At 38.7% G+C, this 95,729-nt stretch carries 88 protein-coding genes, 1 tRNA gene, 1 rRNA gene, 1 pseudogene and 1 riboswitch (1 of these 92 cut by a window edge); of the genes and pseudogenes, 44 read left to right on the top strand and 47 right to left on the bottom strand.

From position 1 onward, the window contains the following. The first annotated feature begins 4 nt into the window (after positions 1-4). Positions 5-119: ribosomal RNA gene (rrf, locus tag AC1PJ9_RS09055) — 5S ribosomal RNA — on the top strand. A 188-nt stretch (positions 120-307) separates the two neighbouring features. Here rrf and AC1PJ9_RS09050 read toward each other — a convergent pair. Continuing rightward, positions 308-1,681, bottom strand: coding sequence for a dihydrolipoyl dehydrogenase (locus AC1PJ9_RS09050; RefSeq protein WP_311086546.1), 1,374 nt, complete (start codon positions 1,679-1,681; stop codon positions 308-310). Between the two features lie 147 nt (positions 1,682-1,828). On the opposite strand from AC1PJ9_RS09050, the gene AC1PJ9_RS09045 reads away from it, so the two are divergent. Then, positions 1,829-3,310, top strand: a complete 1,482-nt coding sequence (locus tag AC1PJ9_RS09045; RefSeq protein ID WP_311069818.1) for an Ig-like domain-containing protein — start codon at positions 1,829-1,831, stop codon at positions 3,308-3,310. A 291-nt stretch (positions 3,311-3,601) separates the two neighbouring features. On the opposite strand, the gene AC1PJ9_RS09040 is transcribed toward AC1PJ9_RS09045, so the two are convergent. After that, complete coding sequence (locus tag AC1PJ9_RS09040; protein ID WP_049063451.1) at positions 3,602-3,937, bottom strand: protein tyrosine phosphatase family protein; 336 nt, start codon at positions 3,935-3,937, stop codon at positions 3,602-3,604. Between the two features lie 192 nt (positions 3,938-4,129). Here AC1PJ9_RS09040 and AC1PJ9_RS09035 point away from each other — a divergent pair, with 192 nt between their 5' ends. The 3 genes from AC1PJ9_RS09035 to AC1PJ9_RS09025 are packed head-to-tail and all read left to right on the top strand — an operon-like array spanning position 4,130 to position 5,882. Next, positions 4,130-5,026, top strand: a complete 897-nt coding sequence (locus AC1PJ9_RS09035) for an alpha/beta hydrolase (RefSeq protein ID WP_311069819.1) — start codon at positions 4,130-4,132, stop codon at positions 5,024-5,026. Continuing rightward, complete coding sequence (gene trxC, locus AC1PJ9_RS09030; RefSeq protein ID WP_002051446.1) at positions 5,027-5,464, top strand: thioredoxin TrxC; 438 nt, start codon at positions 5,027-5,029, stop codon at positions 5,462-5,464. 1 nt (position 5,465) lies between these two features. Then, positions 5,466-5,882 carry an acyl-CoA thioesterase gene (locus AC1PJ9_RS09025; RefSeq protein ID WP_002051216.1) on the top strand — a complete coding sequence of 139 codons (417 nt, stop codon included), beginning with the start codon at positions 5,466-5,468 and terminating at the stop codon, positions 5,880-5,882. A gap of 46 nt (positions 5,883-5,928) precedes the next feature. Here AC1PJ9_RS09025 and AC1PJ9_RS09020 read toward each other — a convergent pair whose 3' ends face one another. The 3 genes from AC1PJ9_RS09020 to AC1PJ9_RS09010 all read right to left on the bottom strand — a co-directional run bounded on the left by AC1PJ9_RS09020 (position 5,929) and on the right by AC1PJ9_RS09010 (position 7,530). Next, positions 5,929-6,435 carry a nuclear transport factor 2 family protein gene (locus AC1PJ9_RS09020; protein ID WP_311086547.1) on the bottom strand — a complete coding sequence of 169 codons (507 nt, stop codon included), beginning with the start codon at positions 6,433-6,435 and terminating at the stop codon, positions 5,929-5,931. Positions 6,436-6,511: 76 nt separating this feature from the next. Next, positions 6,512-7,006, bottom strand: a complete 495-nt coding sequence (locus AC1PJ9_RS09015; RefSeq protein WP_311069821.1) for a DUF4442 domain-containing protein — start codon at positions 7,004-7,006, stop codon at positions 6,512-6,514. 35 nt (positions 7,007-7,041) lie between these two features. Beyond that, positions 7,042-7,530 (bottom strand): YajQ family cyclic di-GMP-binding protein, encoded by a 489-nt coding sequence (locus AC1PJ9_RS09010; protein ID WP_002051423.1) that lies wholly within the window; start codon positions 7,528-7,530, stop codon positions 7,042-7,044. A gap of 91 nt (positions 7,531-7,621) precedes the next feature. On the opposite strand from AC1PJ9_RS09010, the gene AC1PJ9_RS09005 reads away from it, so the two are divergent. After that, entirely contained in the window at positions 7,622-7,936 is a 315-nt protein-coding gene (locus AC1PJ9_RS09005; RefSeq protein WP_002051246.1) for a rhodanese-like domain-containing protein, read from the top strand. A gap of 51 nt (positions 7,937-7,987) precedes the next feature. On the opposite strand, the gene mnmC is transcribed toward AC1PJ9_RS09005, so the two are convergent. The 4 genes from mnmC to AC1PJ9_RS08985 are packed head-to-tail and all read right to left on the bottom strand — an operon-like array spanning position 7,988 to position 11,315. Further along, complete coding sequence (mnmC, locus tag AC1PJ9_RS09000; protein WP_311086548.1) at positions 7,988-9,859, bottom strand: bifunctional tRNA (5-methylaminomethyl-2-thiouridine)(34)-methyltransferase MnmC2/FAD-dependent 5-carboxymethylaminomethyl-2-thiouridine(34) oxidoreductase MnmC1; 1,872 nt, start codon at positions 9,857-9,859, stop codon at positions 7,988-7,990. Between the two features lie 23 nt (positions 9,860-9,882). Then, on the bottom strand, positions 9,883-10,362 hold the full coding sequence (locus AC1PJ9_RS08995) for an SH3 domain-containing protein (protein ID WP_311069823.1): 480 nt from the start codon (positions 10,360-10,362) through the stop codon (positions 9,883-9,885). 4 nt (positions 10,363-10,366) lie between these two features. Next, entirely contained in the window at positions 10,367-10,669 is a 303-nt protein-coding gene (locus tag AC1PJ9_RS08990) for a YciI family protein (protein WP_002051453.1), read from the bottom strand. A 31-nt stretch (positions 10,670-10,700) separates the two neighbouring features. Beyond that, on the bottom strand, positions 10,701-11,315 hold the full coding sequence (locus AC1PJ9_RS08985) for a septation protein IspZ (protein ID WP_304401442.1): 615 nt from the start codon (positions 11,313-11,315) through the stop codon (positions 10,701-10,703). A 44-nt stretch (positions 11,316-11,359) separates the two neighbouring features. On the opposite strand from AC1PJ9_RS08985, the gene AC1PJ9_RS08980 reads away from it, so the two are divergent. Further along, positions 11,360-12,211: a PHP domain-containing protein gene (locus tag AC1PJ9_RS08980; protein ID WP_311069824.1), complete on the top strand. Its 852-nt coding sequence runs from the start codon at positions 11,360-11,362 to the stop codon at positions 12,209-12,211. A 7-nt stretch (positions 12,212-12,218) separates the two neighbouring features. Here AC1PJ9_RS08980 and AC1PJ9_RS08975 read toward each other — a convergent pair whose 3' ends face one another. Then, positions 12,219-13,130, bottom strand: coding sequence for a bestrophin family protein (locus tag AC1PJ9_RS08975; RefSeq protein WP_004711921.1), 912 nt, complete (start codon positions 13,128-13,130; stop codon positions 12,219-12,221). Between the two features lie 62 nt (positions 13,131-13,192). Beyond that, positions 13,193-13,912 carry a RadC family protein gene (gene radC, locus AC1PJ9_RS08970; RefSeq protein WP_311069825.1) on the bottom strand — a complete coding sequence of 240 codons (720 nt, stop codon included), beginning with the start codon at positions 13,910-13,912 and terminating at the stop codon, positions 13,193-13,195. A gap of 100 nt (positions 13,913-14,012) precedes the next feature. On the opposite strand from radC, the gene coaBC reads away from it, so the two are divergent. Continuing rightward, positions 14,013-15,266 carry a bifunctional phosphopantothenoylcysteine decarboxylase/phosphopantothenate--cysteine ligase CoaBC gene (gene coaBC / locus AC1PJ9_RS08965; RefSeq protein ID WP_049063470.1) on the top strand — a complete coding sequence of 418 codons (1,254 nt, stop codon included), beginning with the start codon at positions 14,013-14,015 and terminating at the stop codon, positions 15,264-15,266. Between the two features lie 63 nt (positions 15,267-15,329). Here coaBC and secF read toward each other — a convergent pair whose 3' ends face one another. The 8 genes from secF to queA all read right to left on the bottom strand — a co-directional run bounded on the left by secF (position 15,330) and on the right by queA (position 23,965). Beyond that, positions 15,330-16,295: a protein translocase subunit SecF gene (secF, locus tag AC1PJ9_RS08960; RefSeq protein WP_019457463.1), complete on the bottom strand. Its 966-nt coding sequence runs from the start codon at positions 16,293-16,295 to the stop codon at positions 15,330-15,332. 8 nt (positions 16,296-16,303) lie between these two features. Next, positions 16,304-18,205 carry a protein translocase subunit SecD gene (secD, locus tag AC1PJ9_RS08955; RefSeq protein WP_151760907.1) on the bottom strand — a complete coding sequence of 634 codons (1,902 nt, stop codon included), beginning with the start codon at positions 18,203-18,205 and terminating at the stop codon, positions 16,304-16,306. Between the two features lie 51 nt (positions 18,206-18,256). Beyond that, on the bottom strand, positions 18,257-18,586 hold the full coding sequence (gene yajC / locus AC1PJ9_RS08950; protein ID WP_000051669.1) for a preprotein translocase subunit YajC: 330 nt from the start codon (positions 18,584-18,586) through the stop codon (positions 18,257-18,259). 98 nt (positions 18,587-18,684) lie between these two features. Beyond that, positions 18,685-19,818, bottom strand: coding sequence for a tRNA guanosine(34) transglycosylase Tgt (tgt, locus tag AC1PJ9_RS08945; RefSeq protein WP_004705660.1), 1,134 nt, complete (start codon positions 19,816-19,818; stop codon positions 18,685-18,687). 243 nt (positions 19,819-20,061) lie between these two features. Further along, positions 20,062-20,631: a LemA family protein gene (locus AC1PJ9_RS08940; protein ID WP_086497531.1), complete on the bottom strand. Its 570-nt coding sequence runs from the start codon at positions 20,629-20,631 to the stop codon at positions 20,062-20,064. 85 nt (positions 20,632-20,716) lie between these two features. Further along, positions 20,717-21,745, bottom strand: a complete 1,029-nt coding sequence (locus tag AC1PJ9_RS08935; protein ID WP_311086549.1) for a hypothetical protein — start codon at positions 21,743-21,745, stop codon at positions 20,717-20,719. Positions 21,746-21,841: 96 nt separating this feature from the next. Beyond that, positions 21,842-22,843: a hypothetical protein gene (locus tag AC1PJ9_RS08930; RefSeq protein WP_311086550.1), complete on the bottom strand. Its 1,002-nt coding sequence runs from the start codon at positions 22,841-22,843 to the stop codon at positions 21,842-21,844. An 84-nt stretch (positions 22,844-22,927) separates the two neighbouring features. Then, entirely contained in the window at positions 22,928-23,965 is a 1,038-nt protein-coding gene (gene queA / locus AC1PJ9_RS08925) for a tRNA preQ1(34) S-adenosylmethionine ribosyltransferase-isomerase QueA (protein ID WP_311086551.1), read from the bottom strand. A gap of 182 nt (positions 23,966-24,147) precedes the next feature. On the opposite strand from queA, the gene AC1PJ9_RS08920 reads away from it, so the two are divergent. The 3 genes from AC1PJ9_RS08920 to AC1PJ9_RS08910 all read left to right on the top strand — a co-directional run bounded on the left by AC1PJ9_RS08920 (position 24,148) and on the right by AC1PJ9_RS08910 (position 27,518). After that, positions 24,148-24,234: transfer RNA gene (locus AC1PJ9_RS08920), tRNA-Leu, on the top strand. 645 nt (positions 24,235-24,879) lie between these two features. Further along, the gene (locus tag AC1PJ9_RS08915; RefSeq protein ID WP_311086553.1) at positions 24,880-25,893 is read left to right on the top strand and encodes a hypothetical protein; all 1,014 of its coding nucleotides are present in this window, start codon (positions 24,880-24,882) and stop codon (positions 25,891-25,893) included. A 107-nt stretch (positions 25,894-26,000) separates the two neighbouring features. Next, complete coding sequence (locus tag AC1PJ9_RS08910; protein ID WP_311086554.1) at positions 26,001-27,518, top strand: hypothetical protein; 1,518 nt, start codon at positions 26,001-26,003, stop codon at positions 27,516-27,518. Positions 27,519-27,819: 301 nt separating this feature from the next. On the opposite strand, the pseudogene AC1PJ9_RS08905 reads toward AC1PJ9_RS08910, so the two are convergent. Continuing rightward, positions 27,820-27,970: pseudogene (locus tag AC1PJ9_RS08905) on the bottom strand (TraR/DksA C4-type zinc finger protein). Positions 27,971-28,274: 304 nt separating this feature from the next. On the opposite strand from AC1PJ9_RS08905, the gene AC1PJ9_RS08900 reads away from it, so the two are divergent. The 4 genes from AC1PJ9_RS08900 (at position 28,275) to AC1PJ9_RS08885 (ending at position 34,265) form a co-directional block, all read left to right on the top strand. Next, positions 28,275-29,543, top strand: coding sequence for a sensor histidine kinase (locus AC1PJ9_RS08900; RefSeq protein ID WP_311086555.1), 1,269 nt, complete (start codon positions 28,275-28,277; stop codon positions 29,541-29,543). Positions 29,544-29,611: 68 nt separating this feature from the next. After that, complete coding sequence (glnE, locus tag AC1PJ9_RS08895; protein WP_311086556.1) at positions 29,612-32,362, top strand: bifunctional [glutamate--ammonia ligase]-adenylyl-L-tyrosine phosphorylase/[glutamate--ammonia-ligase] adenylyltransferase; 2,751 nt, start codon at positions 29,612-29,614, stop codon at positions 32,360-32,362. Positions 32,363-32,386: 24 nt separating this feature from the next. Further along, positions 32,387-33,313 carry a branched-chain amino acid transaminase gene (locus AC1PJ9_RS08890; RefSeq protein ID WP_077168766.1) on the top strand — a complete coding sequence of 309 codons (927 nt, stop codon included), beginning with the start codon at positions 32,387-32,389 and terminating at the stop codon, positions 33,311-33,313. A gap of 67 nt (positions 33,314-33,380) precedes the next feature. Next, complete coding sequence (locus AC1PJ9_RS08885; protein ID WP_311086557.1) at positions 33,381-34,265, top strand: mitochondrial fission ELM1 family protein; 885 nt, start codon at positions 33,381-33,383, stop codon at positions 34,263-34,265. On the opposite strand, the gene AC1PJ9_RS08880 is transcribed toward AC1PJ9_RS08885, so the two are convergent. Beyond that, positions 34,250-35,824, bottom strand: coding sequence for a phosphoethanolamine transferase (locus tag AC1PJ9_RS08880; protein WP_311086558.1), 1,575 nt, complete (start codon positions 35,822-35,824; stop codon positions 34,250-34,252). The genes AC1PJ9_RS08885 and AC1PJ9_RS08880 overlap by 16 nt on opposite strands. A 125-nt stretch (positions 35,825-35,949) precedes the next feature. On the opposite strand from AC1PJ9_RS08880, the gene AC1PJ9_RS08875 reads away from it, so the two are divergent. From AC1PJ9_RS08875 to AC1PJ9_RS08860, 4 genes are read left to right on the top strand one after another with little or no spacing between them, the layout of a single operon-like run. Then, positions 35,950-36,978: a glycosyltransferase family protein gene (locus AC1PJ9_RS08875; protein ID WP_311086559.1), complete on the top strand. Its 1,029-nt coding sequence runs from the start codon at positions 35,950-35,952 to the stop codon at positions 36,976-36,978. Next, complete coding sequence (locus AC1PJ9_RS08870) at positions 36,975-37,730, top strand: polysaccharide deacetylase family protein (protein WP_311086560.1); 756 nt, start codon at positions 36,975-36,977, stop codon at positions 37,728-37,730. Before AC1PJ9_RS08875 ends, AC1PJ9_RS08870 begins: the two co-directional genes overlap by 4 nt. Then, positions 37,727-38,491 carry a glycosyltransferase family 2 protein gene (locus AC1PJ9_RS08865; protein ID WP_311086561.1) on the top strand — a complete coding sequence of 255 codons (765 nt, stop codon included), beginning with the start codon at positions 37,727-37,729 and terminating at the stop codon, positions 38,489-38,491. Before AC1PJ9_RS08870 ends, AC1PJ9_RS08865 begins: the two co-directional genes overlap by 4 nt. An 11-nt stretch (positions 38,492-38,502) precedes the next feature. Continuing rightward, complete coding sequence (locus tag AC1PJ9_RS08860; RefSeq protein WP_311069842.1) at positions 38,503-39,537, top strand: glycosyltransferase; 1,035 nt, start codon at positions 38,503-38,505, stop codon at positions 39,535-39,537. Here the strand turns inward: AC1PJ9_RS08860 and ghy are convergent. After that, the gene (gene ghy, locus AC1PJ9_RS08855) at positions 39,534-40,424 is read right to left on the bottom strand and encodes a glycosyl hydrolase Ghy (RefSeq protein ID WP_311069843.1); all 891 of its coding nucleotides are present in this window, start codon (positions 40,422-40,424) and stop codon (positions 39,534-39,536) included. The genes AC1PJ9_RS08860 and ghy overlap by 4 nt on opposite strands. Before the next feature lie 68 nt (positions 40,425-40,492). Between ghy and AC1PJ9_RS08850 the strand changes: the two genes are divergently transcribed. Together AC1PJ9_RS08850 and AC1PJ9_RS08845 are read left to right on the top strand one after the other, a co-directional pair. Next, positions 40,493-41,248 (top strand): glycosyltransferase family 25 protein, encoded by a 756-nt coding sequence (locus AC1PJ9_RS08850; RefSeq protein WP_263614578.1) that lies wholly within the window; start codon positions 40,493-40,495, stop codon positions 41,246-41,248. Positions 41,249-41,277: 29 nt separating this feature from the next. Next, entirely contained in the window at positions 41,278-42,207 is a 930-nt protein-coding gene (locus AC1PJ9_RS08845) for a lipooligosaccharide outer core biosynthesis glycosyltransferase GtrOC6 (RefSeq protein WP_311069844.1), read from the top strand. Positions 42,208-42,243: 36 nt separating this feature from the next. Here AC1PJ9_RS08845 and AC1PJ9_RS08840 read toward each other — a convergent pair whose 3' ends face one another. After that, a complete protein-coding gene (locus AC1PJ9_RS08840) occupies positions 42,244-42,462 on the bottom strand; it encodes a hypothetical protein (protein ID WP_311069845.1) in 219 nt (72 codons plus the stop codon). Positions 42,463-42,664: 202 nt separating this feature from the next. Between AC1PJ9_RS08840 and AC1PJ9_RS08835 the strand changes: the two genes are divergently transcribed. Then, positions 42,665-43,693: a stealth conserved region 3 domain-containing protein gene (locus tag AC1PJ9_RS08835; protein ID WP_311069846.1), complete on the top strand. Its 1,029-nt coding sequence runs from the start codon at positions 42,665-42,667 to the stop codon at positions 43,691-43,693. 58 nt (positions 43,694-43,751) lie between these two features. Here AC1PJ9_RS08835 and aspS read toward each other — a convergent pair whose 3' ends face one another. After that, complete coding sequence (gene aspS, locus AC1PJ9_RS08830) at positions 43,752-45,536, bottom strand: aspartate--tRNA ligase (protein ID WP_263614574.1); 1,785 nt, start codon at positions 45,534-45,536, stop codon at positions 43,752-43,754. A 169-nt stretch (positions 45,537-45,705) separates the two neighbouring features. Then, positions 45,706-46,470, bottom strand: coding sequence for a DUF4184 family protein (locus tag AC1PJ9_RS08825; protein WP_311069847.1), 765 nt, complete (start codon positions 46,468-46,470; stop codon positions 45,706-45,708). Between the two features lie 124 nt (positions 46,471-46,594). Between AC1PJ9_RS08825 and znuD the strand changes: the two genes are divergently transcribed. Both znuD and AC1PJ9_RS08815 read left to right on the top strand, forming a co-directional pair. Further along, the gene (znuD, locus tag AC1PJ9_RS08820) at positions 46,595-48,604 is read left to right on the top strand and encodes a zinc piracy TonB-dependent receptor ZnuD (protein WP_311086562.1); all 2,010 of its coding nucleotides are present in this window, start codon (positions 46,595-46,597) and stop codon (positions 48,602-48,604) included. Positions 48,605-48,678: 74 nt separating this feature from the next. Continuing rightward, positions 48,679-50,142 (top strand): phospholipase D family protein, encoded by a 1,464-nt coding sequence (locus tag AC1PJ9_RS08815; RefSeq protein WP_311086563.1) that lies wholly within the window; start codon positions 48,679-48,681, stop codon positions 50,140-50,142. A 249-nt stretch (positions 50,143-50,391) separates the two neighbouring features. Here AC1PJ9_RS08815 and AC1PJ9_RS08810 read toward each other — a convergent pair whose 3' ends face one another. Further along, positions 50,392-50,838, bottom strand: a complete 447-nt coding sequence (locus tag AC1PJ9_RS08810) for a hypothetical protein (protein ID WP_004705683.1) — start codon at positions 50,836-50,838, stop codon at positions 50,392-50,394. A 163-nt stretch (positions 50,839-51,001) separates the two neighbouring features. Here AC1PJ9_RS08810 and AC1PJ9_RS08805 point away from each other — a divergent pair, with 163 nt between their 5' ends. After that, complete coding sequence (locus AC1PJ9_RS08805; RefSeq protein WP_311086564.1) at positions 51,002-51,376, top strand: RcnB family protein; 375 nt, start codon at positions 51,002-51,004, stop codon at positions 51,374-51,376. 47 nt (positions 51,377-51,423) lie between these two features. Here AC1PJ9_RS08805 and AC1PJ9_RS08800 read toward each other — a convergent pair whose 3' ends face one another. The 4 genes from AC1PJ9_RS08800 to AC1PJ9_RS08785 all read right to left on the bottom strand — a co-directional run bounded on the left by AC1PJ9_RS08800 (position 51,424) and on the right by AC1PJ9_RS08785 (position 56,447). Continuing rightward, a complete protein-coding gene (locus AC1PJ9_RS08800; protein ID WP_004705685.1) occupies positions 51,424-51,906 on the bottom strand; it encodes a phosphate-starvation-inducible protein PsiE in 483 nt (160 codons plus the stop codon). A 119-nt stretch (positions 51,907-52,025) separates the two neighbouring features. Continuing rightward, the gene (locus AC1PJ9_RS08795; RefSeq protein ID WP_311086565.1) at positions 52,026-53,807 is read right to left on the bottom strand and encodes an acyl-CoA dehydrogenase C-terminal domain-containing protein; all 1,782 of its coding nucleotides are present in this window, start codon (positions 53,805-53,807) and stop codon (positions 52,026-52,028) included. Positions 53,808-53,974: 167 nt separating this feature from the next. Further along, the gene (locus AC1PJ9_RS08790) at positions 53,975-55,777 is read right to left on the bottom strand and encodes an acyl-CoA dehydrogenase C-terminal domain-containing protein (RefSeq protein WP_019457492.1); all 1,803 of its coding nucleotides are present in this window, start codon (positions 55,775-55,777) and stop codon (positions 53,975-53,977) included. Between the two features lie 292 nt (positions 55,778-56,069). Beyond that, positions 56,070-56,447, bottom strand: coding sequence for a hypothetical protein (locus tag AC1PJ9_RS08785; RefSeq protein WP_263614566.1), 378 nt, complete (start codon positions 56,445-56,447; stop codon positions 56,070-56,072). 131 nt (positions 56,448-56,578) lie between these two features. Between AC1PJ9_RS08785 and baeS the strand changes: the two genes are divergently transcribed. Both baeS and AC1PJ9_RS08775 read left to right on the top strand, forming a co-directional pair. Then, positions 56,579-58,240 carry a sensor histidine kinase efflux regulator BaeS gene (baeS, locus tag AC1PJ9_RS08780; protein WP_311069852.1) on the top strand — a complete coding sequence of 554 codons (1,662 nt, stop codon included), beginning with the start codon at positions 56,579-56,581 and terminating at the stop codon, positions 58,238-58,240. 19 nt (positions 58,241-58,259) lie between these two features. Next, the gene (locus AC1PJ9_RS08775) at positions 58,260-58,946 is read left to right on the top strand and encodes a response regulator (RefSeq protein WP_263614564.1); all 687 of its coding nucleotides are present in this window, start codon (positions 58,260-58,262) and stop codon (positions 58,944-58,946) included. 69 nt (positions 58,947-59,015) lie between these two features. On the opposite strand, the gene AC1PJ9_RS08770 is transcribed toward AC1PJ9_RS08775, so the two are convergent. The 3 genes from AC1PJ9_RS08770 to AC1PJ9_RS08760 all read right to left on the bottom strand — a co-directional run bounded on the left by AC1PJ9_RS08770 (position 59,016) and on the right by AC1PJ9_RS08760 (position 62,395). Next, positions 59,016-59,597, bottom strand: coding sequence for a L,D-transpeptidase family protein (locus AC1PJ9_RS08770; protein ID WP_311086566.1), 582 nt, complete (start codon positions 59,595-59,597; stop codon positions 59,016-59,018). A gap of 69 nt (positions 59,598-59,666) precedes the next feature. Continuing rightward, a complete protein-coding gene (locus AC1PJ9_RS08765) occupies positions 59,667-61,109 on the bottom strand; it encodes a protein adenylyltransferase SelO (protein WP_311086567.1) in 1,443 nt (480 codons plus the stop codon). Positions 61,110-61,222: 113 nt separating this feature from the next. After that, positions 61,223-62,395: an acyl-CoA desaturase gene (locus AC1PJ9_RS08760; RefSeq protein ID WP_263614561.1), complete on the bottom strand. Its 1,173-nt coding sequence runs from the start codon at positions 62,393-62,395 to the stop codon at positions 61,223-61,225. A 208-nt stretch (positions 62,396-62,603) separates the two neighbouring features. Between AC1PJ9_RS08760 and AC1PJ9_RS08755 the strand changes: the two genes are divergently transcribed. Then, positions 62,604-63,134: an META domain-containing protein gene (locus AC1PJ9_RS08755; protein WP_263614560.1), complete on the top strand. Its 531-nt coding sequence runs from the start codon at positions 62,604-62,606 to the stop codon at positions 63,132-63,134. 28 nt (positions 63,135-63,162) lie between these two features. Here the strand turns inward: AC1PJ9_RS08755 and AC1PJ9_RS08750 are convergent, their stop codons facing one another. The 3 genes from AC1PJ9_RS08750 to AC1PJ9_RS08740 form a co-directional block, all read right to left on the bottom strand. Continuing rightward, on the bottom strand, positions 63,163-63,876 hold the full coding sequence (locus AC1PJ9_RS08750; protein WP_263614559.1) for a glycerophosphodiester phosphodiesterase: 714 nt from the start codon (positions 63,874-63,876) through the stop codon (positions 63,163-63,165). Between the two features lie 73 nt (positions 63,877-63,949). Next, on the bottom strand, positions 63,950-64,528 hold the full coding sequence (locus AC1PJ9_RS08745) for a cob(I)yrinic acid a,c-diamide adenosyltransferase (RefSeq protein ID WP_068564952.1): 579 nt from the start codon (positions 64,526-64,528) through the stop codon (positions 63,950-63,952). Positions 64,529-64,624: 96 nt separating this feature from the next. Then, positions 64,625-66,532 (bottom strand): TonB-dependent receptor plug domain-containing protein, encoded by a 1,908-nt coding sequence (locus tag AC1PJ9_RS08740; RefSeq protein ID WP_311086568.1) that lies wholly within the window; start codon positions 66,530-66,532, stop codon positions 64,625-64,627. Between the two features lie 24 nt (positions 66,533-66,556). Continuing rightward, positions 66,557-66,763: riboswitch (cobalamin riboswitch) on the bottom strand. A gap of 126 nt (positions 66,764-66,889) precedes the next feature. Here AC1PJ9_RS08740 and AC1PJ9_RS08735 point away from each other — a divergent pair. From AC1PJ9_RS08735 to AC1PJ9_RS08715, 5 genes are all read left to right on the top strand, one after another. Continuing rightward, positions 66,890-67,549 (top strand): phosphoribosylanthranilate isomerase, encoded by a 660-nt coding sequence (locus tag AC1PJ9_RS08735; RefSeq protein WP_311086569.1) that lies wholly within the window; start codon positions 66,890-66,892, stop codon positions 67,547-67,549. Continuing rightward, a complete protein-coding gene (gene trpB / locus AC1PJ9_RS08730) occupies positions 67,533-68,762 on the top strand; it encodes a tryptophan synthase subunit beta (protein WP_049065708.1) in 1,230 nt (409 codons plus the stop codon). The genes AC1PJ9_RS08735 and trpB overlap by 17 nt, the downstream gene beginning before the upstream one ends. A gap of 9 nt (positions 68,763-68,771) precedes the next feature. Further along, entirely contained in the window at positions 68,772-69,281 is a 510-nt protein-coding gene (locus AC1PJ9_RS08725) for a DUF1543 domain-containing protein (RefSeq protein ID WP_311086570.1), read from the top strand. A 152-nt stretch (positions 69,282-69,433) separates the two neighbouring features. Next, positions 69,434-69,646: a hypothetical protein gene (locus AC1PJ9_RS08720; RefSeq protein ID WP_002051387.1), complete on the top strand. Its 213-nt coding sequence runs from the start codon at positions 69,434-69,436 to the stop codon at positions 69,644-69,646. Positions 69,647-69,914: 268 nt separating this feature from the next. Beyond that, positions 69,915-70,910 carry a DUF2804 domain-containing protein gene (locus AC1PJ9_RS08715; RefSeq protein WP_311086571.1) on the top strand — a complete coding sequence of 332 codons (996 nt, stop codon included), beginning with the start codon at positions 69,915-69,917 and terminating at the stop codon, positions 70,908-70,910. 8 nt (positions 70,911-70,918) lie between these two features. Here the strand turns inward: AC1PJ9_RS08715 and AC1PJ9_RS08710 are convergent, their stop codons facing one another. Beyond that, entirely contained in the window at positions 70,919-71,794 is an 876-nt protein-coding gene (locus tag AC1PJ9_RS08710) for a metal-dependent hydrolase (protein ID WP_016804529.1), read from the bottom strand. A 121-nt stretch (positions 71,795-71,915) separates the two neighbouring features. Here AC1PJ9_RS08710 and AC1PJ9_RS08705 point away from each other — a divergent pair, with 121 nt between their 5' ends. The 5 genes from AC1PJ9_RS08705 to AC1PJ9_RS08685 all read left to right on the top strand — a co-directional run bounded on the left by AC1PJ9_RS08705 (position 71,916) and on the right by AC1PJ9_RS08685 (position 77,238). After that, positions 71,916-72,965, top strand: a complete 1,050-nt coding sequence (locus AC1PJ9_RS08705) for an AraC family transcriptional regulator (protein WP_311086572.1) — start codon at positions 71,916-71,918, stop codon at positions 72,963-72,965. A 244-nt stretch (positions 72,966-73,209) separates the two neighbouring features. After that, complete coding sequence (gene trpA / locus AC1PJ9_RS08700; protein WP_016804527.1) at positions 73,210-74,013, top strand: tryptophan synthase subunit alpha; 804 nt, start codon at positions 73,210-73,212, stop codon at positions 74,011-74,013. Continuing rightward, positions 74,010-74,906: an acetyl-CoA carboxylase, carboxyltransferase subunit beta gene (gene accD, locus AC1PJ9_RS08695; RefSeq protein ID WP_004705709.1), complete on the top strand. Its 897-nt coding sequence runs from the start codon at positions 74,010-74,012 to the stop codon at positions 74,904-74,906. The genes trpA and accD overlap by 4 nt, the downstream gene beginning before the upstream one ends. Continuing rightward, complete coding sequence (folC, locus tag AC1PJ9_RS08690; protein ID WP_311086573.1) at positions 74,903-76,189, top strand: bifunctional tetrahydrofolate synthase/dihydrofolate synthase; 1,287 nt, start codon at positions 74,903-74,905, stop codon at positions 76,187-76,189. Before accD ends, folC begins: the two co-directional genes overlap by 4 nt. Continuing rightward, complete coding sequence (locus AC1PJ9_RS08685) at positions 76,180-77,238, top strand: SPOR domain-containing protein (protein WP_311086574.1); 1,059 nt, start codon at positions 76,180-76,182, stop codon at positions 77,236-77,238. Before folC ends, AC1PJ9_RS08685 begins: the two co-directional genes overlap by 10 nt. Positions 77,239-77,266: 28 nt before the next feature. Here the strand turns inward: AC1PJ9_RS08685 and AC1PJ9_RS08680 are convergent, their stop codons facing one another. The 3 genes from AC1PJ9_RS08680 to AC1PJ9_RS08670 form a co-directional block, all read right to left on the bottom strand. Continuing rightward, complete coding sequence (locus AC1PJ9_RS08680) at positions 77,267-77,845, bottom strand: dual specificity protein phosphatase family protein (RefSeq protein ID WP_311086575.1); 579 nt, start codon at positions 77,843-77,845, stop codon at positions 77,267-77,269. After that, positions 77,842-78,654, bottom strand: coding sequence for an MBL fold metallo-hydrolase (locus AC1PJ9_RS08675; RefSeq protein WP_311086576.1), 813 nt, complete (start codon positions 78,652-78,654; stop codon positions 77,842-77,844). The genes AC1PJ9_RS08680 and AC1PJ9_RS08675 overlap by 4 nt, the downstream gene beginning before the upstream one ends. 396 nt (positions 78,655-79,050) lie before the next feature. Further along, positions 79,051-79,701 (bottom strand): peroxiredoxin, encoded by a 651-nt coding sequence (locus AC1PJ9_RS08670; protein ID WP_311086577.1) that lies wholly within the window; start codon positions 79,699-79,701, stop codon positions 79,051-79,053. Between the two features lie 407 nt (positions 79,702-80,108). On the opposite strand from AC1PJ9_RS08670, the gene secA reads away from it, so the two are divergent. Both secA and AC1PJ9_RS08660 read left to right on the top strand, forming a co-directional pair. Further along, on the top strand, positions 80,109-82,832 hold the full coding sequence (gene secA / locus AC1PJ9_RS08665; RefSeq protein WP_311086578.1) for a preprotein translocase subunit SecA: 2,724 nt from the start codon (positions 80,109-80,111) through the stop codon (positions 82,830-82,832). A 130-nt stretch (positions 82,833-82,962) separates the two neighbouring features. Next, on the top strand, positions 82,963-83,406 hold the full coding sequence (locus AC1PJ9_RS08660) for a hypothetical protein (RefSeq protein WP_039246416.1): 444 nt from the start codon (positions 82,963-82,965) through the stop codon (positions 83,404-83,406). A 68-nt stretch (positions 83,407-83,474) separates the two neighbouring features. Here AC1PJ9_RS08660 and AC1PJ9_RS08655 read toward each other — a convergent pair whose 3' ends face one another. Further along, positions 83,475-84,785 (bottom strand): MFS transporter, encoded by a 1,311-nt coding sequence (locus AC1PJ9_RS08655; protein WP_311069864.1) that lies wholly within the window; start codon positions 84,783-84,785, stop codon positions 83,475-83,477. Positions 84,786-84,919: 134 nt separating this feature from the next. Beyond that, positions 84,920-85,561 (bottom strand): PAQR family membrane homeostasis protein TrhA, encoded by a 642-nt coding sequence (gene trhA / locus AC1PJ9_RS08650; protein WP_263614548.1) that lies wholly within the window; start codon positions 85,559-85,561, stop codon positions 84,920-84,922. A 126-nt stretch (positions 85,562-85,687) separates the two neighbouring features. On the opposite strand from trhA, the gene AC1PJ9_RS08645 reads away from it, so the two are divergent. Together AC1PJ9_RS08645 and AC1PJ9_RS08640 are read left to right on the top strand one after the other, a co-directional pair. Beyond that, on the top strand, positions 85,688-86,899 hold the full coding sequence (locus AC1PJ9_RS08645) for a class I SAM-dependent methyltransferase (protein ID WP_311086579.1): 1,212 nt from the start codon (positions 85,688-85,690) through the stop codon (positions 86,897-86,899). Between the two features lie 12 nt (positions 86,900-86,911). Beyond that, positions 86,912-87,286: a GNAT family N-acetyltransferase gene (locus AC1PJ9_RS08640; protein WP_311086580.1), complete on the top strand. Its 375-nt coding sequence runs from the start codon at positions 86,912-86,914 to the stop codon at positions 87,284-87,286. A gap of 74 nt (positions 87,287-87,360) precedes the next feature. On the opposite strand, the gene AC1PJ9_RS08635 is transcribed toward AC1PJ9_RS08640, so the two are convergent. The 5 genes from AC1PJ9_RS08635 to AC1PJ9_RS08615 all read right to left on the bottom strand — a co-directional run bounded on the left by AC1PJ9_RS08635 (position 87,361) and on the right by AC1PJ9_RS08615 (position 93,196). Continuing rightward, positions 87,361-88,221, bottom strand: coding sequence for a patatin-like phospholipase family protein (locus AC1PJ9_RS08635; RefSeq protein WP_311086581.1), 861 nt, complete (start codon positions 88,219-88,221; stop codon positions 87,361-87,363). Between the two features lie 15 nt (positions 88,222-88,236). Beyond that, a complete protein-coding gene (locus AC1PJ9_RS08630) occupies positions 88,237-88,491 on the bottom strand; it encodes a hypothetical protein (protein ID WP_311086582.1) in 255 nt (84 codons plus the stop codon). Between the two features lie 164 nt (positions 88,492-88,655). Continuing rightward, positions 88,656-90,791 carry a 3-hydroxyacyl-CoA dehydrogenase NAD-binding domain-containing protein gene (locus AC1PJ9_RS08625; protein ID WP_311086583.1) on the bottom strand — a complete coding sequence of 712 codons (2,136 nt, stop codon included), beginning with the start codon at positions 90,789-90,791 and terminating at the stop codon, positions 88,656-88,658. Positions 90,792-90,809: 18 nt separating this feature from the next. Then, positions 90,810-92,015: an acetyl-CoA C-acetyltransferase gene (locus tag AC1PJ9_RS08620; RefSeq protein WP_199999298.1), complete on the bottom strand. Its 1,206-nt coding sequence runs from the start codon at positions 92,013-92,015 to the stop codon at positions 90,810-90,812. A gap of 170 nt (positions 92,016-92,185) precedes the next feature. Beyond that, a complete protein-coding gene (locus AC1PJ9_RS08615) occupies positions 92,186-93,196 on the bottom strand; it encodes an AraC family transcriptional regulator (protein WP_002051267.1) in 1,011 nt (336 codons plus the stop codon). A gap of 210 nt (positions 93,197-93,406) precedes the next feature. On the opposite strand from AC1PJ9_RS08615, the gene AC1PJ9_RS08610 reads away from it, so the two are divergent. After that, a complete protein-coding gene (locus AC1PJ9_RS08610; protein WP_311086584.1) occupies positions 93,407-94,525 on the top strand; it encodes a CaiB/BaiF CoA transferase family protein in 1,119 nt (372 codons plus the stop codon). 155 nt (positions 94,526-94,680) lie between these two features. Next, positions 94,681-95,729: the 5' portion of a carbohydrate porin gene (locus tag AC1PJ9_RS08605; RefSeq protein ID WP_311086614.1), read on the top strand. Its footprint extends 184 nt past the window's final position; 1,049 of the gene's 1,233 nt are visible here — the first part of the coding sequence; its start codon is at positions 94,681-94,683; its stop codon lies beyond the right edge, outside the window.

The raw sequence follows: 95,729 nt of genomic DNA, 5'->3' as shown, positions 1-95,729 counted from the left end.
TTGTGCTGGCGACCATAGCAAGAGTGAACCACCTGATCCCTTCCCGAACTCAGAAGTGAAACCTCTTAGCGCTGATGGTAGTGTGGGGTTACCCATGTGAGAGTAAGTCATCGCCAGCTCATTATTCTAAACACCCCAGTCTCAAAAGAGATTGGGGTGTTTTTTATGCGGTATAAAGTCAAATTTAATCACAATTCTTTAGAGATGAGATGTGTATAAAATATAAACTAAAGGAAAATGGATAAGAAAACTATTTAAAGAAGTATAGAAGAGCTAACTTTAATTACGTAAACTCTTCCGAGAATAATTATTTCAATTGTCTATGTGCATGTTTTAGAGCAGTGCGTAAGCCCTCTTCAAGAGTAGGATGATAAAAAGGCTTTTCTAATATATCTTTTAAAGTTAATTCTTCACCAATGATCCAGCTTAATAGGTGAGCCATATGCTCTGTTGCCTCGGTAAATAACTCGGCACCAAGCAGTTTTTGGCTTTTTCGTTCTATATAAACTTCAATAGCTCCTTTATTTTTTCCAAGAACGATAGCTCTTCCTTGTCTTTCATAAGATGCTTCACCTGTGACAAACTCTACTCCATTGTCTTTTAGCTGTTTATAACTTTGCCCTACAATTGCCATTTCTGGATGACTAAATACTATTCCTAATGGAGTGAGAGTCTTAACTGAGTTAACTTGTGGATAATTCAGACAGTTCTGAACAACTTTTTTGCCTTCATGGGCAGCTTCATGTTGTAGTGGCGTTGAAGTATAAGCATCCCCAGCAATAAAAATTGGATAGTTATCTAGTTGTTTTGTTTTAGCATTTATAGGTAATAACTTAATATCCTGAAAAGATTTATCAATATTCTCTAATTTTAGCGTATCTAGTAAGCTCGAACGGCCTGTTGCAGATAATACATATTCAGCTTGAATAGACTTTTCTCTTTCATCAATTTTATAATTTAATATAACGCCATTAGAAGTAGACTTTACTTTGGTTGGTAATGTTTCAAATAAAAAATTTAACTCTTTACTTAGCTCTTCTTGAGCAAGTTGCTGTAATTTAGAGCTAGTAAATATTCCAATTCTTTTACTACGAGCAAATATAGTTGTTTCTACTCCCAACCGATGCATAGCTTGCGCGATCTCAAGAGCAATTACTCCACTTCCAATAACGGCAATAGATTTAGGTAGAGTATCTAATTCAAATATTTGGTCTGTGGTAATAAGGCGATCACCTAATTCTTGTTTCCATGTTTGATCATAATTAGGTGTGGAACCAACTGCCAGAATAAAGCTTTTTGATTGGTATTGTTTACCATTCACTTCAATAGTTTCCGAATCAATAAAATGTGCTTTACCTGAAATTTTATGTTCAGTTGGCCATTGCTCTACATCTTTAAGGGTCGCCTTCGTAAAGCGGTCACGTAAGGTTCTTACATGCTCCATAACCTGATCAGTATTAATATCTACGGAAGCATTCAATCCAACTTCTTGAGCATTTTGGATGTCATGCATACGATTTGCTGTAGAGATGAGGACTTTACTTGGCATACACCCTACACGTGCGCAAGTGGTATCCCATGGCCCATCATTTATAATTAAAATATTATTGGTATGTTTAACGGCTTCTTTATATGCGCTAATACCAGCAGTACCTGCGCCAATGATAATTATATCGAACATTATAAATCCTAATATCTATAAGTTTTTCATTTAATAAGTTACATAATAAAACACAATGTAATTTATGTTTACAGAGTGTAGTGAATATGATTACACTAATAATATAAATAATTAAAAAATCTTATACCTTTAGGAAAGATTGGGGAAATGAAAAGTATGTATAAAAAACAACTTACCTTGAAGTTGTCGGCTATTGCTGTGTCAATTATGTTAGCAAGTTGTGGCGGGGGCGGTGGTGATGGTTATTACCAGAATGGTTCATCAAATAGTAGTAATTCCTCATCTGGAAGTAATAATAGTGGATCTCAGCAAGCGACTGCTACAGCTTTAAAGATAGAACTAGATAAATTATCAGTTGCTGCAACGAATGATACTTTAACTGTTACTGTTAGAGCTCTAGATATAAATAAAGGTGGTGTTGCTGGTACTAAAGTTAGTTTGGCATTAGTTGATCCAACAAATAATGTATCTATAGAAGGAGTATCAACTCAAACTACAGATGCGGCAGGTAATGCTGTATATATTATAAAAACACCAAAAACATCGAGTTCTATAAATGATTTGGTGAAAAATGGTTTTAAATTAATTGCTTCTACAAATAATGGTACGCTTACTCAAGAACAGACTGTGACAGTCACAGGGAGTAATAGTACTGCTGAAGCTGATACCACGAGTATCGTATTGTTTGATGCTACAAAGACCTCTTTAAATGTTAGAGGTGATCAGACAACTGTTACATTAACAGCTGTAGATGCAAATGGTGCAACTTTAGCAAACCAAGCGATCACACTTAAAGTTAAAGATTCGGTCTTAAATGGTGTTAGATTTACACCAAATGCGACTCAAACTGATGCAAATGGTCAGATCAGCTATACCTTATCGTTTAGTGAAAATCAAAGAGCCTCATCATATAGCGCTGCTCAATTTGTGACAGATGATCTTGTTTTAGAAGCTAATTTTGGTCAATCAACAAAAATTTATACGTATAAACTCGATGTTGTTAATTCTGATGTACCAGTAGCAGTAGGAGCTATTTCAGTAGCATATAATCCGACTACAATGGAAGACTCTAGTGATGGAGTTTACTACTATAAAAATATCTCAGTACAAGTAACTGATGTTGACGGTAAGCCAATACCAAATCAAGACGTAACAATGGGCGTTAATGCACTTGCTTATTATAAGGGGCAATTTGCTTTTGTTGACACGTCTACTCCTGCAGATGGTAAGCCAGATGAATATTTACCAGTTTCTAGAGTTGCTTGTACTTCACCAGTTCAAGCTGTAAATGTTAACGGTGAGGTTATTAATCAATTAAAGCCGCTTAAAGAAAACTCTACCGTCCAAGTTGTATCCTATATTAATAGTGTAGGTACTGCTGCAACCAATAATAAATACACAACAGATGGAAATGGTCGTTTTGATCTTAAGATTCAATATCCTAAAATTTATGCATCTTGGTTAACTGTTCAGTTAACTGCTAAATCTACAGTTTCGGGAAGTTTGCTTAAAGGATCTACATCTTTGACTTTAAGTTATTTAAATAAAGATGTTACTGTAAGTGATCTTATTGCTCCGAATATATTAAGCCCATATGGAATAGATCTAAACTGTTCAAATGGTAATTAATATAAAAAGAAGCAGCATTTAAGCTGCTTCTTTTTTTAAAGGTGTGTACCCATACTTACACCGACTGTAGGTCGAACCTGCATAGATGAACATGCACTAAGAATAAGGCAACTTACCAGTAAAAATATAAGTTTATTCATAATAAAACTGAGAAATTTAAAGCGATTTGAATACTTTAGCAAAAGACTATTTATATATCTGTTGAATTGATGCAGTCGTATATATTCTTTTTATTAATGAAAGCTCCATTTTTAAGTAAAAATAGAGCTTTGAGTTAGTTCGTTCACTAATTTAATCGTCTAACAAATCCATTTGCTTGGCTAATTGATAAAGATTGTTTGAACGGTTTCCTGTACGGCAAAACATGAGAACAGGTTTTGGAAGTTCATTATAGTGATTTGCAAAAGTACGAACATCAAGCTCAGTAATTTGACCTGCAACTACAGGTTGGTAAACGTAATCTAGACCTGCTTGACGTGCTGCTTCTTCAATTTGAGCACTTGTTGGTTGTTCTGGACCACCTTCCATGTCAGGACGGTTATTGATAATAGATTTAAATCCTTTTTCTACAACTTGTCCCACATGTTCTGGACCAATTTGACCTGCGAAACCAACATTATCTGACATTTCGTCACTCCAAAATTTAATAAAACCTCTTATGCTGTATCATAGCATTAAGCTTAACCTGAGATACAAGACACTAAAACGTTGTTCCTACATAGATAAAATTTATGTAAAAGAACAGCTATAGATTTTTAAAAGGCGATCAGGATGTTTTTTGTAAATTCATTACTTCGACCATAATGCCACGGAGCACATATGCACGCTTATACGGTTGAGCCTTTATATGTTCCATGTGATCAGGAAATGATCGCAGCTGACTTTTATATTCCAAAAACAAATAATAAATCCGCGGTAATTATCATGGCACATGGTTTTGCCGGCTTACGTCAATTCAAGCTTATCCAATATGCGCAGCGTTTCGCTCAGGCAGGCTATGCTGTGATTTTATTTGATTATCGATATTGGGGTGGGAGTACAGGTAAGCCCCGAGAGATGATTTCTATCAATTCTCAATTGGAAGATTGGAAGACCATTATTCAATACGCCTCCACTTGTAAACTTATAGATAATCGAAGAATTGTTTTGTGGGGCACATCTTTAAGTGGGGGATATGCTTTAAGTCTAGCTTCTGAACTGAAAAATATTCAGGCCATTATGGTACAAATTCCATATGTAGACGGTGCTGAAACAGCAAAACTATATCCATTACAGCGTTATCCCCAAGCTTTAAAGTTGTCGAGCCAAGATTATATGGGTTCTAAAATGGGCCTTAATCCTAAGAGATTACCTGTTGTTGACCAATTTAAATTATGTTTCATGCCAACAGCAGATAGCTACTATGGGTATTTGTCGATTGTAAATCCAGATTATTATTGGAGTGGAGAAGTTCCTGCACGCGTCTTTTTTAATTTGATGCGTTACCGTCCAATTCAACTCGTACGTCAGATTAATATTCCAGTTTTATTTATTGCTGCTCAGCATGATTCTTTAATTCCAATTGAGGCAAGTCGTGAAGCTGCAACCAATATTGCTCCTTTTGTGAGTTATCATGAGTGGGATATGAAACATTTTGATATCTATCATGGTTCATGGTTTGAAAAAGCAGTGACGACCCAATTAGAATTTTTACATCAGCATATAGGAGTGATGTAAATGATTATTGTATGTGCATCGTGTGGTGCAAAAAATAGAGTTCCAGAGGAAAAACTTAGTGCGCAACCGAGTTGTGGCCAATGCCATCAGCCATTACTTCCGCTTGCACCGATTGAGTTAAATGAACAAAACTTTAGTAACTACATCACAAATAGTGATCTGCCTATTTTGATAGATTTATGGGCAGAATGGTGTGGACCTTGTAAAATGATGGCGCCACATTTTGCACAAGTTGCAAAACAGAATCCACGTGTCATTTTTGCCAAGATTAATACCGAAGAGTCTCCTCGCTTAAGCCAAGCATTTAATGTGAGAAGTATTCCTACGCTTGTATTAATGAATAAAACCACAGAAGTTGCTCGAATGAGCGGTGCATTACGCGCTCCTGAATTGCAGCAGTGGCTAGATCAACAACTTCAAACGAATTTCGGGAGCTAAGGTGTCAGAAGCTTATACCAAACCAGAAGGAATTTTATCCTTACAAACGATTGCCATGCCAGCAGATACAAACTGGAGTGGTGATGTGTTTGGTGGGTGGATCGTGTCACAAATGGACTTGGCTGGAGCAATTCACGCAGAGCGTTTTAGTCGTGGACGCTGTGCCACGATTTCCATTAATCAGATGACCTTTTTGGTTCCAGTAAAAGTAGGCTTTGTCATTAGCTGCTATACCAAAATCTTAAAAGTAGGTAATACGTCTATTCAAATGCAAATTGAAGTTTGGGATAGTCATGATGATTCTCGTGCTCCAATTCGTATTACCGAAGGTGTTTTTACCTTTGTCGCTGTTGATGTAAAAGGTAATAAGCGTCAGATTCCAGAAGAAGCGAAACAAAAGTTTTTAGAAACTCAATAAAATATTTAAAGCCTGAATATAAGTATTCAGGCTTTAATTTCTATCACTAAAACATTGTATTAGAGTTTTTACTTTGCTCTGGAATGTTTTGTATCACATCCCAATGCTCTACAATTTTTCCATTTTCTACACGGAAAATATCAATAATTGCTCGGCCTCGGTCTTTTTTGTTTTCAGTCGAATGGACATGTAAAATGACAAGATTACCTTCAGCAATCGCACGTTTAATCTCATTTTTAGCTTGTGGATTTTTTTGGAATTTCTCAGTGAAGAAATTAACAAAAGGAGCCTTCCCATCAGGAACGTTGGGATTGTGCTGGATATATTGATGACCAATATAACGGTCGGCATATTCTTTAACTTGATGTTTTAAAAAGACACCTTCATAAAAGTCGACTACTATTTTTTTATTTTGAGCACTTATTTTATCGATTGTTTCAGTTTTTGATTGAACAATTTTATTGGTTTTATTTGTGGGGTCGGCAGCGTAAGTCGTAATTGATGTAAATATGAAACTAGTAAATAACGAGGATAAAATCAGTGTTCTTTTCATTGTGACCTCAAGATATAAAATTGTAGTTTTTATATCTTGAGGTAAATAACAATCTAAAAATATTTTAGATTAGTTATCATTTCTTACGTTTAGGTAACCATGCCCAAAGCATTTGGCATTGGATTGGTTCATTACCTGCATCATCAATAACTGTCACTGGAATAACAAGTTCGCCTTTTTCATGATCAGCAATATATTTTTGCTGTTCTGTAGAGAGGGTAGCTGTTGCTGTTAAACCGCCTTCAACTACTTTCAAATAATCAACGTGCAATGATTTGATTAATAAAATGCGGTTATCAGGAATATGTAAACCCGTTAAAAAACCTGTCGCAGTCTCTGCCAAAAGTGCCATTGCAGCAGCATGCACACCTTTAATATGGTTCTGCATGTTTTTCTGGTTTTCTAAGCGAACAGTCACATGGTTTACATCTACTTCCAGATAGCGAATATTGGCTGTACCCACCATTGGCACAATACGGCCAAATGCCTTGCTCCAAAGCGTACTCCGAACACCTTTAGGAAATTTTGAAGTCGCTTTTACCAGTTTTAATAGTCGATTGGATTGAGACATGGGATTACCTTAACTTTGAATGTCGCTAAAAGATATTAATCTTTAAAGTTATTAAACTGTAATGGCACACCGAATTGTTGTTCACGTAAAAAAGTCATGACTTGTTGCAAAGTGTCACGTTTTTTATCGGTCACACGGATTTTGTCGCCTTGAATAGAAGATTGCACTTTAACGCCGCTTTCTTTAATGGCTTTATTAATTTTTTTTGCTGTATCAGAGTCAAGACCATCTTTAAGCTTAATCACTTGTACAAAATTTTTACCTGAAGCAGCCGCCTTTTGTGGATCAAGTGCTTGCACATCAATTTTACGTTTATAAAAATGGTTTTCTAACATGTTATAAACTTGTTCACACTGGAAATCACTTTCTGTGCTGATTTTGATCTCTTTATTTTTTTCGTTTAGTTCGATAGAAACATCGTGACCACGGAAGTCAAAGCGTGTTGCAATCTCTTTTTGTGTGTTTTGAACCGCATGATTAACTTCAAATAACTCTAATTCAGAAACAATATCGAAAGAAGGCATAGTTTAGACCTTTACAAAGTGAAAGAATATTTGAGATGCTAAGAGGGTTTTCTTCATTTGCCAAGTGTTGTTTACATCAAAGGAGTGCACAATGATCCGTAAACAAGAAATTACAACATTTGAGTTCCCAGAAAATGCTGTTATCTGGGATGTCCGTGATTCAAGTGCTTATGCAGAAGGGCATGTTAAAGGTGCGGTAAGTCGCCCGATTAATGATTTAAATGCTGATATTTTGAACCAGGTCGCTGCGGATCAGCCGATTTATATTTTATGTGGTGGTGGTAGCAAAGCTCCTCGTGCAGCTGAGAAACTAGAAGACTTAGATGCCTCGCGTGAATATGTCGTGCTGATGGGGGGGACGCGTGCAGCTCGTGACGCAGGTTTACCTCTAGAGCAGGGCGCATAAAAAAAGCACCTTCGGGTGCTTTTTTATTGGAACTAAATTTTCTCAAGTGCACTATTGAGATTTAAAATACGGTTTCTTGGGTTTAACTTTCTTTTGAAAGCGCTCAGCACTTAATTTCTTTAATAGACTTTCCGGAACAGGACAAGTCTCACCCAACATTTGGGCAACAAGTACTTCACTGCAAAGTGGCGCAAATAAAAAGCCCTTTGAACCTAAACCTGCAAAGGTAGAAATACGACTTTCACTCTGCATTTTTCCAACTACTGGGAAATAATCTGGACTTTGAGCACGAACCGCTGCTCGACCTTGCCATTGTTCTACAGGTGGTAATTGTTTTGCATATGTAGGGAAGATACTGTGGATTAATTCAAAGTTATGCACATGGTCGTCAATGAGTACGTTTTGATCTTCTCTGTTCGGGTAGAAAGATGCCCCTAAAATGAGTTGAGAAGAGTTAAGCTGCATGCAGTAGCCACCATAGCTATACGCTTCGTGTAAAGGTAAAGGTGCAAAAGAATTATTAACCCAGCTCACTTGTCCACGTATTGGCTTTAAAGGGGGATAGTTCTCAAATAAAGCAGCACTTTCTCGGGCACAGCACACCACAACATGATCTGCCTCTGCAATGATTTCTTCATTTGTTTTCAATTGAACTTTATTTTCAAAAGAAACAAGTGCTGTGATATTGGCAATTTTTAATTCAATACCTGAATGCTGCAAAATTTCATCACGTAACTGGTGTGGAGAAACTGCTCCGGCCTCGCTTAATACAATGTGTGGATAGTCCGATTCAAGTGAGCTTGTTTGATGCGTAACAATATCAGCAGGATATTGATCAGCAAGATCGAGAAGATCTTGGGCATTTTTTAATGCCATTTGCTGTATTTGAATTGGGCGAAATGCTTGAAAGTTTTTATAGAAATTCAGCGCATGTTGCCAGCTTAAAGTCATCAGGTGCTCATGACTTTGTTCAATTGGGCATAGTTTTGGATTGAGCAATGCTAAAGGGTTGCCAGAAGCTCCTGATAAAGGCGCTGTACGCTCGAATAGAGTAACTTGGTGCCCACGTTCAGCAAAAGCCCATGCTGTGCTTAAACCAGCAATCCCTGCGCCAATAACGGCAATATGCTGCTGTGTAAAATTGAAAGTATGGTTATCTGGTTCTAGTGCGGTGTCTTCACTTAAAGGTGCTCTCCAAACTGCTTTAAGCATTTCACGTTTATGCCCGAAGCCACGAGGACGTGAAATATCAATGCCATGAGCTTTTAGTCCACGTTTGAGAATACCAGCTACACTAAACGAGGCAAAGGTAGTGCCATAGTCAGAAAGACGTACAATATTGTTTAAAACGTTTTGTTCCCACATATCTGGATTACACGAAGGTGCAAATCCATCTAGGAACCAAGCATTCACTGCTTTCGTTTTTACCATACTTGGAAAAATATCTTGTGCATCTCCTAGCCATAGATCGATGCTAAAACGTTCTTCTGGAAAACTTAAACGATGGCATCCTGCAATAGGCAAGGGATATTGTTCAATAAGTTGTTTCGCAAGCGGTTTAAGTTCATCCCATACATTGAGTGCACGGATGAGATCTGCTTTGCTTAAAGGAAATTTTTCTACGCTAATTGCATGTAAATGGCTGTGGTTATGGGGACGGACCTGCTGCCAAAGCTGCCAGAGTGCAAGAATATTTAAACCAGTACCAAATCCGGTTTCTCCTACACTAAAATATTCAAAGTCTTGTAAATTGGCTAATCGTTCTGATAGGTCATTGCCATTTAAAAATACATGTCTTGTTTCAAGCAGACCATTATCTTTAGAAAAATAGACATCACCAAATTGTTTGGAAATGGGAACTTCAATACCATCAATAGATTCCCAATCCAGCTCAGCAGTTTGTATACGGTTTGATTTGTTCATTCGGTTTAATAAGTCGCTCAGAATTACCACTGACGACGACGTTTGGTGTAAACATAACTCGCAATAAAGAAGCCAAGCAGTACGCCACCTGCAAGAGTTACTGCGCCATATAAGAACATTTGAGCACTACGTTCACTTTGTAAAACTTGTACCTGAACAGACAAGTTATCATTCTTTAGCTGTAACTCTTGGTTTTGTGCAAGTGCTTCAAGGTTTGCATGTTCTAGCTGTTTTAGACGAGATGCTTGATCTTGAACTAAAGCTTTGATTTTTGCATCTTGCTGTTGCTTATTTTTTGCGATTTGTTCTGCTGTAAGCGGTTGTGTTGTAGCTGCCGCTGTTGTAGCGGTTGGTTTAGCTACAGTTGCAGAAGTAGGCGCTGGTTTAGCTGCCTGAGTTGAAGGCACAGTGGGTGGTGTTGCTGGTGTCGCAGCAGGTTCAACTGCTCCGGCAGTTGAACAGATCAAACACAAGCCAAGAAAGCTTTTGGTTGCAAGCTGCATGCGTTTACCCTTTTGGAAATGCTTTATTAAACGGTTTGACATCAATATGGCTATAAATGCCTTCTTTCAAAAATGGTTCTTCTTTTAACCATTCATCTAAAGCTTCACGGCTATCAAACTCTACAATCATGGTACTACCATAAAAACCAGCTTGAGGATCATTCGGGTCTTTTGGCATAGCTCCAGCGGCAACAAGACGACCTTCATCATCAAGTTTTTGTAAACGTTCGATATGTTGAGGGCGTACTGCTAAACGTTTCTCTAGAGTTCCTTCGTTATCGGTACAGCTTAGAACAAAAAAAGGCATGTCGTATCTCTATAATCAAACCGAAATCACATTAAGCTTCTGGTGACTTAAAATGTTTACGTAAAATAATGAACTGAATAATGATAAATGAAAACATGACGATCATGTCACCAAATGCAGTAAATTCGCCCCAATATTTTCCGCCGTGAAATAAAAACGCGAAGAAAACATGTAAACCAGACATGACGACAAACATGGCTGCCCAAGCGAAATTTAAATTTTTCCAACCTTTTTCGCTTAGCTCTAAAATTGGATCAAATAAACGTTTAATGAGAGGCTTACGTTCCTTACCAAACCAAGGTGAAACTAAGAAAGCACCAGCAAATACTAAGTTCAAAATCGCAGCTTTTAAACGAATATAAAAATCATCGCTTAACATGAGTGTAATGCCACCAAAAATAACTGTCATAAACAGTACAATCCACTGCTGTTTATCTAGGCGGAATTTTTGAATGACAAACAAAGCACCATATACGACAAGCATTGAAATAATTAAGCCTGTTGTAGCGACCAGAATATTATTGTTATTTACACCGCCAGCGGAACCGATCAATTTTAGCAACGGGTGATGAGCATTCGCAGGATCAACAGTTTTATATAAATAGAAGAAAATAATTAATGGAACAAAGTCCAGAAGTGCTTTCATGTTAGAGTATCTGATCAGGTTTGGTGAATGGCATAGTATAAAAGATGCAAGGCATAGATTTACATACACATAGCAATATTTCTGATGGAACTTTGTCTCCGGAATTGCTGGTGCAAGCTGCTGTGGATGTGAAGCTGCATACTTTGGCACTCACTGATCACGACACAATGGATGGTTTGCAGCGTGCAAGAAATGCTGCACAAGCCCATGATTTAAAAATCATTTCTGGTGTAGAGATCTCGAGCCAATGGTCTAGGCCAAGTACAAAAAAAAGCTATGGTGTGCATATTGTGGCTTTAAACATGCAAGATGAAACACCAATTTTGGAAGCATTAGAACAACAAAAAAGAATTAGAGCACAAAGAGCAGAAGTCATTTGTGAACTGTTAAAAAAGTGTATTGGCTTTGATATTTATCAAGATGTACTCGATAAAGTTGAAAATCAGCCAGATCGTATTACTAGAACCCACATTGCCAAAACCTTGGTTGAAAAGAATGTGGTGAGCCGTCCTCAACAAGCTTTTGACCGTTTTTTAAAGGAAGGTAAACGCGCCTTTGTAAAGTTTGAAGGCTTGGGTTTACAAGAAACAATAGAGGTCATTCATAACAGTAAAGGCTTGGCAGTTTTAGCTCATCCAACTCGTTATGACCTATCGGCAACCAATACGCGTTATTTGATTGAGTTATTTGCGAGTTGTGGTGGTGACGCCGTGGAGTTACCGCCACCTGTAGATCCTTTATCTACTCGCCAAATGATTGATCGTATGATTGATCAGCATCATTTGGCTGTTTCAATTGGTAGTGATTTCCATGGAGAAAATATGCCATGGATTAAATTGGGTAACACCCCTAAGCCAAAGACTGACCAGCAGGGTATTTGGGAGCGTTTTCTCTAATAGTGCTCTAAAGCAAGTTGTTATCTTGAGCTTGAATTGGAGGAGGCGTCGGTTTACCCAGCGTTCCTAAAAGTTCAATTTCGATACTACGCACCATGGCATCTAAGGGTAAGTCATTACTTTGAGTACCGAAAGGCTCTTCGATTTCAGAGCTTAGAGCATCTAGACCTAAGAATGTGTATGCCAAAATTCCGACCAGTAGAGGTGTTGCTAATCCAAGTAAAGAACCCAAACTAAATGGCAACATAAAGCAGAAAAAGTAAACAGTGCGGTTGAGCAAGACTGAATAAGCAAAAGGAATAGGAGTATTTGCAATACGGTCACAGCCAGTCTGTACAACACTTAAATCTGCAACATTTTTATTCATTTGAGCATAGATAATATCTGAGATTTCACCTTCTTTAAGCGCTTGTAATAATTCCCATTGAATAAGACTAAGCGTATATTGCGGCGCGTTATTTTGTTGGTATAGCTGGGTCAATGCCTGTTGGCTCATGCCACTGGTTTGTATTAACTCGGTTGGGTTGGCTGTTTGGCGGCGTAAACGGTCACGTAACACATTTGCAAAAACGATGACGTGATGAATGACTCGTTCACGGCGAGCCTGAGTTAAAATACGACAGTCGCGGTCAAAGTGTCGTGAAGTCGCAATGAGTACACCCCATAGTTTCCGAGCTTCCCACCAACGGTCATAACATGCCGTATTTTTAAAGCCTAAAAAAATAGAAAGTACAACGCCAATTAAGGTGAAGCCAACTAAAGGAATTTCTGGAAAACGGTAGAGATTAATATATTCAACCCCACCAATGATTGCCGAAATCAGCATTACCACCCCTAAAGAGGGCAAAATTTTAGGTAATATCGTCCCTCGCCAAGAGAATAAAACTTTAAAAATACTGGGCTGTTCACGAACAATCATTTTATTTTAAACGTCGCTATTTTTGTTTTTGATATTCTAAGCTTAGTGAAGCTTTGTCAATATCATTGAACGGCTATTGTGGTAGGGTTGAGCAGTTGTTGTTCAGCAAATGAAAAGCTACCTTCTGGCGAGATAATAAAATGGTCCAGTAAACGTATTTCAACAAGCTGACAAGCCTGCTGAAGTTGCTCTGTGAGTTTAATATCTTCAGGAGATGGTTGTGCAGAACCAAAGGGGTGATTATGTGCTATCACTAATTGGCAAGCATGTTGTTGTAAGGCATAACGTAAGGTTTGATTCACTGAAACGGTGCAGTGCTGAACTGATCCAAAAAATAACTTTTTAAAATGCAGTTTCCGTAATTCGGCATCTAAGCAAAGTACTGCGAAGACTTCTTGTTTCTCACCCTTTAATTCATAACGCAGATAATCTAGAACCAAATGAGAAGAATGGAGGCTTAGCTCAGTTTGACTAAAATGATAGTCGAGATAACGCCGTCCAAGTTCTTTTACGGCCAATAATTGGGAATACTTGGTGGCTCCAATACCATTAAATTGAGCCAATTCATTGAAAGATGCATCAAAAACAGCATTGAGGCTTCCAAATTGTTGAATCAGTAAGCGTGCGAGTTCAACTGCTGAATGTTGGCGTGAACCTGAGCGAAGAAAGATCGCAAGTAATTCAGAGTCAGAGAGGCTTTGAGGGCCTTGTTGTAATAACCGTTCTCTTGGCCGTTCTTGTTCTGGCCAATTTTTAATAGAAGTATTCATATTCCCCAGCAATATTCTGCTTAAAATTTTATTTTGTTTGCCCAATCAATCTTGGGTCTGCGCGTATTTAATGCTATTGTGAGCGCCACTGCAACAGAAAGGTATCCTGTTCGTGAGCTTTGATTTAAGTGTTATTCCTCATAAAAACATTGTTTTAGCTGTTACAGGTGGGATTGCTGCCTATAAGAGTGCCATTCTGGTCCGTCGTCTTAAAGATTATGGCTTTGACGTTCGGGTTGTGATGACACACGGAGCTCAAGCATTTATTACCCCTCTAACGTTTCAGGCTCTTTCTGGAAACCCTGTACATACCGAGCTTTTAGACCCTGAGGCTGAAGCTGGAATGGGCCATATTGAATTGGCTCGTTGGGCTGATTTGTTACTGGTTGCTCCTGCAAGCTGTGACACCTTGGCTAAGTTTGCTAATGGTTTGGCAGATGACTTACTCAGTACTTTATTTTTAGCGACTAAAGCACCTGTGTGGGTTGCACCAGCAATGAACCAGCAAATGTGGGCTGCAAAAGCAACTCAGCGTAATTTGCAAACGCTAGTTGAAGATGGTGTACATGTGATTATGCCGGATTCAGGTGAACAGGCTTGTGGTGATGTCGGTTTAGGCCGTATGCCAGAACCAGAAGAAATAGCCCGTCAAGTGGCTGGTTATTTCCATCAAGCCCAACGGGCCATTGCTGAAAAATTTGGTTTGTTGGCTGGTAAGCGAGTTGTGATTACTGCTGGACCAACACGTGAAGCGATTGACCCAGTTCGTTATATCTCAAACCATAGTACCGGTAAAATGGGCTTTGCTTTAGCGGCTGCATGTTATGCGGCAGGGGCAAAAGTCACTTTAATTGCTGGTCCCGTAAGTTTAGATACGCCAAACGGTGTTCAACGTGTCAATGTTGCATCTGCACGACAAATGTTGGATGTTAGCATGAACTCACTTGAGACTGGTTGCGACATTTTCATTGCGACAGCGGCAGTAGCTGATTATCGCGTTGCAGAAGTGGCTGAGCACAAGATTAAGAAAGCAGGGGATGAGCTGAATGTTTCCCTTGTGAAAAATCCGGATATTGTGGCAACCATTGCAGCTCAGGAAAAACGTCCATTTATGGTGGGCTTTGCTGCCGAAACGCAGAATGTTGAAGAATATGCAGCAGGTAAACTGGTTGCTAAAAAACTAGACATGATTGCGTGTAACGATGTTTCTCGTGCTGATATTGGTTTTGCTTCGGATGAAAATGCGATGACTGTTTTCTTTGCTGAAAGCTACCATATGAAAAAGCGTGAGTTAGAAAAAGCATCTAAACAAGAAATTTCTCAACAACTGGTTGAAGCTATTTCGGATGCTTTACGCCGTAAATAAATTTTGAGCTTAATAAAAAAACCGCGAATAAATCGCGGTTTTTTATATGCCTAGGTTTAACAATCAAGGAATTTCATCTTCAAATTCAGGTTTAACCTGAACGATGAAGTCTTGACGGTTAAGACCACGCCACAACGCAAATGCTGTACCGATATAAATCGAAGAGTAAGTACCAACAAAGACACCTACAAACATTGCTACAGAGAACCAATGTAAGCCATCACCGCCCAAGAACATCATTGCAAGTACAACAAGCAATAAGGTCATTGAGGTATGGATGGTACGGCGTAAAGTCTCAGTTAAAGCAATATCCACGATTTCACGTGGAGTCGCGCCGCGAATCTTACGGAAGTTTTCACGGATACGGTCTGAAACCACGATGTTATCGTTAAGCGAGAAGCCAATCACCGCGAGTACAGCAGCTAAAACTGTAAGGTCAAATGGCCATTGGAATAATGCAAAAGCACCAATAATAATGATGATGTCATGGAATAAAGACATTACGGCACCCATCGCGAGTTTAAACTCAAAGCGAATGGTCACGTAGATCAACATTAAGATCAGCGCAAGAGCAACCGCTCCAGCCGAACGAACATAAAGCTCATTACCAACCTGACCGCCTACAGAGTCCACTTTATGAACTTCGGCAGCGTTATTTGGTAATTGCACAGCTTTGGTAATCGCGTTATTAAGATCTTCAACCTTAACTTCTTGTACCGGCATACGCACGAGTAAGTCTTTATTACTACCTAGCGTTTGTACTACTGCATCTTTAAAACCAGCTTTGTCGAGTGCCTGAATAACGTCAGACTGATTTGCTGGTTGTGCATAGTTAAGCTCGGCAGAAACACCACCTGTAAAGTCCAAACCTAAATTAAGACCTTTAGTCGCGATAAAGAAAATACTCGCTAAAGTAATAAGGATCGAGAAGATTGCTGCTGGTTTAGCAATCTTCATGAACGGGATGATTTTTGCATCATCCGGACGACCATATTGTTTTGAAGGCTGTTGAGTCACTTTAGTCATCATAGATCTCCTTAAATGCTCAACTTTTTCAAATTACGGCGTTTACCATAAATGAGCTGTACGATAGCACGTGTTACTGTAATTGCAGTAAACATCGAACATACAATACCAATCATTAATGTTACGGCGAAACCTTTAATCGGGCCTGTACCAATTGCAAATAGAATGAATGCAACAAGGAACGTGGTTAAGTTCGAGTCAAAGATGGTGTTATAGGCTCGATCATAACCCGCCACAATGGCCTGTTTGGGTGAGGCACCCCAGAGCATTTCCTCTCGAATACGCTCACATATCAGTACGTTGGCATCGACCGCCATACCAATGGTAATAACGATACCCGCAATACCCGGTAAGGTGAGGGAAGCTCCTATCCAAGACATCACGGTTAAAATCATTGCCAAGTTAAATACAAGTGCAAAGTTCGCAATTAAACCGAATACGCGGAAGAACACGACCATCCAGATTGCAACAAGTAAGAAACCGATTTGAGTTGAGAGTACACCTTTATCAATGTTTTCTTGACCAAGGCTTGGACCAACAACACGTTCTTCAACGAAGTACATTGGCGCAGCTAAAGCACCAGCACGCAGCATTAATGCAAGTTCAGATGCTTCTTGAGGAGAACTTAACCCAGTAATACGGAAAGTTGAACCTAAAACAGCTTGAACTGTTGCAGCGTTAATTACGACAGACTCTGTATATGGCGTACGAACTTCTGTTTGAGCACCAGTTTTTGGATCTGTAACGTAGCTAATCTTTTGCTTGTTTTCGATGAACAATACCGCCATGCGTTTACCAACAGCATTACGGGTTGCATCTGACATGAGCTTACCACCAGCACTGTCGAGCGTAATATTTACTTCGGCACCGCCAGAGTCTTGGCTAAAGCCAGAGCTCGCATTTTGAACACGTTCACCAGTCAAGATACGGTTACGTTGCAACAAAAGTTGACGACCGCTATCTAAAGATTGATAAGCAAAAACTTCTGTACCCGGAGGTAAAGGTTGACCATTATATTTACCCGTATATGGGTCAATATATTGATCATTTAAGTCAGATACCAAACGGAATTCGAGGTTAGCAGTACGACCTAAAACACGTTTAGCTTCTGCTGTATCTTGAACACCCGGTAATTCAACGACAATACGGTTGCTACCCTGACTTTGTACTAATGCTTCTGCAACACCAAGTTCGTTAATACGGTTACGTAGTGTTGTTAAGTTCTGATTGACTGCATATGCCTGAATTTCTTGACGACGTACATCGGTATAAGAGAGTTTTAAGGTAGAACCTGTCGTGCTCGCTAATGCCTGTTGGGTATATTCATTACCATTACGGCGTAAAAAATCCATTGCTGCATCACGATCAGCGTTGTCAGCAAATTGAACAGTGATCACATTATTATTTAACGCAAGGTTGTTAAATTTAATTTTGTTTTCACGGAACTGACGACGCAAATCAGTGGCAGAGGTTTCCATACGTTGGGAAATGGCTTTGTCCATATCTACTTCTAGCAAGAAGTGGACACCACCACGTAAGTCCAAACCAAGTTTCATTGGTTTAGCCCCAATTTTTTGCAACCACTCTGGTGTAGTTGGTGCAAGGTTTAGGGCAACAACATATTGATCACCTAAGTCACGGCGTAATACTTCTTTTGCTTTTAACTGCGCTTCAGAAGAGCTGACACGCAAGAGAGCAGCATTATTTGTAAAAGTATTATCGTGGCTCGCAATATTTGCTGTTTTTAAAATTTGCTCTGCTTTTTGCACCACACTTTGATCAATTTGGGTACCAGCTTTGGCACCGGAAATTTGAACTGCGGGCTCATCCGGATATAGACTAGGCAGTGCGTATAATGTACTGACTACCAGAACAACCAGAATCAGTAAATATTTCCATGCAGGGTAACGCATTCGCTTTCTTCTTAAATGAAAAAGCCGTGCTAAAGCACGACTGTTTTATGATTAAAGGTTATTTAGAGTGCCTTCAGGTAATACAGAAATTACGCTGGCACGCTGAATTTTTACTTCTACACCACGGTTAAGTTCAACAACCGCATAGTCACCTTCAAGTTTGGTTACTTTGCCCATTAAACCACCAGCAAAAACAACTTCGCTACCTACACCTAAGCTTTCGATTAAAGAACGGTGTTCTTTTGCGCGTTTTGCTTGAGGGCGCCAGATTAAGAAATAGAAGATTGCAACGAATACAACAATCATCAAAATGTTTGGCAAAAGACCCGGGCTTTGGGCTGCTGCTGGAGCTGCATGTGCAGTAGAAATGAACAAGCTCATTTTAATTTCCTAAAGTTAAAAAATATGAGTCAGATACCTGACATAATCCTAATTCGTTTTGCAATTTACCTTGTCTTGCGGTTGAGCGCAAATCTCGCTTATTCATCGACAGGGCAAGGTGGAACTTCTAATCCGCGGCGGGCATAAAAGTCCTGAACAAATTCATCAAAAGTGCCATTATCTAATGCATCACGCATACCTTCAGTTAAACGTTGGTAATAACGTAAGTTATGAATGGTACCGAGCATAGATGCTAACATCTCTCCACATTTTTCAAGATGGAACAGATAAGCACGGGTAAAGTTCTTACATGTGTAGCAATCGCAGTGTGGGTCAAGAGGACCTTGGTCATGGCGATATTTACTATTACGAATACGTACCAGACCATCAGTGACAAAATAATGACCATTACGTGCGTTACGAGTCGGCATTACGCAGTCAAACATATCGACACCACGGCGTACCGCTTCAACGATATCTTCAGGTTTCCCTACGCCCATTAAGTAACGTGGTTTGTCCGCTGGCATTTTATTTGGAAGATAATCTAAAACTTTGATCATCTCTTCTTTTGGTTCACCTACAGATAAACCACCAATTGCATAACCATCGAAACCAACTTCAAGTAAGCCATTTAAAGACTCATCACGTAAGTCTTCATACATGCCGCCTTGAATAATGCCGAATAAGGCATTTTTATTTTTAAGCTCATCGTGGTGATGCGTTTTACAACGCTTTGCCCAACGCAAAGAAAGCTGTAATGATTTTTGTGCTTCTTCGTGTGTAGCAGGATAAGGCGTACATTCATCAAAAATCATGACGATGTCAGAGTTCAATACATGCTGAATTTCCATTGAAATTTCAGGCGATAAAAACACTTTTGAACCATCAATCGGAGAACGGAAAGTAACACCTTCTTCCTTAATTTTACGCATAGCGCCAAGACTAAATACTTGGAAGCCGCCAGAGTCAGTCAAAATTGGCTTATTCCATTTAATAAAGTCGTGCAATCCGCCGTGTTGCTTGATTACTTCAAGGCCCGGACGCAAATATAAATGGAAGGTATTACCTAAAATAATTTGTGCCTGAATATCTTCGATATCACGCGGCAACATGCCTTTGACTGTACCGTAAGTCCCCACTGGCATAAAAACAGGTGTTTCAACAACACCGTGTTCTAAAGTTAAACGACCACGACGGGCACGACCCGACTGACCTAATTTTTCAAACTTCATCTAAAAATCCTGAACAATAGCAAGCAATACCGTAGGGCAGTGCAAGGGCGAAAAAACAGTTCGCTGCTAAATAGGGGCTATAACATGATGAGCTTTCAAACAGGAAGACCAATTTAAAAACACAAATAGCCCTAAAAATAAGAGGGCTATTTTCCTTGATTCTGCCAAGTAGTTCTACTACTAAATGTAGCTGGCTATAAAATAGGTCATTTTTTCGATTGAATGACCATTTTTTTATTTAGACTAAAAGTTAGGTTTGTAGTCAAAATTGTCTGTAGCCAAATTATCACGAAAAGGACGAATTGCTTTTTTAGATAACGTCATCGTATTAATCAGATTATTTGGGAACACTTCAATCTGGTTGTTAAATACTTCGACATTACGGTTAAAAATGCTGATTGCAGCGCCAACATTTTCGTTTTGTTCCTGAATATCATCCATCATTTTGCTATAGAGCGTATCTGCTTTTAATTCAGGATAGTTTTCAACCACGACATTTAGGCTACGGATCAGCTCTTTGCTCATTTTTTCAATCTGCTGTAATTGAGCAATATCAGTATGGTCGACATTTAAACTGAGAATTTGCTGACGTAAAGCAGTCACTTTTTCTAGAGTCGACTTCTCGAACTGAGTATATTGATTGAGTGTCGTTTCTAGTGCTTCAAGTGTTTTTACTTTTTGACGTTCAAAATTTGCAACCTCTGCCCAAGCGCGTTTGGTCGCGTTAAAATAACGCACAATGTTGTTACGAATGTGGATGCCCCACGCAATCAGTACGACGAAAATCCCCAAGAAAATGAATAAGCCTTTCATTTTCACTCCTCTTATTTTTATTCCCTCGTTGAGCCTTTTAACTTCTTATTTTTTAATAAGTTGCCAGTTCAGCACTACGAAAGATTTATTTAATTAAATTAAGCATGAATTTCTGAAATTTTTCATATTGCGGCATAGTCATGGTACGTAAATGTCCACGTAATGCTGGAATATCATGAATTTCACTACGTTTGCTGGTGGTTTGAAAAAGATCTTGCTCACCGAGATAACATAATATTTGCTCTTCATGATGATAAATTAAATCACCGGTAAAATGTTGAAAAAAATCATGAAGTTTTAAAGTTAAACTTGGACTAATTTCTTTAGCTAACTGGTGCTGGTCAGTACCGAAGATATTGAGCTCTTGGTTAATCAGAATGTCAGTACTTTGCCATTCGCATAAGTATGGTTCAAAAAAGCGAGAACGTTGATTACTTACAGCGATACCTAAGGTTGGCATTTGAAAAATAAAAGCGCCCCATAAATCTTTATGAATCTCTTTTATTATTTTTTTATCGCTGTTCTGATCTTGAAGAATAGGTAAATTATTTACATAGTGATATTTAAATAGCAGGACTTGATGATCTGTAATGCCATCATTCCATGTCACTGAAGCAAACTCAGTAATTTCATTCGCTTCATTGCCTCGATTAAACAATGGGAAATATTGTTTTAGTCTGCTTAAGACTAAAATGGGTTGGGCTTGAATTGGAAGATAAGCTGGTAACTGCTGAAACTGCAGGCCATAACGTAAAGCAGTCATACGCTGTTCTAAATAGTGAATAACTTCGGTTAGAGGCTTTTGCGGTTCATAGAGCAAATAGGCCAAGAAACCAGTTAAAAATGCCCATAACAGACTCCAAATATATTGAATATGAGGATGAAAAAAATATCCAAATAATAGCGTCGTAATACTGCAAATACCTAACAAATACGGCAATACATTAACAAAACGAAGGTTATGATCTTCACGCCATGGATGCAACGCATTTAAGAGCTCTTGATCTGTTTGTGACTTTTGTCCCGCGTCCCAAAGTCGAGCAATATTACGAAAGACCTGTGTATTTTTTTTACGTCTTATATGAAGTGCTTGTTGTACGGTATCAATTGGCATGAAGGTAATGAGTTGATTATCATAAAGTGCTAAGCCTAGATTATCTTTTAAATTGAAAGAGATAAATAGAAATAAGTTTTAAATAAATAATTACTTTTATGACTTCGGAATTTGAGTTTCATCAATGAAATGCTGCAATATATTTGCAAACTGCTCAAACTCTGGCATTGAAAGTGTTTCTAGACATTCAGCAAGCTCACGTACACTAGTGCCATATAAACTTTGCTGACGTAAAAGATTTACATTACAGAGCCAACATAATGCAGATGTTTCAGGGTGTACATAGAAGTCCCCCGGAAAATTTTCCAACATTTTTTCTAATAATAACAAACGGTCAGGGCTTAGAAATTTTACTAAGTCCAACTCATTAATTCCACTTTGTTGGTATTTTTGATTAAAACGAATATCACTTGATTCCCAAGCTACTCCTAAGCGGCAAGCCTTTTGCTGTTGACTTGAAATGCTGACTCCGCGAACTGGAAAACTCTCTAAAATAACGCCGTATAAATCATAGCTAACATCTTTAAGTTCCCAACTGCCTTTTGAATTATAGGCCATCTCTCGATTGATATAATGATATCTAAAAATTTTATAGGGATGAGTTGTTTCTCTTACTTGCCACTTGCCGTGTATTGCTATTAGGACGGAATTTTGTTGATTACCTAACTTAAATAATGGAAAGTCTGAAGCAGGTGTGCCTTCTTCCGGCAAATTATCTTCGGTTGCAAATTTAAAATTATATTTATGTTCATAATAATAAGTTTGGATATCTTGAAGCAGACAATTAAGTTCGGCAGTCGATGCTCTATGATGAAAGCCATAAAAGATCGCAAGAATCGTAAAAGGGAAGAAATAGATCGAAATAAAAAAGCCTAAAGCCATACAAACTAAGGCAAAGATTGTAGTATTCCAAAAAATATAATTTTGTATATCAAGCTGTTGTGTACCTGTCCAATTCTTTAATGAATGAATAAGCAACTCAGGTGGTAATTCCTGATTAAGTAAATTTCTTAACGCTTCAATATTTTTTAAAGTAATTTTGTTGTGCGTATTTTGATTATCAAAAGTATTTCGAACTTTCTGGAAGATAGGATTCATAAATTTTTTTATTAATTAAAATAGTATCTAGATCAGCTGGGTTAAACCTCGAATCAACTTATAGGTTTAACCCAGCTTTAATTTTTAAACTTCTAATTTATCAATCAGCATTGCATCGCCATAACTAAAGAAGCGATAGCGGTCTTTAACTGCATGTTCATAAGCAGCCAAAATATTGTCTCGATTTGATAATGCTGACACTAACATGAGCAGGGTAGACTCAGGTAAATGGAAGTTAGTAATTAAACGATCTACGATACAGAACTCATAACCCGGATAAATAAAGATTTGCGTATCACCATTCCACGCTGCGATTTTTCCGCCGTGTGCTTGGGCTGCACTTTCTAAGGCACGTGTCGCAGTTGTACCAACAGCAATTACTTTATTGCCACGTGCTTTAGTCGCCAAAATTAAATCAATGGTTTCTTGAGGAACATCACACCATTCACTGTGCATGACATGATTAGTAATGTCGTCAGTGCGTACAGGCATAAAAGTACCTGCACCAACGTGAAGAGTCACAAACGCTTTCTTAACGCCCTTTTGATCTAACTTTGCTAACAACTCTTCGTCAAAGTGCAAGCTTGCAGTTGGTGCAGCCACACTGGCAATTTTTTCTGGGTTATGGAAAACCGTTTGATAACGTTCAGTGTCAATTTCTTCTGCTTCACGGTTAAAGTAAGGCGGAATAGGTAACTGACCATATTGCTCAAGTACAGGTAAAATTGGCTGTGAAAACTCAACTACAAATAAATTTTCGTGACGACCACGTACAATCACAGGAATGTTATCCGCACCGACATAAAGCTCAGCACCTGCTTTAGGCGAGTTGCTCGATTTAATATGGCAATACGCTGTGGTGTGGTTCAGCATGCGCTCAACCAAAATCTCGATAGCACCGCCTGTAGAGCGTTTTCCTTTAAGTCGCGCTTTCATGACTTTAGTGTCATTCAGCACCAACAAATCACCTTCTTCAAACAGATCGATAATGTCTGTGAACATGTGATCGTGATATTGACCCTTTGAATCTAGGTGCAATAACCGTGAAGCACTACGTGATTCAAGAGGGTAACGGGCAATAAGTTCATCAGGTAATTCAAAGGAAAAGTCAGACAGTTGCATATTTAGGAAAAAACACCGCAAAAATTGGGCCTAGTATAAACTTTTTCGCTTTTTTATGGCTGTGCTTATAGTCTAAATCATGAAAAATGTTTAAATGATCTAAAAGTGAACGATAATATTCACTTAGGGTTTGACAAGTTTTGCAAACGCGCTAATATACGCAAAACAAACATACTTCCTCTCCCGAGGTGGTGAAATTGGTAGACGCGGCGGACTCAAAATCCGCTGTCAGAGATGACGTGTCGGTTCGAGTCCGACCCTCGGGACCATATTCAGAATCGTAAGATTCTACCAAAACCCCTAAGCTAACGGCTTAGGGGTTTTTTGTTGGATAATTTTTTACAAAATTTTAATAATATATGATGAAGCAAAGTACCTGATACTTTCTACTAAAAGCCCTAACTTAAATTTGTTTGATTCTACAAGTTATTCTTCAGTCAAGCTGTAAAGCTTTACCTATAAAGACTTCTTCCATTCGTGGTGTCCATATATTTCTTTTAATTAATTGTTCTCTTGCTTGATTACGTTCTAGAGCAGTGGTTTTTTGCTTTTCTTCTTTCCATAAGTTGTATTTTTTTCGAGAAAAGGCGAGGTTTTGAAGGTAATAATTCCAAGACTGGTAATAACAAATCGCTCTTTTAAGTGATGAGTGATGGTCTGGGTGAATTTGTAGGTCTTTAATAATTTCACCTGTAATACCAGTCCAGAGGGGAAAATATAATCTCTTCTAAAGTCGAAGAGGTGAGGGTATTTTTCCATTAACATGTTTAAAACTGCTTTGCTGTGAGCAAGTGATTTGTTCGATGTCATTTTTCGTGCTTTTTAAAGTTTCATATTGATTTTGTTGTAGAAAAAAGAAAGTAGCTTAGATACTATTACGCGTCAAGACTTTATAATAATTTTTGGGGTGGGGAATGATTAATTCAGAAACTACAGACTTAGAGGAATTTCTCGAAAGTGTTGAAGCTAATGATTTTGTAAGAGAGTCTAAAATTAAAATAAATGAAATCCTAAATGGTCTTGATACTCTTAAAAATAAGTTAATTAATAAAAAAGAAGAATTTTTAATTCCAAACGATAGAAAAAATGAGTTTGAAAAATTATTTGCTGAATTTGAAAAAGTTTTTTTTGAACTTGAATTTTCATTTAAAAAACTAAGAAGTCCTAGTGACTTTATAATGAGTGAATTTTTAAGATTAGTAATTGAAAATATAAAAATATTAAAAGGATTGGATAATTGGTTAAATTATATTAATTTTTTAAGAGATATAATACATAATATTAATACACTTCAAAGTTTTGTTAGTCGTGATATCCAAAAAGAAGAATTTTTAATATTTAAAAAAGATACAGAACGTACCGTAGCAGATTTAAAAGAAAGAGAGCTTGAACTTGTAAAAAGTATTGATGAAGTTAAGGTTGTTTTTGAACAAACAAAAAATCTTAAAATACATGATTATTATGAGTTGGCGGCGAAAGAAAACCAGAGTAAATCAGATATTAATAGGTCTCTTTTCATTGCTATAATTTTTTTATCTTTAACTGTAATTTGGTTTAGTTTAGTGACTAAGGGTTACTTTGGATTAAGTGGTTATGATTATTATTTTTTTAAAGGAAGTTTAGTTTTAACATCCATCACACTCATTACTTACTTCTTAAAGCAGTCTGTAAAATATCAAAAAATGGCAGATCAATGTAAGCAGACTAAATTAGAGTTAGAAGCATTTCCAAGTTATGTAGCTAATTTATCGAATGAAGATCCGCTAGTTGCCGATTTGAGGAAGGAGCTAGCTATGAAGTATTTTGGTCGTGACGTTGATAATAAAAGTAATGATGAAACAAGTAATATTCTGCAAGATCAAATGAAAAATACTACTGAAATGGTTAAAGCAGCTATGGAAGTACTAAAGAAGTCGGGGAATTCATGAAAAGTTGAGAACGTTGTTACGTAGAGTTTTTAGTTCGTATTGCTGAGCCTTTGGGAGATCTTCCTGAAGGTTATTTTGTTTGAATTCCGTGATTTAGAGATTAGATAATGCTGTTTAGTGAAGAAGAATTTACACGATTAAGAAATTTTAAAAGTATTGCATCTGTTTTAAATACTTATAATTTAAATTTTGAGAATATTGAATTTCTTCAATCATTTTCCAAGTATTATAAATTTAATATTAATGCTAATTTTAATATATTAAAGAACTTGGTCCTGAGTATTGAAGGAGTCGCAAATAGAAAGCCAAGCTATTATCATAATGTTGCAATTATTATGTTTACCTTGAGTGATAATTTAAATATAAATTTATCATCAAAAGTTGTTGAAGAGGGGGAGAAATTTATTTTTTTTGATAGCTTTATTAAGGAGATGCGTGCTTTTTTAGAGAGATTGAGAGAATTAAAACTTTCTGATAATGAAAATAAATCTATGGATTTAATTAAGTTTCTAAATCAAGAAGATTTTCATTTAATTTATACGAATATAAATAATGTAATTAATCAAATTGCAGATACTCCTCGTCTGCATACAAATTCTTCTGAATCTCTAATAGGGACTAATATTTATAATGATAAAGTTGTAATATTGGAAGATAGAGTTAATAGCCTCATAAAAGAATTTAAGGCACTCAATAGTGATTATTTGAAAAACAAAGATGAAAATTTTGATCTTCAAAAAAGAGTTTTTGAAGAACGCGCAAATGAAGCTTTTTTTAATTATAAAAATTATCTTAACGAGTTGAATAATCAATATCAAAGCGAAATTGGACCTCAATTAATAAACTTAAAAGCTGATTTGCAAGATAGTAAAGCAGAATTAGATGCACTATTGGGAGATGTTGAACTCTATCAGGATAAAATGACAAATAATGCAGTAAATGAAATGTCTGCTCATTATTATGAAAAATCAAAATTTGAAAGAAATTCTTATTTTGTCGTAACTATAGCTAGCGCACTTATCATTATATTCTCTGTTATAAGTGCCTATAAAGGGGTAAATAATTATTATAATCAATATGTAGGTACAGAGTCTTGTGATAAGACTGAAGTAGTTGAAACCCAAGAAATGATTTTACCTCCTGTTAAAGGAAAATCCTATGAAGAATGTATGAAGGATTTAACTGTAAAACGTGAATTAACTCAAAAATATGCGTTTAATTATCTTATTTTTAGATTGAGTTTTTCAGTACTTTTATTTTTAGCTGTTATTTATGCTAGCCGAATTGCTATGCGTGCCTATAATCATTGGCGTCAAAGTGAAAATATGTACTTAAAACTTAATACATTAAGTCCATTTATAGGTAGCCTTGATAAATCAGTACGTAATGAAGTGCATCTAAGTTTAGTACCTGATTATTTTGGTAAAGATGCTGGCATAGTTGAAAACCCAAAAGATTCTGTAAAAGATCTTCCGACCAATATGTCAAATATTGTGATTAAAGCAATTGAGCAAGCTGGCAATACTATCGGAAGTAAATTAGGAAGTGATAAAGAGTCCAAAAACTCTGATAGAGAATCAAGTACAGAAAAGAACAAAAAGAAATCAGAAGATGAATCACAATAAATTATAAAACTAATAAAGCCCCATTGAAGGGGCTTGGCTTTATGCGACAAGGTATAAGAACATGGAACTACTTAAAATAATACCCATGATCATGCCGATTAAGATCGGGTATAGCTGCATTTATTACTCCCGTATGGATTTGCTGATTTAACTTGAGTTGGCTTTTGTTTTGGAGATCTTCTTCCTTATAAAAACCCTTCATTTCACGCATGTATCGAGTAAATTGATAATCCAGAATCATCCAAAAAATAATGAGGGCTAAAACAAGAATAACGATGAAAAAGATCAGGAAATTTGTCATTTAAAAGTACCTTTTTGAAAGTTTTTCTTGTGTATTTTTACATTCCCCACAAAGGGTTACAGAACCATAGCACTGACGCTCAACGGGAATATTATTTCCCGCATTCTTCACACTTAGAAAGAGAAGGTCGGCTAAAGTCTTTAAGTCGAATTTAGAGTTGTTTAGGTTGTAATTATTAAAAAATTTAAAAAATGAGTTTTCACTTTTTAGTATAATTCTGAACTCGCATTTCTAACATCTTACAACTCCTCACCTTCAAATAATTGTTGTATTTTTCTAAAGCATACCCACTTTATGTATCTGAAAACCTTTAATTGAAACTTCACATTTCTATTTCGAAAAGAAAGTTGCTCTTTTAATGTACTGTGTTAAAGTTTGTATTAGATCATAATGATTATAAGTACATTTCTCAAAGAGCGGTTCCGACTAACAACGACAAAATCTGTGAGGCGGGCATGACACAGCGATTAGAACTACATCAGGTCGAGCAATTAAGTGCTTGTAGAATATCACTATTACTTGGATTAAATGCCGAGCAGAATTACATTGAGCAATTTTTCCGGTTTAGTGTTCGCCTGTTGAAGTGTCAAAAAGCTTTGCTTACCTTTAATCAGGAACCTTACTTTTGGCATCATTGTCCTGAAGGCATGACTGCTATTTCATTTAAACCTTCAAGACACTTAAAACAATGTTTTGCTAAACAACCGGTGATTCATCACGATCATCCTTCTTATCAAAATTTAATCAACTATTTAAAAGAGCTTAATATTGACTGTGGTCGTGCCTTAGCTGTCCATTTGGTGCAACCTGACCAGACTTCTATGGGGTTTGCCGTTTTCTTTGATGATGATGAAACCACTTTTGAAAATGATCAAATTCAGTTGTTGCTCGATTATTGTTCTAGTTTTATGCAACAAGTCGAGTTGAAATTTAATTATGAAGAATTAAATGAACTCTATGAGCAGCAAGTCGCGCTTAACTCGAGTAAAACAAAGTTCTTTTCTATTATTTCGCATGACTTGCGGGCGCCATTTCATGGCTTGTTAGGTTTCTCCGAAGTGTTAGCTAAAGAGCGTGAAACACTGGATGAATCGAGTATTCAAAATATTGCTGACTATTTATACGACACTTCTCAATCGACCTATAATTTACTTGAAAGTTTGCTGACATGGGCGATGGCAGAGGGTGGACGTTTTGTTTATCACCCAATTAATTTTAAGCTTAGACAAGTCAGCAATATTGTTTGCGATGTGTTGCATACATTGGCTTTAAAGAAAAATATTGAATTGGTAAATGCGGTTTCCGAAGATTTAAAAATCTATGCCGATATTAATATGATGACTTCCGTGATTCAAAACTTGGTGTCAAATGCATTGAAATTTACCGATGTTGATGGCTCTGGGAAAGTGTTCATTGAAGCGAAGCAGGTAGGCACAAATGTCGAAATCACTGTACGTGATACTGGTCTTGGCATGAGCGAACAACAAATGGCAAATTTATTCCATCCGCGTATCACAGCGAGCTTTAAGGGAACAGCAGGTGAAAAGGGCGCGGGATTAGGTTTAAGTTTATGTAAGCGGTTTGTCGAGATTAATCAGGGTAAGATTAGTGTAAATTCGCAAAAGGGTATTGGAACGACATTTAAAGTTTTATTACCTTCTGCCCAAGAAGTTCCTGAGCTTCATGTAGAAGAACAAAACACATCTGAAGCAAAATTAGTTTAATCCCTTTTCCTATTACTACGTGAACTGCTATAACTAAAAAGAGAGTCTGAGGAAAAGAGCTTTTTTATATGAATGCGGAGCAGTTACAAAAAACATTGCGTGCTAGTCAGTACGCGGAACAAGTTTTGGGGTTACATCAGACCGTTTTAGAACAAGATTATCAACTAGATCAATTTGCTGCACCGCTCTCAACTGATCAGATTTATCAATTTGTAGAAACCACACTCGATGGCATTGCCGATGAAACAACTTGGATGCGCGCACTTCGCATTTTACGCAGTCGTTTAATGTTTCGTTGGATTTGGCAAGATGCCAATCAACTCACCGATGTTGTCACACTCACACGTGAACTTTCAGATTTTGCTGATGCCAGCATTTGTGCAGCAAAGGCTTTTGCTCGTGTAGCACTAGTTGCTAAACACGGCGAACCATTAAGTTATTCAGGCAAAGTTCAAGATTTGATTGTGGTTGCCATGGGCAAGCTTGGGGCACAGGAATTAAATCTATCAAGTGATATCGACCTGATTTTTGCCTTTGATGAACAAGGTGAAACCAACGGCCGCAAATGCATTGATGTACAGCAGTTCTGTATTTTATGGGGACAAAAACTTATTTATTTACTTGAACACATTACTGCAGATGGTTTTGTGTTTCGAGTAGACATGCGTTTACGACCTTGGGGTGATGGCTCAGCATTAGCGATTAGTCATGCAGCTTTAGAAAAATATTTAAGTCAGCATGGTCGTGAATGGGAACGTTATGCCTGGATTAAAGCGCGTGTTGTGACTGGCTGTAAAGAAGGGCAAGACTTGTTAGAAATGACACGGCCTTTTGTATTCCGCCGTTATGTCGATTACACCGCTTTTGCTGCTATGCGTGACATGAAAGCCATGATTGAGCGTGAAGTCCTGCGCCGACATATTGAAGATGATATTAAGCTGGGAGCGGGGGGGATTCGCGAAATTGAGTTTATTGTTCAGGTTTTTCAGCTTATTTACGGCGGCTCGAAACGTGAGTTACAAGACCGTCAATGTTTAGTCAGCCTTGAGCATATTGGCGAGGCAGGTTTGTTAGAAAAACAGGCTGTTTTAGAGCTTGAAGATGCTTACCTGTTTTTACGCCGTGTTGAACATGCGATTCAAGCACTCAATGATCAGCAAACGCAGTTATTGCCAGAAGAAGTTGACCTAAGACAACGCATTATAGATACCTTAGGTTTCGCTAGCTGGAATGAGTTTCTTGATGTTCTTAATGAGAAACGTCAAAAAGTAAAAGTTCAGTTTAAACAACTGATTGAAGATACCAGCTCTAATGCAGCAACTGAAAATTTTGGGCAGTTAGAGCAGCAGTTAGATGAAGTACTGGACGACAATGCTAAAAATCTAATTCATGAGTTTTGGCATGGCCATGCACTTAAAAAACTTCCTTCAAATGCTGTGCAACGCTTAAAAACGTTTTGGCCTCATTTGATTGAAGCGATCTTACAGTCAGAACAACCACAAACTGCATTATTGCGTTTAATGCCGCTGATTGAATCGGTTATGCGTCGAACCGTATATTTAGTGATGCTGATTGAAAGTAAAGGGGCATTGCAACGCTTAGTGAAAATGGCGACGGTGAGTCCGTGGATTTGTGAAGAGCTAACGCAATATCCAGTACTGCTGGATGAGTTCTTATCAATGGACTTTGAGTTACCAAAACGTAAGGACTTGGAAGATTCTTTACGTCAGCAATTGCTTCGTATTGAAATTGATCAGGTTGAAGACCAAATGCGGGTACTTCGCTTGTTTAAAAAGAGTAATGTGCTTACGGTTGCTGCAAGTGATGTATTAGCTGAAAGTCCTCTCATGAAGGTGTCCGATGCATTAACAGATATTGCTGAAGTGAGTGTTAATGCAACTCTCCATTTAGCTTATCAGACCGTAGCAAAACGTCATGGTTACCCAAAGGATGTTGAGGGAAAACGTTGCTCTCTTGACTATAAAGCCTTTGCTGTTATTGGTTATGGCAAAGTGGGTGGCATTGAACTGGGCTATGGTTCTGACTTGGATCTTGTCTTTATTCACTATCTAGATGAACAAGCCGACACTGATGGAACCAAGGCGATTACTGGCTTTGAGTTTGCTATGCGTGTTGCTCAAAAGTTTATGTCACTCATGACCACTCAAACGCTTGATGGCCGCGTTTATGAAATTGATACACGCTTAAGACCCTCAGGTGAAGCTGGTTTATTAGTGACCAGTCTGAAAGCCTATGAACACTATCAGTTGAAAAGTGCATGGCTTTGGGAGCATCAGGCACTCGTTCGAGCACGCTCTATAGCAGGTGATGAAACGCTTTGCCAAAAATTTGAAATATTTCGCCGCGAGATATTGACTCAATCTAGAGATGAGGCTTATGTTCGTGAAGAAGTGTTGAAAATGCGTCAGAAAATGAAAGACCACTTAGGTTCGTCTTCTGAACAAAAAAAACATGGTATTTTTCATTTAAAACAGGACGCAGGTGGTATCGTAGATATCGAATTTATGGCACAGTATGCTGTACTTGCATGGAGCGGGACGAAACCAGATCTCGCCCATTATTCTGATAATGTAAGAATATTAGAAGATGCTGCTAAAGCAGACTGCTTATCCAGTGAAGATGCCACAGCATTAATTCGAGCCTATCTTAGTGAACGTGCCGAAAGCCACCGCTTAGCCCTTGCGAATCAATCCATGCAAGTAAGCGCAGCGGACTGGCGTAGTACCCGTGCGGTCGTTTGCAATTTATGGCAAAGATTAATAGACCCAACCGCCTCGGTTGAGTTGGATAGTGAATGATTTTATAACAATTTGGAGTGTTCCATGAATTTGGCTGATCGTGATGGTTTTATTTGGCAAGATGGAAAATTAATTGATTGGCGTGATGCAAAGATTCACGTTTTAACCCATACATTACACTACAGTATGGGCGTATTTGAGGGTGTTCGTGCTTATGAAACTCCTAAAGGTACTGCAATTTTCCGTCTCCAAGACCACACAAAACGTTTGTTAAATTCAGCAAAAATTTATCAAATGAAAGTGCCGTATGATCAAGCAACGCTTGAACAAGCACAAATCGATGTTGTACGTGAAAATAAATTAGCTTCTTGCTATTTACGTCCGCTTATTTGGATCGGTTCAGAAAAACTAGGTATTGCTGCAACAAATAACACTATTCATGCCGCTGTTGCAGCATGGGCGTGGGGTGCATACCTTGGTGATGAAGCAATGGCGAAAGGTATCCGTGTTAAAACTTCATCATTTACTCACCATCATCCAAACGTGACCATGTGTAAAGCAAAAGCATCTGGTAACTACACATTGTCAATTCTTGCTCATCAAGAAGTTGCACACTCTGGTTACGATGAAGCAATGCTCATGGACCCACAAGGTTATGTATGCCAAGGTTCTGGCGAGAACGTATTCTTGATTAAAGATGGTGTTTTACATACTCCAGATATCGCTGGCGGTGCACTTGACGGTATTACACGTCAAACTGTGATGACGATTGCTAGAGATCTTGGTTACCAAGTTGTTGAGCGCCGTATTACACGTGACGAATTCTATATTGCAGACGAAGCATTCTTCACAGGTACTGCTGCTGAAGTAACACCAATTCGTGAATACGATGATCGTCCAATCGGTTCGGGTAGCCGTGGCCCAATTACCACTGAAATCCAAAAAACTTACTTTGATGCAGTTCAAGGTAGAAATCCGAAATATGAACACTGGTTAACTTACGTAAAATAAGTTAATCCGTTAACATGAAAAGGCGAACATTGGTTTCGCCTTTTTATTTTTTGGTTAGGGAGTTTTTATGCATATTGTCTATGTCTCTGATGGTAAAGCAGGGCATCGTTCACAGGCTTTAGGTTTATTTCAGGCGATGCAAAGACAGCAGGCAAATGCAACTTTTGAAGAGATCCTTATTTCTGATTTGCCTATTATTTCCTTAATTAAAGCGCTTTTCTCTTCAAAAAATACTCTATTTGAACAAGCACCCAATTTTATATTTGGAGTTGGGAGTCATACACACTTTCGTGTCTGGTTACTGGGTAAAATTTTTAAAAAGGCGAAGACTGTTATTTTAATGAAGCCAAATTTACCTATTGCTTGGTTCGACTATGCTGTGATTCCAGAGCATGACGGTATTCCGGCAAATAGCCGCGTTATTGTTACACGTGGTGCACTCAATCCCATTCGTAATGAAAACCACCATCAAGCAACCAGAATTTTAATTGCATTAGGTGGCTCATCAAAACGTCACCAATGGAACCAAGAAAAAGTATTATTGTCTGTTCAACAAATTGTTGAGCATAATCCAAGCTCTGAAATTATTCTGACGACCTCACGACGGACTCCAGCCGGTTTTATAGACATTTTAAAACAACAAAGTTCCGCCAAAAAATTACAGATATGTCCGGTTGAGCAAACACCTCAAGGTTGGATTTTTGAGGAAATGCAAAAAGCAGAAGCGGTGTGGGTAACAGAAGATAGTGTTTCTATGATTTATGAGGCACTTACTGCGGGTTGCCGAGTCGGTGTGATTGCAATGGATAGACTCAAACAAGATCGTATTACTAATTCGGTTGATAGGCTGCTAGAGGAAAAGTTAATAGCAAATGTATTTGATATAAATTTGCTTCCTGAAGGACAGGTCCTACAGGAAGCGGATCGGGTTGTGCATCAAATCACTAAATGACATTGGCTGTCATCGTGACCTTTATCATAGTTGACCGTTTCTGATGTTGCTAAAATTTCTCTTGGATATGTTTTGTATTTCGAATTAAATAACGATCTCTCTTGAGAAATGTTTTTACAGTGAATACCTCTCATATCTAAGAGTGTAGGTAATATATTAATTGAACTAATAGCACTACTTTGTTCTTTAGAAAGAGTACTCGCCATCTCTGGATGATGTTGCTTCCATGAGTTTGAGCTCCACATAATTAACGGAACATTGAAATTATTTTTCATATCTAAATGCAGTGAGCTATTTTCTTTACATTCTCCAAGGTTCAGTCCATGGTCAGATGTGTAAATTAAGTTGGCGTCCACATTAGTTGCTTTTAGTTTCTGAATAACTTCATTGAGTAGATAGTCTGTATAAAGTACCGTATTGTCATAGGTATCTTTAAATTTATTAAATTGTGGTGGATAGCGTTTTGCAAAATCTGCATGTGAACCATAAAGGTGTAACACAATGAATTTATGGTGTGTTTTTTCTGCCAATGCTCGATCAAATGATTTGAGTAGTTCCTCATCATAATGCGTTTCTAGTGATGCTGAATATGAATGTTGCGTCAAAAATTGGGTTTCTTGAGCAGAAGATGCATAGGCTGAAACAAGGGAATCATATTCTCCATATTGAGATTGTGCGCTAAACCAGTAAGTTTTGTAGCCTGCTGCGTTGAAAGCATTCACAATAGAAGGGCTTAAATTATCAGTACCGTTTAGCTTTCCTGTTAATAAGGTAGGTACAGACTTACTGGTCATATAAGAGCCTGAAATTGTGTTATTAAATAACCATAAATCTTTCTTATATTTTTCTAGATATGGTGTTGTATTATTTTTGGTATAGCCAAATAAACTTAAACGGTCGCGTCGAGCACTTTCCCCAATAACTAATACCGTAATGGTAGGGCGAGTTTCCTTAACTTGTGTGCATTCAATTTCATTTTGTGTCGCTATGAAGTCTTTTACACGATTTACCTCAAGACTCGCTGCAGGTAAACCAAGAAGTAAATTTAAAGGATAAGACTGTTTAAAATGACGATATACATTTAGAAATCCTTGCTGATGATCAGGTGCTTTAAAGTAGCGTTGAATGGGTGAAAAAATAAGACATAAGGCTAAAATACGTAGCCATATAGGAGTGTTTAGCCGTTGATTTGGAATAAAATAATAAAAGAAAACTGGAGGAATGATATACGCGATAATCAATCCAATTGCTAAAGGAAGATCTAATGTTGATAAATAAACTTTACCTTCAGTTGTAGAGCTACCCAAAATTGTGAGCCATACTGAAATTTCAGTTGGGGCGTTATAGGTAATTTCGTAGTACAGTGCAAAAGGACTTAAAAGATAAATAGGTAAGCTAAGCCAAAAAAAACGGCGGTAATGATAAATTAAAAAAACGAAAAAAATAAGCGGATATAGGGCTTTGAAAAAACCATCACTGGAAATAATGCATGATGGAACAAGCAGCATAAAGCAATAAATAAAGAACCATAACTTTCCTGTTTTGAGTCGAAAAATCACGCCAAGCTGTTCCAAGTGTAAAAGCGCGATATCATCCTATATTTTGATAACAGGGTCTACATAATTTCAGGCATGATATAATATTTTAGTTCATCTCCAGAATTGATGGAATTATAGAGTTAAGAATGAAAATATTGCATATCGCAAATTTTGGCTTTAATAAACAAGGCGCACATTTTTACTGCACAGACCGTAAAATTTCTGCCGGATTAATTGAAAATGGCCATTTCGTTTATGATTTTAGTTTTCGTGATATGGCTCGAATGGGCACCATTTTTAAAACAAAAAAATTGGGTGCTAATTGGGCCAACAAAGAAGTATTAAAAGTCGTCAATAACATTGAGCCTGATTTGGTGCTTATTGGTCATAGTGACTTGATGAGTCCAGATGTCCTCAGACAAATTAAAGAAGCTTATCCAAATACTAAAATTGCATTTTGGTATGTTGACCCGCTTTATTTAGAGACCAAACTTGGCTTTGTAAAGGCATTCTCTCCGTATTTAGATGCTATTTTCTGTACAACTGGTGGTGAGTATCTACAGAAATTAAAGCAGCCTCATTTAAGCGTAGCCTATCTGCCTAATGTGGGTCATCGTAATGTAGAAACTCTACAACAGTTTTCCAACTCTAAGACTGACAAGACATTTATTTTCTGCGGTGTGGTCTATAAAGAACCTGAGCGTGAAAAGTTCTTAAAAGATTTGGCAGATGCTCTGCAACAAGGTCATGTAAACTATCAATATTATGGCTGTTTTGAACAACCAGGTGTTTATGGTAAAGCTTATTATAAAGTTCTATCTGAAACAAAAATGGGACTTAATTACTCACGCCGTAATGATGTAACCTTGTATAGTTCTGACCGTATTGTACAGCTGACTGGTAATGGTTTATTGACTTTTAGCCCAAGAATTCCGGGCTTTGAGAAGCTCTATACCGAGCAGGAAGTGGTTTACTTTGATGATCAGTTTGACTTGGCCAAGAAAATCCAATTCTTTGATCAAAATCCAGAACAGGCTGAAAAAATAGCGAAAGAGGGCTGGGAGAAAACACGTAGGTCTTTCAATGCTAAACGCATCACCCAGTTTATGGTTGAAGTGACATTTAAGCAGCCCCTTTCAGAAGATTATGAATGGTCACATGAGGTTTATGCATGATGTGGTTTTTGTACGTTGCGGTAGGCCTATTAGTACTTGCTGCACTGTTATATGTGCTGGGTAATTATACATTCTGGCTTCCGTTTCGTTCGAACAAACTACCACGCATTGTCATGTTGCATCAGGTTACTCCTAAAGATGCAGCCTCTGGTATGAACATGCCTCCTGAAAAGTTTGAACAACTTTTACAGTTGTTGACGCGTAAGGGGACTACTTTTTGTTTTGTTTCAGAGCTTGAACAATACCGTAATCAAAAGAATGTCGTTGCTTTAAGTTTTGATGATGGCTTTATGGATAATTATCTTTATGCCTATCCATTACTTAAAAAATATAATGCAAAGGCAACCATTTACTTGGCGACGCAAATTGAAGGCATCGAAAAGCTAACTCATGATCAAATTCATGAAATGGCGAATTCAGGTTTCATTGAGTTTGGGGCACATACCCAACATCATGTGAACTTACTTAAGCTTGATGATCAAACGGCTTACAATGAGATGCTTCAGTCTAAACGTGACGTTGAAGCATTAGTTGGGAAGTGCCCGAGCTTTGCTTATCCATTTGGTCGTTTTAATGAAAAACATCAGAAAATGGCTCAAGAGATTGGCTTTAAAAACGCAGTATCGACTCGTAAAAAAATCGAAGCCTATGAAGCTGCTAATCAATTTAATATCCCACGTGTCAGCACGCATGGCGCCATGAATGCTTTACAGATGCGTATCGCCCTTGCTAAAGGACGTTATAAGTTATGAATAAAATCCCATGTAGTGTCTATATTGTCACTTTAAATTGTGGTGCTTGGTTAGAGCGAACATTACAAAGTGTCAGTGAGTTTGATGAAGTCATTATTTTAGACTCTGGCAGTACTGATAATACTTACGAAATTGCACAATGCTTTGAAAATACCCAAATTTCTCATCAAGACTGGCAGGGTTATGCTGGGCAAAAAAGTTTGGCTTTAGCAAAATGCCGAAATGATTGGGTACTCAATCTAGATGGCGATGAAGTCTTATCTAACGAGTTAAAACAAGAAATTGTTGAGACTATTCAGCAAAATAAACTTGATGCTTTAATCACACCGATTAATGATGTGTTTTTAGGTGTTCCCAACAGCAAACATACTAAAAAACATGCGAAGGTACGTTTTTTTCGCAAGTCTAAAGGGCATTATGACCTTGCCAATAAGGTCCATGAAAATGTGATCGTAGACGGTGAATCTCAGCGTGCTCAACATGATATTTATCATTATGGCGAGTCGAGCATTTTCATTAAAGTCGAAAAAAATAACCAATATTCCAACTTAAAAGCATTAGAGAAATACCAAAAAGGAAAGTCTCCAAGTGTTGCAAAATTGGTTTTGGTAATGCCAGTGACTTTTATGAAGTCTTATTTTATTCGCCGTAGTTTCTTAAATGGTTGGCGTGGTTTCGTAAATAGTATGATTAATGCCTTTTATGCATTTCTAAAAGAAGCCAAACTCTTTGAACAGACCATGAATAAAGATAAAAAATAAGTAGGCAAGCTATGAAAATTGTTCAGGTATTGGCAACTAGTGGTGGAGTTGGTGGTTTAGAGCAGCACACTTTTAATCTTGTTAATGAGCTTGCTTTAAACCATGAAGTACATGTGATTGCACATCCTTGCTATCTAGACAAGTTTAACCAACAAGTACATTTTCATGCGGTTGATTTTGCGCGAAGCCGTTGGAATATTTTTTTACTCTGGCAACTTAAAAATCTCATTCAGCAAATTCAACCCGCTATTGTTCATGCACAAGCAGGAAAGGCGGCTGAGCTGATTGCCCGAATTAAGCCATTTTTATCTGGCCCAAAATTTGTAACGACGGTACATGGTACTAAAAAGAATAAATCTGCCTATTTAGCAGGTGATGCGGTTATTGCAGTGAGTCAAGCGCTCACGCAAGGCATTCCAGAGTCTAAAGCACACGTGGTTTATAACGGGATATATCCTCAACCTGTACTTACAGTTGAAAATAAAGAAAAGTTACTTCAATCGATTCAAAAAGATTTTGCTGAGCTAGGCACAAGCAAAAAAGTTGTTATGTGTATTGGACGTCTAGAGCCAGTAAAAAATATCAGTTTACTGATTGAGTCAATGCAAGAGATTGATGCCAATTTATGGATTATTGGTGATGGTTCACTTCGAGCAAGTTTAGAAAAACAAGTTAGTGAATTAAACATGCAAGATCGGGTCGCTTTTCTTGGGTTTAGAACTGATGCTCGAGATCTGGTGCAATTGGCAGATATTGTAGTTTTATCATCAGACCGTGAAGGTTTTCCACTTGTTATGGTCGAAGCTTTACAGGCTGATAAAGCAATGGCTGCAACTAAAGTAAACGGTGTAATTGAGTGGCTGCCAGATCAATATCTGGCAGAAATTGGAGATGCACAAGATTTAGCAAAAGCGATTAAATGTGCGCTTCAACCTGAGGCTCAAAACGACTTTGGCCCTTTATATGCAAAAGCCAAGGCTGAACTGACTGTACCAGCTATGGTTGAGCAGACGCTTAATATTTATAAAGGCCTGCTGAAAACTTAATTATTTTTTGGTGTAAGGCGAATGGCATCAAGTACCACGAAGTTATCTTCGACATTAATCGTATGGCAGCCGTCATCTGCTTGATTCCAGTCTGGTAAAACTACTTCTAGTAATTTTTCTTCATAAGCTGTCGGGCTAAGCTGAGTAATTGCCTTTAATTCGATATTGCCGCCATAACGTTTTAACGAATCTTGGCTTGGTCGAACCAGTTGCCCTTTATAAATAAAAGGTTTACCTGCCATACGGAACTGCTGACTGCCTCGGCACACTGGGTTCATTGGGTGCTCTTGCCAGTTTGGTTTTAAAATATCTTCGGTAAAAAATAAATCTAAACGATCACCAAATTTCTTACAATCACGCCGTGTTGAAGTAAAAAGATACCATAAGCCTTCATGATAGAAAGGGGTGCTGTCGACTGCTTCGATATTCTCTATCAGATTAGAATGCTTTTCCCATTTCAATGGAAATTCGGTACATTTCCAAAGTTCAATTGTCTTGTTGGTAGAAGTTTCTGGCATCATGTACCAAGTGTCTTCTAACTTAAATACACAAGGATAAGAAAGGTGATAGTCGAGCTTTAAGATTGTCTCTGGTGGTGTGTAGGTGCCATCTTTAAAGACTTCTAAAACAGAAAGAAAACCTACTGGATGTTCGTCATCAACTTCTTCAAAAAAAATGAAATGACGGCCATTTTCATAAGCATAAAAGCTATCTGCAAAGGTAAACTTTCTAGGGGAATGGATCTCAAAAAGAGAATTTAATTGCTCAAGTGTTGTAAAAGGTTGTTCTAACCAGCCAAAACGCATATACCAATGAGAGTCAAAAGTTTTTGCTTTTTTTGCTTGTTGGTACTTGTACCATTTTTTTTGGATTAGGCGATTTAGCATTAAATTTTACACTCGATATAACTATAATTAGATAGACTATCCCTGACTCATTTTAACATTTGAATGAAATGAAAAAATATTTAATCAGTATTGAATCTACGAATAGTGAACGTTTAAAAAAGCTGTACTCTCAGCCAACATTTTACAAATATCGCGATGAATTTAAGCAATTTGGGGTTATAGGGAAAAATTTAAGTGTTAGTGAGTATTTTCAACAAGGTGTAGCTGGCAAGAAAAAACCGATGACGCCTGGTGAGCTTGGTTGTGCCATGTCTCATATTGCTGCTTTAAAAGATTTTTTAAGCTCCGATGAAGAATACGCCATTATTTTTGAAGATGATGTGATCGAGCGTTTTGAAATTGATTTCCAAGACTTAGAAAAACATATTAGTTCTTTGAACCTAGGTCCGTGCTTTTTTCTAAGCTTGGGCGGTATTCAAATGAAAATATGCAATCGCGTTCGTGGAAAATTTTTACCAGAAGAATTATATAACCAAAAAGTTTTAAAAGTTGATTACGACTATCTTGAAAAACTTGCTTATGCTTATGCCTATGTTGTAGACCGTAAAATGGCTCAAATGTTAGTTGATTATCATCAACCGATAAAAATTTACGACCATTGGCAAGACCTTGTGGGACGAGGGGATTTTAGCTTCTATGTCAGTTTTTTATTCGATCATCCTATTATTGAAAATAATGATGCTTTAAGTTATTTGGAAAGAGAACGAAGCTTAATCACTCCACTTTCTAAAGATGACAGTGATTTTTTACGTTACTTAAGAGTTAAATTAAAGAAATATATACTTAATAAATATATAATTTAGTCGTTTTTTTAGGTTTTCTTACTAATTTTATGATTAAGCAAAAAAATATTATCATTGGGTCAGCAACGGGATATCAGGCTGGCCTTATCTCTTCCTTTGTATGTTCTTTGGAAAAGTCAGATTTTGATGGGGTCTTGGTTTTAATTATATATCAAGAGCAACTTGCAGAGTTTGTTACGGCATTTTCTCACATTAAGAAATTTAAAATTGACTTTAAAATTTCAACGATTGGGAAATTTAAATCCAAGTCAAAATATTCTGGTATTTATAAATTTAAATTTTTAAAAAATATTCTAAAGAGAATTATTAGCTTAACAGTAAATGAGGAAAACTCTGCATCAAAGATAAAAGCGCTTAAAATCACAGGTTATCCGCATGTGAGCCGTTTCTTTGAATATAAGGAAATTGTAGAAAGCCATGCTGATGCTTCACATGTATTGCTTAGCGACGTTCGAGATGTATTTTTCCAAAGTAATCCTTTTAAAAATCTTAGTAAGGGTCTATTTGTTGGGATGGAGAATCCGGATTTCACCATAGGTACTGAGCAATATAACCAAAAATGGATCTTGGATGCATATGGAGAGAGTTTTTATAACATTGCAAAAGATGAGCAAGTTTCTTGTTCTGGCGTAACTATTGGTGATCGGGAATCAATTAAAGTCTACATCAATAAGATGATTGAAGAATTTTGCAAACAGCCATATCAAAAAATGTCTGAAAGAATTTATGATCAGGCTATGCATAATAAATTATTAATTACTAATGAATTGGCCAATACAATTCGTTGTCAGCCATTTGAATCTATTATTGTAACGCTTGGACTATATCCAATAGATCAAATTGCAGTTAATGATCAAGGCTTTATTATTAATCACAATCAAGAAATTATTCCGATTGTCCACCAGCATGATAGACATCCGGAACTGCTTCAGTTATGTGACAACTATATTGGCAAGTAGGTTGAGAATTATCTAAATCTTATGAAGGGGCGGATATTAATTTTTATCCGCATTTCCTTTAAGTACCATATAAATGAGTGCAACAAAAATAAGTAATGCACCTACAAGGCTACTTACGCAAAAATAAAGAATACGTTGGTTCGTTGTTAAATTGAATAACTCATGAGCAAGGATATAGCGCATGAAAAACCATTGTGCTAAAGAGAATACAATCACGACTAAAGCATGTCGACGAACGTCAGGACGCATTGCCATAATCAATTACCATGCGGGAGAAAAGAGCAGCTATTATGCCATTTGCCCACTGTCACCTCAATAGACTATGAATTAACGAAATTGTTTAGAAAAAATAAAAATATGAATGAATTGTGAACTTTTATTAACATTAATAAATAGTAATATCCCTCTTATTTGCTAAAACTTTTATTATCTTGTTGAATTTAGCCAGGGGAGAATAATGCAGCCTATTGATTTTGTAATGATTTGGGTCGACTCAACTGATACTGAATGGCAGCAAGATTATATATATTATAAATCTAAAGAAACAAATATACAGGTGACGGAACTCGTTGATGAATGCCGCTATCGAGATTGGGATAATCTTCAATATTGGTTCAGATCTGTTGAGAAATTCTGCCCTTGGGTACGAAAAATTCACCTTGTAACTTGTGGTCATTTCCCTGAGTTTTTAGTTGAAAATCATCCTAAATTGAATCTAGTTACTCATGATCAAATTATAGAATCAAACTGTTTACCTACATTTAACTCTCATGCTATTGAAATTAATATTCATAAAATAAAAGGGCTTGCAGAGCATTTTGTATATTTCAATGATGATACTTTTATTAATAGATCTTTAGAACCAGAGTTTTTCTTTAAAAATGGCTTACCTTGTGATGGTATTCGGCTACAGCCTTTGATGGTTGTTGGTGAGGAAAATTTTTTAGGCGCAGTTGCTTTGACTGATGTTGCGATTATTAATAAATATTTTGATAAGAGAAAATTATTTCGAAAAAATCCTTATGCACTTTTTAATCCTCGATATTCGATAAGTAATAATTGGGGTAATTTCTTAAGTTTAAATAATCGAAAATACTCAAGCTTCTATAGTACTCATTTGCCTCAACCATTTTTGAAATCGGTATTTGAAGAAGTGTGGAAAAATGAAGAAGCTTATTTGAAGGAGGTATCAAGTCATCGATTTAGGCAGCCTTTAGATGTTAACCAATATTTGTTTAGGTTATGGCAGCTTTGTTCAGACCGCTTTTACCCTGTAAATATATTTGAGCGCGGCCAAAACTTTAACTTAAGAATACAAAATCTTCCTGAAATTGATCATGTTATTAAAAATGAGCAGCTTCCACAGATTTGTTTAAATGACGATGAGCAAGTGGTTGATTTTGAAAAATTAAAAAAAGAAATTATTCAGATTTTTGAACAGAAATTTGATACGGTTTCAAGCTTTGAAAAAGAAATGTCTCATTAAAATTCGCTCATTAAAAAACCCTGCATAAGCAGGGTTTTTTAATTTGAAAATCTAAAAATTATTTAGATTCTTCAGCTTTTGGCTTTTCACGTAAGCGGATGCCCAAGTCACGAAGCTGGTTCGCTTCAACAGGAGCAGGTGCTTGAGTAAGTGGACATTCAGCAGTTTTCGTTTTAGGGAATGCAATAACGTCACGAATTGAAGTCGCGCCAGTCATAAGCATTACTAAACGGTCAAGACCAAATGCCAAACCACCGTGAGGAGGAGCGCCATAACGAAGTGCGTTAAGTAAGAAGCTGAATTTCTCTTCTGCTTCTTCATCAGAAATACCAAGCGCTTCAAAAATCGCTTTTTGCATTTCTAATGTGTAAATACGAAGTGAACCACCGCCAACTTCAGTACCATTCAATACCATGTCGTAAGCAACAGAAAGTGCTTCGCCTGGATTGCTCTTCACGTCTTCTACGCTAGATTTAGGCAATGTGAATGGATGGTGAACAGAAGTCCATTTGCCATCGTCAGTTTCTTCAAACATTGGGAAGTCAACAACCCAAAGTGGAGCCCACTCACAAGTTGAAAGGTTCAAGTCATGACCAATCTTGACACGAAGCGCACCCATTGCATCATTTACAACTTTAGCTTTATCAGCACCGAAGAATACGATATCGCCATCTTGCGCGCCAACACGTTCCAACAGCTCAAGTACGATCGGTTCAATGAATTTCACGATTGGAGATTGAAGACCTTCAATTCCTTTAGCGAGTTCATTAACTTTGATGTAAGCCAAACCTTTTGCACCATAGATGCCAACGAATTTAGTGTATTCATCAATTGCACTACGTGGCAATGATGCTGCACCTGGAACACGTAAGGCAACAATACGGCCTTTAGGATCTTTTGCAGGGCCAGCAAATACTTTGAACTCAACTTCTTGCATTAAGTCTGCAACGTCAACGAGTTTTAACGGAATACGCAAATCTGGTTTGTCAGATGCATAGTCACGCATAGCTTCGCTATATGGCATACGGCGGAATTTTTCAAATTTTACGCCAAGCAAGTCATTAAATAATTTAACAGTCATGCCTTCCATCAAATCCATGATTTCATCGTCATTTAAGAACGATGTTTCAATGTCGATTTGAGTGAATTCTGGCTGACGGTCAGCACGTAAGTCTTCATCACGGAAACATTTCGCGATTTGGTAGTAACGATCGATACCACCCACCATCAATAATTGTTTAAACAATTGCGGTGATTGTGGAAGTGCGTAGAAGCTACCATTTTGTACACGGCTTGGTACTAAATAGTCACGTGCACCTTCAGGAGTTGCACGAGTTAAAATCGGAGTTTCAACGTCTAAGAAACCGTGATCGTCTAAATAGTTACGAATCAAGTTAGTTACTTTAGAACGGAAACGTAACCGATCTAACATTTCTGGACGACGGATGTCTAAGAAACGATATTTTAAACGGTGTTCTTCTGACACGTTAATCGTGTCATCATTTAACGGGAATGGCGGAGTTTCAGAAGCAGCAAGAACTTCGATTTCTTTGCCTAATACTTCGATTTGACCACTCACCATATTTGGGTTTTCAGTACCTTCATAACGGCGACGAACACGACCTGTAATTTTTAATACATATTCAGAACGTGCTTTATCTGCAGTTGCAAATGCTTCTGGAGTATCTGGGTCAATAACCACTTGAACGAGACCATCACGGTCACGCATATCAAGGAAAATAACACCGCCATGGTCACGGCGACGATGTACCCAACCGCATAATGTAACGGTTTGGTCGATTTGGGCTTCAGTTAAAGAGCCGCAGTAATGAGTTCGCATCATGATGAAGATTATCCAAACTATATTGGCTGAAAAGACGGATGCGTAAACCGCGCACCGTCAAAAAAGTAAGTTTTCGATTATGCCCTGTTGAATGGCATGCGACAAGAACTAGATCAAAAAACAGCTATAATTTTGCTAAAAATGAGCAATTTGGCAGCAAGTTTACCCATTAGCCCATTCTTTGTTGTCGATCTAAAAACAGGAATAATAAGCATCCTAAACTGAAAGTGCTTAACCAGCCTTGCATGAACTCATTAATAGATCGACCCGTGAAATAATAGGTGTCTGTGTGCCAAACTTCGTGTGGAATGTAACGGGCATAATCCCAAAGAGAAAATAAGCCTAAAAGTGTAGATAAAGTAAACAGGAACCAAGCAAAAATTTTAATTTTACGGCTTATTTTCCAGTGCTGTTTATGTTTTTGATAGTAATGAATACTCATCCAACCTAAAAAAGGTAATGCTAGAGCAGAAGAACCTAGTTGAAGTAGACGGTGCAAAGGATATGGGCGACCAAAGAAATGAACCGTTTGGGATAAAAGATCTTGGAAGATGAATGTTCTAAAGTCAGAATGGGTAAGACCATCCCAAATGAGATGAGTGGCTATCCCGATAATAAGCGCAAATATAATTCCAATAAAAAACTGGATAAAACGTTTAAAAGAGCCTAATTTCAAATCATGCTGAATACCAAAAAAACGGTAAACCACAGGCCGATAAAGTAAATACCAAATAGCACAGAACAATAAACCTAATGCAAGGTTTGGGTAGAGTAAACCTTTCCATTGATGAGTCAGCATACTGGACTGAACTGTAAATAAGCGGTAAAGGTCAGGTGTCATACTGCCAATAGCGAGTGCAGCAATAGGCAGTGTGTTTCGACTTAGTTTAGCAATCGGTGGGGCGATAACAGCATGAGAGATTGTAAAAGGCATTGGAAAAGGACGCTTCTCACATCATCAAAACAATGAGTCTAACGAAACATACCTTCGACTAATGTTTTTTATTGCAAAACGTTTGGAATGTTATAATATAACAAAAAAATATGGGTCATTGACTATGCAGCTCAAAACACAGCTTTTTGTTCTCTCATTATTATCATTTTCTATTCAGCAAGTGATGGCAGCAGATGAGACAAATACTACGGAAGAGAAACCTGCCGAATTGGCAACAATTACGGTTAAAGCAGAACCTACAGCACTACCTAACAATACGTCTTTGGCAGAAGGGGCAACCAGTATCGGTAATGCCTTAAATGGTCAGGCAGGGGTTTATTCAGCTCAATATACGGGAGGGGCGAGTCGTCCCGTCATTCGTGGTCAAGATGGTACACGTGTCAAGATTGTACAAAATGGTGGCGATGTAATGGATGTTTCATCTGTATCGCCAGACCATGCTGTTACGGTTGATCCAAACTCTGCCCAAGATATTCAGATATTAAATGGCGCTGAAGCATTACTATATGGTGCAGGCTCAGTCGGGGGACTGGTGAATGTTGTTGATGAAAAAATTCCAACCAGCATGCCAGATAAGGGCTATCAAGCAAAAGCTGGTGTTCGCTACAACTCAGGTAGTGATGAGCTACTTTATTCAGGGCAAGCGACAGTTGGTTTAGGGGATCATGTTGCGCTACGCGTTGGTGGTTTAAAGCGCGATGCCAATGACTATATCTTGCCTAAAGATTTACAAACAGATGAGCGTCGTCAGGACAGCACTTTTGCTGAATCTAAAAACTATAATGCTGGACTGTCTTGGATTGGTGACCGTGGATTTATCGGTGCTTCATTTAGCCAGCGCCACGATCAATATGGTATTCCTGCTGATAATGAGCTTTTTGGTTCTTGTGAACGTGATGGCTTGCATCTGGTGTGTGGAGCAGGTGATTCAACCGATCATGAGCATGATCACGAACATGATGCTTCATGGATTAATCTCAAAGAAAAGCGTTATGACTTAAAAGGTGAGTTAAAAGACCCGTTTGCAGGTTTTGCTAAAGTTGCAGCACAAGCAAGCTATACCGATTATCAACATGAAGAAATGCATAATACTGATGTCGGAACAACCTTTAAAAGCAAAGGGATTGATAGCCGAGTTACATTAGAAAATAATGCTTGGGCTGGTTGGACAGGACAAATTGGTGCGCAATATACTCAACAAAAACTAAATATTGTTGGTGATGAGTCCATTATGGACCCAAGCAAAACCCAACGTTATAGCGTATTTGGTTTGCAACAAAAACAAATCAATAACATCAATCTTGCGGTTTCATCACGTATTGATCACCAAACTATCGACATTGAGTCAGATCAAAAGAATTACACAGGTACTGGATATTCGGTTGCTGGTACAGCAAGCTGGGAGTTTATTCCGCAATACAAATTGTCCCTCACAACATCACACCAAGAGCGTTTGCCATTTGCTCAAGAGTTGTATTCGGACGGTATTCATATGGCGACCAATACCTATGAGTTGGGTAATGATGACCTTAAGAAAGAACGCTCAAATAATGTTGAGTTAGGCTTACACTTTAATAATGACCGCTTGAAATACAATGTAAGTGTGTTCCATAACCGTTTTGATAATTTCATTTATGCCAATACCTTGGATGAATTCCAAGGCTTCCGTCTTATTCAATATAATCAAGATGCAGCGAAGTTCTATGGTGTCGATGCTGACCTAAGCTACCAAATTTCACCTGTATATAATTTAGGATTATTTGGCGATTATGTTCGCGGCAAAATTGATAATGAAAATGCACCACGTATTCCTGGTGGACGTTTAGGTACTAAAGTCAAAGCAGATTTTGGTGATGGTTGGGATGGTTCTGCCGAGTATTATCATGTGTTTAAACAAGATGATATTGCTAATTATGAAACCAAAGGTCAGAGCTATAACATGCTGAATTTAGGCGTTGGTTATAACGGGAAATATAACAACATTGGTGATTACCGAGTGTTCCTGAATGCCAATAACTTGTTAGACAGCCGCATTTATCAACATGAGTCTTTCCTCGCAAATGTTCCTCAGGTCGGACGTAATTTTACTTTAGGTGTGAACTTTAGTTTCTAAGGCCTAACACGAAACTAAACTTGAAAAATCAAGCTAAAAGACCTAATTTGAAATGATCAAGTTAGGTCTTTTTTATGCGTATTTTTCAGCGAATTCATCAAAAAATAAATTGGTCAGGGCGTCGTTATATGGCGGTATTACTTTGCGTTGTTGCTATTGCATATGTTGCATCGGCAATTTACCACACAGTAAAACCATTACCACAGGGCATTAACTTTAGTGGCAAGCTTAGACATGCCGATGTCAAATTTTTAGCAGATAAAACCTATCTGGATGCCAATGGTCAGCAGAAGCTTGATCAGCATATTTTTGATGAAATCTTAAAAATGATTGATGAGGCAAAGACGACGATAGTGGTCGATATGTTCTTGTTTAATTCAGAAGTCGGTGATTCAAAAATAAAGCAAAGACCATTGATGCAAGAGCTGACTGATGCATTAATCAATAAAAAAAGACAAAATCATCAAATTCAGATTGTATTGATTACTGACCCGATTAACTCAGTTTATGGTGGTCTAAGGCCTGAGCATTATCGTCAATTACGTCAAGCTGGGGTTGATGTTATCGAAACAAATCTGGCACCTTTACGAGCGTCTAATCCACTTTGGTCAGGTTTTTGGTATATCTGTTGTCAGAATGTTGGAAATAATCCAGACAAAGATTGGCTACCCAACCCATTTGGTAATGAAAAAATTACATTACGAAGTTATCTGAACTTATTTAATTTTAAGGCCAATCACCGTAAGACATTGGTCGTTGATACCGATGCTGGCTGGAAATCATTGGTCACTTCAGCAAATCCACACGATGGTAGTTCGAGACACTCTAATGTTGCGTTAGTTGTAACAGGAGCCACAGCTACTGATATTCTCCAAACAGAAGCTGCTGTTGCACAAATGTCTGGAAGTAGCTCTCCATCACTCATTTTAGGTGACTTTGAAAAAGATATAACCAAGCCTCAAGTTCAAGTGTTAACTGAAGGTGCGATCTATGAATCTGTACTGAAACTAATTAACTCGGCTAAACCTAAAGAACACCTCGATTTGAGTATGTTCTATTTATCTGAACGCAAGATTATTGAAGCTCTAAAAAATGCTCAAGCACGAGGTGTGATTGTTCGTGTTTTACTTGATCCAAATAAAGATGCATTTGGAAGACAAAAGAATGGTATTCCAAACCGTCAGGTTGCTTCAGAACTACATGCTGTAGGTATTCCAATCCGTTGGTGTGATACGCACGGTGAGCAGAACCATAGCAAAATGATTTTGAAATATAACGACCAGCAAGCTGAGTTGATTGTAGGTTCTGCCAATTTCACTGCTCGTAATTTAAAAAATTACAACCTTGAAACGGATATGTTGGTTATAGGCAAAGTTCAAGATCAAGTCTTTAAAGATGCTCAGGATTACTTCAATACTTCATGGTCAAACTTGCAAGACAAACAGATGAGTGTGGATTACGCGAAGTATGCCGACGAGTCTAAAGTGAAGTATTGGATTTATCGTTTTATGGAATGGTCAGGGTTGTCGACTTTTTAATCACTATCTTTGGAGTTTTCCAAAAATGGCTTGTGCCTAGAGTCATCCACAACCTGCCCAAAATCTGCGATTAAATTGTTTTTGCAATAAAATTAGATAAACGAAAACAGTGAACAGGTTTTGTGGATGACAAATGCTTTTGGTTACTTTGGGCGAAACCAAAGTAACGAATTAGCTACTACAATTAGAACTTAAAGCGATAAGACCCCGTCGTGCTAATTAAAAATAGAGAATAAAACTTTGAATATTTTAAGGTGCAGGCGGAATCAATTGATCCAAAGCCTTATCATCTAACTTTTCTATTTCACTCAAATCAGTCTTAATTTTCCACTGAGACTCATCATCTACCGGATTGGGTAAACGTGCCTCAAGCCAATCACAAACGACATCTGGATTAAACTCAGGGTGATTACACTGAATGATCCATGATAGAAAGTCTTTTGCTTCACCATTCATATAAGGTGGTGGTGACACCGGAAAAAATAGTGTTGGTAGACGCTCATTCGTCGAGAGATAATTTAAAACGTGACCGAGTTCTTGTACGGTTTGCCATGCAAGTGGGTGTTCTACATCAATACTGAACTTAAACCACCAAGCGTGTTCGCCATCTGCTCCATGCGCCATGATACGGGCTTCTTGTACACTTGGAACTTTGCAGAAAAATTGATGAAGACGTTCAAAACTGATTTCAGACACAGCAATTGACCTAGCTTGGAAAATGCTAATGGTAGCACAGATACAGATTCTTCATATTTTCTTTATAGTCATTACAAACAATATCAATCAAGCCTGTTTTATTCATGGTTTCTCCTTGACTCTCTTTTAATCTAGCTCTATATCAAGACAAAAGGGATGCACCATGAAAAAGCCAATCGTTCTTGTACTTTCAACTTTAATGTTGGGTATATCTGCTACTGCGATGGCGGATTCAAATAATCGCTGGGATGATTATCACGGTAGAGATAATCGACATTATGAACACCACTATGACCATCGTTATGATCGACGCGATGACCATAGACCACCGGTTTGGTCAAATGCGAACCGTGGCCATGAATATGTCGTAATCAAGCGAGGGGAGCGTATTCCTGTAGAATATCGTGAGAACCGTTACTTTGTTTCAGACTGGCGTGCACACCGTTTATATGAGCCACCACGTGGGTATCACTGGGTGAAAACGCCGAATCAATATTTATTAGTTGATTCACATCACCAAGTTTATCGTGTGCGTTAAGTGTAAAATATAGAATATTAAAAAGGCCTCAATATAGAGGCCTTTTTTTATGCTAACTCATCATCTTGTGGCTGAGGAGTTTTGAGTGAGACTGGGGTCTTTGAATGCTTTTCTTTCATGACCGATGGATAATTCCATGAAGCAAAACGAACGACTAAAATGGAAATCGCTAAAATTAAAATTGAACCAGTAATAATGACTTGATCGATATCCGCTTTATGGTCATGTTGAATATCGGAAATGAGTAGACGGGTTAAGGCTGTAATTGCGACATAAATAAGAAAGCGTACAGGCATGTGATTGGTTTTAAAGTAAATCCCAACCATTGCGCCAAGTTCTAGGTAGATAAATAATAGTAAAATATCATCAATTGATGCATATTTTTTGATAGTTAAAATTTCAAAAACAGTATGTGCCGCTGACCATGCCACCATACAGCCGATAATGAATAAAGCCAAATAATGAAAAGCTTCAACAGCATAGTGTCCAAATCGGTCGAGTGTTCTTTCAAACTTTTTAGGATCAGGCATAGTAAAATCTTTTTTGATATGAGTGTGCCTAGAAAATAAACAAATTTTATGCCAATAGAAATAGTAAATACAAAATAAAAAACGCCTGAGTAATCAGGCGTTTTTTATGAAAAATTTAATTATGCTTGGTTGGTAAAGTAGTCTTCACTAAAGCCCATAATTAAGTCAGCACCCGCTTTAATTTTAGCAATACGTGCATCAATATCTGGCAAGATACGTTCAACAAAGTATTGAGCTAAAGCAAGTTTGTTTTGGTAGAAATCACCAGACTTATCTTTAGCTGCAGCAGAAATTTTTGCAAACATATAAGCGAAGCTGAGTAAGCCCACTGCATGTAAATAATCAACAGCAGCAGCATTTGGGAAGTCTACGTTTTCAGCAGCTTGCTCAATAATAAACTGAGTAATTGCTTCAATTTCAGTTGCAGCATCTAATGTTGCATCTTTAATGAAGTTCAAATCTGTGTCTAGGTCATTTGCAAAGTCACGAATCTCAGTGATGTATTCAGCAATGAATGCGCCGCCACATTTAATAGTTTTACGACCAATTAAATCTTGAGACTGAACGCCATTGGTACCTTCGTAGATTTGAGCAATACGAAGATCACGAATACATTGTTCCATACCCCATTCACGAATATAACCGTGACCACCAAATACCATCTGAGCATCTAAAGTTGCTTGGAATGCTGTATCTGTGAGGTAAGCTTTTGCAATTGGTGTTAAAAGCGCAACGCGATTATTGGCTTTTTTCACCGCTTCTGCATCAGTTGAGAACTTAGTGATATCGAGCTGTTGGCCTACATAAACAGCAAATGCGCGAGAAGCTTCGTTGTTGGCACGTACGTTAAGTAGCATACGACGTACATCACCATGGACTAAAATGCTGTCAGCAGGTTTATTTGGTGATTGAATGCCTGCAGCACTACGACCTTGTAAACGGTCAGTCGCATATTGAGCAGCATTTTGATAAGCAAACTCAGAAGCGCCTAAGCCTTGAATACCCATTGATAAACGTTCGTAGTTCATCATCACGAACATTGCAGCAAGCCCTTCGTTTTCTTTACCAACGAGGTAACCTTTTGCGCCATCAAAGTTCATTACACAAGTAGCAGAGGCCTTGATCCCCATTTTATGTTCAATAGAACCTGGGCCAACATGGTTACGGTCGCCTAACGAGCCATCTTCATTTACTAGGTATTTCGGTACAATAAATAGTGAGATACCACGTGAACCAGCAGGAGCATCAGGAGTTTTAGCAAGTACCAAGTGAATGATATTCTCTGCTAAATCGTTGTCACCGCCTGTAATGAAGATTTTAGTACCAGTAATGTTATAAGTACCGTCTTCATTACGTTCTGCTTTAGTTTTAATAATACCTAAATCAGTACCTGCATGAGGTTCAGTCAAGCACATGGTACCTGACCATTCACCTGAATAAATCTTAGGTAAATAAGTTTCTTTTTGTTCTTGAGATGCATAGCTACTTAAAGCCATACCAGCACCCACTGAAAGAAGCGGGTAGAGCATGAAAGATGGGTTTGTCGCAAATAACATTTCATCGGCAAGAACGGTCAGCATTTTTGGCATGCCTTGACCGCCCCATTCTTCGTCTGCGCCTAAGCCAATCCAGCCACCTTCTGCATATTGACGAAATGCATCTTTAAAGCCAGCAGGAGTAAAGACTTCGCCGTTTTCGTAGCGAGCGCCTTCTTCATCACCAGTACGGTTTAATGGATGAGTCACGTTCTGAGCAAATTTAGCCATTTCTTCTAAAATTGCTTCAGCAGTTGCAGCATCTACATGAGCGAGTTTCTCATTAGACTGCCAAAATTGTTCTGCTTTAAATACATCATTTAAGATGAATTTCATATCAGCTAAAGGAGCATTGTAAATTGGCATAATCGTTCACCTTTTTTATGCACATCGACCTGTGCTAGATATCCTGTAAAACGAAATGGATATTGAATTTAAAGTCTAAATTTATCACTGATTTTATAAAAAAAGGACCGTCAAAACTGAGCAGTCCTTTTTTGGTTTTTAACATTGCATATCGCAACTAACTATGGTTAGAAAGCGAAATGTTCAGCATCCAATGACATCAATGGATCTAGACCACCAGCAATCACGTCTACATGAGAACGTACGCGTGGCAAGATTTTCTTGAAGTAGAAGCGAGCAGTGGTAACTTTCGCGTTATAGAAATCAACGTCAGTTGTACCTTCTGCCAATTTCTCTTGTGCTACAAGCGCCATACGAGCCCATAGATACGCTAAAGTCACGTAACCCGCGAAGTAGAGGTAATCTACAGCTGCTGCACCCACTTCATCCGGATTTTGCATTGCACGCATACCGATTTGCATAGTGAGGTCGCCCCATTCTTTGTTTAGCGCAGCAAGTGGCTCAACAAATTCTTTCATGGCAGCATTGTCTTTATTTGCTTCTACAAACTTGTGAACAATCTTGGTGAAATCACGAAGCATTGCACCTTGAGTTTGCAAAACTTTACGGCCTAACAAGTCTAGTGCTTGAATTTCAGTTGTACCTTCATACAAGCAAGCAATACGTGTATCACGTACGATTTGCTCCATGCCATGCTCAGAAATAAAACCATGACCACCAAACACTTGAACACCGTGCTTAGCAGACTCAGAACCTGTTTCAGTTAAGAATGCTTTTGCAATAGGAGTCAATAAAGACAAGATATTGTCAGCAAACTTGCGCTCTTCTTCAGATTCACCTTTTTCAACGATATCTGCATATTGAGCTAGTAAGTAAACAAGTGCACGACCCCCTTCAGCAAACGCTTTTTGAGTTAAAAGCATGTTACGAACAGCAGGGTGAACAATAATAGGATCTGCTTCTTTTTCTGGAGCTTTAGGACCAGAAAGTGAACGCATTGCTAAACGCTCTTTCGCGTAAGTTAAGGCACCTTGGAAAGATGACTCAGATGCTGCTAAACCTTGAACAGCAGTACCAATACGTGCTGTGTTCATGAAGGTGAACATACAGTTCAAACCACGGTTTTCAGGTCCGATCAAGTAACCTTTAGCTTGGTCAAAGTTGATGACACAAGTCGCGTTACCATGGATACCCATTTTGTGTTCGATAGAACCACAACGTACCGCATTACGCTCGCCCACAGTTCCATCTGCATTTACATGGAATTTAGGAACGATGAATAACGAAATACCTTTAGTACCTTTAGGTGCACCCGGAAGGCGAGCAAGAACGATATGGATGATGTTTTCAGCCATGTCGTGTTCACCAGCAGAGATAAAGATTTTCTCGCCAGAGATTGCATAGCTACCATCTGCATTTGGTTCTGCTTTAGTACGGATAATACCTAAGTCTGAACCTGCATGAGATTCAGTTAAGCACATCGTACCTGTCCAAACACCTGAAACAAGGTTTGGTAAGTACGTATTTTTTTGCTCATCAGAACCATGATGTTCTAATGTACGTACTGCTCCGTGAGACAAGCCAGGGTACATACCCCATGCCCAGTTAGAGCTACCCACCATTTCAGAAATTGCGATACCTAAAGAGTTAGGTAAGCCTTGACCGCCGTATTGTTCTTCTGCTGATAAAGACGGGAAGCCAAGTTCAATATATTTTTGATAAGCTTCTTTAAAGCCTGTTGGTGTAGTTACAACACCATCATTCCAAGTACAACCTTCGCGGTCGCCAACTTGGTTTAAAGGAGAAAGTTCATTTTCACAGAAGTCTGCCGCAGCTTCTAAATATTGATCAACCAATTCACGGCTTACGTTACCTTGGAAATCAGGTAATTTTGCATAGTGTTCTTCAGCATTTAATAATTCATGCAAAACGAATTGCATATCACGTAAGGGCGCTTTGTATTGTGGCATATCGGGTTCCTCAATACTGGTGAAACCAGAGTTATAATCCTAATCTACGATAATGTGCCATAAGAGGCACCTTGAACCATTACATCGTGCAACAACTTGCATAACTGTACAAGCACCTCAGGGCCTTTACTTTGTGACTGCAAAGTCAAGAAAAAAATACTTGAACTATGTAAGTGCTTTGAGTGTAAACACTTTTGGTGAAGTTTAGATGAGACAAATAGTCAAAATCGTAAGTAGTTATGTACACAAAAAAAGGCACCTATAGGCGCCTTTTATTTGAGTATTTTTAGAATTATTTTGCTTGAGGTGCTACTGGAGCTGGGGCATTTATTGGAGGTTGAGGGCGCTTTGGCTCAAAACGAAGGTTACATGTACCTTCAAGTGTTCTATCTCCAACTTGAACATTTACAGCCTGACCATTTGCTTTGCCTTCACATGCTTTTTGAATCTGTTCAAAACGAGCTTGACGTTCTGCACGATGCTGTTCCCATGCTGCTTTTTGCTCAGGCGTAAATTCACGGTGTTTCATACGGTGGTGGCCATCTCGTGGACCATCTTGCATCATGTGATGTTCTGAATTAGGCGTTTGCGGGTTTGATTGACACGCAGCCAAACTGCCCATAGTTACAATTGCTGCACTGAATAATGCGATTTTAGCCGTCATTTTCATGTTTAAAGCCCTTTAATGTTTGTTTTCAGATGGCTTAAAGATTAGATAATAAAGATGAAGAAACAATGGAGAGTTTTTCTTTTCGTTGTTGGTTACAATGCCAAATATAGGATAAAAATGAGAGAGTGCTTTTGAACGTTCTACGTGTTCCCATTGCATTGCGGCTATTTTTAACGGTCTTGCTTACTACGCTGTTAATTGCAACCGCAAGTTTGAGTGTTCTGCACTGGACGATGCAAAAGAACTTTGCCAAATATGTGGCCGATGTTGAAATGCAAAAGCTAGATCGGCTCATGACCAATCTTGGGAATGTCTATACCGTTTATCATGATTGGGGAAATGCGATTCAGGCGCAAATCTTACAAATTGAAGGAACGGCAGCTCCAGATGATTATGACCGTCTTTCACAGTGGTGGTTAAGACGCCAATATGATATTGCCATTCAGCAGCATTCGTTCGATGAACACACTCTCATTAATGTTTCTCCAGATGGCGCGACTGCAAATAAAAATTCTATTTTTAGTGATGAAGAGCTACGCACACTGGAAAAGAATTTACCTTCTGAGTATCAACCATTTGAAGGTTTAAAATTCCCATTAAGTGCCAATCAGTTTCGTCCACGTGATGACAGTAAAAACAAGTCAAAAAGAGGAAGCCTCAAAGACATTGAGACTCAAAATGGTAAGAAGCGCTTTATTGCTTTGCCAGACCGTTTGGGCTTAAGTTCTCGTTTATCTTTATATGATGCCAAACATCAATTTGTAGTCGGCGAACCTCCATCTTCAGATCAGATGTCTTATCGTCCGATCATCGTTAACAATCAGGTGGTCGGTTATTTAGGTCTAAAACCAGTTCTAGATAAAGAAGATGCCTTAAGTATTAATTTCTTTAGCAATCAAAAGCGTTATTTACTTTTAATTTATGCCTTAACTTTACTATCGAGTTTAGTTGCAGCACTTTTAATGGCAACTTATTTTAAAAAGCCAATTCAACGTTTATTAAATGCGACAAAGGAGTTAACTAAAGGTAATTATCAACATCAAGTGGTCATTAAACGAAATGATGAACTTGGTGATTTATCGACTCAATTGAACCATTTGGCCGAGATTCTACATCAACATGAAGAATCACGCCGTCAATGGGTTGCAGATACATCTCATGAATTGAAAACACCATTAGCTGTATTGCAAGCACAAATTGAAGCAATGCAAGATGGCATTCGAAAGGCGACCCCTGAACACCTAGATGCCATGATGCGACAAGTTTCGAGTTTAAAGAAACTCACTCAAGACCTTGCAGACTTGGCTCAGGCCGATGCTCAGCAACTTAAATGTTATGTTAGTTCGGTCAATCCATGGGACGTTGTACTTCAAGAGGTCGAAAATTTTAGACCTAAACTCGAACAGGCAGGTTTAGAAATTGAGGTTGAAGGTGAGGGCGTTCCATTATTATTAGACCGTGACCGTTTTAAACAAATTATCGTGAATTTAATTAGTAATAGTATTCGTTATACCGAAACAGGTGGAAAGATTCATATTCATACACGTCAAACCGCCCAAGATTGGACTTTATATGTCGATGACAGCCCATTTGGTTTAAATGATGAACAATTATCTCGTTTAGGTGAACGTTTTTATCGTGTAGATGATTCGCGCACGCGTAGTACGGGTGGAACAGGACTAGGCTTAGCTTTATCTTGTAAAATTGCGCAAGCGCTTGGTGGTACACTCAGTTTTGAACACTCACCATTAGGTGGTCTACGTTGTGTACTGACCTTTGAAAAGCAGAGTTAAATAAAAGGAAAAATGGCCCATGAAACATGTAATGTTGGTTGAGGATGAAGTCGAGTTAGCGCAGCTGGTGCGTGATTATCTTGAGGCTGCTGGTTTCGAAGTTAGCATGTTTCATGATGGTCAAGATGCTTATACGAGCTTTCAACAACGCAAACCTAATTTAATGATTCTGGACTTAATGGTTCCAAGAATGGATGGTTTAACAATTTGCCGTAAGGTACGTGAACAGTCAGATTTACCCATTATTATGGTAACTGCACGTACTGAAGAAATTGACCGTGTTTTAGGTCTAAACATGGGAGCAGACGATTATGTGTGCAAACCTTTTAGTCCAAAAGAGTTAGTTGCCCGTGTACAAGCAGTTTTACGCCGTTTGGAACGTAAGGCAGAGCCAGAGCAAAATGATTCGTTCCGCATCGATAAAGCTCAACAAAGAATTTGGTATCAACAAAAATCTTTAAGTTTAACGCCGACAGAATTTCGCCTACTTGAGCTATTTTTAGAACATGTAGGGCAAGTTTATTCACGTGCACAATTATTAGACCATATCAATCCGGATAGCTTTGATGTTGCTGACCGAGTTATTGATAGCCATATTAAAAACTTGCGTCGAAAAATCACGGAAGTGGCCGAAACTGGTAACCGTCATGAGTGGATTCAAGCTGTTTACGGTGTAGGATATCGCTTCGAATATCCTGAAGAATAATTGCTTGGAAAAGTTATTCTGTGGATAACCACAATGTTATCCACAGAAAATGTGGATAGTTTTCAAAGATTATGGATAAATTATAATCTTGGTGTGATTGGGTACTAACTGCCAAATTTCATCTATATCTACATTTCTAACTGCGATACAACCTAAAGTCCAATCTTTGTGTGGCATATAGGTTGAACTAAAAGGCATCGAGAGTAAGGATTTTGGAACTGATCCGTGGATCATGATATTCCCACCTGTTGGCTGGTTATGCTGTTTGGCATAAGCAATATCTTTCGTATCGGGATAGGAAATATGCAATGATTTATAGAAAGCACTTTGTGGATTGCGCCAATCTATAGAATAAACACCTTCAGGTGTTTTACCGTCATTTTCAAAGTTTTTGTGTCCTTCAGGGTTAAAGCCTAAGCGAATAGGATAACGACGAATTACTTCCTGATTACTTTTGAGTAGAAGTATGCGTTGATTTTTAAACACTTCAATTGAGGTTACAGGTTTTGTCTTTATAAGATGGGATATCTCATTACTTGTAAGTGCTTCATGAGAGCCTGAAAAAGTAGGTAAATATTTTTCATACTTATAAAAAGCAATTCCGAGTGGAACTATAAGAAGTGTACAAATAATGATAGGTCTAATTTTCATATATTATTCTTTGATGATTAAGAAACTCTCTTAAGTTAAGCCACTTAAGAGAGTTTTAGAGTTTTTATATTAAGACGAACAACTCACCGCTACATCGGGTACATCACTTGGTAACGGGCCTAAATCTTCTGGTTTTTCCAAGTCTGGCTGTCGTGTATAAGGATGATTGAGTAGCTTAAAAAAACGGTCTACCTCACTAAAATCATCTCGCTCCGCTGCTTCAATCGCTCGCTGTGCCATGTGATTACGTAAAATATAAATCGGATTTGCTTCTTGCATGTTTGTATCAAGTTCATCTGTATCTTGATGTTCACGAATGCTTTGATATTGGGTAAGGAAAGCATCAAATTGTCGTATATCGAGACAATCATCTCGTAGTACTTTGTATTCTTTATTTTGTAGTCGAATAAAGCTTTGAGTGTAATCAAGCTGCTCCGTTTGCAAAATACGTAAAAAGCTTAAGCCGCATTCAGTACTGTCTTTGTGGAAATGAGGAAGCCCCATTTTTTTACACAATCCAGTGGTGTAGTGCTCAATAAAGGTGGGCTCAAACTCTTCTAAGCAAGCAGCTAATTCTTCTTTGAATTGCTCTTTTTGCTCAGGTTCAGCAAGTGGAACTAGATTATTTAACCAAGTCCATAAGTTCCAATGCGCAATACTCGGCTGGTTTTGGTAGGTATAACGCCCTTGATAATCGGAGTGGTTGTTAATCCAGTTTGGACGGAAACGTTCCATAAAACCATATGGACCAAAATCAAGTGTAGAGCCTGTAATATTTAAGTTATCGGTATTCATCACGCCGTGAGCAAAACCGACCAGCTGCCATTTAGCAATCATGATGGCTGTATTTTTAATCACAGCTTTAGCAAAAGCTAAAATAGGTTGTTCTTCTTTTTGGCATTTTGGATAGTGCCATTCAATACATTTTTGAGTGAACTCAGCTAATAACTCTGGTGCATATTGATTGATCCATTCAAAATGACCTAAACGGATATGACATTCAGATGTTCTAAGTAGCATCGCACCCGGTTCTAGTTTTTCACGTTGTACACCTTGAACAGAGCTTGTAAAACCTACTGCATGACTCGATGCGACTCCTAGCGCATTTAAGGCATGACCTGCTAAATATTCGCGAATAACTGAACGTAAAACTGCTCGACCATCTCCCATACGCGAATAGGGAGTAGGGCCTGCACCCTTCAAATGTAAATCGATGGTTTGGCCATTTTTATTCAGAATTTGTCCAATGAGTAAACCACGTCCGTCGCCTAGCTGACCTGCCCATTGCCCAAACTGATGGCCTGCATAAACCATTGCTAAAGGGGGAAACTCTGAGAAAGTCCGCTGACCACTGCAAATTTCTACCCAAGCTTGTTTTTCTTCATCTGTCCATTGTAACTCTTCGGCTAAAGCTAAATTGAAGTGACCAGCTTTCGCACCACGCAGAGGAGAGGGCTGTTGTATATGAAAAAGCTTAGGATTGAGTGATGAATAAAGCGGATTGAATTGCATAAGCTGGACTAAATATTTGAGGCGAACTTCACTATACCATAGTTAAAAACCAGCCAAAAAAATAGCGCCTGCAAAGCATGGCTTTACAGGCGCTATTTCGAACTAGAGTCGTATTAGTCTGGTACGACGTTTGTGTTCTTTTTAATGTTGCGCATTAAAGTTTCTAAGCACTCACGGTGATGACTCAAACGATGTTCAAGCAATTGGAAATCAACCTTTAACTTATGATCCATTTTATGAATCTTTTCAGCCATAGCTGCTTTCTTCGCTTGTAACTCTTGTTCTTTGAGTTTCGCCCAGTCATTTAAAGTGTGGGTAAATGCTTCATATTCTTGAGCAATACGTTGCTTCATTTGGCTCATGTCAGCATTTACATCATGGCCATAAATAGCAAGGTCTTGTTCAGCATATTTAAACTTCATTGCCAATTCTGCTTTTTTAATATTAAAGCTTGGAATACGACGTAAGTTCTTTGCTAAACCAACTTTAGAACATGTCCAGATTAACCATTTAGTTGGGTCATATTGCCACCACTTCACACCATTACGATAATCGTATTGGAAAATATGGTGATAGTTATGGTAACCCTCGCCCCATGTTGCAATCGCTAACCAGAAGTTATCGCGTGCTGAGTTTTCATCGGTATAAGGACGTTTACCAAACATATGGCAAAGTGAGTTAATGAAGAATGTTACTTGATGGCTAATAATTAAACGTAATAAGCCACCGAGAAGAACAACTCCCCATAAATCGCCAGTTGCCCAGCCAACTAAACCTAAAATACCGACATGAACTGCTACAACCAGCAAAGCATAGTATTTATGCTGGAACATCACGAGTTTGTCATTGAGCAAATCAGGTGCGTTTTTAAAGTCCGGTTTAGATGGAGAATGATCGCGGATCATCCAACCCATATGGGCATACCAGAAACCACGTTCAATTGAATACGGATCTTCATCCACATGGTCAACATGGCGGTGGTGAGTACGGTGACCAGATGCCCAAAACAGAATACTGTTTTGTACAGCAAATGTGCCGCCAATCATTAAAAGAATTTTAAGTGGTAATGACGCTTCATAAGCACGGTGTGCCCAAAGACGGTGGTAACCAGCAGTAATCCCCATGCTACTTAAAGCTAAAAGAAAAAATAAGCTTACCCATGCGCTTACACTAAAATCATAATAATACGCATAAATCGGGATTATGATTGCAGCAAGAATTGGTAAACCAATTAAGGTAATGCTAGCGGTCCAGTTAATTGGGGCCTTGAGTGGGGCGGAAGTCATATCCGGCAGCGCTCCTAGAAACCTTGTCATACAAGGTAAAAAGACAAAACGACATAGCAAAACCAATCATCAAGATTTATTGCTATTTTGCACATCATATTAGCACGTGCATAGTGAGAATCACTAACATTATTGTACAGATGTATTGAAAGAACCGTAACAGAATTAAACCATGCTTGGCAACATTTCAGATAGGAGAAGTTGTGTAATGAAAATACAGCGATTGAGAAAAAAGAATAGCATTGATATTGCAGGGAAATTGCCATTGAAATGTCTTTTCATCGCAATCAGCCTTGTATTGGCAGCATGTCAAAGCACGCCGCAACAAAATATTCAAAAAGGCCATGTAAAACCCACACACCATGTACAAACACCAGTAGTCAAAAAGAAAGTGAGCCCAGAAGGTGTTCAAGATATTGACTGGCAAATTACTCAAATCAACGGTCATAAAGCCAAATTCTTTAACCAATGGCCGACTCTTTCATTGAACTCAGCAGTCAAAACGGTGTCTGGTCATACGGGATGTAATCGTGTTTTTGGACGCTATACTTTCGATTTCAACCAAAAGAAACTTGATATGGAAGTGAATGCGGGTCATTCAAGTTGTGATGGCGCTTTGGCTCAAGAAGCAGAACTAGTTGACTCTTTACAACGTATTCAACGCTTCCAGTTGGTAGGTAATACCTTGTATTTACTTGATCAGAGTGGACAACGCCTGATTCAGGCAGAGAAAAAATAAAAGGTGGTTAATACCACCTTTTTTATATTTAAAGTGCTTCGAGCATTGTTGTGGGAATATCTGTAATTAACCCCTGAATATCTAAATCACGGAGCTTTTTTGCTCTTTCTACATCATTAACTGTCCAGACACTAATGTTTAAACCTGCTTGATGAGATAGTTGAATCATTTCATCTGTAGCAAGTTGGTCATACCAACCAATATGACAGCAACCAAATTGATGAGCGAGTTCAATTGCTGTGGCTCCAACTGGAATTTCAACTAACAAACCGCGCTTAAATTGTGAGTTGATATCACGTAAGGCAGTTAAAATTTGAAGATCGAAACTTGTGATAGTTACGACTTTTTCATAACCCTGTAATTCAGGCTCAAGCTTTTGAACTAACTTTTCTGCAAAAGCCATATCTCTGACAGCTTTAACCTCAACTTCAATATGATCGAAGTTATCAAGCAGGTTTAAAACACCTGTAAGAGTTGGTGTTGGCTCTGAATTTGGCCAGTTGGGCCAGTTTTGGCAATGATCAAATGTTAAAGCTTGAGCCAAAGTGGACTGCTCAACAATTTGGTCGACTCCAGCTGTACGTAAAAAATTATCGTCATGAATAACGACCAATTCTTGGTCCTGAAGCTGACGAATATCAAATTCGACACCACGAATACCTAAGTTTTTTATGTGCTGAAAACCACCTAATGTATTTTCAGGAGCTTCTCGGCGTGCACCACGATGACCAATAATGCGCATAATTTTCTTCTATTCAGTTATTGTTGGTTATGGTCTCTTCAAAAGTAGAGACCATACTTAAGTTAGTCTATTTTTAAATAATCTCATTAATATTTTTTTGCCAAAGGACTTCTTGTCCACCTTCGGCACGCTGTAGAGCACGAGATGCGACAAATAACCAGTCTGATAGACGGTTTAAAAGTTGGAGCGCCGTGGCTTGAATATTTTGATCACGCGTTTGTACTGACATGAGTGACCGTTCTGCACGACGGCAAACAGCACGCGCTTGATGAGCATAACTGCAAGATAAAGAGCCAGATGGCAGAATAAACTCTTTCAGCATAGGCAAATCTTCATTCATACGGTCAATTTCTTTTTCCAGAAACTCAATACAAACGGGCTGAAGTAAATTGTAATTTGGAATACAGACTTCGCCACCTAAGTCGAAAAGCCAATGTTGAATCAAGCTCAGGCTTTTGTCCCAATCTGCTTTATTAGTCACTTGGCTGGCTGTGATTTGTGCACGGAGTACACCAATAATTGCGTTCAGTTCATCAACATCACCAAGTGCCGCAATTCGTAAATCATCTTTGGCAACACGAGAGCCATCGCCTAAACCTGTGGTACCTGAGTCGCCTGTGCGTGTATAGATTTTGCTTAAACGGTGTCCCATGATGGATATCCTGAACATAAAAAAGGGGATAATGTCGGTCAAAACATTACCCCGAAACTGGAGTTAAGAAAATATTTTTATAATCAGATTGAGTAATTAATAACGGAAAGTTACGCCAACAGAAGCTTGGCGACCTCCATCTACATACCAATTTCCAAAGTTGTAAACTGTTTTGTAATCTACATCGCCTACATTTTGAATATTGGTAAATAATTTTACGTTTGGATTGATATTCCAGTAAGCATTTAGATCGACAGTAGCATAGCCAGGGACTTTCTGCGGATTAGCGCTATTCTGAGCATTAGAGCTAGAACGGGCAATAAGTGAAGCGCTAATACCGTAAACAGTATTTTCTAAACCAGTAGTTAAGGTAAGGGTTTGCTTAGGACGATACGCAATTTCTAAACCAGATTCTTTATTCTCTGTTTTTACATAGGCATATTCAGTTGATAAGAACAGATATTGCTGTTTCCATTTTAAACCGACTTCACCACCTGTAAATTCTGCTTTATTTATATTTTCATAATTAGCAACGGTAGCAAACGTTACTGGATTAAATACAGTATTGGTTGTGATTAAGTTTTTAACTTTAGTTTGATAAGCCGAAATCGAACCAGATAAATGACTATTAAATTGATGATCTGTACCAATTTCATAAGAAAAACTTTCTTCTGGTTTTAAATTTTGATTACCGTATGAATAGTAATTCCATGCTGGATTTTCATAAAAATAATAGAGTTCTGATAAGGATGGTGCTCTAAAGGCGGTTCCGATATTGGCATAAATACTAGTTGTCGGAAGTAGGAAGTAACGGATAGCACCTTGACCAACAGTATGTGTTCCGAACTTTTCATTGTCCTCTAAGCGAACGCCTAACTGTGTACTAATCTTATCAGTTTTATATTGGTGTTGAAGATAATAACCAGCAGAATCAATATCTTGTTTCCCATTTAATATGGACGCATCTTTATATTCAGTTTTATCAATACTTGTACCAGCTAAGATGTTTTGTGTTGGTGTAAATTGCCATTTGATATTTAAATCCCCTTCATTACGTTTAGTATCTGCGTGATAAGGTGAGGATTCATGGTACTCTTCGTTATCTTTGAAATTAGAATAACGTGCATTAATTGTGACATCAGATGTCGCTTTATATTCAACTTTTGTTGTGATTAATTGATTATCAAACTCTCTTCTTGCAGCATTATTCACACCACTATTTTCTGAGTAGTTGTTATTACCCTTATTTTGGCTGATTTCAACGCTGGCATTTAAGTCATTTTTATTGTTGTAACCTAATTTTGCACTATAACCTTTTTGGTCATAAGCTGCTTTCATATTCTCTGGTTGACTATCAAATATACGAGTACCATCGCTTTCCAAACGTTGTCCGCGAATTTGAGCATAGAATCCTTCATCACTGACTAAATCTGCCCCTACAATTGCTTTATAGGTTTTATTTTCACCATAAATACCTGTAATAAATGCAGAGTTCTTTTGAGGGGTAGCCGTAATCATTTGAATTACACCTCCGATAGCATCACTACCGTATTGTACAGATGATGGGCCTTTTAGAACTTCAATGCGCTCAACATCAGTTGTATCCAAGAACTCAGGATAGATAGGAGATAGTGTATTTGGTGTATTTAAGCGAGCACCATCTTTAAGTAATAAAACATGATTTGGGTTAGTACCTCGAATAGAGAGGTTTGTACCTTGTCCAAGACCGCCATTTTGTTTGATATAAACAGAAGCATCTTTTTGGATGAGATCAGATAAATTGAGTGCGGGATTCTGCTCAATGGTTTTTTCATCAATCACTGAAATACGTGCCGGAACTTCACTCGCTTTTTCAGCACTTTTAGAAGCCGTCACTACAATTGGATCGAGCTGAGTTGTGGTAGTTGTATCTTCAGCAAAAATAACAGGTGAACACCCCATCGCAATAGCGATAGCCCCTACCAGACGAGTAGGTTGAAAAGACTTAGACATAACATGCTCCATACATTCACCCCACGTGAATGATCGGGTAGATAGATGAAACAAGCAGGTCTCCGGACTTCAGCGCCATAATTCATTTATGGACATATTCACCTTCCCACATCACTGCAGTGGTGTAAGTCGATCTCGACTTAAAAAATATGCTTTACATTGTTACCGTTGCGGGGGCAGTGCCGGACTTTCACCAGCTTCCCTAAAGCATCAATTGCTTACACTTGCTTCCATTTGAACGCAGTATAAAGTGCCGAATTACTTCCTACAATGTCATTTCGAGCAATTCCCAGAGAACTTTTACGCAAGGGGCAAAAATTGCATTACAATGGCGTTTATTTTAAAAAATGGTTGTAGTTTAGGCAGATCATGAGCCCATCAAACCAAAAACGTACACGAGCAAAAATCTGTGGAATTACTCGTAAGCAGGATGTTCAAGCAGTAGTCACAGCTGGAGCAGATGCGATAGGTTTTGTTTTTTTCCCGCCAAGTCCAAGAAATGTAACAGTTGAACAAGCACAAGAATTAGCAAAACACGTTCCGCCCTATGTACAAATGGTAGGTTTGTTTGTAAATGCGAGTGCCGCTGAAATTCAGGATGTACTTGATTGTGTTCCCCTAGATGTATTACAACTACATGGCGATGAAACTCCAGAACAATGCCAAGATATTGCTCGCCATTGTAAACGTCGCTGGTATAAAGCGATTCAGGTCAAACCTGATCTGGATGTAGTTGCTGAAATTCAAAAATATCAGGCAGCTGGTGCCAGTGCTGTATTGCTCGATGCGTGGCATCCTGAGCTTAAAGGGGGCACAGGACATCAGTTTGACTGGTCTAAATTCCCGAAACTTGATATTCCATTAATTTTGGCAGGTGGTTTAACCCCTGACAATGTCATTGACGCTATTCATACTACCGGTGCTTTTGCAGTAGATGTGAGCGGAGGCGTAGAGTCCGCAAAAGGTATAAAAGACCAACAACTCATTGAACGATTTATGCAAGGAGTCCAACGTGGATCAGCAAAATAATGTGATTGACTATACCCAATTCCCAGATGCAAATGGGCATTTCGGTATCCATGGCGGACGTTTTGTGTCAGAAACACTCATGGCGGCATTAGAAGATTTAGAAAATCTCTATTCCCGCATGAAAAATGATGAACAGTTTTTGGCAGAATTCGACCGTGACCTCGCCTACTATGTAGGTCGTCCTAGTCCACTTTATTATGCTGAGCGATGGTCAAAAGAGTTAGGTGGTGCGCAAATTTACCTTAAACGTGAAGACTTGAACCATACAGGCTCACACAAGGTAAACAACACGATTGGTCAGGCGTTATTGGCAAAGCTTTCTGGCAAAAAACGTATTATTGCTGAAACTGGCGCAGGTCAGCATGGCGTTGCAACAGCAACAATTGCAGCACGTTTAGGTCTTGAATGTGTTGTGTACATGGGTGCTGAAGACGTTAAACGTCAAGCCATGAACGTTTATCGTATGCGTTTATTGGGAGCGACTGTTGTACCTGTACAAAGTGGTTCTAAAACGCTGAAAGATGCCATGAATGAAGCAATGCGTGACTGGGTAACCAACGTTGATACGACTTACTATGTCATTGGTACAGTTGCAGGTCCGCATCCTTACCCTCAACTTGTTCGTGACTTCCAGTCAATTATTGGCCGTGAAGCTCGTAAACAGATTTTGGAGCAAGCAGGTCGCTTACCAGATGCATTAGTTGCATGTGTGGGTGGTGGTTCAAATGCAATGGGCTTGTTCTATCCATTCTTAAATGATGCCAATGTGAAAATGTATGGTGTTGAAGCTGCTGGCTTCGGTATCGAAACCGGTAAACACTCTGCGCCGTTAAATGCAGGCCATGTGGGTGTATTACATGGTAACCGTACTTACCTAATGAGTGATGAACAAGGCCAAATTATCGAGACACATAGTATCTCGGCGGGTCTTGATTATCCGGGCGTTGGTCCTGAACATAGCTTCTTGAAAGATATGAAGCGCGTACAGTACGTGCCAATTAATGATACAGAAGCTTTACAAGGTTTCCGTGACTTAACCAAAATCGAAGGGATTATTCCTGCGCTTGAAAGCTCACACGCTATGGCATACGTTTCTAAGCTTGCACCAACCATGTCTAAAGATCAGATTATTATTGCGACTGTTTCAGGTCGTGGCGATAAAGATTTAATGACAGTTGCACGCATTGATGGCGTAGAAATGGTTGAGATGTAAGAGGAAAAAATGCCAAGCTTGTTTATGGTGATGTTAGGTGGCCGTCATGCACGTGCTAATACAGAAGTCCATGACGTTGTTATGGCTGTAGGGGATACTTTGGAAGAAGTTTACCCTCAACTTAAACAGGCTTGGTTTGGTGAGGCTCAAGGGTTGCATATCGATGCTTGGGCCAAACTCTCTGGTGTTAACTCTCAAGGGCAGAATTATCAAATTCATTTTTCTGATGCAGCGCCGTCAGCTTCAGATTTAAAGTTGTATTTGATTAATCTGGGTGGCTATACACCTAATGCTTTTGGTGAGTTACATAGTTATCATTTGGTTGTGGCATCAGATGCGGTAAGTGCCAAACAATTAGGTAAACAGTTTATTGATCAGGAATGGCATAAACCACATACCGACCGTGTAGTAGATATTGATGATTGTATTCCGATTGACCATATTGCAGGCCGTTATATCCAATTAGTACAAGGTGAGTTCAATCCAACGCGTTGGGAAAATACTTATTTACTTCTTTAACTGTTCTTAAAAAAAGCTTAAAGGCAAAAATAAAATATAAAAAGTTGCTGATCTCATCTATAGCTCTCTCAAATCGCAACTTTTTTGTACCACTATTTACAATCCATCTGCCTAGACTAGAAGCTCAACATAAGCTCTTTGGAGTAATCAAAATGGGTCTTCTAGATGAAGTAGGTAAAATTGCTGGTGCAATTATCGCGGAACAAGGTGTCGATAAATTAGATCCAGATGCAGGTTTTCTAGAAAAAGCAGCAGGTGCTTTTGCTGGCTATGAAGCAGCAAAAATCGCTGAGAAAAAATTGGAAAATCAGGACAGTAACGAGCAAGAATCAGAGCCAGAACAAGCAAGTGATGATGACGCTTAACTTTTAAAAATTGAATTACACTTAAATCATGAGTTGAATTTGATTTTGTTGATGGATTGGGTCATAGCTACTGAAATAGACCCTCAAAGAGTTTAAGTTATCGTATATAGATTTAAGTGAATAACAGAAAAAAAGAGCATATCAATATGCTCTTTTTTTATGACTCAATAAAAGTCATTTGAAGATCAAAACAGATGAGTAGCCAATTGGTCAGTGATCAGTCTATTATTAGTCAATAGATGAGCAGGAAATCAACGGATAATAAATAATGGATTTAATTCAAGAAAATGGACAGCCTCGTTATGGGCGTTTTGAATCTGTACCGTCGACCATTCATGTACAACGTTATATCTATAAAACGCCTTATGGCAAGGTCTTAAAGGGCTGGCGTAAGCAATTAAAGTATAAAAAATTTAAATTCTGTGGCATTCAGCATAAGCACTACAGTATTGGTCTCGCAATTGCAGATATTGGTTGGGTTGGGCATGGCTTTTTCTATATTTATGATCATGAAACGGGGCAAGTTATTGAGTGGAACGCCATTCAACCTTTAGGCCATAAAACTCATCTTGATGAGCAGCCATTGTTTAATCAAAGCTATTTTTCTAAATCGCCTTATCAGATCGATATTCAGCATGCCAATGGTGTGCGATACATTCGGGTGACTAAATATGGGGAAATTTGCCTGAGTGCCCGTATTTTCTGTGCGGGGACAGATATTTTAAGTTTGTGTACCCCAACAGGTATTAATGGTTGGACGTATACCCAAAAGCAGACCACTTTGACTGTAGAGGGAATGTTCATTAATAAACAGAATCAACTTATACAATTCGATGAAAAGACATTTGCATCATTAGATGATACTTGTGGTTTTTTACGTCCTGAGACCGCTTGGTTCTGGCTTTCATGTAATTTTTGGGATGAGCAGGGGCGACGTATTGGGCTAAATTTGGCTTCTGGGGTCAATGAAAGTTTTGGTAATGAAAACTGTTTATGGGTGAATGGGGTTTTATTTCCACTTACAGATGTCTTATTTGAAAAAATAAATGATGAGACATGGAAAATTAGCTCTTTAGATCAAAAGCTTAATTTGCACGTCCAGATTGGCTGGTGCCGATATGAAAATATAAATTTAAGAATGATTGGAAGTCAGTTCAATCAGTGGCAAGCCAAAATTAGCGGCACTATTGAACATGAGGCAATTGATACAATCACTTGCAATGAGCAATATGGCCTATTAGAACAACATTATGCAAAGTGGTAACAAGCAGGTTATAAACCTGCTTGCCAAAATGCTTCACCCGCTGCGATTGGGTCATTTGTTTTTTCTAAAGTTTCAATCCAAACAGGATACTGACGAATAACAGGATGTTGGCTTGGGTGAAAATCTTTTTTAAACCAGTCCAGATATTGTTTTTTCATGGCCGTTAATGTGCCATTTTTCCCAAAGAACCAAGGTAAACCTTTGAGTGTCATTGATAACCTTTCTTTAGGGCTAAAGCCATCACATTTCAACATAATGTTGGTTCTATAAAGTGTAAAACCAAACATGAGTACAGTTGTTAAAACAAGTACAAAGCGACGTGTTGACTCTGGAACTTCACCTACTTGTCTCATGACATCAAATGCTACATCGCGATGCTCCATTTCTTCAATGGCATGCCATGCGAACAGCGCGCGCACATAAGGATGAGCATTTTCCAAGGTCTTTTTATTGCTATAAAAGGTTTCTGCCATTAATGCTGTTAAATGTTCAGCTGCGGCTGTCATGGCAATATTGTATTGCGGTGAACGTTTGGTGAGCTCAAAACGGAAAATTCTTTTAAGTGTGCTTGTGAACTCATCCACAGGCATACCTTGTTCTTTCATGAGCTGATTCATTTTGTCATGGGCAATACCATGTTGAGCTTCTTGTTTAATAAAGTCTGCAACTCGCTTTTGTAGTTCTGGGTCATCAATTTTGTCACGGAACATCCGCACACATTCAATGAAGTAACGCTCTCCATCGGGAAAGGTTAAGCTGAGTGCATCAAACATGCGAGTCAAAAAAGGATCGTTATTAAACCAAAAGCGTGGTGCTTCGTTTAAATGAAAATCTAGATCTTTGCGAACCACTGGCTCGACCTGATAAGAAACATGTGCGTTCATCTTTGTATTTCTCGCAACTAAGCTTTTCATTAGTATGTCGTGAATGGTCGGCTTTGTTTTGACAGTTATCGCCAATTTTTATACAGTTTGCGACAAGATGGCAGTAAAAAAAGGAAACGCCATGCAAGAGTTTACGATCTCAAATGGATACTTTTATCTTTGGAATACGTATTTAAAAGAAAAGGGAATAGCATGGCAGTCACTCAATTTAAATGACACTCAAACTCGGCAAATACAAAATATTTTATCTGCTTCTATTGATGCTCAGTCTTCCTTACATTTTTTTATTGAGCTTTTAGAACTGACTGAATCTCAATTACAAGTGACTAATTTGGCTTTAGAAATGGCAGCCTGTATTACACCCGCTAACTTTGGCGTGCTAGGTTACATGGCCTCTAGAAGTGATACTTTGGGTCAAGTGGTTAAGTATATTGCTAAATTTCACCGTCTAGTCATTGATGGGGAGCAAGTTGTTCCCATACAAATCGAGCAAGATGCTTCCAAAATTCGCTTGTATTGGCCTTTGGTTGATGACAGCAATATTGTACTTAGTGAGTTAACCTTAGCCGCAATGGTACAGCTTGCTAAAGAGATTGCTCCCTTACATGATTTTCTTTTACAGCATGTCGAATTTGTACACCGACCTCGTGGGCCATTGGTTCTTTATCAGCGCTTCTTTCAGTGCAAATTGTCATTTGACCGACCGTACTATGCATTAACTTTTGCAAGTGAAAGTTTAAATGTTCGCCCCCAGCACGCAGATCCGACTTTAGTGCAGCTTTTAGTGAAACAAGCTGAAGAAGCTTTGGTTCAACGAAAAATACATACCGATTTAGTTCAGCAAATACATTGGATCGTACAAGAATATTTAAAGCATAAGCAGCAGGCTCCAAAAATAGAAGATATTGCCATCGAACTTAATGTTTCAGTACGAAGCTTGCAGCGTCAACTACAGGCCTTAAACACTTCATTTAAATTAATTTTAGATACTGAGCGCATGAAGCGCTGCGAGATATTGTTAAGTCAAAATGAAAGTCTTACTGCAATTGCTGACCAGTTGGGTTATTCCGATCAGTCTGCACTTGCAAGAGCACATAAAAATTTAACAGGGCAAACGTTATTAACTCGTAAAAAGCAATTGCAACTCACCCATAAAAATACAGAGAAATAGATTTTTTGATGATTTTTTATTCAAATTGCAAACGAATAATGGCTCAAAAATAGGAAGCTTTGATCATTGAGAAAAGTTTCAAAATATTGATAAATGTACGCCATGGGTTGTATGAATCATACAATCGAATATCGCCATAACGTTAGACCTGTTCAATGAACAAAAAATAGCGTTAAAATGCGGTGTTCTTGTATTTCTACAAACAACTCCTCAATTTTAAATAATTCAAGGAAAGCACAACCCTATGTCACGTCTTGCCACCCGTTTTGAAAAGCTTAAGTCCCAACAACGTAAAGCGCTTGTATCTTATGTTATGGCGGGTGATCCACAGCCACAAGTAACTGTTCCGTTACTTCATAAAATGGTTGCGGCAGGAGTAGACGTTCTTGAGCTTGGTTTACCATTTTCAGATCCAATGGCTGATGGTCCGGTTATTGCGCTTGCGGCAGAACGTGCACTTGCGGCAGGGACCAATACCTTAGATGCATTGAACATGGTAAAAGAGTTTCGTGAACAGGATCAGGAAACACCTGTAGTTTTGATGGGTTATCTCAATCCTGTTGAAGTGATTGGTTATGAGAAGTTTGTTTCTTATGCGAAACAATGTGGTGTAGATGGCTTATTACTTGTGGACTTACCACCAGAAGAGTCAAAAGAATTTGGTGCGATCTTAAAACAGCATGATATGGACCAAATCTTCTTACTTGCACCAACTTCAACCGATCAACGTATTCAACACGTAGCAAATCAGGCAAGTGGTTTTATCTACTATGTTTCACTTAAGGGTGTAACAGGTGCAGCGACTTTAGATACTTCTGAAGCGGCTGCGCGTATTGAAAAAATCAAAAGTGTAACTAACGTTCCAGTTGGCGTTGGTTTCGGAATTAGTGATGCTGCTTCAGCGAAAGCGATGGGTAGCGTTGCAGATGCCGTGATTGTAGGTAGTGCTTTCGTTAAATCTTTTGCAACGTTAACAGCTGATGAAGCTGTTGAACAGACGGTGAATAAAGTCAAGGAGCTTCGAGCAGCGCTCGATGAGTTAGTATGAATCAAGAAGTGAAATCAGGGAAAGTTCTTAGCCCTTCGACGCCATGGACACAGCGTCCAGTTCCAGGTATTGAAGTTGCAGATGAGCAACAGACTCTCAAAGCAACATTTACTGAGCCGACTATTGAGTGCCCTGAATGTCATGCTTTAGTGACACGTACCGCTATATCTTTCAACGCGTATGTATGTCCACAGTGTGACGAACACTTAAAAATGAAAGCTCGCGATCGCTTAAACTGGTTCTTCGACAATGTTGTAACTGAATTAGGTCAAGAGTTTAGCGCGAAAGATCCATTAAAGTTTGTTGATAGCAAACCGTATCCAGAACGTATGCGTGAAGCGCAAACTAAAACTGGTGAAACGGAAGCATTAATTGCCATGCAAGGTAACTTAAATGGCGTAGACATGATTGCATGCGCTTTTGAGTTCGACTTTATGGGCGGCTCAATGGGTACTGTAGTAGGTGACCGTTTTGTTCAGGCGGCTGAGCTTGCAATTGAAAAACGCCAACCATTAATCTGCTTTGCAGCTTCTGGTGGTGCACGTATGCAAGAAGGTATGTTGTCACTTATGCAAATGGCGCGTACTTCTGCTGCAATTCAAAAATTAAAAGATGCGGGTTTACCTTATATCGTGGTGTTAACACATCCAGTATATGGTGGTGTAACAGCTTCTTTAGCAATGTTGGGTGATATCCATATTGCAGAACCTAAAGCAATGATCGGCTTTGCTGGTAAACGTGTAATTGAGCAAACTGTACGTGAAACATTGGAAGAACCGTTCCAACGTGCTGAATATTTGCTTGATCATGGTGTAATCGATCAGATTGTTCATCGTCATGCTTTACGTGATACTGTATCTCGACTTGTATCGAAATTGATGAACTTACCTTGAAACAACAAGCTCCACTTTCAACAGACTCTTTAGATACATGGCTCAATTATTGGAGCCATGTTCACGTTACAGGGATTGATCTTGGTCTGGAACGTGTTATTCCCGTAGCAGAAAAATTAGGCGTGACTAAACCCGCTGCTAAAGTTTTTACTGTTGCCGGAACGAACGGGAAAGGTTCAACCACCACTACACTTGCGTCTATATTAAAAGCGCAAGGCTATAAAGTTGGGTTGTATCAATCACCGCATATCTATCGTTTTAACGAGCGAGTCAAGTTAGGTGGAGTCGAGGTTAGTGATCAAAGCCTGATTGACGCTTTTGTTCAAGTTGATCAGGCTCGTCGCGATTGCGATTTAAGCCTATCTTTTTTTGAAGCAACCACTTTGGCTGCTTTTGTCATTTTTAAGCAGCAACAATGCAACGTATGGGTGCTTGAAGTCGGTTTAGGCGGACGTCTTGATGTTGTCAACGTCATCGACCCTAATATTGCTGTAATCACCAATATCGGTCTTGATCACACTGACTGGTTAGGCGATACCATCGAGAAAATTGCTTTTGAAAAAGCAGGTATTATTCGCCCTGATATTCCTGTAATTTTTGCAGGTGAGCAAGTTTTACCTCAAGCCATTCAAGATAAAGCCAATAGTTCACAAGCGACGTTATACGCGATTAACAGAGACTATTTTTATAAACTCGCTAGTGACGGAAAACACTGGTATTTTGCAAGTGAAGGAACTACTTTAAAACTGCCACTAGGGTCACTTGCGATTGAAAATATTGCAGGAGCGGTTGCTGCCGTATTAAATAGCGGACTTGAAATCTCACAATCGGCGCTAGAGCAGGGTATTGAAAATGCACGCTTGGCAGGACGCTTTGAAGTGCGTCAAGTCAATGGAAAAACCATAATTTTTGATGCCGGACACAATCCACATGGTGTTGAATTTTTGTTAAAGCAATTGCGAAATTTCTTAGAATACAATAAACAGTACACAGAAGTTGTCGCAGTATTTTCAATGCTGGCAGATAAAGATATAAAATCAGTAGTCGATTTATTGAAACCTACTGTTTTACATTGGAAAATTGCTGAGTTGAATGTGCCGCGTGCTGCACCGATTCAGCAATTGAATGACGCCTTACAAGGCCAGACAATACAACAATTTGGCAATATCAAAGAGGCTTTTAAATCAGCGCTTGAGCAAACAAATAACAATCAGCTGATTTTAGCCTGTGGTTCGTTTCATACTTTAGAAGCGATTTGGGAGTATTTGGAAGAATGTCAATGAATAACAAACAACGCTGGATGGGTGGCGTTGTTTTATTAGGTGGTGGTGTTTTATTGGCAGCATTACTTCTAAAAGGAAATGAAGAAATAAAACATGTGGGTGCTGAACCACAAACCTCTACATCACCGAAGCCACAAGCTAAACCAAAGCAATCAGCACAAGAAGGGCAGATGGTACAGCTACAGCCGCTTGCAGTGGATGTGGAAACAGAAAAACGTCTTCTTGAAGAGCAACGTCGTTCCCGTGAAAAAGCTGTAGCGGAACAAGAAGCTCGTGCTGCCGAATTCTTGGCAATGCAACAACAGGCAGAGGCAGACGCAGCGCGTAAAGCTGCTGCAGAATATGCTGCGATTAATGCTCGTCGTGCTGCTGCACAAGAAAGTTCGGATAACATCCCTCCTGAGGTTGCAGGTGCGGAAGGTAAGGCAAAAGGACAGCAGACTGATACAAAAAAGCCAGTAGATACAGCTAAAGCAGATGCCGATAAAAAAGCTGCTGAAGCAAAGAAACAAGCTGAAGCCGACAAAAAAGCGGCTGAGGCAAAACGTCAGGCTGAAGCTGATAAAAAAGCAGCAGAGGCTAAAAAACAAGCAGAGGCGGAAAAGAAAGCTGCTGAAGCTAAAAAGCATAAGGCTGAAGCTGAGAAAAAGGCTGAAGAAGCTAAACATCAGGCTGAAGCAGAAAAGAAAGCTGAAGCTAAGAAACATGCTGAAGCAGAAAAGAAAGCTGAAGCTAAGCATAAAGCCGAGGCTGAGAAAAAAGCTGAAGCTGAGAAAGCGCGTGAGCTGCTTGAAAATGGCGATAAAAAGTGGATGGTACAGGTTGCATTGGCTGCTAATCAGGCAAATGCAGATGCTGTTGTTTCTAAACTACGCGCTAAAGGTTATAAGGTCACGACAAGCCCAACCAGTAAAGGTATTCGTATTATGGTTGGACCAGCGAAAGACCGTGATACTGCAGATGCAGCTCGTAAGAAAATTACGTCTGACTCTAGTTTAAATATGAAGTCAGCTTGGGTCATTGATTGGGTGCCATTAGATCAACGCTAATCTGATCTAAGGTTTATTCAAGATCTAGTTAAGATGGATTCGACAATTGTTGTTGAATCCATTTTACATTTTCAGGGGTGAATAAACGGTCAATATTTTTCCAAATAATATGATAACCATATCCGCCTTCCTTCATTTCTTTAACTGCATCATCAATTGCCCAGTGTTCAAAAATAATTCGATACATCGCAACGCTGGCACCAGTACGGTCTGAACCATGGTAACAATGTAATAAAACACGTTGGTTATTTTGCTTAGCAATTTTAATTTGCTGCATGACTTCTAACAGGTCTTGTCTGTTAATTGCCCACGTGTCGATAGGAACGTGAACAAGATTAAAATTCTCATTTTTAAATACTAATTCATCTGAATCTTTAGCTCTTAAATTAATAATAGTTCCGATTTCATGACGTTTTAATTCGGGAATCATTGCAGCATTTGGTTGTTCGCTACGAAAAACATCATTGCTCACTTGGTAAAAGTTATGTGCTTCGGAAACTAAAGTTCCCCAATCTTTGGGTCTATGCTCATGTGCAATGCTTTCATGTTGCATACATCCCTGTAGGTTTAAACACAGAACTAGGGCGATGAGTGAGAATTTTTTCATGTTTGATACCGTCGAAGCTCATGGGGATCATGCGCGCAAATAATTTCAATTGTTGGCTCATGTTGAGCCAAATACTGTAGTTTTTTAAGGTTAATAAGACGCTTTTCATTATCTTCTGCAAACGTTTTTTCCAGAAGGGTTAGCGATCTTAATTTATTTTCAGGATTTAACTCTAGATGTGAGTAGTAAGCATCTCCGCAGAACAACAGCCACTGATTTTGTTGTTTGATGGCAATACCACAATGTCCAGCGGAATGGCCTAATAATGGCACCATTAAAATTTCATCTTGGAATAACCGAAAACCTTTTACTTTTTCAAGATTAAACCATTTTTCACCTTGCTGATATTCAACGAAATTCCAGTATCGATGCTGATTATATTGATTGGTTCTATAGCGAAGTTTACCTTTAAAATTAGGTAATTGTGCAGCATTATATTCAGTGGCTAAGACATGAACTGTGGCATGAGGAAAGTCAGAAATGCCACCTGCATGGTCAAAGTCGAGGTGAGTCACAAAGATGTGCTGTACATCTTTAGGATGAAAACCTAGTTTTTGTATTTGCTGGATTGCACTGAATTCAAGATTCGTCTCAATTTTCCCCAAACGTTTGACTAAAGAGCCAAGGCGTTGTTGCATGTGTAAATAGTCTTGCAGACCAAATCCTGTATCAATGAGTACAAGCCCACGGTCCGTCTCTACTAAAAGACAATGGCATACCACTTCAGCTTTCCAGCCTTTCTGTCCAAATAAAGGCGCGCAGACAGGACACATACTGCCGCATTTTAAATGATGAATTTTATGGATCATGATTGTTGTTTTTTGAACAAACTCCTTGGAAGTTATAACTGATCTCGACAGTAAAAACCATGTGTATTCAATAATGAAAAAAAGCCATCGGGTGAGATGGCTTAGAGATGGAAACATTTGCTTCTATGTTTGAGCTAGTTTTCTTTATGCTTTTTTTAAATATTGGTTACGCGGTTCGCTTGTCTTGCAGAGAACCTTTCAGATGTTTGCCTACGCGGTTCGCTTGTCTTGCAAGCAATAAAACCTTTAGTCGGTTTTATTGCTTTCAGGTGTTTCTATGTTTGGGCTAGTTTTCTTTATGCTTTTTTATTATTGGTTACGCGGTTCGCTTATCTTGCAGAGAACCTTTCAGATGCTTGCCTAAGCACTTCGCTTGTCTTGCAAGCAATAAAACCTTTAGTCGGTTTTATTGCTTTCAGGCTGTGGCGTGAGGCGCAAATAAGGTTTTACTGCGGTATAGCCTTTAGGGAAGCGCTGTTTAATTTCTTCTTCATCTTTTAAAGAAGGAACAATCACAACATCTTCACCTTGTTTCCAGTTCGCAGGCGTAGCCACTTTATGCTTATCTGTTAATTGTAATGAATCCACGACACGTAAGACTTCGTTGAAGTTACGACCAGTTGAAGCAGGGTAGGTAATAATTAAACGAACTTTCTTGTTTGGATCAATAATGATTAAAGAACGAACTGTAAGTGTTTCACTCGCATTTGGATGAATGAAATCGTAAAGTTCAGAGACTTTACGGTCTTTGTCAGCAATAATTGGAAAATTAACCGTAGTATTTTGAGTTTCGTTAATGTCGTTAATCCAGCCTTTATGCGATTCAACGTCATCTACAGATAGGGCAATCGCTTTGACATTACGTTTTTCAAATTCGTCTTTTAATTTTGCTGTATAACCTAACTCTGTTGTACATACAGGTGTATAGTCAGCGGGATGTGAAAATAAAATGCCCCAACTATCGCCTAAAAAATCATAAAAATGAATTGTACCTTCACTTGATTCTTGTTGAAAATCAGGGGCAGTGTCTCCTAATCGTAATGTCATGATCTTTCCTCAGTTGCTTAAAATTTGTTATGTGTTGAAATGAATATGACGCAATTTATTTATTATTAAAATTATTGTTTTTTTATTTTATTATGAATTTTTTATATAAGTGTAAATATATATGACTAAAACTCACTAATTTAAGAACTGAATCAATGTAACTTTAAGATAAATTTGCTAAATTAGATTTCTCGGAAGTTGTGTTCAATAGATGAGCGTTAATATTGAGTTTTTAGGTGCCGGACATATTCAGCGGCCTTAGAGAAAGGTTGAAACCGTTTGTCTAACTATCAGATTTTTTTTATGGGTTTTGTGCAAAACCCTTGTACTTCAAATTTCTGGCACCATAATAAACGACTGAGAAAAAATTTATTCATTTGACCAAGCAAGATTTAGAGAGTTTATCCATGTTGGCAAGTCTGATCGGAGGTATCTTCGGTACAAAAAATGAGCGTGAACTCAAACGCATGCGCAAAATTGTTGAGCAAATCAATGCGCTCGAGCCGACGATATCAGCTTTAAGCGATGCAGACTTATCTGCAAAAACTCCAGAATTCAAACAACGTTATAACAATGGCGAAAGTTTAGATAAGTTACTCCCTGAAGCGTTTGCAGTTTGTCGTGAGGCAGCAAAACGTGTAATGGGCATGCGTCACTATGATGTGCAATTGATTGGTGGTATTACTCTACACGAAGGCAAAATTGCCGAAATGCGTACCGGTGAAGGTAAAACCCTTATGGGTACTTTGGCGTGTTACTTAAACGCATTAAGTGGTCAAGGTGTTCATGTGATTACTGTGAACGATTACTTGGCACAACGTGATGCTGAGTTAAACCGTCCATTATTTGAATTTCTAGGTTTAAGCATTGGTACAATTTATTCAATGCAAGAGCCGTCAGAAAAAGCAGCGGCTTACCTTGCTGACATTACCTATGGTACCAACAACGAATTTGGTTTTGACTACTTACGTGACAACATGGTGTTTTCTTTAGCAGAAAAGAAACAACGTGGTTTGCACTATGCCATTATCGATGAAGTTGACTCAATCTTAATTGATGAGGCGCGTACCCCATTAATTATTTCTGGTCAAAGTGAAGACTCTTCACACCTCTATACTGCAATCAATACGATTCCACCAAAATTACACCCGCAAAAAGAAGAAAAAGTTGCCGACGGTGGACATTTCTGGATTGATGAAAAGCAGCGTTCAGTTGAAATGACTGAAATCGGTTATGAAACTGTAGAACAAGAACTCATTCAAATGGGCTTGTTGGCTGAAGGTGAAAGCTTATATTCAGCAACAAACTTAAACCTTGTTCACCATGTGTCTGCTGCTATTCGTGCGCACTTCCTATTCCAACGTGATGTTCACTATATTATTCATGATGGTGAAGTGATCATTGTTGATGAGCACACTGGTCGTACAATGCCGGGTCGTCGTTGGTCAGAAGGTTTGCACCAAGCAGTTGAAGCAAAAGAAGGTTTGGAAATTCAGCCTGAAAACCAGACTTTAGCAACGACTACATTCCAGAACTATTTCCGTCTTTATAAAAAGCTTTCAGGTATGACAGGTACTGCTGATACTGAAGCTGCGGAAATGAAAGAAATTTACGGTCTTGATGTTGTCATTATTCCAACTCACCGTCCAATGATTCGTAACGACCAAAACGATTTAATCTATTTAAACCGTAATGGCAAATATAATGCGATTATTCAAGAAATTATGAATATTCGCGAACAAGGTGTTGCACCGATTCTAATTGGTACGGCAACCATTGAAGCCAGTGAAATTCTATCTTCTAAGTTGATGCAAGCTGGTATTCACCATGAAGTGTTGAACGCTAAACAACATGAACGTGAAGCGGACATTATTGCTCAGGCAGGTAGCCCGAATGCAGTAACAATTGCAACCAACATGGCTGGTCGTGGTACAGATATTATCTTGGGTGGTAACTGGAAAGCGAAACTTGCCAAACTTGAAAACCCGACAGCAGAAGATGAAGCACGTCTGAAAGCACAGTGGGAACAAGACCACGAAGATGTATTGCAAGCAGGTGGTTTGCACATTATTGGTTCTGAACGCCATGAATCACGCCGTATTGACAACCAGTTACGTGGTCGTGCGGGCCGTCAAGGTGACCCTGGTGTTTCTCGTTTCTATTTATCTCTTGAAGATGACCTCATGCGTATTTTCGCAGGTGACCGTGTCGTTGCCATGATGCGTGCAATGGGCTTACAAGAAAATGAAGCGATTGAACACAAAATGGTAAGTCGTTCTATCGAAAATGCTCAGCGTAAAGTTGAAGCACGTAACTTCGATATTCGTAAGAACTTGTTGAAATACGATGACGTGAATAATGAACAACGTAAGATCATTTATTCACAACGTGATGAAGTGTTAGCTGAAAATACTTTACAAGATTACGTCGAAGAAATGCACCGTGAAGTTATGCAAGCCATGATTGCCAACTTTATTCCACCTGAGTCAATTCATGACCAATGGGATATTGAAGGTTTAGAAAATGCTTTACGTATTGATTTAGGTATTGAGCTTCCAGTTCAAGAATGGTTAGAACAAGATCGTCGTCTTGATGAAGAAGGTCTGGTTGAGCGTATTAGTGACGAAGTGCTTGAGCGTTATCGTCAACGCCGTGCGCAAATGGGTGATGAGTCAGCAGCAATGCTTGAGCGTCATTTCGTTCTAAATTCTCTTGATCGCCACTGGAAAGATCATTTAGCTGCAATGGATTATTTGCGTCAAGGTATCCACTTACGTGGCTATGCGCAAAAGAACCCAGAACAGGAATACAAAAAAGAAGCATTTAACTTGTTTGTGAACATGTTAGGCGTCATTAAAACTGATGTTGTGACTGATTTGTCTCGTGTACATATTCCAACACCAGAAGAACTTGCAGAAATGGAAGCTCAACAGCAGCAGCAAGCTGAGTCGATGAAGCTTTCTTTTGAACATGATGATGTGGATGGCTTAACAGGTGCAGTGACTGCCTCTCAAGAAGCTCTCAATGAGTCGGCTGATGAACAACAAATGTTCCCAGTACCAGAAAGCCGTAATGCACCATGTCCATGTGGTTCTGGTTTAAAATATAAGCAGTGTCACGGCAAAATTTAATTTGCTTGATAAAAAAAGCAGAACAATTGTTCTGCTTTTTTTATGTTTGTAGTAAGCCTGTGAATAATGTTTGCAGTTTTAAGTATTAAATGCTATTTACTTCTCATCCAGAGTGTATGTTGGAAAGACAATGAAAAAAGTATTACAACCTTTATTTTTAACTGTTCTTGCTGTACCAAGTTTTGTTTTCGCAGCAGAAACAGCTTCAGCCCCTCAAACCACAACGGTTGATAAGGTTCTTGCCGCAAAAGGCCCAACTTCGGCTCAGGCTGTAGTGAAACAAGAGAATACGACGGTAATTAGCCCTCGTACAGGTATTCGTTATACATTGGGTAATACAGGTAATCGCCCAATCATTTTACAAACTGCTGCGATTGCTCCAGCAAACTCTGCAAACATTAATCGTATTGTGGCAACTAACCCAGCTTTATCTGCAAAAAGCCAAGAAAAAGCAAAAATTGCTTTAATTGGTGAAGCAGCAGTTGCGGGTGCAGCAGCTGTAGCAGCAAGTAATGTAACGGCTCCAGCACCAACAAACAGTGTTGCGCCAGCAAACCCTGCTTCAATGAATTAATTTTCATATATAAAAAAAGCCGGTCAATTTTGAACCGGCTTTTTTTATATGAGGATGTTTGAAAAAAGTTAAATCTGATTATTCACATCTACGTTCTTTGTTTCACGTATTAATAAAAATGCGACTAATGATAAAAGTGATGCCGCTGTCAGATAATAACCAACTGCATATAAACCATAAGTTTCAGCAAGTTTTGTAGCAATGAGTGGGGCAAACGATGCACCAAAAATACCAGCTAAGTTAAAGGTTAATGCTGAACCTGTATAACGAACTGAAGTTGGGAAAATCTCTGAAAGAACTGTACCAATCGGGCCATAGGTCAAACCCATAATTGATAGGCCAGTACATAAGAAAAGAAAGACGATGAGCGTATTTCCAGACTCTAACATGCTAGAGAAGAATAATCCGAAGATCGCAGCAGCGATACATACGCCAACTGATGTTGCTTTACGTCCAAATTTTTCTGCAAAAATAGCAGATAAAGGAATGAAAGCTGCAAAACAAAGTGTCGCAAAAAGTTGAAGTTCTAAAAACTCACCACGCGCATAACCCAGTTTCGTCGTTCCCCAGTTAAGTGCAAACACTGTAGTCAGATAAAACACAACGAAGGTACAGATTGCGGCAATCGTGCCAAGAATAAGTTTACCTGTGTGTTTGGTAACGACTTCTTTAAATGGAATATTAACTTCTTTTTGTTTATCTAAAACTTTTTGGAAAGCTGGAGTTTCATGGAGTTTTAAACGGATATATAAACCCACAATGACCAAAATTGCACTCGCAATAAATGGAATACGCCAGCCCCATTGCATGAATGCTTGTTCAGGAATAGCCGCACTTAAAAGTAAGAATGATCCCGTTGCTAAAATAAAACCAATAGGCGCGCCAAGCTGTGGGAACATGCCATACCATGCACGCTTACCTTCTGGTGCATTTTCGGTTGCAAGTAGTACAGCGCCACTCCATTCACCCCCTAGACCTAAGCCTTGTCCTAGACGGCAGGTTGCTAATAATAATGGAGCCACAATCCCGATTTGAGCATAAGTCGGAAGTAAGCCAATACATACCGTTGATATACCCATAGTCAGTAAAGCTGCCACTAGTGTTGCTTTACGGCCAATTCGATCCCCTAAGTGACCAAATAGTGCTGCACCAATAGGGCGGGCAATAAAGGCAATTGCGAATGTTGCGAGTGATTGTAAAACGGCAGCACTGCCACTGCTGGCAGGGAAAAATAGGTGAGGAAAAATAATCACGGCAGCAGTTGCATAGATGTAAAAGTCGAAGAACTCAATGGTTGTACCGACTAAGCTTGCAAATAAAACTCGTGTTTTCGAATTGGTGGCTACTACAGGAGCAGCTGTCGCAGAGGTTGACTCCATATAAGTCCTTATATAAGTTAAAATTTATTTTTAGTTTACTATTCTCTTTAAAGGCATATTTTTCTCAAAAGAATAGTGTGAAAGAACATCATCCATGACTCTTTCAGGATCACTGAATATGAGTGAAAAATGGATTAAACAACGTACCAATAGATTGCAAGAAAGTGTGCACCTGCACCTAAAAGCACAAAAATATGCCATATCGCATGGGTATATCTTACCTTTTTTAACGCGTAAAACAATGCTCCAACAGTGTAAGCTAAACCTCCAGTAATCAATAACATCAAAGCATCTTTACTTAAATAGGTACGCATATCATCCATTACAAAAACGGCAAGCCACCCCATAAGAACATAAGCAAGTAATGAAATTTTCTGAAAACGGTGAATAAAAACTAACTTGAAAAGTGTACCAATTGCAGCAATGCTCCAGAGTGCAATAAGTAAAACATGGGCTTTTTGTGTAGGTATCGCAATGCTTAAGAATGGGGTATATGTACCGGCAATTAAATAATAAATAGCGGTGTGGTCGAGTTTCTTATACCAGTAACGTAAGTTTTGGGTCTGTGCAAAATGATACAGAGTCGAGCTGGTAAAAACGAGAATCAGACTAAATGAGTATACCCATAAACCGATCCACTGCCCGGTGGAAAGATAAGATCCTTTCATAATTAAAAGGATAGAGGCAACCACGGCCATAACAACGCCAGCACCATGACTGTAGGCATTAAAAAGTTCTTCTTTAGGATCGTAAGTTTCTAACACCGATTTGCTCATAAGTTTATTTTTTGATTAAAAATACAAATGTATAGAAATACAAAACAGTCGTAAAGTTATTTTATTTTTAATCCTATACCCTTTAAACTTTCAGTTTATATGAGTCACCATTCTTTAGGTATATCTGTGTCGGTTTTCTCCTTTGAGCAAGAACAGCAATTCTTTCATGAAATCAAACAAATGCTTGATGAGCAGAGTTTTGAGCGTTTGATTTTGAGCCAATATAAAGGAGAGTTGGCACAGCTAGAAAAAATCACTTTCCGCATTGTAGAGTTAAATGGGAAAAAGCAGCTTTCAGCTTTATATCATTATACTACTCAAGATGTGACCAAAAACTATACCTTTGAAGAGGGTTTGGAACAGATTGCAACGTTGATTGTTCAATGTAAACAAGCAAATTTATTTTCAACTCTTCAAGAAATTCAGCTTAAAAAAAATAAGAAAAAAGCCATGCTTAATATTGGTAAAAAACAAAGTACGAATACAGCTCCAACTGTACAAGCGCATGATCGTGAGAAACAGCGTTATGTACACCAGAGTAGTGCATTTTTAAAAGAACTTGGCATTACCGATGAGAAAGCTCAAATCATTCCAAGTATGGCTCGTAAATGGAAGCAGATTAATAAATTTATCGAAATTTTTGCGAGTGCGTATGAGCAGATTGATGCAGAGCAAAAAGAGTTACGCATTGTCGATTTTGGTTCAGGAAAAGGTTATTTAACTTTTGCTTTGTATGATTATTTACAAGAACAGCAAAAGATTCCTTTAATTACGGGTGTAGAGTTGCGCCGTAACTTGGTGGAGTTCTGCCAGAATGTGGCAGACAAAGTGCATTTTAATCATTTGGACTTTTTTGAAGGCGATGTTCGTAGTTATCAGCCAGAAAAACTGGACGTTATGATTGCTTTGCATGCGTGTGATATTGCGACTGATTTTGCCATTCATACCGGAATTCGTTTAAACGCTTCAATGATTATGTGCGCGCCGTGCTGTCACAAAGAATTACGTCCACAACTGCATAGTCCTGAAGTTCTACAACCGATGCTACAGTTTGGTATTCATGCGGGGCAACAAGCTGAGATGTTGACCGATACTTTGCGTGCGTTACTTTTAAAAGCATATGGTTATGAAACCAAAGTTTTTGAGTTTGTATCGCTTGAACATACCAGCAAAAATAAAATGATTTTGGCGACAAAACGCAAAAATGTTTCTCAACCTGATGCCAAGATTATGGCTCAAATCCAAGCATTGAAAGAAATGTATGGTATTAAAAAACAAACGTTGGAATTGTTATTACAAGACCAGTTGCCGATCGAAAATATTGGCTGCAAATGCTAGGAAGGTGAGTGGATGTATAAAGTTATAGCGGGTAGTTGGACGCAGTTTGAGGAAGATGCAAAATACATCCGTGAACAAGTCTTTATTCAAGAGCAAGGCATTGCACCCGAAGATGAATGGGATGATTTTGACAGCACCGCTATGCACTTTATGGTGTATGACAAAGAGCAGCCTATCGCTACAGCACGTTTGTTGCCACAGCATAGCGTAGGGCGTGTTGCTGTTTTAATGCTTTATCGAAAGCAGGGTATAGGTAAAATTCTAATGCATCATATTATTGAATATGCGCGCCAACATAAATTGCCTTATTTAAAGCTTTCCGCGCAAACCTATGTGACGGCTTTTTACGAAGCTTTAGGTTTCAAAGTGCAGGGTGAAGTGTACTAAGACTGTGGTATTCCACATATTGATATGACTTTAGCGTTAAGTTGAGATTCCTTTTTAGAAATCTCACCTTTGAACTACTTCATCGCATTCCAGTTTTCGATGGCTTGTAAGCCTGTTTCCAAACCAACTTCATAACTGTAACGAAGCTTTTTCGGATTTGTCGTTAAACGCCCTGCCATATTTTTAAGAGGCGGTGGACATACCTCTAAAATTTGCTGTTCTGGGTTACTGCTACGAACAAATTCAACTGAAGCATTATAACGGGCACAGCGGTTACGCAAACTATTTGCAAAACCATAATGGTGTTTAAAAGCATATTTCGCAAGGAATTGGTCGCCTCGGCTACTGGCTTTAAAATAGTTCTTCGGACGAGTACGTAAAACTAATAGCTTTTTGACACCACTTTGCTGAGCCGCCCAGCGAACGGGTAGAGCATCTGCAACGCCGCCATCAACGTAGGGTTCACCCATAATATCGACGGGATGACGAGTTAAAACCGGAATTGAGCTAGAAGCACGCAGTGCATTTAGCAAATTATCTTTACCAGCACGAAGATACTCAGCATGACCAGTTTTAGCATGCGTCAATACCATATAAAAATCTGGATTTTTGGCAAAAAGGCTCTGTTGATCGAGAGGATGTTCTTGCTCGCCAATTTCCCACATCCATTTTAAATCAAGTAAATCGCCACCTTTAAAGAAGCGTTTGTAATCGATAAATTCAGGACGTAGTGAATGATCAATATAGAAGGTTAAGGTGCGACCCTGTTGGCCTGCCAGGTAGTTAGCTACATTGGTCGAACCAGAAGATACGCCCACATATAAATCAAAAGGGTTGAACCGTTGTTGTAGAAAAGCATCAAGTACACCACTGGTAAAGGCACCACGCATGCCTCCACCTTCTACAACCAGTGCATTGCGAGAAAAATCTGTCATTTGAAAAATATCTGATTACTGATGTGAATGCTGATGTTCTTGCATGTCCATTTCAGGCATATTGTCATGCTGAGTTTGCTGATCTGGTGATTTCTCAGCTTTTTGCTGCATTTCATGCTGTTGAGCTTTGCGCTGTGCTCCTGGCATATAGTCAGGCTCATTACTCATTGCTAAATAGAAAAAGCCAAGGAAGATCGCACTTAAAACACCGACGATTAGAACAAATTTCCAGCCTAAAATTGCTGATTCGGAAGAATTTTTATCGGACATAAGGATATCTCGAATGTGCTGTAGAAGCACAGAAATGAAGTCTATTTATAGCATATTTAGGTATAAGGCTGAAATCTTAAAGGACATAAAGAAAAACCCATATAAATAAAATATATTTATATGGGTAAGGTTTATGCAATTCTTAAATATTCAAGAGCTCTAACTTATTGAATATTTTGCTTCTGCTCGGCTTTAGTTTTTAGCAATGTTGGGGGCGTGAAGCGCTCACCATATTTGGCAGCCAACTCTTCGGCACGTTTTTTTGCTTTATCAATACCATATTGATTTAAGAATTGAATCGCTCCTCCCGTCCACGGGGCATAACCAATTCCAAAAATAGAACCGACATTGGCATCAATCACTGACTCTAATACCCCTTCTTCGTAACAACGTAGGGTATCTAAGGCTTGTACAAACAAAATACGGTCAATCATATCTTGCTCGGAGATATCATGATCTTTTTGCCAACGGTTTAAGCCTTCCCATAGGTGCTTTTTACCATTTTCAGGATAATCATAAAAACCTGCGCCAGCAGCTTTACCTTTACGGTTTAATTCATGAATCATGGTATGAATCACTTCATCTACCGGTGTTTTCGGTAACTCTTTGCCTTCAGCTTGTAGTGCCTTACGCGTTTCACTTGCAACATGCTCGGTTAAAGTTAAAGACACTTCATCTTGAATCGCAAGTGGTCCTACCGGCATGCCAGCTTTCAGTGCTGCCATTTCAATACGCGCTGGATGGACGCCTTCTGCAAGTAAGCGCATACCTTCTTGAATAAAAGTACCAAACACACGACTGGTAAAGAAGCCACGGCTGTCATTGACAACAATTGGCGTTTTTCCAATTTGCTGTACAAAGTCATAGGCTTTGGCAAGTGTCTCTGCAGAGGTGTTTTTACCTTTAATAATCTCAACCAACTGCATTTTGTCGACAGGACTGAAGAAATGTAGACCGATAAAAGCTTTATCATCTTTACTTGCTTGAGCTAAGCCTGTGATCGGCAGGGTCGATGTATTCGATGCCATTACGCCATTAGGTGCTAAATATTGTTCAGCTTCTTGAGTGACTTTGGCTTTGAGTACTTGATTTTCAAATACAGCTTCAATAATTAAATCACAGTCTTGTAAGTCTTCAGCAGCAGCTGTTGCTGTAATCAGAGATAAAACTTGATCACGTTTTTCTGCCGTCATGCGGCCTTGTGAAACACGTTTATCTAAGAGCTTTTGTGAATAAGCTTTGCCTTTCTCAGCATTTTCAACAGATACATCTTTAAGTACAACAGGAATGCCTTTAATGGCTGTTGAATATGCAATACCTGCACCCATCATGCCTGCACCCAACACACCCACTTTAGTGGCTTGCCATTTTGCAACGTCAGCAGGACGACTAGCACCAGACTTAATTGCATTTAGACCATGCCAGAAAGTACCGATCATATTTTTAGAAATTTGGCCTGTTGTAAGTTGAGTAAAGTAGCGAGACTCAATACGTAAAGCAGTATCTACATCAACTTGAGCGCCTTCAACTGCGGCAGCCATAATCGCTTCAGGAGCAGGGTAACAGCCTTTAGTTTTGTCTTTTAACATGGCTGGTGCAATTGCAAGAACTTGTGCAACTGCTGGAGTTTTTGGATCACCACCCGGAATTTTATAACCTTTCACATCAAAAGGTTGTTGAGATTTCGGATTTGCCTTTATCCAAGCAATTGCTTTATCTAAAAGCTCTTGTTCATTTTCAGCAGTATCATGAATTAGACCTAAAGATTTGGCTTTATCTACACCGAACTGTTTGCCTTCCATTAAAAATGGAAATGCATTTTGAAGCCCAAGCAGACGTACCATACGCACAATACCGCCGCCGCCCGGTAATAAACCTAAAGTAACTTCTGGTAGGCCAAATTTGCTTTTCGGGTCATTGATTGCAATACGGTGATGGCAACTTAATGCAATTTCCCATCCTCCGCCCAGTGCCGTGCCATTTAATGCTGCAACGACTGGAATGCCTAGCGTTTCAATTGTACGTAAATGACCTTTTAGCTTTTCAACCATATTAAAAAAGTCAGTCGCATGTTCAGGTTGAACTTGAATTAGCTCATCTAGGTCACCGCCTGCAAAGAAAGTTTTCTTAGCTGAGCGGAAAATAACACCTGAAAGTTCTGTTTCTGCTTTAAGTTTCTGAGTGACTTCATCGAGCGAGTCACGAAACTCGGCATTCATGGTGTTCGCAGATTGACCTGTTGAATCAAGCGTTAAAATGACAATATTGTCGGCATTTTTTTCGTATTGAATTGCACTCATTTTTTATATCCCTAATTTTTATACGCGTTCAATAATGGTGGCAATACCCATACCACCGCCAACACAGAGCGTCGCTAGACCACGCTTTTTATCTTGTCGTTCAAGCTCATCAAGTAGTGTGCCCAAAATCATAGCACCTGTTGCTCCTAATGGATGGCCTAAAGCAATTGCACCACCATTTACATTGACTTTTTCAGCAGGTACATTAAGTTCATTAATAAAACGCATAACAACTGCTGCGAATGCTTCGTTGACTTCAAATAAGTCAATATCATCAATCGTAAGGCCAGCTTTTTCTAAAGCTTTACGTGCAGCAGGAGCAGGGCCAGTCAGCATAATGGTTGGGTCAGTACCGACTAATGCAGTCGCCAAAACTTTAGCGCGTGGTTTTAAATTTTGTTCTTTTACTGCTTTTTCTGAAGCTAATAAAACTACAGCTGCTCCATCGACAATACCTGATGAGTTACCTGCGTGATGAACATGATTGATTTTTTGTGCTTCTGGATATTTTTGTAAAGCGACTGCATCAAAGCCCATTTGCCCCATCATTTCAAAACTTGGGTTGAGCTTTGAAAGACCTTCTAGTGTGGTATGGCCTTTAATAAATTCATCTTTTTCTAAAATTATCACACCTGAATGATCTTTGACTGGCACAACTGATTGGTCAAAATAACCATTTGCTTGAGCTGCCGCTGCTTTTTGTTGTGACTTCACTGCAAAGTTATCGACATCTTCACGGTTATAGCCATCTAAAGTTGCAATAAGGTCAGCCCCAATACCTTGCGGAACAAATGATGACTTAAGATTTGTTTCTGGGTCTAAAGCCCATGGTCCGCCATCAGAACCCATTGGAATGCGCGACATTGATTCAACACCGCCAGCAACGACCAAATCTTCCCAACCAGAGCGGACTTTCATGGCTGCCATGTTGACTGCTTCTAAACCTGATGCACAAAAGCGGTTAATTTGTACACCAGCAACATCATCATTCCAGCCTGCAGCAATTGCTGAGGTTTTGGCAATGTCCCCACCTTGATCTCCAATTGGCGTTACGCAGCCCAGAACAATGTCGTCCACTTTTGATGTATCAAGCTGATGGCGTTGCTGTAATTCATTTAATAGAGTGGTGAGTAATGTGATTGGTTTTACTTCGTAAAGAGAGCCGTCTTTTTTTCCTTTTCCGCGTGGTGTGCGAATGGCATCAATAATATAAGCCTCGCTCATAACAGTTCCTTTTTTATTGCTTAAAATTTATTTGTGTTTTGAGTGTACTGGTTTTAAGAGCGAGTGCAATGACGATAAGCGCACCAGTCAGGTGATGATTTTTGCCAATAGAAATACAAAAAAGCCCAAGTTGAACTTGGGCTAAATGTGAAACTAAAGAGATTTAAGAATTAGTGATAACCGTGTAGCTGACGATATAAACCAGGCGTTACACCCGTCCATTTTTTAAATGCACGATGGAAGGTACTGGTTTCACTAAAGCCAACCTGTTGAGCAACATCTTCAAGTGTTAACTCAGGGTTGAGTAACAAGTGAATAGCAGCATCTCGACGTAAAGCGTCTTTTACGCCTTGGTAGCTTTTACCTTCAGCAGCCAAGCGGCGGCGTAAGGTTTGTGGAGATAAATACAGCATAGATGCAACATCATTAAGCGTTGGCATTTCTTCACCAATTTGGCTCTTAAGTACGTCACGAATACGAGAAGTCAACGAGTTGGTGTTTTTGAATTTTACTAAAAGCTGAGCAGGGGCTGCTTTTAGGAACTCTTCTAGCGTTTTTTCATCTTGGCGGATTGGTAAGTCCAGATAATCAGCTGCAAAAGTTATTTCGGTGCGAGGTGCATCAAACTGCATGACTGGTGCAAAGAATAATGCATCGTATTCATCTGCATGAGCAGGACGTGGATAGCTAAAATGAACACGCTCTAAAGGTAAACGACGTTCAATCAACCATGATGCCAGACCATGCCAAATCATGAGCATACTTTCAGTAATGAAATGATCTGGATCTAATGTTTTTGGAATGAGAGGAACCAAACGCGCTTCGTGTTTGTCACGCTCTAGTGTTACCGACCATTCATCACCAAATAACTTGTAAAATTGAGATGAAAGTTCGAGAGCTTGTCCCAAAGTTTTTGCATGAATAATCAACTGACACATAATGGCAAAAGTGCCCAAACGACGCGGTTGTACATCAAAACCGACGTGTTCGTCTTGGGTGACCATCCATAGCATTTTTATAAAACGGGTATATTGTTCTGGTGAGATTCGAGCTTTAGGTTGACGTAATAGTTCCGCTTCGATACCCACATGTGAAAGTAACGTCTCGACATCCATGCCAAGGCGTTTTACGCCTGTCAAAGCCGCATTCACGAAGTGGATGCTAATCGTATCGCGACTCATATTGAATCCTTCAGTCTCTTTGATGTTCACTTTAAATTGACCTAAATGACCGTCTAAAAAAATAAATTGGCGATTTACAACAGAGTAAAAGCACTTTTTACATGTTAAATTGCCGAAATGATCAAGGTAAATGGCTGAACATGACATTGTTTTAGAATATTTGCTTAACTAATATAAAAGAAAATTCGAATAATAGTGGTTAAAAATACGATGACGACAGCATTAAACGGACTTAAAGTTCTCGATTTCTCGACGCTCTTACCTGGACCTTTTGCCACAATGTACTTAGCAGATATGGGAGCAGAAGTCATCCATATCGAATCTCCGTCACGTCCAGATCTCATTCGGATTATGCCGCCCTATGCAAATGGGCAGGCGACTGCACATAGTTATCTAAATCGAAATAAACAGTCGATTGTTCTCGACTTAAAAGATGCTGCAAGTATTGATCTGATTAAAGCTAAGATTTCCGAGTTTGATATTGTCATAGAACAGTTTCGGCCAGATGTTATGCGCCGTTTAGGATTGGACTATGCAACGCTTGCAGAAATTAACCCACGTTTAATTTATTGCTCAATTACAGGTTATGGGCAAACTGGAAACTATAAAGATCGGGCTGGACATGACATTAATTATTTAGCTTTAGCGGGTATTGCTGGATATAGTGGCCGACAAGATAGTGGTCCACCACCGCTTGGCATTCAGGTTGCCGATATTGCAGGCGGATCATTACATGCAGTTATTGCGATTTTGGCTGCGGTTGTCGAACGCAGTCGTAGTGGTATGGGACAATATATTGATATTTCCATGACCGATTGTGTGGCGAGTCTAAATAGCATGGCCGCCTCAGCTACACTTGCAGCACAAGTTGAACAGGCACCAGAGCAGGGTATGCTCAATGGCGGTATTTTCTATGACTATTATATGACTCAAGATGGTCGTTATCTTTCTATTGGTAGTCTTGAGCCACAATTTATGGCTGGGTTGTCTGCCGCATTAGATTTACCCGTGCTGTTGCAAAAAGGCGCTTCATTAGATGCCGAAGATCGGAAAGAAGTTAAGCAAGCTATTCAAGAAAAAATTAAAGCCAAAACATTTAAAGAATGGCATGAAATTTTTGCAAATCTCGATGTTTGTGTAGAGCCAGTATTGAGTTTGAGTGAGGCTTTAAACACGCCGTTAGCACAACAACGTGGATGGATTGTGAATGTTCCTTTGCAAAATAATACGGCTGATACAGAACCGCAGATTGCATGCCCAATAAAGTTTTCACGTTCACAAATGCGATATTCCTTTGTAGGTCAAAAGCTTGGCGAGGGACAGTGGTAATGTCTTGGGGCTATTTCTTATACAGTGTGTATTAAGATTATTATCTGATTAATCAATTGATTAACATTTTGAATAATTTCTTTACATAAAATTAGCGTAACCTTTATAAACAAAGACATAAAAGGTACGTAAACATGAAAACGCATAAATCTTTGATGGTTTCCTGTTTATCCGTTTTATCAATTACTCTTTTTGTTCAGCATGCACAAGCTGCTGCTGCATTTGACCCAAATAGTTCTTGGATGTTGGGTGATTGGAACGGGCAACGCACAGCGTTGCAAGCACAAGGTTATGATTTTTCTTTTGGATATACCGGTGAATATGCCGGTATTTTAGATTCAAAGAATACATCTTCGCATGGTAGTGCTTATACAGGGCAACTCGCTTTAGGTTCGCATTTGGACCTAGGTAAAATTTTAGGGTGGCAAGATACAGAAGCTCAAATCACATTAACTTATCGTGATGGGCAATCGCTTTCTGAACATTCTCCAGCTTTAGCTGGACACATTAGTTCTGCACAAGAAGTGTGGGGGCGTGAGCAAACTTGGCGTTTAACAGACTTGTGGATTAAGAAAAAATTCCTTGATCAGAAGTTAGACGTTAAAGTCGGTCGTTTTGGTGAAGGTGAAGACTTTAATAGTTTTGACTGTGATTTCCAGAACTTGGCGCTTTGTGGTTCACAAGTGGGTAACTGGGTTGGTGACCAATGGTATAACTGGCCAGTGAGCCAATGGGCAATGCGTGTTAAATATAACTTGCAACCCGATTTATATACGCAAGTGGGTGTATATGAATATAACCCAGAGAACTTGGAACGAGGCAAAGGTTTTAACCTAAGCACAGATGGTTCTCACGGTGCAATTATTCCGGCAGAAGTAGTTTGGTCACCTAAATTGGGTGCGCAAAGCATGGCTGGTGAATACCGTCTAGGTTATTACTACAGCACTGCTGATGCAGAGGAAATTACCAATCCAACCCAAACATCTCATAAGCAAGGTGTTTGGGTAACTGCAAAACAAAAATTATTCCAGCCAGCTGATCAAACTGATCGTGGTTTAACAGGTTTTGTTAACCTGACTTTCCATGACTCAGATACCAACAAAGTCGACAACATGCAAAATGTAGGCTTGGTCTATAAAGGTTTGCTCAATCAACGTCCTCAAGATGAGTTGGCACTTGGCGTTGCTCGCATTCATATCAATGA

The sequence above is a fragment of the Acinetobacter sp. 70_2 genome (genome assembly GCF_056736115.1).
Note: the sequence above shows the minus strand (reverse complement) of the source record. Positions and strands in the feature narration are given on the sequence as shown.

Excerpts from the sequence above, each read along its gene's own strand:
- AC1PJ9_RS09050 (WP_311086546.1), bottom strand. The coding sequence starts at position 1,681 with ATGTTCGATATAATTATCATTGGCGCAGGTACTGCTGGTATTAGCGCA.
- AC1PJ9_RS09045 (WP_311069818.1), top strand. The coding sequence starts at position 1,829 with ATGAAAAGTATGTATAAAAAACAACTTACCTTGAAGTTGTCGGCTATT.
- AC1PJ9_RS09040 (WP_049063451.1), bottom strand. The coding sequence starts at position 3,937 with ATGTCAGATAATGTTGGTTTCGCAGGTCAAATTGGTCCAGAACATGTG.
- AC1PJ9_RS09035 (WP_311069819.1), top strand. The coding sequence starts at position 4,130 with ATGCACGCTTATACGGTTGAGCCTTTATATGTTCCATGTGATCAGGAA.
- trxC (WP_002051446.1), top strand. The coding sequence starts at position 5,027 with ATGATTATTGTATGTGCATCGTGTGGTGCAAAAAATAGAGTTCCAGAG.
- AC1PJ9_RS09020 (WP_311086547.1), bottom strand. The coding sequence starts at position 6,435 with ATGAAAAGAACACTGATTTTATCCTCGTTATTTACTAGTTTCATATTT.
- AC1PJ9_RS09015 (WP_311069821.1), bottom strand. The coding sequence starts at position 7,006 with ATGTCTCAATCCAATCGACTATTAAAACTGGTAAAAGCGACTTCAAAA.
- AC1PJ9_RS09010 (WP_002051423.1), bottom strand. The coding sequence starts at position 7,530 with ATGCCTTCTTTCGATATTGTTTCTGAATTAGAGTTATTTGAAGTTAAT.
- AC1PJ9_RS09005 (WP_002051246.1), top strand. The coding sequence starts at position 7,622 with ATGATCCGTAAACAAGAAATTACAACATTTGAGTTCCCAGAAAATGCT.
- mnmC (WP_311086548.1), bottom strand. The coding sequence starts at position 9,859 with ATGAACAAATCAAACCGTATACAAACTGCTGAGCTGGATTGGGAATCT.
- AC1PJ9_RS08995 (WP_311069823.1), bottom strand. The coding sequence starts at position 10,362 with ATGCAGCTTGCAACCAAAAGCTTTCTTGGCTTGTGTTTGATCTGTTCA.
- AC1PJ9_RS08990 (WP_002051453.1), bottom strand. The coding sequence starts at position 10,669 with ATGCCTTTTTTTGTTCTAAGCTGTACCGATAACGAAGGAACTCTAGAG.
- AC1PJ9_RS08985 (WP_304401442.1), bottom strand. The coding sequence starts at position 11,315 with ATGAAAGCACTTCTGGACTTTGTTCCATTAATTATTTTCTTCTATTTA.
- AC1PJ9_RS08980 (WP_311069824.1), top strand. The coding sequence starts at position 11,360 with ATGCAAGGCATAGATTTACATACACATAGCAATATTTCTGATGGAACT.
- AC1PJ9_RS08975 (WP_004711921.1), bottom strand. The coding sequence starts at position 13,130 with ATGATTGTTCGTGAACAGCCCAGTATTTTTAAAGTTTTATTCTCTTGG.
- secF (WP_019457463.1), bottom strand. The coding sequence starts at position 16,295 with ATGATGACTAAAGTGACTCAACAGCCTTCAAAACAATATGGTCGTCCG.
- secD (WP_151760907.1), bottom strand. The coding sequence starts at position 18,205 with ATGCGTTACCCTGCATGGAAATATTTACTGATTCTGGTTGTTCTGGTA.
- yajC (WP_000051669.1), bottom strand. The coding sequence starts at position 18,586 with ATGAGCTTGTTCATTTCTACTGCACATGCAGCTCCAGCAGCAGCCCAA.
- tgt (WP_004705660.1), bottom strand. The coding sequence starts at position 19,818 with ATGAAGTTTGAAAAATTAGGTCAGTCGGGTCGTGCCCGTCGTGGTCGT.
- AC1PJ9_RS08940 (WP_086497531.1), bottom strand. The coding sequence starts at position 20,631 with ATGAAAGGCTTATTCATTTTCTTGGGGATTTTCGTCGTACTGATTGCG.
- AC1PJ9_RS08935 (WP_311086549.1), bottom strand. The coding sequence starts at position 21,745 with ATGCCAATTGATACCGTACAACAAGCACTTCATATAAGACGTAAAAAA.
- AC1PJ9_RS08930 (WP_311086550.1), bottom strand. The coding sequence starts at position 22,843 with ATGAATCCTATCTTCCAGAAAGTTCGAAATACTTTTGATAATCAAAAT.
- queA (WP_311086551.1), bottom strand. The coding sequence starts at position 23,965 with ATGCAACTGTCTGACTTTTCCTTTGAATTACCTGATGAACTTATTGCC.
- AC1PJ9_RS08915 (WP_311086553.1), top strand. The coding sequence starts at position 24,880 with ATGATTAATTCAGAAACTACAGACTTAGAGGAATTTCTCGAAAGTGTT.
- AC1PJ9_RS08910 (WP_311086554.1), top strand. The coding sequence starts at position 26,001 with ATGCTGTTTAGTGAAGAAGAATTTACACGATTAAGAAATTTTAAAAGT.
- AC1PJ9_RS08900 (WP_311086555.1), top strand. The coding sequence starts at position 28,275 with ATGACACAGCGATTAGAACTACATCAGGTCGAGCAATTAAGTGCTTGT.
- glnE (WP_311086556.1), top strand. The coding sequence starts at position 29,612 with ATGAATGCGGAGCAGTTACAAAAAACATTGCGTGCTAGTCAGTACGCG.
- AC1PJ9_RS08890 (WP_077168766.1), top strand. The coding sequence starts at position 32,387 with ATGAATTTGGCTGATCGTGATGGTTTTATTTGGCAAGATGGAAAATTA.
- AC1PJ9_RS08885 (WP_311086557.1), top strand. The coding sequence starts at position 33,381 with ATGCATATTGTCTATGTCTCTGATGGTAAAGCAGGGCATCGTTCACAG.
- AC1PJ9_RS08875 (WP_311086559.1), top strand. The coding sequence starts at position 35,950 with ATGAAAATATTGCATATCGCAAATTTTGGCTTTAATAAACAAGGCGCA.
- AC1PJ9_RS08870 (WP_311086560.1), top strand. The coding sequence starts at position 36,975 with ATGATGTGGTTTTTGTACGTTGCGGTAGGCCTATTAGTACTTGCTGCA.
- AC1PJ9_RS08865 (WP_311086561.1), top strand. The coding sequence starts at position 37,727 with ATGAATAAAATCCCATGTAGTGTCTATATTGTCACTTTAAATTGTGGT.
- AC1PJ9_RS08860 (WP_311069842.1), top strand. The coding sequence starts at position 38,503 with ATGAAAATTGTTCAGGTATTGGCAACTAGTGGTGGAGTTGGTGGTTTA.
- ghy (WP_311069843.1), bottom strand. The coding sequence starts at position 40,424 with ATGCTAAATCGCCTAATCCAAAAAAAATGGTACAAGTACCAACAAGCA.
- AC1PJ9_RS08850 (WP_263614578.1), top strand. The coding sequence starts at position 40,493 with ATGAAAAAATATTTAATCAGTATTGAATCTACGAATAGTGAACGTTTA.
- AC1PJ9_RS08845 (WP_311069844.1), top strand. The coding sequence starts at position 41,278 with ATGATTAAGCAAAAAAATATTATCATTGGGTCAGCAACGGGATATCAG.
- AC1PJ9_RS08840 (WP_311069845.1), bottom strand. The coding sequence starts at position 42,462 with ATGGCAATGCGTCCTGACGTTCGTCGACATGCTTTAGTCGTGATTGTA.
- AC1PJ9_RS08835 (WP_311069846.1), top strand. The coding sequence starts at position 42,665 with ATGCAGCCTATTGATTTTGTAATGATTTGGGTCGACTCAACTGATACT.
- aspS (WP_263614574.1), bottom strand. The coding sequence starts at position 45,536 with ATGATGCGAACTCATTACTGCGGCTCTTTAACTGAAGCCCAAATCGAC.
- AC1PJ9_RS08825 (WP_311069847.1), bottom strand. The coding sequence starts at position 46,470 with ATGCCTTTTACAATCTCTCATGCTGTTATCGCCCCACCGATTGCTAAA.
- znuD (WP_311086562.1), top strand. The coding sequence starts at position 46,595 with ATGCAGCTCAAAACACAGCTTTTTGTTCTCTCATTATTATCATTTTCT.
- AC1PJ9_RS08815 (WP_311086563.1), top strand. The coding sequence starts at position 48,679 with ATGCGTATTTTTCAGCGAATTCATCAAAAAATAAATTGGTCAGGGCGT.
- AC1PJ9_RS08805 (WP_311086564.1), top strand. The coding sequence starts at position 51,002 with ATGAAAAAGCCAATCGTTCTTGTACTTTCAACTTTAATGTTGGGTATA.
- AC1PJ9_RS08800 (WP_004705685.1), bottom strand. The coding sequence starts at position 51,906 with ATGCCTGATCCTAAAAAGTTTGAAAGAACACTCGACCGATTTGGACAC.
- AC1PJ9_RS08795 (WP_311086565.1), bottom strand. The coding sequence starts at position 53,807 with ATGCCAATTTACAATGCTCCTTTAGCTGATATGAAATTCATCTTAAAT.
- AC1PJ9_RS08790 (WP_019457492.1), bottom strand. The coding sequence starts at position 55,777 with ATGCCACAATACAAAGCGCCCTTACGTGATATGCAATTCGTTTTGCAT.
- AC1PJ9_RS08785 (WP_263614566.1), bottom strand. The coding sequence starts at position 56,447 with ATGAAAATGACGGCTAAAATCGCATTATTCAGTGCAGCAATTGTAACT.
- AC1PJ9_RS08775 (WP_263614564.1), top strand. The coding sequence starts at position 58,260 with ATGAAACATGTAATGTTGGTTGAGGATGAAGTCGAGTTAGCGCAGCTG.
- AC1PJ9_RS08770 (WP_311086566.1), bottom strand. The coding sequence starts at position 59,597 with ATGAAAATTAGACCTATCATTATTTGTACACTTCTTATAGTTCCACTC.
- AC1PJ9_RS08765 (WP_311086567.1), bottom strand. The coding sequence starts at position 61,109 with ATGCAATTCAATCCGCTTTATTCATCACTCAATCCTAAGCTTTTTCAT.
- AC1PJ9_RS08760 (WP_263614561.1), bottom strand. The coding sequence starts at position 62,395 with ATGACTTCCGCCCCACTCAAGGCCCCAATTAACTGGACCGCTAGCATT.
- AC1PJ9_RS08755 (WP_263614560.1), top strand. The coding sequence starts at position 62,604 with ATGAAAATACAGCGATTGAGAAAAAAGAATAGCATTGATATTGCAGGG.
- AC1PJ9_RS08750 (WP_263614559.1), bottom strand. The coding sequence starts at position 63,876 with ATGCGCATTATTGGTCATCGTGGTGCACGCCGAGAAGCTCCTGAAAAT.
- AC1PJ9_RS08745 (WP_068564952.1), bottom strand. The coding sequence starts at position 64,528 with ATGGGACACCGTTTAAGCAAAATCTATACACGCACAGGCGACTCAGGT.
- AC1PJ9_RS08740 (WP_311086568.1), bottom strand. The coding sequence starts at position 66,532 with ATGGAGCATGTTATGTCTAAGTCTTTTCAACCTACTCGTCTGGTAGGG.
- AC1PJ9_RS08735 (WP_311086569.1), top strand. The coding sequence starts at position 66,890 with ATGAGCCCATCAAACCAAAAACGTACACGAGCAAAAATCTGTGGAATT.
- AC1PJ9_RS08725 (WP_311086570.1), top strand. The coding sequence starts at position 68,772 with ATGCCAAGCTTGTTTATGGTGATGTTAGGTGGCCGTCATGCACGTGCT.
- AC1PJ9_RS08720 (WP_002051387.1), top strand. The coding sequence starts at position 69,434 with ATGGGTCTTCTAGATGAAGTAGGTAAAATTGCTGGTGCAATTATCGCG.
- AC1PJ9_RS08715 (WP_311086571.1), top strand. The coding sequence starts at position 69,915 with ATGGATTTAATTCAAGAAAATGGACAGCCTCGTTATGGGCGTTTTGAA.
- AC1PJ9_RS08710 (WP_016804529.1), bottom strand. The coding sequence starts at position 71,794 with ATGAACGCACATGTTTCTTATCAGGTCGAGCCAGTGGTTCGCAAAGAT.
- AC1PJ9_RS08705 (WP_311086572.1), top strand. The coding sequence starts at position 71,916 with ATGCAAGAGTTTACGATCTCAAATGGATACTTTTATCTTTGGAATACG.
- trpA (WP_016804527.1), top strand. The coding sequence starts at position 73,210 with ATGTCACGTCTTGCCACCCGTTTTGAAAAGCTTAAGTCCCAACAACGT.
- accD (WP_004705709.1), top strand. The coding sequence starts at position 74,010 with ATGAATCAAGAAGTGAAATCAGGGAAAGTTCTTAGCCCTTCGACGCCA.
- AC1PJ9_RS08685 (WP_311086574.1), top strand. The coding sequence starts at position 76,180 with ATGTCAATGAATAACAAACAACGCTGGATGGGTGGCGTTGTTTTATTA.
- AC1PJ9_RS08680 (WP_311086575.1), bottom strand. The coding sequence starts at position 77,845 with ATGAAAAAATTCTCACTCATCGCCCTAGTTCTGTGTTTAAACCTACAG.
- AC1PJ9_RS08675 (WP_311086576.1), bottom strand. The coding sequence starts at position 78,654 with ATGATCCATAAAATTCATCATTTAAAATGCGGCAGTATGTGTCCTGTC.
- AC1PJ9_RS08670 (WP_311086577.1), bottom strand. The coding sequence starts at position 79,701 with ATGACATTACGATTAGGAGACACTGCCCCTGATTTTCAACAAGAATCA.
- secA (WP_311086578.1), top strand. The coding sequence starts at position 80,109 with ATGTTGGCAAGTCTGATCGGAGGTATCTTCGGTACAAAAAATGAGCGT.
- AC1PJ9_RS08660 (WP_039246416.1), top strand. The coding sequence starts at position 82,963 with ATGAAAAAAGTATTACAACCTTTATTTTTAACTGTTCTTGCTGTACCA.
- AC1PJ9_RS08655 (WP_311069864.1), bottom strand. The coding sequence starts at position 84,785 with ATGGAGTCAACCTCTGCGACAGCTGCTCCTGTAGTAGCCACCAATTCG.
- trhA (WP_263614548.1), bottom strand. The coding sequence starts at position 85,561 with ATGAGCAAATCGGTGTTAGAAACTTACGATCCTAAAGAAGAACTTTTT.
- AC1PJ9_RS08640 (WP_311086580.1), top strand. The coding sequence starts at position 86,912 with ATGTATAAAGTTATAGCGGGTAGTTGGACGCAGTTTGAGGAAGATGCA.
- AC1PJ9_RS08635 (WP_311086581.1), bottom strand. The coding sequence starts at position 88,221 with ATGACAGATTTTTCTCGCAATGCACTGGTTGTAGAAGGTGGAGGCATG.
- AC1PJ9_RS08630 (WP_311086582.1), bottom strand. The coding sequence starts at position 88,491 with ATGTCCGATAAAAATTCTTCCGAATCAGCAATTTTAGGCTGGAAATTT.
- AC1PJ9_RS08625 (WP_311086583.1), bottom strand. The coding sequence starts at position 90,791 with ATGAGTGCAATTCAATACGAAAAAAATGCCGACAATATTGTCATTTTA.
- AC1PJ9_RS08620 (WP_199999298.1), bottom strand. The coding sequence starts at position 92,015 with ATGAGCGAGGCTTATATTATTGATGCCATTCGCACACCACGCGGAAAA.
- AC1PJ9_RS08615 (WP_002051267.1), bottom strand. The coding sequence starts at position 93,196 with ATGAGTCGCGATACGATTAGCATCCACTTCGTGAATGCGGCTTTGACA.
- AC1PJ9_RS08610 (WP_311086584.1), top strand. The coding sequence starts at position 93,407 with ATGACGACAGCATTAAACGGACTTAAAGTTCTCGATTTCTCGACGCTC.